We start from the raw sequence: 115343 nt of genomic DNA, 5'->3' as shown, positions 1-115343 counted from the left end.
AGGCGAAAGTTTGCTGAATGATGCTTCTTCTTTAATCATTTTCAGGTTTGCGATGATTGCTGCGGCAACCGGGCAATTTGTATGGTACGAAGCGGCGGGAAGTTTTGTATGGATGTGCATTGGTGGCGTAGGCATCGGGCTTGCACTTGCATACATCTTTCTGAAAATGCATAAAATACTTCCGACAGATTCTAATACTGATATTTTGCTCACTTTTATCGCCCCTTTCTCGATGTATTTGGCGGCGGAGGAACTGCATGCGTCGGGAGTTTTGGCGGTGGTAAGTGGCGGATTATTCCTATCTTATCGTAGTCATGATTTTTTGAGCAGTGCATCTAGAATACGTACTGTAACAGTTTGGGAAAGTTTTTGCTTTTTGTTAAATGGAATTGTTTTCATGCTCATTGGTTTAGATTTACCTGAAATTGTTTTTGGTTTGGGAGATACTGATATTTATACAGCAATCGGTTATGGAATAGCTGTTACTGTAGTGCTGGTTCTTGTTAGAATTTTCTCCGGTTATGCGGCGGTAATAACGACTTTAATTATGAGAAATTACATTACCGTTGCTGATGCCAAATCTCCTGGCTGGAAAACTCCTTTAATCATTGGTTGGACCGGAATGAGAGGTGTTGTTTCATTGGCCGCGGCACTTTCAATTCCCCTGACTTTAGCGGACGGAACTCCTTTCCCTCAAAGAAATCTCATACTTTTCATCACCTTTGTCGTCATCCTTTTAACATTACTTGTCCAGGGACTTACGCTTCCTTTCTTATTAAGGAAATTCCCTCAAATAGATCAGGATTTTACTCGAAGTGAAAAGGAAATCGATTATGAAATTCAGAACAACCTCGCTCAAGTGGCAGTGGATAAAATTCGTAAAGATTATGCTCACAAAATAGATAGTTTTCCAACATTGAAAGATCAATTGCAAAAATATGAAAATCAATTGAGCAGTTCTGAAATCATCATTAATTTCGCTGAATATCGAAGTATTTATATTGACATAATCGAAACGCAAAGAACATGGCTTATCAATAAAAACCGCGAGGAGCTTCTGTTAGATGAAGAAATTATCAGGAAACATCTTCGATTGCTCGATCTTCAAGAAGAAAGATTGAATATGAAAAGTTAGGTTTGACCATAATTCCAATGCCGTAACAACATGATCAATCATAATGTTATTGATTCATAAGCTTAGCATATGTTATCTTACATATGCTAAGCTACTGATGTAAAGCTAAATATTAAAAAGATTTTATCGTGCGATAAGTCTTAAAGGCTGTATAAATCCGGGTTTCCTTTAGTTTCTTGTTTTTATAAATTTCAATCTTTTCTTTTTCGCCTGTTTTCTTATTGAAATAGGTTATTTTAGTCAGTTGCCCGTCCTTAGCAAATTGTTCTAATTTGAAATTTCTGCCGTCTTCTTGATAATGTACACTATTCAGACGTCCATTCTTTTTATAAAAATATCTTTTTGTGTTATAGAAATTCCCATCGTATGTTATTCCTTCATAAATATACTGTGCTGTATATTTTCCCTCCTGCACTAGCTGTTGTTTATCGTTATAAATGAAATAATAGATTCCATCTTGAGGATTACGCAATTCATAACGTAGCCCTAATCGAGCGTTTCGATCAGGATATCGCTGTATTAATTCTTGCGACCTAAAAACTGCTGTGTCATTTTGCGAAACCCAAAGTGTATCAATTTCCTGCAAACCGCTTCTGAGGGGTATTTTGTTGATGATTTTATTATCAGAGTCCGAATACTTGTGCCACCCGTTACATCCGGTAACTCCCATACCCATAACTAAAAGAAAGAATATCGTTTTCATAAATTGTCTGTTTAGATTTTCACCTGTTTTAATGCTTTAAAACTGTTCGTAGAAAAAGTTGTCTTATCTTTTCCATTCAAGTATGATCAATGATTCTGACACCAGCGTAAGCGATAAAGTTTCCTTGTACAATTCTAATCAAATTATAACGGTTTCTAAAAAAGGTATTTTGCTGGATCTTCTTTAAACTGTCATTGTTGATGTAAAATTTTAAAATAGACACCCTCCTATCTTTCTTCCAGCTTAAGGTATTTCTGCCATAACTTTACTACTTTTATATTTAACAAATAATGTTAGATAAACTTCTATTACATACCAATTTAAAATCGTTACCATTGAATAGATTAATCGATATAATTACGATAAATTCGCTTGCGGAAATTCCTGATCTTGAAACAATTCGTGCCATTCCCAGAGAAAGAAAACTAATGCTTATCTTCGGGGAAAGCGTTCAAAATGAAAGAGAAACCATAGGGCACGACCTAAAAAAAGAACTTCAAGGTTTTCAGGTTGGAATACACATTTCTGAACCGAAGATAAATATTGCGAAACTTATCGCTGATAAGGATATTGAAGACCATCAAGATCTCTTTGAGCAATGTGCAAAGGATTACAGGACGTTGGGTGAAGAGTTGATAATCAAACTAGTGGGTAAACTCAAGGTGAAGTTAAATCGAGATTTTCCATTGGATACTTTTGATGAATATAAATGGGATGAAAGGCAAATAGGAAAACTTGACGATTGGAGATACGACATTCATGGGATTCATTGTGGATTTGAAAACAGCAAAACAGGTCAAGTTATAGAAGTTTCTCTTAACGTCCCGAATGAATTTGGTGGCTTAGACCCCTACTTCTTTTCACAATTTATTAAAACAACAGTAAAGTACAGACCACTGCCTATTGATATTTTTGAAAATTTCGCTGATGGTTCAAGAATAATAGACAAAATGCTTTTACTTGGAAAATTTGAAAAAATAAGTCTAAATATGGATAATTGCTATGCCATTGTCGTGACTGATCGATAATATATTGCAGTCAATATAAAAATTTAAACAAACTTTTCTATTGACTACAAATTTCACAGCCTAAGACTTTAGCCATTACAAACTATCTTAGGCATTGGTAGATATTACTAAATCAAGTAACCTCCTAAAAATGAGTATGAAAAATGATGAGCGTTGTTATTTTATAAAATCTCCTTTTGTTTCAAATAGTCTCCCCTCCTGATCTTCTACGATGAAGATAACATCATATTTCCCATTTTTAAAGTCTTTTAGGTCCAGATGCTCATGAAAGGTATGTTGTAGAGCGCCGATCATCGCGCCTGTATTATAAGTATAGGTTTTGGAAAATGAACCCAATTTAAGCTGAACCTTTACACTTTTAATCTTTTTGGAGGCAGTAATTTCTGACTCCAGATGCAGATTATCTTTCTTCGCATTAAGACCTACATCAATTTTCGAGGCAAATGGCATCGAACTATCTACTTTTAGATTGATCTCAGTTTCCTCCTCTGCAGTTTCTCCTACTTCCGAAACTGCTTTGATACATAATTTATAAATTCCGACTGCTAAATACACTGGAATAGGTATAACCCCGCTTAAATGATATTGATTATGTTGTTTGACATCGGTAGTATAATCCTTCACATAGGACCAATCTGTCTTTTTTATTGGTTCAAATTTCACTGTCAGCAATTTAATTCCTTCAGGAAAGTAAATATTTGTTTTAAAATGGAGATCTTGACCAATAAACGCGTTAACCTCATTACCTGTTTTCCCAACTTTAATCGTACTTATGCCAGTTTGAGAATTATTGCATCCAATTAGGAAGATGAGGATCATCAAGAGAATCGATAATTTGTAATTCATTGTATTCATTCTTTAGTTTTTTAATGTTCGTGATGTGATTCATGATTATGGTGATCATGTTCAGAATGGCTATGATCATGTCCGCCAATGATTAAACTGCTCAGTGATAATACTATTCCCAACAATACTGCAATCATCTTCTTTTTATTGAAAACATGGTGGTCTGCAGATCCGGACTCAAAAAGAATTGTAGTGGAAACATGAAGGAATATACCGATCACTACAGCCATAATTTTATCAAAATATTGTGCAAGATCACCCACAGCATGCTGACTGATAAACTGACTGGTCAAAAAACCTGCTGGAGTCATCATAGCAAATACGAAAATAGCAATCAGTAATGTTCTTTTTGAAACTTGAGAGGCCAGAAGTAAAGATCCCAATGCAAATGCTGCTGGAATATGATGGATCGCGATACCAAAAACAAGATGTTGACGCTGTGCACTAACCAAAGGCATACCTTCTAAAAAAGCATGGACACATAAGCTCAACAAAATAGCTAGTGGAAAAGAATTGATATTTTCCTTCTTCATATGTATATGTCCATGCTCCACTCCCTGGGAGAAATGTTCTAACAAAAGCTGGAATAGGAAACCGCCAAGTATATACAGTCCAATAGTGTCCATATGCTCCGACGCATCTGCATACACGTGCGGAATAAGATGAAGTATCGTCAGTCCAAAAAGATAGGCACCACTGAAGGAAAGAATCAATTTTAAAAATGTTGAACGATCCCGTTTGACTGATAAAACGGAAATTCCACTTATAAATGGAGATAAAAAAAGTATAGAAACAATAAGTATAGCATTCATTTATTATAATAATTAAAAATGTCAATTGGATTATCAATGTTCAAATATAGATAAGATAATTCACAAAAGCAATTTAGTTGCATTTGAAGAATTTAGATTTATATTTGTTAAATATTTAATAGCACTTCGAATTATTATAACAACAGTATAAATCATGATGAATTCATTATCACAAACAGAAACAATCTCCAATACAGAGGATATCGGAGATCAACATGCCATGACTTCTATCGAAACGCCTTTACGACCGGATGCATTTCTCAGAACTGATGAAGAGAAAATGAATCGCATTTCCGAGCTTTTTCAACAAATATTATGGGAACTTGGATTAGATCTACATGATGACAGTTTAAGTGGCACGCCCTACCGTTTCGCCAAAATGTACATAAAGGAATTGTTCTATGGTCTCAATCCTTTAAATAAGCCAAAGCTTTCTACATTCGTCAATAAATATGATTATAATAAAATATTGATTGAAAAGAATATCCGAGTAAATTCAACCTGTGAACACCATTTTCTGCCCATTTTAGGACTTGCACACATCGGTTACCTTGCAAAGAATAAGGTAATCGGTCTCTCTAAAATTAATCGTGTGGTCGATTATTATGCACACAGACCTCAGGTGCAGGAAAGATTAACCTTGCAGATATATAATGAATTGAAATCTGCTTTACAGACCGATGATATCATTGTGGTGATCCATGCCGAGCATCTTTGTGTATCTGCCCGCGGTATTAAGGACAGTACAAGTAGTACAACTTCCATTGAATATGGTGGCATTTTCTCTTCAGAGACAAAGAGAAATGAGTTTTTAAACCTATTAAAATAGATCATACCTCTACTATGTATAAATATTAAAGAGCTAAATAATTATTCTTACTGACCGCTAAAAAATAATGGTTTACCGATTTTCTTCCTTCACCCACCTATTTCCACTAAGCTTTGAAACGCAATAGCGCTACTTTTGAATCATAAACAAATACATAAACAGATTTATCATGAAAACTAAAACAATCTTCGACATCAATAGCAAAACAATCACAAATGGTTTTCAAAAAGCATTTGATTCGCTAAAAAATTCTAAATTAAAAGTTTCTTCTAGTACTGGAAAAGTGTACATGAGCATTTCATTGCTCTTTGCAATAATTATCGGAATTATATTTCCGGTTGCACTTATCGTACTATTAGCATTTACGATATTTTCGAAACTTACAATTTCAATTGAACAAGAGGTTAAAGAAGCAATGGATAATAATAAAATCATTGAATTGAAATAATTTATAGGCTAACAGTTATGCTTGACTGCCTATAGTTCGCTCACGATATCAGGAAGCATATTTAATGTGACCTGTTCATTCAAAGAAAGGACAATGAAATATGCTTTTAAAGCGAAAAAAGCCATGTAATGTACATGGCTTTTTTTTCTTCATACGTAGTATGTTACTTATCCATTTATTTTCGAATAAATGACAGTAGCCAAAAATTGTCCGTTGTAGAACTCATTTTCCTTAAAATATCCTTCTTTAATAAAATTACATTTCTCTAATACTTTGGCAGGCCACATTTTCGGGATCAATTACTGCTTCAATTGAATGTAGTTTCATGTCGTTAAAACCATAGTTAACTATTGTAGTCTTAAACAATCAATATGGTTGAGAGCTGAACTTTATTTGATGAAAGTAATAGTCTAGAATTGCCAACATCAGAAAATACATTCCTCCGTAAGCATAAAGATAATTGGTCGAATCCATATTAAAAAAGAAGGATACAAAAAAGAGCAAGCAAAAGCTGATCACCATCAGAACAATGTTTTTCTGCAATAAAACTTTGATAGATTGGCCAAATAAGTACTTGACTTTAATGGGCTCTACAAGGGTTGATAGGAACGGTAGTGCAAGTTCGTATCCCCTTCTATGATGTAGGAACGAAACTGGGAAAATCAAAAAACCAAGTATAACAATCAATAAAATAACTGAAGTAATATGCTGATTTTTAACTATTTTTTTATCTAGAAAAAGACAGGTTACGATTCCTAATACTGTGTAAAATAATAAAAATGGTGTCAGTAATATTTCTTTCGTTTTAAGTAGCGGAAGCAGATTTCCGCTATATAAAATCTGTTTAAAATACAAAGCACTTATCACTAAATTAATGACGATAGTTATCCAGATTTTATATTTACTCATTTCTAAATTGATTTTTAATTACCGCAGCTATCTTCTCCTTGAATCCTAGTTCCTTTATTAACTTAATTATCTATTTTCCTTAAAGTCGAATTCGCATCATAATTACTTAATCATAAAAGCTTTGCCATTCATATGGGCATGTGTTCGTCATTTTAAAAATCATTTTCTCTCTGTCATCAAGTCCATTATAATATTCTGAAAATTGGGTTAGATAGTCCTCTCCTTTTCCCATCCTCCAAAACATATCATTACTATCCATATTAGGGAATTTCTTCCACGGTGGTTGAATGGAATTCTCAAGTGGCTTGAAATGTCCAAATTGTTTAAAAAAATCACGCACATACATTAATGCAAAACCTAAGAGATTTTCTCCACGCCAATTATAAATATTTTCAATATCATCGTTATCTACAGCAATACCAATTCCCCAAATTACATCAACCGGACTTGCTTCTACCAAAATTCTATTTTCTGTTTGCAAAAGATAATTTGCTAATCTTGGATGTTGATTGAATTTATGTATATTTCCCAGTTTTACAATTTCAAATTTATGCTCATTCCAGATTTGTTGATCATAGCCTAGGATTTGTCTGCCTAGTTCTTTTGCTTCTCCAGGTTTTTCACAATTTATGATCTTATCAAAAAGATTATCATCACCGAACAGTAGAGCTTTGTGAGCCATCATCCAGTGTTCAGAAGTTTTATAATTAACACTGTCAACCTTAAAAGGGCAATCAAACCATTGGCTAAAACAAGATTTACTTACCACATCTTTATGTCTATTTTCATGTCCCCAAAAGAAAATATATTTCAAGGTCTCACCACTTTCAAATCTTTCAATTAACCAATCTATATCGTATTTTATCTTCATTTTGATGCTATCTAGTCTATCCAATTGATATTGAGATTTTTAAATTTTATTATGCCGTATCTTAGAGTGTGTTCAATTTAGATAATATCTAACATTAATTCCCAAAAAACATTTATTTTTTCTGTTTCAAGAAAGGGTGAAATATTCCAAATTAGATTATGTCCTTTCGTGTTAATCAAGAATCTTATGGATAATCGTTAGCTAAATTTACTTTTCAAATAATTTTGATGACAGAAATAATAAAAGCATCCACCTACGAAGTAACACAGGGTATCTATTGGATCACTGACATTGTAATTGGTGTATTTAGGCATGATATATTCAAAAACAATGGAAACGAAAAACGCTAATACAAGTATCTGATATAATGGATAATAATGGGGTGCGCTGTATAAAGTTAAAAGGAGATTTCCAATGCAAAATGCGATATATGCGATTAATGGAACAAAGACAAAATCTGTCAACCAGTTATTTAAAACCGGGATTGGCTGTCCTGTCTGCCTGCAATATCGAATAAGAATCCACGATAGACCATAAAACAGCAAGAATGGGTCAAATAAGTATTGCTTTAATGTGCAAAAGAAATTGCGATCAAGGTAGCGACTATTCCACATGTCATCAAGGTTAAAAACATATACCATCCCATAACTTTACTCGCTCTTTTCAAAGTACTATCTGTGGTATTAAAACCAAAAATAGTTTCTCGAATATCTTTAAGATTTCTTATGAACCAGTTCTCTTTTTGCGTTTTCATACACAAAAGTAAAAAATATATTCAAAATTAGAACTTTTGTTCTAATTTTGAATATGAATACAAAAGAACGCATTCTTGAAATTTCATTGCAGGTCTTTAATACCAGAGGTCTTCGTAATACCAGTACCCGCCACATCGCCACAGAAATGGGTATCAGTGCAGGGAATTTACATTATCACTTCAAACATACGGAGGATATCATACAAGCCTTATTTGACCGTCTGATTAAAGAATCAGATGTGCTAATGGCATCTCTTGAAAACTATGTAGAAGGTGTTGACATGGAATTAGTATTTACTATTTTCAAAGATTTTTATAATCTCCTCACTCGTTATCAGTTTATATTCATAAACTTTGTTGAAATCTCCTTATGGATCCCTTCAATCCGCGAATCATATGCCGCAATAGTGATTAAACGAAAAAAGGAAACCAAACGTTTCTTTAACCTGATGGTTCAAAAGAAAGTGTTAAGAAATGATATCCCTGAAGAAGTGTGGGATTATCTGATCAACAATATTTTTATTATGGTTGACTTTTGGCCTTCACATAACTTGATTAATGAAAAACTTGAAGGTCTCCAGGCGTATGAATCCTATGTCAGTTCCATCAAGGCTTTAATGTATCCCTATTTCACACACCCACAGTAACTAATAATAATTCAACTTAAATTGGATCGGCATCATTTAAAAAATATGAACTCGAAAATTACACCTTATTTAGACTCGACAGAAGGAAAAAGTAAACAGGTTGAACACATGTTTGATACCATCTCCGAAAAGTATGATCTCCTAAACAATATTATCACCTTTAGGATGGATAAAAGTTGGCGACGTAAAGTTTTAAAAATAGTTTCAGAATGTCATCCCCGTCACATACTTGACGTCGCAACCGGAACCGGCGATATGGCAATTCTTTTAGGAAAGACGCAAGCTGAAAATATAATCGGCGTTGATATCTCAAAAGGAATGCTTAAGATCGCAAATGAAAAAATTAGTGCCAATAAATTAGACGGACGCATTCACACTGAAGTGCAGCATGCTGAATCTCTATCTTTTGCTGATTGTTCTTTTGATATAGTCAATATCAGCTACGGTGTAAGGAATTTTGAAAATCTTGAAAAAGGACTTGGAGAAATGTATAGAGTAATGCAGTCTGACGGAACGATTGTTATTTTAGAAACTTCGGTTCCCTCAAATAAATTAATAAAATTTGGATATCTCCTGTATACGGAACACCTCATGCCAAGTATAGCCCGAATCTTTTCCAAAGATAAAAATGCATATGCTTACCTATCCAAATCGGCTATAAACTTCCCTTCTGGAGATAAATTCGTGAGCATACTGGAAGAATCCGGCTTTGTTAAAGTAAAAGCCTATCCACAACTTTTTGGTGCTGCCACCATTTATGTTGGTAAAAAGCAATAATAAAAAGCTGGCTTCCTGTTGAAATGTAAAGATCAGCAGTACAATTCAACAGGAAGCCCACTTATGGGCTTATATTTCGCGATTGAAACAAAAACTAATATTTCACTTACGTTTGTTGGTGAAAAGCTACGACAAGAGAACAATCTGTACAAATTTCAACATAAAGTGTTCCTTCTGAACCGTTCATGATTTGATCCCAGGAAAGAGCCGCTAGTAATTTCATTTTCTTTTGACAGTCAGGACAATTTTCATATTGCCAATCTTGCACCCATTCTGCGTTCCCTCCTATTATTGATACATCATCATTTCCGCATGCGAAATATACAGGTTTTTTTGAAATTGATAACGCCAGTTTGTTTGTTGTCAATTCTTTAAAATCTGCTAACGACAAATAGTTTTCTTTTGTATACGGTTCTACGATCTCAAAAGTGCTCGCTCCATCAATTTGGTAACGAACTATTGTCTTTTCACACATACTTGCACAATTCGGACATATTGGAATTTTTAGAAGCCCTGGTAATCCAAGAAATGATAGCCGTTCGTCGTTTCCATTTAGGGTTAATATATCGACCGTTTGACACTTACAGATCTGACAATTCTCATTTTTTGGTACAGCTTCTTTGACTGCATCATCTTCATGTTGTTCATCTTCTAAAAGTGAATAACAAGTTTCATAATTAAGTTGAACCTTGTTTCCTGCTTGATCAAAAGTCCATCCGCCCAATGCGGCATAAAATGAAGGATCTACATACAGATTTTTACGCCAAGGCAGTGGATTTTTTTCCAGTTCATGGAAAGTCTTTCTTACTTTTTCACCACCTACCACTGCAAGACAACTTAATATATGGCCTGCATATGCACAATCAGGTGTACAGATTAATGCGATTAATTGATCTTGGATTTCATCTGATGCATTTCTATATAAGGTTGGCGGATAAAAGATCTTTTTTTGAAATGCTGCGTCAGCAATTTTACTTGTATCAATGTCCTGGTAAGCCAGTAATCCAGAAAAATCTTTATAGACTTCTTCCCATTTGTCAATGGTTTCAATTTTTGCAATAATATTTTCAACCGTTTCAAGAATCTGGCCTCTGCTCATCGATTCATAATGTTCTCGCAACTTTCTGTTTTTGCAAGAATAGCACAGTCCCTCAAAATATTTTTCTCTGTCACATTCAGGACATGGTATAGCTGCTCTCTGTGTCATTTATTTCAATCTTATTTTTAAAGTGATTAGGAAAAAGCCGGAACTAAATATTGGTTTTTACGTTCCCATTTCAACATTATCCCAGTCATTTTCGCGGTTGAATGCCCATTCCAAAGATTTCCGTCGCTCATAGATCAGCCCTTCATTTAACTTAGCTTGACGGCCATTTAGTCTTTCATCTACACAGTACCAATGCAATCTATAATAATAATCCAGCATCGTATATAGCTCTATCTCTGTACGTACTTCTGGCAAACGCTCAAGCTTAATATTCGTTTCACCATGTTGTAAATTAGGTAACAGGGAGACCATATGATCACCGACATAGTCCTCTGCTTCTAGACGCTCAATCATACCAGTTGCCCACATTAAAGCCCATAAACTTTCTAAATACCAATTCAGGCTATTAATTTCGATATCCGTTAGCTCATCATTGTCTTTTTCTAAGATTTCTTTTTCAGCATCTGAAAGAAATACTAGAAGATTTTGGTTTTCAAGCCATTCCTTAATAATATAAACTGGAGCCTCAAAAGCAATGTTTATGAGCGCATTCATAACCGACATTCTGCCTTTTATTTCATCCAATGTCCGAAAAGAAGATGTCTCTAAAATGGGAAGCCAATCATTACCGCGATAACCTTTATCTTTAATTATTTTATCGTTTTCTAATTTTATCTGATGTTTTTGTTCTTCTGTCATTTTATATTGTCAATTATAATAGTAAACATAGTTTGAAAATGATCAAAGCATGGAAGTCATTTCTCTTCTCAAACGAAAATACAGATTAAGATAGTATCTGCAAACACGATAAAGAAGAGAATATGCATTAATTTATGATTGTACTTAACTACATATTGCTTTCATGAGCGCTTATTGGTAGCTTTATAAAGAAAACAAAACAATCATTATCAATGAAGCAGATGCCACTAACAATTGATATACTAAACTACGCTCTAGAACTTTCAATGGACTTTGGTGAAAACTGGTTGCAACCGATCAATGAAAGATTGTCAACTGTATTTCCGAATTTAAGTGCACAAAAACTGGAAGAGTGTCATTTAATTTGTAAGGCTGTGAATAAAATGGGAAATCGCTATGTACAAGAAAACCCAGTTCATTCAGGGACAGTGATTACATTTATTGCTTTTGAAGCTTTTGAAAAGTTTATGTTAAATAAGTATCATTGGGTATCTGCAAAAAATTTAAAACGCCTTTACAGTCAAAGTTGTTATTACGCTTATAAATAAAAACATCATGTAATAATGCAAACACCCTTTACGAATCGAATATTAGCATTAATGATGAGACCCCTATTTATTATGATGAGCAGTATGGCTTTACCTCAGTAAATTATCATAGTTAATGATGTTTTCTATTCATTAGGGTAACATTCTTCTTATTTCGAGTTATTCTATTTGGATAATGTAAAGAAGTTTAGAGAATACTAAATGCTATTATACAAGTTAAAAAGTTTTAAAATAAAAAAGATAAATAAATTTACAACAGCATTTATGGAAAATAAAACCAAGTTTGAAACTTTTGATCAATTGGTCTTTTTAACCGAATTATATCAAAATGATGATAGCTTTAATAAAACAGCATCCTTATTGATCAATGCATTAAATGATTGGCCTAATGCTCACTCATTAAAAATCTCGGAATTTATACAAGAGTTTGAAAGTTATTTTGGTAAGCCTATTACAATAGATAAAATCCGAAAGAATGCTATCGGTTCCACATCTCTCGATGCTTGGAGATGTGAAGCTGGAAGTTCATTAATAGAAATGATTGAATATGCAGAAGTACTTTATAATCGATCTGATTTTTCTTATATCATCGAACAAATAATCATTTATTACCAAAATAAAATTAAAATGATTGATTTTGTTGCTGAATTAACTTATAGAACTCAGGAAGAAGGAGGTCGATCAACTCCAGCTTTTTCAAAATATAGACCACAAGTAAAATTTGATTTTGACGACATGCAAACATCCGGAGAACAGACTTTTATTAATAAGACAGTTGTATATCCTGGGGAGGAAGTTAAAGCTACCCTTAGAATTATTGGACAAGAATATTTCAGTGGCAGGTTGGAAGAAGGAATGTTTTTTGAATTTCGTGAAGGAAGCAGGATAATTGGTACGGGAAAAATTGTAAAAATAATGAATGATAAATTGAGGAAAACTATAAATTTCTGATCGATTCAAATAGAGAAATATTGAATAATACGAATTAATAAAATACAATTACCCCCTTAACGGTTCATAGTAAAGGATGATCGCACCGCTACTAAAGATCTTCGTTTTGATGAGCTTCAATAAAGTTCGATTATGCATTTCCTCAAACAATGACAAGCCCTTACCTGCGATAAGCGGATGCACGCAAAACTGGTATTCATCAATCAGATCCCATTTCATGAGTTGATTAATCATACTCCTGCTGCCCAGTAAAATATCTTTCTCAGAACTTTCTTTCAGTGCTAAAACTTCCTTTTCAATATCCAGAGTTGCTAATCTAGCGGTATCCCAATCCGTATCTTTCAGTTTATTCGAAAAGACTATTTTTGAAATCTGATCTATTGCTATGGCAAAGTCATTCATCGATTTTTCTTCTGAAGGATCTTTTAAAAACGTCTGCCAATATTTCATAAGCTCAAATGTAATTCTACCATATAGAATGACCTCTGAATCCTTTAATAAATCCGTATAATGCTGATGAACTTCTTCGTCCGGTTGTATGGCCGTATGATCAAAAACACCATCAAGTGTCATATTGATCGCTGCAATTACTTTCTTCATTACCGCTCTTATTTTATATGAATGCTCGTTTTCTGAAATACCAATATGAAAATACAAATTTTGAATGGTAAAATCTCACTTTGCCCATAAGTAACACAGCTATTTACATAGAATCGTCCAAAATACAGATCTAAAAAAGGTGCTCTTCAAGTCAATGAAAAGCACCTTTTATCCTTCTTTCTACTTCCTATTGCGAAGCTTTTAGAAACGCATCGTAGTTATCTTTGCTTTCGAAATATGCGACTTCATCCTGATCTCCGATCAACACGATGTAGGCCGTTGCTTTATCTACCTTCTTTAAAGTGTGAGGATCGACCGCCATTCTGATCTTGGCATCATTTGGAATACGCTCTTTACACATCTCGCAACAACCGTAATATAGCTTACCCTCGAACGGAACTTCCAGTTGCTGTTTGCCCATATAGGCATCATTAACCATACAGACCAGATTATTGGGTACCTGATCTCCCTTTTTAGGAGTTGAAGTTCCTGCAGGAGCTAGAACCGGAACATGCTTTTGAGCCGGTGTACCACTAATCGCAGCCGCTTCTTTCGGTGCTTCATTCGTGCAGGATACCAGTACGATGGCGGCTATTGCCACCATCGCTATTGTGTTGAATTGTTTTATCATGATTTTAAATATTTTATTTATTTGGAATTGCTGAACCATCTTGAATCTCTTCATTGCCCATCTTAAGGATCACCGTATCTTCTGCCAATTCGCCCAATACTTCGACCATCTCAGGCATCACACGTCCTTTGCTTACCGCAATCTTTCTTGCTTTCCCACCTTCAACGGCAATGACATACATCCCCATATTACTGTCTACAACGGCAGATTTTGGGACAAAGAAAGTCGCTTCACTATTTTGTAAAGGAATTTGTGTTTCGGCTATCATAAAAGGTTTCAAAGCATTATTGGTATTGATAAAATCTGCCTCAACTTTCTCCGATCGCAATTTTAAATCAAGACTACCCGATTTACGGCTTATCTTCGCAAAATATTTATGTTGCGGTTGCGATCTCACATAAAACTGAATGGTATCCCCCAGTTTTATAAAAGGAGTATTTGCTTCTGGTATGGAAAGATTCAAACGCAATTTCTGATTATTCTGAACCACTAACAACGGTGATTTACCCATTGGTCCCACATAAGCACCCAAATCAACACTTCTATCCGTTATGATACCACTGAAAGGTGCGCGGATCACTAAATAATCGTCAATATTTTTGATTTCATGATACGCTGATTCTGCGGCGGCCAATTGTGCCTGATCCGATAATTTCCGGGCAGTGATCTGATCCATTGCATCGCGCGCGATAGCGCCCGCAGTCTGATTGGCTCTAACCATGCGATCATAAGTAGCCAGCGTTGATACATAAACAGCTTGCTGGGCCTTAAATTTCGCTTTAGCAGTTGCTACCTGCGACTGGATCTCAGGAGCCTCTAACGTCATCAAGATCTGTCCTTCAGAAACGCGATCACCGATGTCTACACGGATATTTTTAACGTAACTGTTTACTTTAGCAAACAATTCTGTGCTCTGATCAGGTTGCAATTCACCCGCTAGTTTCAGGATAACCAAAGGATTAATTTTCTTCACAGGAACGGTTTCGAAAGGATTCATCATCATCATACCCCCCATTTCCTTTTTCTGCTCTTCTTTATTTTCTTTTTTAGATTCAGCGCAGCCCGTGAAAATAAATGCCGATACAAGTGTTATATAAATTAAGTTTTTCATTTTTTTCTGTTTTCTAATTGTTAAAATGTACACTGTTTTCATCTTCAGGATCTAGAGAAGGTGATTGAACTTTAGTTTTACCCAATACCCAAGCAAATACCAAGGGTAAAATGATGAGTACGGAAAAAGTAGAAGCTACCAGTCCACCGATAATCGCTCTACCTAAGGGTGACACTTGATCTCCACCTTCGCCAAATCCAATTGCCATCGGCAACATACCGGCTGTCATCGCCAAAGTGGTCATAATGATCGGACGGATACGCAGTCCCGTTGCTGTAATAGCAGATAGCATGGCATTTTTATTTTCTAACCGCAATGTCTCCGCATTACTGATCAATAGTACAGCGTTGGCAATTGAAACACCTACTGCCATAATAATCCCCATATAAGATTGCATATTGATAGTCGATCCGGTCAATTTCAGTAAAACCAAAGAACCAAATACCACGAAAGGGACTGTGGTTAAAATGGTCAGTGAAACCTTGAAGGATTGAAAATTAGCTGTCAGCATCAAAAAGATAACCACGATTGCAATCAATAATCCGCTCGCTAAGCTATTCATGGTATCGTCTAAAACTGGAGCCATACCCGCTACTTGTATATTCACACCTTTTGGCAGTTCTCCTAAAGAATCAATTGCAGCCTGTACATCTTTTTTAGCTCGGCCAAGATCAGTCTGATGTACATTGGCTGTTACAGTTGTGTAACCCATTGTTCCCAAATTATAACTTTCGCCCAATGTTTTAACAGGTGTTATGGTTGCGACATCGCCAAGTACAGGTCTGTCCGCATTTTTAGATAATGGAATGTTCGCCAGTTCATCTTGGCTGTTTAAAATATTTTGAGGCATTTGTACCTGCACGTCATAAGCAATCCCCATCATACCGCCTACCCACATATTTTTACTTGTATAACGTGAAGAAGCAGTACTGGCGACCAAAGACTTCGAAATATCCTGCGCATCTAAGCCTAACTGTGCGGCTCTATTTCTGTCAATATTAATTTCCAGAGCTGGGTAATTCATGGATTGTGGTATTTTGACATCACGTAAGTAATCCAATTCTTTAAGCTTCGCCATCAATTTATTGGCAGACATCGCATTCATCTTCTTCATCATACCCGAAATACGGATCTCAATAGCGGTATTCGCACCTTGACTTAATATTTTTTCGGTTAATTCGATTGGTTCGAAAGAAAGCTTAAGTTCTGGCATCGTTTTTTTGAGATGCGCTCTTATTTCATCTTTTAAGAGATCCGAATTCCCTTTAAAATCTTTTAGCGCTACCTGAAGTAATGCTTCATGTGGACCCGCATTATAAAGATAAATGGGACTTACCGCAAATGAGGATGGATGTAAGCCGACGTAGGCAGAGGAAATCGCAATTTTATCTTTCCCGATCAAAGTACCCAATTGATGCAATACGGCCTTTACCTTTTCTTCCGTTTTTTCAATTCGCGTTCCTTCAGGCGCAGTTATCCGCATCTGGAATTGGCTCGAATTGACGTTCGGAAGAACATCTTTTCCTGTAAACTGATACATAACAGCAACAAGGGCTAGGATCAACATCAAACTGATGGAGACAATGATCTTCTTACTCGCCATTAATCGTTCCAACAGATTCGAGTAGCGAACTTTAAATCTATCGAAAGCTGTTTCTTTATGCACTTTACCCGCTACATGATTGTTTTTCATCATCCAATTGGCCATGATCGGCACAAAAGTCTGAGACATCAGGTAAGAAGTGATCATAGAAAATCCAATTGAAAGAGCCAGTGGCATAAACAGTGATCCCGGTATCCCCGTCATCACCAATGCAGGTGCAAATACGGCGAGAATACAAAGTAAGATCAATAATTTAGGGAAAGCTATCTCCATACAGGCATCCCAGATGGCCCTTGCTTTTGTTTTTCCCATTGCAAAGTGCTGATGGATATTTTCGATCGTGACCGTACTTTCATCCACCAGAATACCGATGGCTAGCGCTAATCCCGACAAACTCATGATGTTGATGGTTTGTCCAAATAACTTAAGAAAAAGCACACCTGAAATAATGGAAATCGGAATTGTTAAAATCACGATAATTGCGGCACGCATATCTCTTAAAAATAGGATCACCATTAAACCCGTAAGCAATGCTCCCAGGACCCCTTCTACAATCAGACTTTTTACCGCATTGATCACATAGACTGACTGATCAAACTCATAAGAAATCTTCACATCATCAGGGAGGTTTTTTTGAATATTAGGAATGACCTTTTTAAGGTTTTGTACGACATCATAAGTTGACGCTTTTCCTGATTTGGCTACATTGATATATACCGAACGCTTGCCATCAATCAAGGCATAGCCAGCTGTAATATCTGCACCATCTTTAACAGTTGCAACATCTCTTAAATATACATTATCAACCTGTCCTTTGAATAATGGAATATCGCCAAACTCTTCGACCGTCTTTAAGGTATTGTTGGTCGGTGTCAAGTAGTTGATATCGTCTATATACACGTTTCCTGAAGGTGATGTGATGTTCTGACGACTGATGATTTCCACAATCTGCTCTGGCGAAAGCTGGTGTACACGGAGTTTACTGGGATCAATATTAATTTCAATTGTCCGTGGACTTCCGCCAAATGGTGGCGCTGTTGTTAACCCCGGAATGGCAATCAAGAAAGGCCGTGCTGTAAAATTGGCAATATCCTGCAGCTGATTATTCGTTTTGGTTTCACTGCGGAAAACCAATTGACCCACCGGTTGTGATGAAGCATCAAACCGAATGATAAAAGGTGGCGGAGCACCATGCGGTAAGAATACCTGCGAGCGATTGGAGAGGGCTGTCAGCTGCGCAATAGCCTCTCCCATCTCAGTACCCTCATAAAAATTGACTTTCATCAATGTCAATCCCTGTGTATTTTTCGTCTCAATACTTTTTATTCCATTCGTAAAAAGCATCATATTGACATACATCTTGGTAAAGTAACCCTCCATCTGTTGTGGCGTATAGCCGTTAAACGAATGAGCTACATAAACCACCGGTAAGTTCATCTCAGGTAAAATATCTACCTGTATATCTTTTGCTGCCCGTATTCCGAAGAATAAAAGGCCCAATACCATAACCATGATGGAAATTGGTTTGCGAAGTGCAAATCTGATTAAATTCATTTTCGAAGAAAAATTAGTGTTGAGTCGCTTTAAGTAAAATCGAAATATCTCCTTGTGCAGATGCTAATAGCAGCATCGCCTGCCAAACATTGTTTTGGGCAATTTCATAATCGACCTCAGCCCTATTGAGGCTGTACAATGCCTGTGTGAAATCAACCAATGTTGTAAGACCATTCTCATACAATGCTGTATGTTGACGATGGGCTAACTGTGAAGCGGTGAGCTGTACTTTTGTTTCTTCAAGATTATCGACCGCATTTTGAAACTGTACTTTCGCTAAATTGGTTTGCGCATTCAGTTCTTTCTCCAATAAAGTATAATCTTGCTTTAAGGATTGGGATTGAAACTGTTGCTCCTTTATTTTACTGTCAAACCGAAAGATATTTGTCAAATTCCAACTCAATGTACCTCCCAAAAGGTAATTGCTACGCTGAATTCCTGCACCTTTAAAATAGGAAGATGAATATGCGGTGTTATCCTGGACATAGTTCCAATCAAAACCTGAACCACGTCCCTGCACCACACCAAAAATATTGATGTTGGGCATTTTATGGCTGTGGATAAATTTTTCAGATTGCGCACTTTCATCAATCTTGCGTTGCTGCAATTCCAATAAAGGATGCCTCGCTACTTTACTTTGAATTTGATCCCATAGCATAATAGGTACACTGGTATTGAATACACTGTCCAGTTCATACGTTTGAAAATCATCGTCCAACAAAACGGCAAGCTGTTTTGAATAGGCCAGCTCTTTATCGTAAGATTTGATTTCTAACGATCTCGCATGAGAGACCTCTGCTTTCGCAAGCGAAACATCAACTTCTGGAATTAAACCACTTGTTGCCCGACTGTAGGTCATATCAAAAAACACCTGGGCACGTTCTGTGTTTTTTCCTTGAACAAACTTAATACGCTGGCTCGCCAATAGATTAAGATAGGACGCCGCAACTTTGACCTGATGTTCAAATATGATCTGATCGACATCAGCAGTTGCAGTCTGCTCCTTTGTACGGGCAAGTGCCACTTGATTTGTTTTTTTGCCAAAGGTGAATACATTCCAATTGACGTTAGCAAAATACAGAGACCCAAAAGCAGCATTCCAATTTTGTTCAGCCAAAGGCATTGAAGTTGCGGCAGAAGCTAAACCTCCATGAGCATACATGGGCCCGTTTTGTGCATTAATCGTTCCATAACTTTGCTGTGCACCCAAGGTCACATCGGGAAGAAATTGTTTGTTTTGAAAAATAGTATTCTGTTCAGCAGACTGAACAAGAGTTCTTTTTGATTTTATTTTATCATGCTGGTCAACTGCACGTTGCAATGCATCAGATAAGTTTAGTACTTGTCCAAAACCCGATGAGTTAAGAGCAAGCATAAAGCCTACTGACGCCATGAATTTAAGATTCATAGACGAAAGTTTAAAAAGTTATATAAAGAATGAGTACCGATTCCTCTTCATTGGGAATGGTAAATGTCAAATTCAATACATGACTTTCTATATTCTATAGATGCAATGTAAGATATAGAGGGGATTTGTCCGGGGAAGTATTCTGTCCGACAGGTAATTAGGATTATTAGAGACATTAGTGATCGATAGTTTATCGAAAACAGCACCTAATGTTCGGTTGGGAATAACATCTCCCCAAATTTTTAGCGAAAAATCAAAGCCAGCTTGTTTACTTGAAGCTTTATCAGTCTTAAAGATCTGCGTTTCTACTTTGCAACAGTTCTTCTTTTTCTTCTCCAGTCCTTTTTCCTTAGAAGCACAGATGGCACAAGGCGTATTGGTATTATGATTGATATTCGTTAAGGTTACTTCTTTCGTTGCGGTTCCCATACAAAAATGCGCATACTGAGCAAAGCCCGAGGACAAGATCAGGTAAACGAATGAGAGGAATATGACGAATAGTTTTTTCATAATACTTGGTGCAAAGCTAGCGCAATAGGCAACTTAGATTTTTATAACATTATGGGTAAATCTTGTAAAACTTTATGAAATTTGCACCGAGCTTCACCCTAATAAAGTACCGTTACGTGATTATACCCTAGAAATGCACCACTAAATAAGATATCTAAACTTTTTCTTTTATGAGGAATATGACTTGCCGTAAAACAGCAATAAGAATACTTATTTAGCTGTAAAGTAAGCACTAGTATAAAATAGAAAAGCCGATGACCCGAAGTGAAATCATACGACTGCAGATTACAAATCTGTCAATTTTGTAGTGCAAAAAATAAACAGCCACAAAAATTTGTTTTCATATCCGCACAAAATTATCTAGATTTGCATCAGTAACTAAAAAGCAACATATCCATGTAATAAATAATTTCTTTTTGCAAAAAATTAATGTGACGCATACTCTATGCGCACGATCGTTCATGCTAAAAAAAGAAATTATGCTTATTTTACAAAACATTTCATATATACATCAGAATAAAGATGTGCTGTTTCAGGACATCAGTCTAAGTTTGCAGGACAATAAAAAAGTTGCTTTGATCGGAAACAATGGTGTCGGAAAATCCACACTGTTAAAGATCATTGCGGGTGAATTAACCGCCGCTCATGGCCAAAAAAGTATTGATGGCACCTTATATTACGTGCCGCAGCTATTCGGTCAGTACAATCATTTAACGGTAGCGCAGGCATTAAAAATCGATCATAAGTTAAGTGCACTTCATGCCATACTTTCAGGAATTGTAACAGAAGAAAATCTAACTGTACTCGATGATGATTGGAACATTGAAGATCGATGCCAGGAGGCATTGTCTTACTGGAAATTAACTGATCTCGCTTTGGACCAAAAGCTAGACAGCCTGAGCGGTGGCCAGAAAACGAAAGTTTTTCTAGCAGGGATCAGTATTCACCAGCCCAAACTGATTTTACTCGATGAGCCAAGCAATCAGCTAGACGCCATGAGCCGTAAGCTGCTGTATCAATTCATCCGTTCTTCATCCAGCACGATGATTATCGTAAGTCACGACCGATCTTTGCTCAATCAACTCGATTCCATGTACGAATTGACCTCTTCTGGATTGATTTACTATGCCGGTAATTATGATTTCTATCTGGAAGAAAAGAAGATGAAACAAGAGGCCTTGCATCATGACATCAAACATGTCGAAAAAGAAATCAGAAAAACAAAGATCAAGGCGCGCGAGACCATAGAGCGGCAACAAAAATTAGATGCTAGAGGGAAGAATAAACAGCAGAAAGAGGGCGTTTCCCGAATCATGATGAATACCTTGCGCAATAATGCTGAAAAAAGCACCGCTAAAATAAAAGATACGCATCATGAAAAAAGTGCGGGTCTATCCCAGGAGTTGCAGAGCTTAAGAAAGGGAATTCCAGATATTGACAAAATAAAGTTTGGTCTAACGGACTCCAATTTACACGCAGGCAAAAAACTCTTTACCGTAAAGAAGCTGAATGGCAATTTTAATGGAAAGCCGCTTTGGAATACAAATTTAGATTTTGAAATCTCAAGTACAGAACGTATTGCTTTAAAGGGAGAAAATGGATCTGGGAAAACAACTCTTATTCAGATTTTGCTCAATAAGATCCATGATTACCAAGGTGAAGTGTATCGTGCAGCACATAAATCAGTGTATATTGATCAAGATTATTCCATGATCAACAATGATCTGACCATATATGATCAGGTACAGTTATTTAATGATACTAGCTTACAGGAACATGAGATCAAAATCAGATTAAATCGATTTTTATTTGGTAAAGACAGCTGGGATAAGCGATGCAATACCCTAAGTGGTGGAGAAAAAATGAGGCTATGCCTATGTTGCTTAACAATTCAGAATCTAGCACCCGATCTCATCATTATGGATGAACCGACTAATAACTTAGATATTCAGAATATTGAAATATTGACTACCGCTTTAAAAACTTACCAGGGTACCATATTGGTCGTATCTCATGATGAGTACTTTTTACAGGAGATAAATATTGAACGAACCATCATGCTCTAGTTGATTTGAACTCATAAAAATTGGCTTTTCGACTCCACCTCAGACCTATTGTAAGTGGAGTCGAAAAGTTATCTTTTTCCTAAAGTAACGTATGATTACTGTACCAACACGCTTCATACAAAAATCTGGCATTGTTCTTTTATAGGCGACATATCATGGATAAACTTCCTGAATTTTAAATAAATTGCTGGTTGCCGTCATTTTCTTAATCTAGATCAATGATATAAATAAAACAAGTACTTATCTTTAACAGAAGAACGAGGCGTTCTCTGGCATGTGTTTATCAGTATCCCTAGCGATAACCTATTGAATATGGTTTTGCTGACACCAAAACTAAAATACATGACAACTGTTTCATACAATAAGATTTTAAAATAACATAGCTATGTCTAACATTGGTATTATTATAGAAGAGCGGGCCGCAGATATCGGCAATTTTATGGTTGGTCGTTTATTGCCTTTTCGTCAAAAGCGCATGGTTGGGCCCTTTACTTTCATTGATCACATGGGGCCTGCGGCATTAAATGAATATGAAAATCTCGATGTCGGTCCGCATCCTCATATTGGCTTATCAACCCTAACCTATCTTTTTGAAGGAGCAATTATGCACCGCGATAGTCTAGGTACAGAAATGGAGATAAAACCCGGAGCGGTAAACTGGATGACTGCGGGTAAAGGAGTAACCCATTCTGAGCGTACTCCCGAATACTTAAGACATACCGATAAAGTGTTACATGGCCTTCAGATCTGGGTAGCATTGCCAAAAGAACTTGAAGAGTGCGAACCATCTTTTGAACATACTAATGCCGAAGATTTACCGCATTGGGAAGATGAAAATGGGGTCAGCTATACCTTAATTGCGGGTGAAGCCTTTGGAAAAAAATCACCTGTATCTGTATACAGCAAACTATACTTCATCGAAATTAAATCGAAAAACAAGGCAAAGATCAGCATTGGCAACGATTTATACGGCGAATCGGGTCTTTATATTTTAGATGGTACCATTACAGATAGCGGAACAACATTTGAATCTAAACATTTATTGGTCGCTAAAGATGCTAAATTATGTGAATTTGAAATCGGTGAAAATTCAAAAATCTATATTTTCGGAGGAGAACCTTTACCCGAGGAACGGTATATTTTATGGAATTTTGTGAGCTCCTCCAAAGAAAGATTAGAACAAGCAAAGCAAGACTGGATCAACAATAGATTTCCAGAAGTTCCGAATGAAACAGGAAATATTCCACTTCCAGAATTTTATTTAAACAAATAAACATCATGAATAGCGCTAAAGCTACTATCGGTATAGATAAATATAAAACAACAGTAACTGCAGGAAAAAACAGCATTATTGTAGACGAACCAGAAGAAAAAGGTGGACTTGACCTCGGATTTCATCCGCAGCAGTTATTAGCGGCATCTTTGGCATCCTGTACAGCCATTACTTTAAAAATGTATACTGACCGAAAGGAATGGGATATCGGACCTATCAATGTAGAAGTTGATATTGAACAGTCAGAAGATAAAAAAGAAACGAAATTTATCAGAAAAATTAGCTATCAAGGCAATCTTGATGATAAACAAAAGGGGCGCATTGAAGCGATCGCCAATGCCTGCCCCATTCATAAAATACTCCTTTCACAAGTAACCGTCGAGACGCGAGTGATAGCGTAAAAAAATACCTCAAAAAGCTTTATAATTTAATTTATAAAGCTTTTTTGCTATCACGCTGTAACATTTTATGCTTTTCACATACTTATAGTGTATTAAAAACTTATTTATATGAAAAAAATATGCCTTATGGCTATCATAGCCTTTATCGTAGCCACCTTTACTGTTCACGCACAAGATAATACCGTCCTGTGGAAAATATCAGGAAATGGATTAAAGAAAGACTCTTATTTATTGGGTACGATGCACATTATGTGTGAGGACGATTATATATTAAAAGATAAAGTTAAAAACCTAATCCCACTGGTAGATGTTGTGACTTTCGAAGTAAATCTTGCATCAGAGGAAAACAAAGCACTAATTCCTGAAATGATGAAACCTGACACGAGTTTTCTGAAAGGATTAAGTCAGGGTGAACTATCAAAAATTGATAGCATTCTGATTTCCCAGGGCCTATCCGTCAAAATGTTAGAGATGATGTCCCCTGCTGTCTTTGTTTCTGTCTTGAGTTTAAAATCAATGAATTGCTCCGACCCTAGAAATGTCAAAACCATGGAGGCGGATATCCAGACATTAGCAGCGTCAGCGAACAAAAAAATTGATGATTTAGAAACACTGAAATTTCAGATCGACATGTTAAACAGTATGTTTAAGGCATCCGATTTACTAAAATACCTTGAAAAAATTGATGAAATGCCAGCTGTATCGAATAAGATGGTCACTGCCTATAAGGCCGAAAACCTAAAAGATTTGGAAACAGTAATTTATGACAGCAGTTATATGTCCAAAGAAGAACAAGCTGATTTCTTAACGAAACGGAACAACAATTGGATCAACAAAATGCCCGCTAAGATGACGCAATCTTCGCATCTATTTGCAGTCGGTGCAGGACATCTGGTTGGCAATGAAGGTTTATTGAAACTCTTAACTGCGAAAGGTTATAAGCTCACTCCTATCTTATAAAATATGGCGAAGAACAAAACAGTGCCCACAGATGAATCTGTTACGCAATTTATTGAACAGATACCTGACCAACAGAAAAGGGTCGACAGTTATAAGCTGATCGAAATTATGGAAGAGATTACAGCACAGCCCGCAACTTTGTGGGGACCAAGTATCATTGGTTTTGGCAGCTACCATTACAAATATGCCAGTGGCCATGAAGGCGATGCGCCTTTGGTCGGTTTTTCTCCAAGAAAACCTGCGATATCATTGTATCTCTATACCTGTGATGATGAACAAAAATATGATCTTGAGCAACTCGGGAAATATAAAATGAGCAAATCCTGTATATACGTCAAACGGCTTTCTGATATTGATGAAGCTGTTCTCAGAAAGATCGTAGAGGATGGTGTAACAGCAGTAAAAAAGAAATATAGTTAACAGTAAAAGGCGAAAGATAATCTTTCGCCTTTTTGATAGTTACCGTTCTGATTCCAAGCTATTTTCGTACAAGTCTGTACTTAAATTTGCAAAGGAGACGCCCCGATTTATAACAATAACACACAGCTATGCTTCTCCCGATCGGGATGAGCATAGCTGTCATATCGTTAAAATATATACTTGGTGCTTAAGAAATTAGATCTATTTTCACTCACAATATCATTTAACAAATCTTTGTTGTGCTCTGTATTTTTAGTAGCAACTAATGATCGGATAGAAAAAGATCTTAGCGCATCGACAACAGACAACGTTCCTTCAGCACTATCTTTTCTTCCTGTAAATGGAAAAATATCCGGTCCACGTTGACATTGGCAATTGATATTTACACGACTTACTTGATTGACCAAAGGATCGATCAGAGAAGAAATAACAGCCGCATTATTACTAAATATACTCACCTGCTGTCCGTGAGAGGATCCGATTAAATATTCAATTGGTTCTTCCAGATCATCAAAAGGAACAACAGGAACAACTGGACCAAATTGTTCTTCACGGTATAATTTCATCTGCTCATTGACAGGATAAACAATAGCCGGATAAACAAATGACTCCAATACTTCACCACCATTCGGGTTGATCACTTTCGCTCCGAACTGTTTTGCATCTTCAATACACTCTGTTAAATAAGCTGGTTTATTCACTTCAGGAAGCGGTGTAAGTGCTACTCCACTCTCCCAAGGCATACCATACTTCAGTCGTGACACTTCTTCCGTCAGTTTTTTCAAAAATTCCTGAGCTAGACTACGGTGCACATATACGATTTTAATCGCAGTGCATCGTTGACCGTTAAAAGATAGCGCACCCAATACTGTTTCTTTGACTGCAAGGTCTAAGTCAGCATCACGGGTTACTATAGCCGCATTTTTGGCATCTAATCCTAGAATTGCACGCAAACGGTTCACTTTAGGATGAAGCTTTTTTAACTCATCAGCAACTCTGCTTGATCCGATCAAAGTCAGCACATTGATCTTGCCAGATTGCATCAGTTGAGGTACGATTTTATTTCCTCTACCATAAATGGTATTGACAACTCCTTTAGGAAAACTAGAACGGAAAGCCTCTAACAACGGATAGTGTAAAAGAGTACCATGCTTAGGTGGTTTGAATAATAACGTATTACCCATGATCAAAGCGGGGATCAACGTTGTAAAAGTTTCGTTCAGCGGGTAATTAAAAGGTCCCATGCAAAGTACCACACCAAGTGGCGATCTTCTCACTTGGGCAATAATTCCTTGCTCGATTTGAAAGCGGGATGAATCGCGGTCAATATCCTTTAAAGCGTCGATAGTGGCATAGATATATTCAACGGTACGATCAAATTCCTTTACAGAATCTGCATACGACTTACCGATTTCCCACATAATCAATTTAACAACAGTATCCTTTTGCTCTAACATTTTATGTGTAAAACGCTCAACACAGGCAATTCTGTTGGCAACACTCATCGTCGGCCATTCGCCACGTCCGTTGTCAAAGGCATTTACAGCAGCATCTAATGCTTCCATCGATTCCTTAACTGTACATACCGGGTAGCTACCGATGCGCTTTCGCTGAAGTCCGTCTTTTGTCTGTATACAAATAGGCGAAAAGACTTCGTTCACCTCTCCTGCCCAAGGAAGTAACGCTCCATTTGAAAGGAAAACACGTTGATCCAATTGTTCAGCTAGATTAAATTCTGACGGAATATCCGCTTCAGAATAAAAAATGCTCTTTAGGTCTAAGTTCATTTTTCTTTTTTAATTTACTTTATTTTAATGAAAAAGGTTAGTGGTAATGTTTGGAAAAACAAATTACTTTGATAAAAAAAATATATATTCCCTTATTACTCTATCATAAAGGTATACAATTAATTTAAATTTTGCTAATATAATTGTGTATTTATTACACTATCTATAACAAAGTTGATTTTTTTGAATTAAATCAGTATTTCAGATACCGATAAAATTGAAAGACAGTACTTAACCTTTTATAAATATAAATTGCTTTTGAATCTTTTAGCTAGCATTCCTGAACCTTTGGCTGGATCGATATCAACAATTAAAACACCTGCTTCTCCATACTGCTGATGCTTAACACAGGAACCATCCGGTGCAATTACAGCTGAAGCAGACTCTTGATAAGTGGAGGCATAATTGACACTGGCAAAGTAAATGGTATTTTCCAGGGCACGCATCATCATGGCCTTTTCATAATAGGGATTCTCCTTCGCTCCGAATGTATGATAGTGTTGACCTGCTTCATTACTGCCTGTTAGATGCGGATGAAACACGATATGAGCCCCATTGCATGCACTCCATCGCACAGATTCGGGGTAACGAAAGCCTTCATGACAGATCGTTATTCCAAATTTTAATCCGTTTATTTCAAAAACCTTACGCGCCACTCCTGCTGTCCACAGTTCATCTTCGCTTGGATCAAGCTGATTTTTAGTCTGATAACCTAAAAGCTCACCCGTACCCGATATGACATAAGCCAAATTATAAATACAATCGGCAATATATCCGTCCATTGGCAATACAAGCGCAATGTTATGCGATTTTGCAATGAATTTTGCTTTTTTCAAAGCCATCTGTAATGCTTCAGGAGTACGGCTTTCAAAAGCATAACCCATACCTGGATAGCCCGGTATAAATGATTCGGGGAAACAGATAATTTCCGCACCTCCGCGTGCGGCATCGCCTGCAAATTTTTCGAGCAGTTGAAGGCCATGATCTATTGAACTAGGGAAAGGTGGTGATGCAAGTGCTATTTTCATGATCGTTGCTAATGGAAGATAATAGTTAACATGCTGAAGGTAATAAATATTCAGTAACAAAGGCTTACATAAATATAAAAAAAATAAACCCTGATCGATTTATTACGTAAGAAAAACTTCTCCCTTTCAAGGACTTTTTACTCCCTTTAACAGACTTCCCGGATTAGCTTAACACACTATATTTGCCCAAACAGTAATATTATGTAGAACTATTCTTAATAATAGTTACCATAACACGAATCAAATGAAAGAAGAAAAAAATAAAAAAAGCGGTATCGCCCGTCTGCTTGAGATAGCCGGCCGAAAAAAGGGTTTATTATTTGTCTCAGGATTTCTATCCGTCATGCATGCCCTACTGAGCTTAGTGCCCTATGTGCTTGTTTTTTATATTATCCGTGAACTCACGAAAGAAAACATCAATTTCAGCTTAGTCAATACCTATATCATCTATGCTATTTTAGCGGCCATAATCAGTATGCTTGTATTTTTTCTATCAGGCGTATTATCCCATATCGCAGCGTACAATATATTATTTGAACTGCGTAAATTTATCACCGCTCAGGTCGGCAAACTACCGATGGGTTATCTCAATAACCGTAATTCAGGAACATTAAAAAAAATACTTTCTGATGATGTTGAACGCATTGAAAATTTTATCGCCCATCAAATACCCGATTTTGTAAAAGGTATCGCCTTACCCATCATAACGATTGTCTATCTTTTTTTTCAGGACTGGCGTCTGGCTGCAATCAGCTGTGTCCCACTTTTAGTTTTAGCCGTTATGCTACCAAAAATGTACAGTGGGAGAAATAAAAAACTGATTCAGGATTATCATCAATCCTTAGAAGAAATGAATGCCGGTATTGTAGAATATGTCAGAGCTATGCCTGTCATGAAAATATTCGGTCAGTCTGCAGAAACATTTGACAAGTATGGCAACACCGTAAAACGGTTCAATAAATTTGTGGGCGAATGGGTTAAAAGCAGTACGCCCGGTTTCGCTATATTTATGAGTTTCACGAGCAATGCGATGTTACCGGTATTGGCTCTCGGACTGTATCTCTATTTTCAAAATGGTGTAACTCTAGCCACGCTTCTATTGTTTCTGATCTTAGGGACAGGGTACATTAAGCCATTGTTTGCCCTCAATAATATGGGTATACAAATATCCATCATCAATCGCGGTGTTGAACAGATCGATGAACTGCTGTATACAGAACATTTACTTGAAAATACAGTTATACAGCCCCCTATCGACTACTCCATTACATTTGAACATGTAAGTTTTGCTTATCAAGACAAAAACTGGGGACTTCAAAATATTAATTTTACAGTACCTGAAAAAACAATAACAGCTTTGGTCGGCCCTTCGGGGGCAGGAAAAAGTACCATCGGACAATTGCTCGCCCGCTTTTGGGATGTCACCAAGGGTGAAATACGCATCGGCGGTATTGATGTCAGAGATTATCCTACAGAACAGCTCATGCGTCTGGTTTCATTCGTATTTCAGGATAGCTTTATGTTTCAGGATACCCTATATGAAAATATCTGTATGGGTATGAAAAAAAGCCGTGAAGAGGTTGAAGATGCGGCAAAAGCGGCGCAGATACACGATTTAATTTTGACCTTACCCAATGGATACGACACCTTATTCGGACAATCCGGTGTACATTTAAGTGGTGGTGAGCAACAGCGCTTTCAATTAGCCAGAGCTATTCTTAAAGATGCGCCTATCTTAATTTTAGATGAAGCAACAGCATTCGCTGATCCCGAAAACGAAATCAAAATACAACAAGCATTTAGTCAGTTGATCAAAGATAAGACGGTATTAATCATTGCGCACCGATTGAGTACAATTACAGATGCGGACCAAATATTAGTTTTTGATCATGGTGAATTAATCGATAATGGAAAACATGATGAATTACTGGAAAACAGCGCCTTATATGGACGCATGTGGAATGCCCATACCAGAGCAAAGGAATTTATGATCTAGTGCACATGGGGAATTTCGCCTCATAAAATTCCGCCTCATCGTTCACATGATAAGGGCAATCATTCATTCAATTTATTACAGCATACAATAGAAATCAGTAAACATGATAAAGAACCTAAAATACGTTACCGCTTTTAACAGAAAAGATACGCGTAAAATCATACTTTGGGAAATACTCCATAGCCTGTTCATTGCCGCTCCATCAGCAATTTTACTGGTCATCATATGGGAATTGTTTTCTCCTCAACCCGATGTACATAAAATATGGACGGTAGTAGGTCTTATGGCTGTCATGCTGGTCGTGCAATTTTTTATTGCATCGCAGTCTATGGTCAGATCCAACTTATGGGTCTATGACCTGTCCACAAAACTTCGTATTGCCTTAGGAAATCGCATCCAGAAATTTTCCCTTGGTTTCTTCAAACAACGTGATCCAGGGGAAATTGCATCCATTGTACTACAGGATGTATCAAATTTTGAAGGTATTTTTGGGCATAGCGTTGGAAATCTGGCTTCTGCTATTTTTGGAACCACGGTGCTTTCTATTTTCCTATTTATCTATGATTGGAGATTGGCGCTTTGTCTTTTAGCAGCATTGCCACTCATTTATCCCTTTTTATATTTGGCCAATTATTTCGTCAGCAAATTAGGGAAAAAACAAATAACGGCCCGGAATACTGTTGGAGCAAAATTTTTAGAATATGTACAGGGCATACGACATTTAAAGTCTTATGGATTAACCGGTGAGAAGCATAAGGGATTAGAAAATTCATTTGAAGATCTGAGAAAAAAAAGTATCCGTATGGAGGCTATTCCCGGTCCGTTTGTTGTCACAGCAGGCATTGTTTTCGAGATTGGTTTTATTTTGATGGTCGCTTTAGGATTATACTATTTATCCAACAATACCATCACCATTCCCGTATTAATTACGTTCCTCATTATGGGCTATAACTTATACAACCCACTTAAAGTGGTCATGGTCGATTATCTGGTGCTTCGATACATGAATGAAAGTCTCAACCGTATTGTTGCTATTATGGAAACACCGACCATGGAAACGGGAAAAGAAGCTCTCCCCAATCGATATGATGTCGTATTCGACAATGTTAGTTTTGGTTATCAAAATAAATTAACCGTTCAGAATCTGAGTTTTACTGTTCCTGAAAAATCAATGCTCGCTTTGGTAGGCCATTCCGGTTCTGGAAAATCAACAATTGCCTCGCTCATTGCCCGTTTTTGGGATGTCAATACCGGCGTTATTAAAATCGGCGGCATAGACATTCGCAATATTCATCAAGATCAGTATTATACACTTATCAGCGAAGTATTTCAAGATGTATATCTCTTTGACGACACTGTTTATAACAACATCAAAATTGGTAAACCCGACGCAACCCTAGAAGAAATCATTGATGCGGCGGATAAAGCACAGATACTGGATTTCGTATGGGAATTTCCGAAAGGGATGGATACCATGGTGGGTGAAGGTGGCAGTAAACTTTCAGGAGGTCAAAAACAGCGCATCAGCATCGCCCGTGCCTTATTGAAAAATGCACCGATTATACTGCTGGATGAAGCCACAGCAAGTCTCGATCCTGAAAATGAAATTTATATCCAGCATGCCATACAGGAACTCGTAAAAGCTAAAATTGTAATTGCACATAAGTTAGCTACCATTAAAAATGCAGACCAGATCATTGTATTGAATAATGGCGGTATTGCAGAAAAAGGAACACATGAAGCATTAGTGGAACAGGATGGTATTTACAGAAAAATGTGGGAAATACAGCAGAAATCAAATGGATGGAAAGTGAATAAGGATAGTTAACCTGAAGAATTTAGGAAAAAAAAGACCTCATGAATCATGAGGTCTTTAACACAATTTCACTGCATCAACTATTTAATTTTTATTATTTCTGAATAGACAGCTTGATCTCCAGCATTTGCCCGAACACCTACTCTGGCAAAAAGAGGTCCGCTTCCACTCACTTCTTTTAACTGGCTGAGATCTTCTGATAAACTGATCTCAATTTTACCATCTTGATAATCCTTTCGGAAAATATTTGTGGCATCATCGACAAAGGCCGTACGGCTAACCAGCAGCATATAATAATTGACACTTGCATTGTCAAAAACCTTGTTGATTGTAAAACTGCTTGATAGCTTTTGGTTGGCATCTAAGGATAACTTTACATTCTCAATGGTGTAATAAGGAGTCACTTCATAATTGACAGTCGTGCTCCCTTTCAATTCAAATCGAACGGTATCGGTACTGTTTAACCAAGGGCCATTATTATTAGTGGCGATTAGTTTATACTTGCCATCAAAAATTTTAGACTTGAAACTTCCGTCTTGGCCTACGTAAACCTGAACTGGAGCATTGAGTTCAAATCCTTCTTGGTAAAGCTGTAATTTAACAACCTCACCTGTCCCTCTGACCCCAATCGGCTTTCCTTTATAGCTAACCTGCCCACTTATTGTCGAAGTAGGTTGGTCATAATTATCTTTACCACAAGCAGAAAACAGTAATGACAGTACAGTCATAATAATCAATATATTTTTCATATTCTTTGATTTAGTTTTATTGATACGGATTTCTAACCATTTTAGGATTATTATTAATCCAGTCCTGATTGATGAAATTATAATAATTCTTCATTTGGAAGAATCGCGGATTCGGTGAATTTGTAAACGGTTGTTTATCAAAAACCCATTTGCCATGATTAACATTTCCCGGAGCTACAACTTTATAGGGAAACAAAGCATACTGTATAGCATCTGGATTTTGCGTAGATCCATTCCATATTTTATCGGCCAATCTCCATCGTTTTAAATCCCAGTACCGATGATCTTCAAATGCAAATTCGACTCTTCTTTCCTGCACGATATCTGCTAGAGACATCGTATTTAATGCCTTTAACCCTGCTCTAGATCTGATCTGATTAAGATAGCCTAGTGCTTTACCCATATTGTTTAATTCAAAAGCCGCTTCACTGGCGATCATGACGGCCTCAGCAAATCTAAACCGCGGGAACCACATTTCACTATTACGGCCTCTTGTTGAAGCTCCGGGATTTTCATCTAAAAATTTCCGGAAAAAGAAGCCTGATTTATTGACATATTGCAAGTTTGAGGTAATTGGCCCATTTGCCGCAGTAATCAGACCATTAGCATCACTTGTTCCAGGCTGGCCGATTTTAGTTACGTAAGACCCGCCCTGCAATATCTTCTGACCAGCTTGCAAAGTAACCACCTCACCCTTAAAAACCGATCCAGGCAAAATAATAGAACCACTTAGTCTTGGATCTTTATCCTGGAAAATAGCTAAAGGATTATCATAGAAGATATAATTACCGTTCGCATCTTTATTTTTTAAAACCCCATTTCGATCATTGATATATTCAAAATCTTCAACTAAATTTAAAATCGGGCCTGCATATGCACGGTCAATATCTTCCGCCAGCGATGGTGCAATATTATTCTTGGTAAATTCTACCGTTTGTCCCGGATATTTATAATCTCTGGCCCATATCACTTCCACATTGTTCTCTTTGAGATTAATCGCTTCGTAAAAATTCCGGCTTAGATCATCCGGTTTCTTCAGGCTGAGCTGATATTTACCGCCATTGATCACCTGCTCTGCCGCATCAAGTGCTAATTCGTAAAACTTCTGAGCCTCAGACGCCGCGATACCAACTTCACCATTTGTTGTTTTAATCGGATTGGGCATCTTATTGTTATAATTCGCCAATGATCCGGCATATACAGCAGCCCTTGCTTTTAACATTAATACTCCCCATTTATTTATTCGACCCGCATTTATCGTCGGACTGTCACCCAAGTTGGCATGGATCTCATCGATTTCCTTAATGATATAGCTATAGATCTCCGACTCTGTTGATCGCGCATATTGCAGTGCTGTAATGTCATCTCCAGGGGTATATTCAAAAACCTCATCCCCCACGATCGGCATACCGCCCATCCCGCGGGCCATATTAAAATAAACCCAGGCTCTTAAAAAGCGTGCTTCCGCTTCATAACTCAATTTCTTAGTCATACTGAGCGCATTTGTACTCCGCAATCCAGCTAAAAACTGATTGATACTCCGGATGAGCGTATAGTCATACACCCGCCATAAATCATCGCCATAGTTTTGGATATTATCAGGACCGCCATCAGATTTACCCGCTTCATCCAAAATCGTATAGCTGTACGAATCTGCTGTATTTTGTCCCCAGTGAACACGTCCATAAAAATTAGCCAGAACAGAATTGATCATGATTTCATCACTAAAAACCTGTTCATCACTGATGATCTTATCCGGGTCCTGGTCAAGTATATTATTGCAGCCGGTAGATAGTAAACCGATCAGCGCGATCCATATAATTTTATTACTGAATAACTTTTTCATATTTATCATTTTAAATTAACAGCCTTAATTAAAAAGTCAGGTTTAAACCAAAATTATAGATCCGCGTTGTCGGATAGACCAGACCACTTGTTGCGTTGATCTCCGGATCCACACCTTTTACATTAGATAAGGTCAAAAGATTCTGTCCCGAAAAATAGACCCTTGCTCTTTTGATACTCGCTTTTTTCAGGAAACTCTCCGGAAGGGAATATCCAAACTCAAGATTTCTAAGTTTGATGTATTTTACATTATGCTTCCAAAAATCACTGTTCCAATAATTACTGTGCGATGTATTGCCGATCAGTAACATGGGGTATTTCCCAGGTATCAGTTCACTGTTTGCATCATATATATCGGAAAGTCTCCAGGTGTCTTCCATGTAGTATTGTGCATTATTACCCCCATCATGAAATGGATTTCTTTGCTCATTGTCCTGGTACCAAGAATTCAGACCACCGCCAGTTAAGTCAAAGGCTAAATCAAAGTTTTTATAGCCGAATGAAAAATTAAAACCAAAATTCAAAATCGGTGTCGCGTCTTCACGGTATCCAATAGGACGCTCATCCAGTCCATTGATAACGCCGTCACCGTTTTGATCTACATATTTGATATCTCCTGGTCTTAAAGTTTTATTCCCTTGTCTATCATTATCAACTGTCCAGTTTGCGATCTCTTCCCAACTTTGGAACTGACCTGCTGATTCCAGTCCCCAGTTGATGTAACCGAAACGCTCATTGATTGAATTTCTGTACACATTCCAGGAGTTACTAAATCTCGGTTTATACTGGTTCCAATCGTAAAATCTAGAGTAAGTTGCATTCGCAGCGACACTGTAACTCAATTCACCGATACGGTCTGACCACTTGATCATCCCTTCAACACCTTTATGCATATCTGAATTTAAGTTTTCGTTGGGTAAACTAAAACCTACTTCCGATGGTAGTAAAATATCATATCTCGAAGCTGGTAATCCAGTTCTCATGCGTCTGAAATAATCAAAACTTCCTGTCAGTTTAGAATTGACAATCGCAAAATCTAGCCCGATATCCAATATTTTCGCTCTGATCCAAGAAAGTGTCCTTACCGGTAAACCCCTAGGCTGTGAACCGATGATATATTTACCATCGATAACAGATCCACCGGATTTATAATTGTAACCGGACAGGTAATCAAATGCACTATAACCAGATACGGCATCATCCCCCAGCAAACCATAAGATGCACGCAGTTTAAAATCATTGATTTTACTCAAAATGGAATTATCTTTCCAAAAACTCTCAGCAGAGGCTCTCCAACCTAATGAGGCCGAAGGAAAAAATCCCCAACGCTGTCCTGGAGGAAACTTCCAGGAACCATCGTATCGACCCGAAACTTCAATCAGATACTTACTGTCATAATCGTAATTAATACGGGCCAGATAACCTAATCGACCTTCTGTCCTATTTCCATCATCGTTATAGGTGTCCATGGTTTCATAATCGATCAAGTTCAACGAGTTGGCTGTCGGAATGGAATGTACCCATGTCGTTGGCGTATGACGGACAATCGTTTCAAAACCTCCTACTACATTGATATTATGTTTATCAATTAATTTGGTATAAGCCAGCTGGAAATTAGACGTAAGTTCTTCAACATGACCCATTCTTCTTTCGCGCCATGGATTGTTATTTTCAAAAATCACCGGATAAGTATCATTGGCTTCATCGTATCCATACAATTTGTAGGTATATTCATGGTTATCCAGCTTTTGATTTGCATAATAGTACCCCACCAAAGCCTTTGCTTTCAATCCGTCTATGATATCATATTCTGCATTGAAATTTAGTTGGGCAACACGCCAGGTATCCGTATATTTTCCAGATAGATCATAATTTAACCAGGCGAAATTCGTACCTGGATCGGTAGAAGTTAAGGTCGGATAATTGGGATTGTCATTGGCAAATGGTCTGGCAGTTGGCAAATTACGATAGGTAGCAAAAATTGGCAACCAATAATCGTCACCACCGGGAACTCCAGGATTCGTACGGTTTTCGTAACGTGCATTAAGGGAAGCGCCCACTTTAAGTTTTTTGGAAATCTGCGCATCCACATTCATCTGTACATTGGTCCGTTTAAAACCGCCATAATTAACAATCATGGATTCTTGGTTCATATGACCTGCACTGAAGTAATAATTAATATTATCGGAGCCTCCAGAAGCATTGACCGAATAATACTGTTGTGGTGAAGTCTTCCAGATATAATCATACCAGTCAAATGGAACATAGCCTTTTTCTGTACCCGCTTTCCATTTTTCGAGATCTGTGCGCGAATATTTATAATCTTTGATTCCCTGCACAGTTTCCGATTGGATATAGTTCTCGATGTAAGTGACTGCATCTGCAGCTTTAGGAAAGGTAGATAAATTCTGAAATCCGTAATTAGCGATTAGATTGACTGTATTAGCGGAATTTCTTTTTCCTCTTTTTGTTGTGACCACAATAACCCCATTGGCCGCTCGTACACCATAAATAGAGGCCGATGCATCTTTTAGTACAGAAACGCTTTCGATATCATTAAAGTCAAGGTTATTGAACTGACCAGCATCTTTTTGAACACCGTCAATGACATATAATGGATCGCCCATATTACGGATCTGTAAAGCTGTACCAGCGCCAGGACGGCCATCCGACTGCCGTGAGTTTAATCCCGGGATCTTACCGACCAAAGCTCCTGAAGTTGTTGAAGCAGTGGATCGTTTGATATCATTGGATCCTAATGTTGAAATCGCAGATGTCAATGATTCCTTTTTTTGCGTTAGTCCAAAACCCGTTACGACAACTTCGTCAATGTATTCAGGTGCACTGGATACTAAAGTGATATCCAGGTTCTGGGAAGAAGCATTGAGCTGGACCTCTTTCGTTTCATATCCTTTATGACTGATCACTAATGTTGCATTAGTCGGATTCATGTTTAATGAAAACACCCCCGTATTGTTGGTCGATGTTCCAGCGGTAGTTCCCTTGACTAAAACTGTCGCGCCTTGCAAGGGAGTGCCATCCGAACTTTTGACCGAGCCTTTTACGTCTTTATTTTGTGCATATGCTAGGTTTATGGAACATATACTCGAGAGTATAAAAAAATAAGGCGCATAGTCTGTTTTTAGATTAAAGACCTTCAAAAGGAAATTAATCTTAAAGAAAAACTTAATCATAATTTTAAATTTATTTTGGTTATAAAGTTTAAGTGTTTTTGCAAATAGGTGAATGTAAAAACACTTTAAATAGTCTTTCAATTATAAGATGCATATTTAATTAAATGATATCTATTGGTTTGTACCCTCCTTTCTTGTTAAAATAAATAATTAATAATATAAAAAAGACAAATAAACCGCTCGGCAGTAAGGAAACAGTGGATAGCGCCGCTTTCTTGGCTTTATTTTCCATCTGCTCCACAACTTGCTGACTGGCTTCGTCTAACGTTGACAAGTGTGAATAATCAATCGTTTTATAGTCCCCGAATATGCTCGATCTCGTGCCTGTCACCAGTTTTTCATGGTAATGTGTCTGCTGAATATGGTCATACTCAGCTAGTTTTTTATCAATATTACTGTCCTGTATAAAACCCAGAAAAACAGCGCCGATAATTCCTACCCCGAGCTGCCCTACTGCGCTCGTAATATTTAAAGCTAAGGCGCCACCTTTAGGAAATTGTTCGGAAACAACTCCCAGCATCGTACCCCATAGGTAGGTTTTTCCAAAAGCATATAGAACAGCTGCCAGTAAAATATAAATCCCGGAAGAAACGGATAATAACTGCAGACCGACAGCAGAGACGAGCGCACTTATGGATAAGAGCGCCAGGGGTGACAGAAATTTAACAACTGTACCGCTGTACATCCGTAAAACAGTCATGATCACCGCTGTAAATACAAGCACCCAACCTCCTTGAAAACCCATTTTTTTCATTTCTGGCGTCATTAGATCGGTAATCCAGCTATCGGTACCAAGCTCCATGGTAGCCAAAGGAACCATCGCCAGTAGCAACAGCACAAAGAGGCTCTTCCCCCACGACCGCACGAAATAACCAAATATGGATACAATGGCGATACTGAGCACAATATTGAATTTATAATCCCAGCTAAATAAACTGCCCAGCTGAAAAACACATAATACAACGATAATCAGCGCTCCTAAAACACCAACTTCTTTTAACATGTCCAAATAGCCAACTCCGGCTTTGACCCGTTCGTTTACTGGAAACTTTTGGTTGATGATCAATGCGCCGTACGCGACTGCAGGAATCAAAATAAAACCTATGACGATTCGCCAATTGATATCCAGTGCTAAAAGGCCAATGCCTAACAGACCCGATATCGCAATGCCCATAGGCCAACCGGCATGTAAAATATTCAGCCACTTGGTTTTTTCTTTCGGATACAGCGATGCGACAACGGGGTTGATCACAGCTTCGGCAGCACCATTTCCTAATGCGAAGAAAAAGGTTCCTGCATACAACATCCAGTAACCAGTAGCAAAAATAGTCAGCACGATCGAAATCAAATGGCAGATAAAAGCAAAGATCATGGACTTTTTGTAGCCGATCCGGTCAATAATTAAGCTAAAGGCAACGATACTCAGTGCAAATGGCCAGAAACTAACACCAAAGATTTCGCCCTGCTGTGTTTTACTCAAATCAAACATAACTGCCCATGTGGGCATAAGAAAGGATCTGAAAACAAAACCAAAGGCAGATGCCACCAGTACAATAAAGCAACCCCAAAAAAGGGTACTTTTAGCATGATTGTCTGGCTGGATTATATCTTGTGTAGCGGTCATAATTGTAATGGATTATTTTTGAAAATTTCTGTGTAAAAGTTCGCTCCATCCCGGGCTAAAATATCTGAACTTTCTGCTAATGGACGCCAGATACTTGCCGCACGGGCCAGTTCTTTGGAAGGCGATCCGAAGGTTTCTAAAATGACACTTCCCTGATACCCGATTTCATTTAATGCATCGCGTATTCCGGACCAGTCTACCTGTCCCGTTCCCGGTGTTCCGCGATCATTTTCATTACCCTGAACATGAGCAAGTTTATCCCCTAAAAGATGGATTGATTTTAAAATGCTTTTCTCTTCAATATTAGCATGAAATGTATCGAGCAAGATCTTTAAGTGAGGATCATCAATCTGATTGATCAATTCCAGAGCCTGCTCGACTGTATTGATCATATCTGTCTCAAAGCGGTTTAGTGGCTCTAATGCCAATACAATACCTTGTTCTTTTGCATACTGCGTTGCTTCAAGCAGATTTTCTAAACAGAAATTCCGTTCTAATTCCTTCTGTTCTTTTGAAACTAATCGTGTTTTTCCAACAGCAGCATAAAGCGGTCCTCCAAAAATTGGACTTTCTAATTCATTAGCGATTTGTATACAATCTTTAATGTAAGAAAGACCAATTTTACGGTATGCGCTATGTTCACTTGAAATGTCTCTTTCTGTACCAAATGCACCGCTCACAGATAAATCTAAACCAATACGCTGCGCCACTTTCTTCAGTTGCTTCACATCAATTGATGCTACATCTTCGACAGCAATCTCCATGACATCATAGCCATAATCCTTTGCTTTATAAAGAATATCAATATGATCTGCTGTGTAAGGTGATACCCATACAAAAGAGCTTATTCCTATTTTCATAGCTTTACATTTAATCAAATGAAGGGATTGCGATTCTGACTCCACCCTGCATCGCCGATTCATGGGCACAGATACCAGCACAGGTATAATTTGCCGCTAAGGCCGCATCAACGGCAGAATCTCTTCCCTCCACAATAGCTGCAACAAACTCTTGAACTAAATGTGGATGAGAACCCCCATGACCTGCTCCCTGTAAAAATGAAACATGATTTGGATCATCTATTCTTTCCCTTTTAGTAAAGTCTGCAATCTCCGGAATCAATAAATCGTCTGTATCCGGCGCCTCCATGCGTACGGCATTTTCACCACCGTCGAATATAACATGTTGCTCATCCTGTAACTGCTCCCATTCAAAAGACATTTTATCACCATACACATCGTAACTTTCGCGGTACTGTCTCACAACATCAAATAATGATCTTGTCGCCTCGGCGACCACATTAGAATCTTTCAGCTTAAAGGTGGCTGTTTCCACTGCAAACGGTGAATTATACCGGGCAGCAAGATCAGCACTTAGTTGACCTGAACCGTGGCAAACCACAGATTCCGCTATGGTATTATTGATACGTAATAATGGCGAAATGGCATGTGTCCCATTCAGCATCGGTGGATAACCTTTCCAGTATTCAGCCCAGCCCTCCATACTCATATCCTGAATATGTGAACCGCGAACAAACTGTATTTTTCCTAATTTCCCCGTATCAGCAAGTTTCAGTCCGTACAGAAACTCACGGGTATATAAGGCTGTCTCCATCATCATATAAACTTTATTGACTCTTTTCTTCGCTTCAACGATAGCCTGACAGTCCGCCACGGTCATGGCCATCGGTATGGTACATGCGGTATGTTTATGCGCATTTAATGATGCCAATGTCATTTTTGCGTGCTCCGGCACAGGTGTCACCACATGGATGGCGTCGACATCACCTCTTTTAATGACCTCGTTAAAATCTGTAAATAGTAAATCATCGTCTAGATTGAACTTTTCTTTTAATTCTCGCAGTGTTTCAGGATTTCTGGTACAAACACCGACAGATTTAATATGGGGATGCTTTTGATAAATGGGAATAAATTCTTTTCCAAAACCCATTCCTACGATAACGACAGTGATTTTTTTCATTTTGATTATTTTATGTTGATTTAAATATTTAATGCCCAATGGATTGCATTGATTAAAATTTTGCGATAGTCTTTATTCAGATGACTGTGCTCATCATGCCCCAATGTAATTCCTACTATTCTTGATTTATCATGATTGACCGTGAATACAGCCGGGTATACTTTAGCCGTTTCTAAAGACTGACCGATGACCAGTACATCAATCCCTTTACCGGCAGCATCCGGTTGGTGGCGATACAGTTCGTCTTTGAATGTAAATTCTGGAGAAATGCCTTGACTGATCGGATGCGCCGTATTCACCACCAGGTTTTTGAATTCTTGGAAGTTTTCATGGCTATTACTTCCTCCACCTACATATTCCAAATTGTACTGAGGCCAGTCTTGCCAATTGTACCAAACTGCAGCATGCAGAAGCACTAGCGGTTTACCCTGTGCAATAAACTTTTCAATCGCCAGTTGTGAAGCTTTTGGGATCGGTTGATTATTGGTCAACACCAAAAGATCTGTCGTTTTTAAATAAAAGCGTATTGAATCCGTATTGTCTGTATAGGTCGCATGTACACCTTCAATGGTATTGATCAGCTGTGTATCCTCGATTTTGTACCAGCGATTAAAATCATGCGATCCACCACCACCGACAACCAGTATATTCTTCTTTTTTTGCGCATGAGGCAATGAATGTACACTTGCTTTGGCACATAAAGTTCCTATACTACTTACTACTATAGTAAGTAATAGCATTACCATTCTATTTTTCATATGTTTCGTTTATATTATTCCACAACTTTCATTATTCCGTTCATTCCTCTCCAATGTCCCGGGAATGTACAGATAAACGGATATTCACCTTTTTCTTTAGGGGCTTGAAATTTAAGCGTATAGCTTTGCCCCGGATTTACCAATTTGGTATGAAACAGCACTTCACTGACTTCAGGAACATAGTCTTTTTCAGCTGCCGAAGACGCTTGCAACATGGCATCTGCCGCTTTACCGACGATCTCTGTTGTACCAGGTTTGATGATCACTAAATTATGGGGCATTGCATCCGGATTTTCCATGATCAAAGTAATCTGCCTTCCTGCTTTCACCGTAATGGACCGTTTATCATACTGCATAATATCTTTTACCGCTTTGATCACAATGACTTCAGCAGGTGCCTCGTTTTGATTCACTTCCACAGGACTTGCGCGCTGCATATGGTGATGCGCATGCTCCCCATTCAATTGAAGCTTTACTTTGATCTCACTGATATTTCCGATAAATTCAGATCCATGCTCGTACTTGGTCAGCGCAACAGATTCATCCAGATCTTCTCCCGACCGCAGATATGCACGCAGTGGTTTATTGAACGGCTTGACCTCTTTGATGTTACCGACCAATTTGTTGTTGATATAAAGACTAGATCCTTGGTTTGCTGTTATGCTCGCATTAACTTTAAATCCATTTCCGATTCCGTCTGTAGCTGCTATACGCTGTATTTCACCATTATTATATACGTCCCAATATATTTTATTACCCTGCATGTATAAAGCAAAGCCATTTTTTGCATCACCTTGCCCAATAATTAATCCTTTGAAAGCATCCTGATCACGGCGTAATACTGCTGTTTCAATCGTGATATTCTTATCAGCCACATTTGGTGAAAACTGAACACGGTTTTTTCTACCAAGTGTATAAATTTCTTCACCTAGCGCTTGGTTTACAGCTTGTTGATAAGTATTTGTTGAAGACTGATCAGCAACCATCGACATATGACTATGGTTGGTCTGGATCGCCGCAAATAAAGCTGGAGATAACCACCTGTCCTTTGCATTGACAGGATCATTGATTGCCGCCTTTAATACAGGAGCAACTGCGGCAAAAGGAGCGGAATCTGCAATTTTAACAAAAGCGGCAAGCCTAGTATTGAGATTCTCATCTTTAAAAATATTAGACTGTGCTATTTGATCAAAAGATTTAGCATTTAAATCCAGTACCTGAACAGCAGCTTTTCGCACACCGGCAGATGGATGCGATAATGCGGCTAATAATGCATCATTCACTTCTTTCTTTGTTAGAAGACCCAAACCTTTTAAAGTCCAGATAGCATGTATAGCAGGTGCATTCAATCCAATTTCATCTACCGATTTATTGTTGATTATTTTAATCAAATCTTGTTCAACATCCGCATTTTTCCGCTCTACTAAAAGCCGCTGTGCATGGGTTCTCCAAAATTTGTTTTTACTATTTAAAGCTTCGATAAGTCCTTTGGGATTATCTTTTGAAAGTTTGAAACTTTCATTATGCTTGCCATTTTTATATAAAACGCGATATACACGGCCATGCTTTTTGTCTCTCAGATTACTTTCAAATGCATTTCCGGGCCCTCCAACCTGATCCTTAAAAGGAAGGACTTTCTCTGATGGCGCTTGCGCCGGGACAAAAACATTATGCTGAATGATAAAATTGTACCAATCCAAAACCCACACAGCACCATCTGGTCCTACCTCAGCATGCACAGGTCCAAACCACTCATCAGAACTTGCCAGTAAATTCCAGCCGTCTCTTTCTTTAAAACCTGCACCATCTTTTTCAATAATTGCGTTATGTAATAATCTTACCGTAGGTTCAGCTACAAAGGCCACACTGTTCCAATAAGACTGTGGAAAATCCCGTGCGGTATACATCTGATGGCCTGCCGCTGATGTAAATCCGCCGACAACATCCACCTGTCTTAAGTTTGGTGTTAAAGCATGAACCTCATAATGCCCGTCAATTTTTTGGATTGAATTGATTGGATTAGCGCCAGGAATATTGTCAACACGTCGCTGTAGATACTTCTCCGGCATCGAATAGAAAGCAGAATGGGTGTTATTTGCCGTGGATACAAAGACATTATTATCTTCCGAAATACCAAGACCCCAAGTATTATTGCTGGTTGTAGCTAAATACTCCAGATCCGAACCATCTGGATTAAGTCGGTATAAACCTTGAGAGAAAATATGCTTTTCACCGTTAACAATACCATTGTAACCTGCATATCCGTTAACACCCCAGATTTTGTTGTCAAATCCGTATTGCAGATTTGATGGACCGGCATGCGTATCTCCTTTGCTCCAACCGGTCATAATGATTTCTTCATGATCGGCCACATCATCACCATCGGTATCTTTTAAGAAAACAAAATTGGGAGCCATGGCCACTATAACACCATCATTGGCAAAAGTTAAACTTGTTGCAATATTTAAGCCCTTAGCAAATTCCGTAAATTTATCAGCAACACCATCGCCGTCGGTATCTTCACAGATGACGATGCGATCATTTCCTTTACCTTTCACCTCCTCAAAACTATTTGGATAATCAACAGCTTCAATGACCCATAATCTGCCTTTTTCATCCCAGCTCATCGCAATCGGATTGGTAATATTGGGCTCCGCGGCAAAAAGTTTTAATTCAAAATCCACAGGTTTCTGTATCAGTTTCATCGACTGTTCTGGACTAAGCGGATCCTGCACTTTAGGAACATCATAACGTGCTGTAAAATCGGATATGGAATCGGGATATATGCTTACATTCGGAATAGCCAATTTATTCACCATACTTTGAACCTGCTCTCCAAGTGACCACCAGACCGCACTGCTGACCGTTCTTAGAAACTGATGATTTTTCCAGGTATCATCATGCTTACCTAACGCGTGATATAAAAAACGACCGCCGTTTTCCTCACTATACCAGATGTAGTTTTGTTTTGAACCATCTATCGCAGCGCTACCGATAACAGTTTGATCTGTTTTTTTCTTGAATATGTATTTTTCATTGTTAACCTGAATGGTGTTAATGGATGAATCCAGTACATGTTTGGCGTTTTCTATTGTAACAATTGCTTGCCCATCACCCGCGTCGGTAAAACCACCTTGTACCAAGTTGGTATACCATTCGGAATTCTGAAATGAATTAGCAGACGAGTTCAAGGCCACAACCCCTTTTCCTTCTTTCAGGAATTTCTTTAATGCCTGCTCCTTTTCTTCACTGAGCTCTTTTTCATTCACCAATAAGACAACCCCATCAAACTTATTTAAATAATCAAATTCTAAACTTGCTAAGGTGTCGGTATAGGTTAGATTGATGCCCGATTTAAAAAGTTCGACCGATAACCAGGTCGCTTGATTAGAAGATTGCTTATTTCCAGCACCAATAAATAGTACCTCTGCCCTTCTCGGTTCATCAGCTCTACAAGAGGTCAAAAACACTAAAAATAAAAGTAAAACTCTTAAAATATTATTCATGATTTAGTTGAAATTTGGATTTATCTATAATTGTTATAAGCAAATATAGAGATATGAAGTAGCTTGGAACTTAGCTTTTTTATCAAGTTTCAGACATATTGTATCATTTTTAACTATATTTACCCCAATAAACTGAAATCATAATGCTAGATAAGAGAGTTATTTCAAAATCGCTTATTCCAGAGAATAAAACTTTTTCGATAAAACAAATCAATGAACCTCATTTTGATCCAACCTTTCATGCACATCCGGAATTTCAACTTTCGTACGTAATAAAAGGGGAAGGAAACAGAATTGTAGGCAATAGTTTGCAACCGTTTCATGCAAACGATATGGTATTTATTGGTCCCAATCTACCCCATGTCTGGAAAAATCATTTGTCTTATTTTAAAAAGGACAGTCAGCTCGATACGTCGGTTATAGTGATCTACTTTCATAACAATTTCTTTGCTGAAGAAATCTACGGTAAGGAAGAATTTTTCAGGCTCAAAAAGTTCTTTCTCACCAGCAATCTCGGGGTCGAAATAACGGGGGAAACTAGAGATATTATTGGAGGGATGATGTTTGAATTATTACATAAGGATGGGTTGGAAAGCGTAATTCTCCTATTGAAAATATTGGACACTTTAGTGCTGTCCACAGACTGTCGTTACATCAATGAGTTTGATGAAGCCATAAATTATAAACAGGCCGAAACCGAGCGGATACACAAGGTCTATGACTACGTGATTAAAAACTTTGATCAGCAGATCCGTCTGGAGAAAGTTGCAGAAATTGCAAATATGACCAGTACCTCTTTTAGCAGATACTTTAAGACACGCCTCAACAAATCATTTTCGGACTTTTTGAAGGAAATAAGAGTAAACTACGCCTGCAAACTATTAAAAGACGATAGTATTTCCATAGAAACAGTCAGCTACGAATGCGGCTATCCTTCAGTAACCAACTTCAATAAGCAGTTTAAGAGTGTCATAGGCCTGCAGCCACGGCAGTATCGGGATAATTTTCTAAACCTCATTTAAGCCCTTTTTATATAAACAGGTTTTTATGCACTAAAATCCTGCCTATATAAAAACATCGTACGTTATCTTAATTGGTTCAGTCTGCTAGCAGGTTATACCTGCGACTGTGCGATCCCAATCCGATCAAATAGTTCCGTTCTTCGACATCCACAGCACAAGTATTAGCTTAAAACGCTATATCACGCCATACACAACGTAGTACCTTGTTCTGAGAATGACTACGAGATGTTCAGATGCCAGATAGCACCATTTTTTGTTGTGCTTTTTTGCAACAGTTTATTTGCGATAAGTTCGTTCAACAGTTCCTCACTTGCTGATCTTGGCGTATCTGTCAGTACAGCATATTCCTTAGCAGTCAGCGAATTGTATGTAGAAAAAATACTTTTCCAGTCCTGACGATAAGTTCCTTTTATAGCTGTCGGATTTAATTTTAAAATTGCGGCTTCATAAAAAGCATAAGGTTTCGCGCCATACACCATCTCGCGATTTCCATGCATATCCTCAAAATAAAGTGTTGGAAAACCTCTTACACCGTATGTTCTCGCCAATTTAAGGTCTTCTTCAAATTGAACAGGCGCTGATTTTTGATAGTCTGACAATAATTGAACTTCATCTAACCCGACCATTTTTGCCGCCGCAGCTATGTATTCCCATTTAGTGATGTTTTTCTTCTGTAAAAAAACCATTTCTCGCAATGTTCTTAAAAACAGAATAGCTTGATCATTATCCTGCAATTGTGCTGCTTTAAAAGCAATAGAAGGCGGATAAGAAGAGTCTAAAGGATCTTCGAACCAGATATCACCATCAATCGGCATATCATAATAAATACTCACCTCGTCCCAATGCCCGGCGACATCACTAGGTTTGCTAATTCCCCCACTGTTATAGTTCCAGTCGGGCAGTAAACCGCCCATATGATAGTGCATGGATAAGCAATCACCATATTCAAGTTTTAGTTTCCGCAATTGTGGTTCAATTCCCCAACAGGAAGAACATATGGGATCTGTGAAATAAATGACTTTAAGGGGTTTATCTGTTTGTTCAAGAGGGTGTACTGCTGCTGATTCATACGCTAAAACTGGCATTTCACAGCTACCTATTTCAGGATCGCACAAAAGTGGATTATGGTTAGACTCGTTCTTCATGTTCGGTTTATTTGGTTTATGTAGTCAAATTTCATGCAATATCGAAACAGCATAAGATACCGCTAAGCCCTGAAAAGGTCCGACCTATTGACCGCGCAGTATAGCTACTTCGCAGTAAAAAAAACACGCTTTAATTTTTTAAAGCGTGTTTTTATAAAATTATTTTTTTGCAGCGATATTCAGCTCCATATCTACTTCTTGAGAGATCATCCAGTCTTTAGGATCACCTTCAGTACCGTACGCTAATCCCCAGTCTTGTCTGTTGATTGTGAATTTAGATTGTACATTAATTTCATTATCCGTTACGCTAACTTTTGCTGGAAAAGTAACATTCACAGTCTTATCTTTGATTGTTAAGTTACCGCTGATAATGTTTGTTGCATCCGCAATGACACTTTTGTCTTTAGCAGCATCAAAAGCTGTAACTGCTGTAATTTCAAATTTAGCTGTTGGATATTTTTCCACTTCAAAGAAATCACCCGTTTTTAAGTGACCATCTAAATCAGCTGCAGTTTTACCACCTGATTTTGCAGGATCAACCGCACTCTTGTCTGTTGTCACTGAATTCATATCGATAACAAATGATCCACCTGTGATCGCTCCTGCTTCTACAGATACAGTACCTTCACTTTTCAATGTACCAAATCTTGGATCAAACCCACCTTTGTGATATGCTTTCCATTTGATTGAACTTACTGCTGTATCAACTGCAAAAGTTGCACCTTTTTGTTCGGCAACTTGTTGCTCTGTTCCTGTTTGAGCTTTATCACCATTTGAACCACCACATGAAGCTAAGATGACAGAAGCGAATACTGCTAAGATTGCTATTTTTTTCATTTTTAAATTATTAATTATATAAATCTTGTGCAAAAATAACATAGGATTAGTATACAAATGCTATTGGTTTCCTTTTTGAAACTACTTTCCTATAGGAAACCAATAATCGTTTCCGTAATTTTACACCGTAATTTTGTATTGTAATAAAAGATCATGAAGAAAAATCCAACCATAAACAATAGATCAGGATGTAAAGCCCGGATTATTGCGATCACAGATACTATGGAAATCTTATCCGGAAAATGGAAATTTCATATTTTGGGAACATTGATGGAAGGCGGAAAGATGCGATTCATGGATCTGCTGCGTGAAGTAGATGGTATTGCTGCTAAGATGCTCTCGAAGGAATTACAGGACATGGAAATGAATCACCTTATCAGCCGTACGGTTATGAATACAAAACCCATTACCGTTGAATATGAAGTGACCGAATACGGCCGCACATTAGAACCTATTATCGACGAAATTGCAAAATGGGGTGAAGCGTATAGAAACGCAATGTTTAAAAAACAAAATGAAAATGTCCCTGTTGAGGAACATTAAAAAATCTTTGTAATTGGCAATAGCGGTACTTTTTGCTTCCAGGTGCCCGATACATCAAATAAATGCCCAGAAGATTGATTTTTAATCGTAAACGTATATTGGCATTCCCGTGTAAGGTATTTGATCTCTCCCTTGACCTGAATATTTGAATACGGCTGTACTAATAACGTTTGTTTGCTTGCAGAATTTATATAAGGTTCAAAAAATTTCCCTTCTTTATATGGTACTTGTTTCGACCAGTATGTTGCCCCGTCTTTCAAGATTTCACCCATGAATATAAGTGAATCTTGAGCATTTATCCATTTAAAAGCGTCTTCATCAGTACTACTGAACTCGGACATGTAATTGACGTCTTTAAAGATGGCTACCGTCTCCATATTTTTTGCCGTGGAGGTATTGTTAGAAAGCGTTATGGTATAACAGCCTTCATCACTTGTAAACTCTTTCCGGCTTCCAGGTACTTCTATGATTTCTTTCTTCACAATCTCATAACCAGCACCTCTGCTTTGAGTAAAAGAAAGTTCATCTTCCGCTCCATTCGCCGCTATTCCGATTACAAACTTTCTGGGTTCTGCGTTGAAATTCTCTTTTAATGTTAGATTAAGCAGATGACTACTTGCTATTTTCTCCAATTTCAACCAGCCACCGGCCACTTCAACAGTACCTGCAGCATTTAAGACAACTGGATTATCATTTATATCCTGAAGTATTTCTCCTGAAAGCGCATCTTTAACATAGGCTACGGACCATTCTTTAGCATTGATTTCAATACCATTGTCCACAAAACCAGTATTGACCTGGATACTCTTATAGTCTGGACTAAATAATGCTGTTTTTTGCCCCATATCTTCTTTATCACAGGCGCTCATCGAAAAAATAAGGACAGCGGCCAAGCAGGTAGTCAAGAATTTACAATAGTTTAGCATCATCGGAGTTACAAGATAATAGGTAAATACACATTATAAAAATACTGTTAGCAATTTAGCATTATTTTAAGCAATAATCGACTGTTAATGAAAACTTTTTGTTATAAAATTGTAATGAATAGCGCACAATAAAGCGATAAATCGTACATGCGTCAGGTATAAATAACCGAGCTGAAATCTAAATACGTAAATGGCGCAAAAAAAATACGCTTCTTCGTATCATGACAAGAAAATGGCATATGCTTTGAAAATAATCCCATAGTTATATCTAGTAAGCACTAAAAAATTATCAATCATGAAAAAGCAAGATGGAAACTTGAAAAAATTAGGATTAAAAAAAGGATATTACTTATTACTTATGGCAATTTTGGATATGCCTATAGAAGAAAAAATAAAAAAGGCTAGAAAATAGACAATTAAGTACCCTTTATATAGAAGAGTTCTCCGTTTTGGAGAACTTTTCATTTTATATTTTGAAAAAATTCATTTCAGAATTTTTCAAAGTTGTTAATGTCCGAATCCGAAATACATACTAAAGGCAATTATGATCAGCACTAGCGTCGTGATGAAGACATATAGTTTATCACCCTCGATGATAAAGCTGACCAATGAAAGTAATAATCGGATCAATGGGGTACAAAAAAGAATGATGATCGCTAAAAATATAATCGAACGCCCTTGCATGTTGATGACTCCACTGAAAACATCCGATACAACTTCAATAATACTTCGATCATTTTCTGTAAATCGGGCATAATCAGCCTGTTCATTCGCATGGTTATAAAGAAAGATCAATCCGCCGATGGTACTGATCGCCAATACTGTTCTTACGCCGTATTTTAAGACATCTCCAATAATTCTTTGTATCGTTTTATCTGTAATCTGCATTAGAATTTTCCTTTAATACCGTTATAAATCATGTTAAAAGCCAAGAAGAAAATAATAAAAGCAAAAAATACTCTTAATTTCTTTGGATCTGTCGCCATCAATATCTTGGAACCGATCATCGAGCCTATTAGGACACCAATCATGACCGGAAGACAGATATCAGGGACAACATACCCTTTCTGAAGATAAATCACGCAACTTGCTAGAGCAGTCACGCCCATCATAAAATTACTCGTTGTGGTCGACACCTTAAAGGGTATACGCATAATGGTATCCATCGCGATTACTTTAAAAGCCCCCGATCCTATTCCCAGCATACCCGAAAGCACTCCGGCAAGTCCCATCATACTAAATCCGCCGATGACATTTTTTGTGCCATAAGACACCTCTGTGCCCTTTACTACTGGATAGGTAGAAGGTAGCTTGAGGCTGATCGCCAGCTTACTGGACTGCTCTACGATATGTTCTTCTTTTTTCCGGAGCGAGTTTGCCGCAGAAAAGATTAAAGCTAGACCAAATAATACGGCAATAAGCGAACTGGGAGCCGATGTTGCGATAAGTGCACCGACAACAGCACCTGCAGTAGTCGCAATCTCTAAAAACATGCCGAGCCGCATATTTGCGATCCCTTCCTTAACATATGCGGCGGCAGATCCCGAAGATGTCGCAATTACGGAAACTAAAGCAGCTCCTATCGCATAATGGATATCTACTCCAAGCAGAATAGTCAACAAAGGTATTACTACAATTCCACCACCAAGCCCGGAAAGCGAACCAATAATACCTGCACATATGGCTCCAAGGAGCATAATGAGTGTAAACGTTAAAACAGTCATATTTGCAAAATTTAAATGCAGGAAAGCCACCTGGACTTTCTTGCCTAAAGAGCCAAAGGTAGAGAATATATTATTCTTGAACGAAATCTGTTCGCTATTCTAATCGTTCTTTAATATGAAGAAATCCAGCCCTAATCTGAAATTGCGAGTTATACCTGACACGCTCATCCCATTTTTATAAATCAAACCGTCATCAAAAAAAAGCGCTGCTTTTTGAAATAAATTTAAAGTATTACATTCGTTTAATTAAAACCGCAAAAATTGTATACGCAAATGAGCAATTTAAGTTTCGAACCGATCGTATCAAGTGATTTCGCACAGCTTGTTAACTTACAACCTGAGGGCTGGCATGATATAATACCCAAATTTGAATATTATGTCAATCAAAAATACGGTATCCCCATCAAGCTTCTTGAAAATCAAGAAATCGTAGCTATAGGATCGGTTATCGTCCATCAAGATGTTGCTTGGCTTGGACATATTATTGTTCATCCCGATCATCGAAAACAAGGTTATGGAAAGCTGATGACACAACAGCTCATCGCAACGGCAAAAGCGGAGAATTGTACTAGTATTCAATTGATCGCAACAGATCTGGGAGCAACTGTATACGAAAGTATCGGTTTCATCACAGATACCGAATATCTCTTTTTTAAGGATGTCACTATTCCTCTAGGCCAAGTCGCTAATCCGCATATCAGCAGCTACAATGCGATCTATAAAGATCAAATGCTGGCATTGGACAGTTTGGTATCTGGAGAAAATAGAGCCTGGGAGCTAGAAGATCATTTAGCGTCTTCTTACCTCTATGTCATCGATGGTTCCCTTGCAGGATATTACTTACCGACCTTCGGGGAAGGTTTAATCATAGCTATTCATCCAACTGCAGGTAAGGAACTTACGGAATTTCACTTACAAACAAAGACAACTGTGGTCGTACCGAAAGAGAATATAGCCGCACAAGCCTTTTTACAGGAGCATCAGTATCAACCTTATGCCAGCGCTAAACGCATGTATATCGGTCGAGAGATAGCGGTCAAATTTGAACATATATATAACCGTATTGCTGGAAATATCGGTTAATCAAGCTTGCTGAAAAGCTATTTGTGCCTTTTGATCGGGATATCAACATATAAAGACACAAATAGACTCTTATTTTACTACTTGCGGAGCATAGGAAGATACTTATGCCAGTTTTCGATGATAACCCAAAGAACAATTGCAGCCAGAACAAGCGCAATAGGTAAACCTGATGGTGCGGTAGTGATGTTCGATAACAAAATACCGGTCAGAATTGGCGTTAGAATAACTGCTCCCAGCGCTCGCGTTGTACTAAAGATCAATAATAAACCGCCTGTGATCTCTCCGAACGCCACCAGTGGCATTAACCAGCCGATTTCCATAAATGCCTTTCCTGCGTTGATCATTTTCTCAGGCATATCCTTCGGCATAGGCATGTAATGAAAAAATTTATCCAAGCCGGCATTGATAAACATTAAGCCTGTCAATAAGCATAATACGAAAAGAATCTTGTTTTTCATGGTCATTTAATTTAAGTTATAATTTCAGATTATAAAAACAGCATGATCCCATTATTGTTCTATCGGATGTTCATTTTTTTTGATGACAGAATTAAAAAAATTAGACTTTAGCGTTAATCTTTTTAGGGAACTTATTATCTATCTATGTCGTATTAAATTGAATATAAATGGAATTACCACAATAACATAAACAATCTGTTTACAACAGCTAACAGGATTATACTTTTACTACTCTAAAATGCTCTCATATTAAAGTAAGCCCTTATATTTGATAAGCTTATTTTTCATAAATGGATAAGCACAACTTAATGTATAATATGATCGCACATTCTTTTTTTTATCTCGCACTTGTACTTTTTTTTATGCACGAAATGGATGCCGTACGTTGTAAGGAGTGGCGTATTTTCCCCGGGTTAGCACTGCTAAAGGAAAGTTGGGGATATCCTATATTTATACTGGCTCATATCCCACTTTTTTTATTCTTAATATGGGGACTTACGCAACCCTCAGAAAATTTCATCATGGGATTTGATATTTTTGCGATCTTACATTTTGCATTGCACCTCCTCTATCTCAGACATCAAAAAAATGAGTTTAAAGATTGGATATCTTGGACAATAATTACTGGAATAGCAGTTTTTGGTACGCTCGATTTGCTACTTTAGAAAGGATACTCATTCATCAAGAATAAGTAAAACACATAAACCACTTTAAATTAGCGCCATAAATATTTAATATGATTTTAAATGAATGTTCAAAAAGCATGTCAGCGCTTATCCATACTGTTCTTAACGGGTACCAAATAAAGAATCGCTATAGAATTGGATTCTATAGCGATTTGAGGGGTTCTTTTCTATAATGGTTTTGGTAATATCGTTTTTTTTATAGATTCTGTGCCTGCGCACCATAAATCATTATAAAGCAAACATAAACAATTTTTCTTATCATGAGGAAATTTAAAATAAAATTTTACATTAATTATCGCATCTTTAAGAAAATACACCCACACACGCCATATTACATCGGATTATTTAAATCTTAACGGGTTCAAATCAGATGCATCGGCACACTTTTCGGACCTGTTGTAGTGGAATCGATCTTTTAAATAAAACAACCCCTCAAATTATCTCTGAAGGGTTGCCTTGTGTAACAGATACACCGTATTTTAAAGTTTATTTTTACTCGATAACCAAACAATGCCTAAAGCTATAGCACTCCAGATCAGCATTTGCGAGAGCGCAAAATCCCACCCTCCTAACGACCAGCTTAGTAGTCCGAAGAAGGTACCTGTTCCGGCACCTATGAAATAAGTGGTCATATACACCGTATTCAGGCGGCTATGCGCTTGTTCATCCAACGAATAGATCCGGGTAAAATTTGTAATCTGAGTGGCCTGAACACCGATGTCCAGGAAAAATATAGCAATGATCAAAACCCAGATCGAATGTGGGAAAAACCACATCACCAAAATGCTCAAGAACAACATCCCTACGGTAAGATATAAGTTTTTAAACACTTGGCCTTTATCCGCCATTTTCCCAAAATAGGGTGCAACTAGCGCACCTCCTATAGCGATCAGACCAAATAGGCCAATGGTAGATGCAGGATAATGAAATGGCTCTTCACTCAGATGAAAGGTTAACGTAGTCCAAAAAGAGCAAAACACCCCAAAAGTGAAAGATCCCAGTAAAGAAGCCTGTCGAAGTATTTTATACTGCCCTATCAGTGAAATCGTTGATTTCAGTAAGCCAAAGTAACTTCCCTTAAATTTAGCAGGCATCTCGGGTAAAAGGAAAAAAAGTAATAAACTGCTTATGCATACCAAAATTGCTGAACAGAGGAATACACTTTGCCACCCCCATAGATCAGTCAAAGCCCCGCTCAATAAGCGTGAACCCAAAATTCCACATAGGATGCCACTGAATACAATACCGACATTTTTACCCCGGTTTTCTTTACCCAAAGCTGCCGACATAGGAAGAATTATCTGTGCAGGTGTAGAACAAACACCGATAATAAAACTAAGGACAAGCAATAACGTAAAATTAGTAGTATTCGCAAGTATTAGAAGCATCACGATAAGAGTGAGACAAATGCTTAAAATCAGTTTTTTACGATTTAATTTATCACCTAAGGGTAGTAAGAAAAACATCCCTAATCCGTAACCCAGCTGAGCAAGCACCGCAATTTTACCCACGGCATTTTCAGATTTCCCTAAGCTTTCAGCAATATTCCTTAAAATAGGCTGACTATAATAGACATTAGCAACAATAGTTCCTGCTGAAAAAGACATGACAGGAATAATCCATTTATTCTGTTTGTTTATTGACATTTCAAATTATATAACAGCAGGCAAACTTAAGGAGCTTAATTGGAAAAAACATAAACATTTGGAAATATTTTTGACACATTGAGTTAAAAAAGAGATTCGGTGGCAACATAAAAAACAAACCCTAGAAAGTACTATTTATTATACATTTATTACCTTAAGTGACGCTTAGATTTGTGATATATTCGCATTATTTTTTAAAAACAGGTATTTGTGAATGAAAGAAAAACTATTGATCCATCAGGAGGTTAATCTGCCTAATGCATTCGATATAAAAGATTTTAAATTATTTTATAGAGACATAGATCTATTCAGACTATCCAAGAAACAGGGTACGCCTTTACGATTCACCTATCTTCCTTCCATTCTGGAGAAGATCGATGAAATGAAGTCAAATTTTAATAAGGCCATTAGAAAAACATCTTACCAGGGAACTTATACGTACTATTACTGTACAAAGAGTTCACATTTCCAGCATATCATCAAAAAAGCCTTGCAAGCGGATATTGGTATTGAGATTTCCTCCGCTTACGATATTGATTTAATACAGTCGCTTATTGAAGATGGACATGTGAAAAAGGGAACTAAAATTATATGCAATGGTTATAAGACTTCCGATTATCAACGGGGCATTATGTCGCTGATCAAGCAGAACCACTGTGCAGTTACCCCGATGGTCGATAGTCCTAGCGAGTTGATCTATTATTGCAACAACATAAACAGCAATACAAGCCTGAATGTCGGTATTAGAGTCAATCTTAGTTTTTTAAGCGCTTATCCCAAAGAATCCAGATTTGGTTTATCTCCGGAAGATATTATCACCTGCTATCAGCGAGATATTAAACATAACCAGCAGATTACCTTGACCACTTTGCATTTTTTTAATGAAAATGGACTGTCTTCTGATGATCAATATTGGGACGTTCTCGAAGCGATCGTTCGCTTCTATTGCCAATTAAAAAGATTAAATCCTCATTTAACGACACTCGACATCGGCGGAGGTATGCCTTTTCAGAGTACTGCAAATGAAAATTTTGACATTCCATATTTAGTGAGACGTATCGTTTCAACGATTTTAGGCATCTGTCAGCAAGAGTGTGTGCCAGAACCCGATATCGTGACCGAATTTGGTAAATACACCGTCGCTGAAGCAACCACAACTATTTTCAAAATACAGGAGAAAAAACAGGGTGAAAAGATAAATTGGGGGATTATTGACGGTTCATTTATTACCCATCTCCCGGATACATGGGCCATACAGCAAGAATATCCGGTATTTGCCGTGAATAATCTCCAGGAAGAAAATAGACCTTTTATCCTAGGGGGCTTAACATGCGATAGTGCAGATGTCTATCCGAATGTCAAGGAACATAAAACCGTTATGCTGCCTCACTCAGATCAGGAACAGTTTGTGGCATTTATGCATACAGGCGCATATCAGGAAGCATTAAGTGGATTCGGAGGTGTCAATCATTGCTTGATTCCATCTCCAAAACATATTATTATTGATCATAGCGACAACGATGAACTTGAATTTACAACATTTTCAGAAAAACAGACGAGCGATCAGCTGCTGCAAATTTTAGGATATCGCTAATTGACAATTACAATTTTTCATTTTAACTAGGGTATTGAAAGAAGAATCGATCAATACCCTTATATAAATAGTAGTAAAGCGTGTTTAAGACAGCGCTTAGCTCGTACTATTTTAATAAATTAGTTAATTCATATTCAATCTCATCATCGTGATCGGCAGTTTTTATAAAGTTTAAACGTTCTAATAGTTTTATCGCTTGCAAATTTCCCTTCGTTGTCACTGCCCATATACGACCTAATCTGAGGCTTTTTTGACCAAATGTAATTGCCAGCCGCATCGCATGAGACATGTATCCTTTTCCACGGAACGGAGATAACAAGACACAACCCAGTTCCCCCTCCCCACTTTCCAACCCCCGGTAGTAACCGCACGTGCCAACCACTTGTCCACTAAGCCGGTCAATTATACACCAGTGAAATGAATTTCCATTCAGGATATCTTGATCAATCTTTGTTTGCATAGCAAATGCCATCGCGATGTCCGAAGCCTGGATGCCGTCATAAAAAGATATTGCAGCAAGAGCTGGAATATCCGTTGCTTCAACTTTTCTCAATAGGATCCTTTCATCCGAAAGCTCCGCGTAATTATCGTTTCCAATTTGTGGACTTGTAGTTGTCATAAAAAACATTTTATTGTCGCTTGTAGCACTTGAAATGAATAATCAAAGTATTGGAACCTAATCATCCATCATAGCCCTAGCCTTCCCTTAGGTACCGAAGATAAACAGAAATATATCAAATCACCTATCTTCATTTTATTGCAGCTATTTTTTACCTTTTTAAAGTCGTAATGACACAACAATTTAGCAATGTCATTTGTTAATCAATTATAGAGCTAAAAAAGCATCATGATGATGAATCTACAAGAAAACGCAACGAATAAAAGACTAGGTCTTATTATTGCAACAATTTTGGGAAATGCGAATCAATCTTTCGCAAACGAAAACACAGCAACAATACGAAACAGAGGTCCCGAGGATGACGACGAACTGGAGGAAGATGAAGAACTCTATGATGACGATTTTGAGGAACCCGATCCTTTAGAAGAAATACCTGATGAGGATGAACTTGAACAGGAAGATGACTTCCTTTAAAAAATTGCCTTTATTGTGCTGATATTGAGCACATGTACATAAAAAAGAATGCAAGATGACCTTGCATTCTTTTTTTATGCCATTACCCTTTTCTCGCAAATCACCTGCGTACTTCTCCAATATTTCAGGTATTTAACGAACCAACTATTTCATTCTGAAAGCTGTTCTTCTTACAAATCACATCATAAAAAAATTAGAACTATGGACTTAAATAAAACAACAGCAACAAAAAGACTAGGTCTTATTATTGTACCAATTCTTACCAATACCGACCCGAACAGATCTGCTAACAATGAAAACGATCTTCGCGAGCAAAAGCAGGCAGAAAATCCATCCTCCAATCCTGATCCGGAGTTAGAGGATCCAAATTTTGTACCGGACGAAGCAGATGATCAAGATTCAGGACTGAATGAAGACGCTTTAGAGGATGAGGATCGTGATGATCGCAGAGATCGTGATGATTTAATTGACCCCATCGATCCATTAAATCAGCGTCCTGATGAAAGTGACATTGATCCCGATGATGAAGATCCGTTGGAACTTCCTGAGCAAGATGAAGATGAACTGGAAGAAATAGAACCTGACGATGAGTTGCCGGTTGAGGAAAAAGATGATCTTGGACAAGATACACCGAGCGAATTTCCAGAAGAAGACCAAGATGAATTTTTGGAAGAAAGAGATTTCTCTGATCAAAATAATAATGAAAATAAAGATTTCGATCATAATGATCAGGATCTTGAAGCAGAAGGACTTGAAACGGAAGATAATCGAGGCAATTTCTTGTAATCGCTAAATCAGTCGATGATCAAGGTGCTATCCTGATAACTGTCAATCCGATCGATGAAAACTTTAAGTACACATTTTTTACCATGTAGGTTGTCATATCCGTATGTGCTGATCTACATGGTAAAATCGAATCACAAGCTATATAAATGTACAACCGACGACCATATATGCCTGACCAGCTAGTCGGTAGAACCAAAGGTCAATACCACGAGAGAGATCGCTCTTGACCTACATGCAGAGACTCTGCCTTTTATAAGTATTAAATACCTTTTCTATAAATCTGACCTCTCTCTTAAAAAGTTCTTAAAATGGATGATATCTAGGTAAAAATGCTAACCATCCCCTTTTTTATCAAAAGACACTTCTTGCACTTTATACGTATTATTACATCTCACACCCTTTACCTTACTTATTATCAAACTATTATCTTAAATTTAACGTTATATAAGGATCAAGTTGGTGTTAAGAAGGAGGTCCAGATGGGGAATGTAAATTTAAATGTCTTTTTCCAGGAAAAAAGACAATTACTAAGTCATTTTGCAAGTCAATTTACATCAGATTATGACGAAAAAGAAGATCTGATACAAGAAACGTATTTAAGGGCATTAAAATCTATCCATGATTTTATCAATGATCCGAAATTAGTGACGTGGCTCTATGTCATCATGAAAAATGTTTACATCAATCAATATCGCAAAGAAAAGCGAAAAAATGTGATCTATGATTACTTTTTACACGCTGATTCCAGTGCATATATAAGTACTAATTTATCAGAAAACAAAATGATTAACGAAGATATTCAAAAAGCAATTGATAGCCTATCCACCGAAAATGCAGAGATTTTCCGTTTGCATTTAGATGGTTATAAGTATCATGAAATTGCGGAACTGCTTCAAGTTCCAGAAGGCACCATCAAGTCACGCATTCATATGACGCGTAAAGCGCTGCAGCAAAAGTTGAAGATGTATGATCATGCATAAGAGTGGGTAAAGAGGGAAAACCCTTTTGCTAAAAAAATCACGTTAAGGAAAGCATAAATACCTTCTTAACGTGATCTAAACATGACTTAAGCTTATTATAAAATTAATTCTTTTCTTCACTATCCCCCCTTAGTATAGGGCGGAATAGTCGAAGCTGTTTCAGTTGCTCCATTTGCCACTAATACACGGGCTTGGTCCAAGTGTGCTTTAAGAGAAGGTAAGGTACCAATGATCCAGTTTTTAAGACCGACATCTTTGATCTGCTCATTGCTGCTTGCTTTTTCAAATAAATCGATCGCCTGCTGATGGGAGGCAATCGCCTCATCTTTAAAAGCTTGATCGAAGCTGGTACTGTCACTCCCTTTTACCATATCCCACTTCTTTTGATGATCGGCATCCAGGCCATCCGTCAATGTAAAGCCAAGTGTACTTGACATCTTTTGCAAATCGCCGATTAATTTTTGATGGTCATCGATCAACATGCTTGCATAATTTTTAACCGCATCATTATTCGATCTCTCACTGGCCAGTTTAGCAATAGCAATTTCATATTGATTGGACATATAAGCTTTCGTTATAAATTCCTGTTCAGCATTTTGCTGTTTAAAGGCTAACAGGGAAATAATTCCTAGAAATATACCCCATAATTTTAAATTTCTGATCATGATTTTAATATGAATGTTAGTGATTTATCTTCATCTATAGTAAGAATATACCTTATGCATTTTTATTATCCTGCTGATCGTGTCCCTGAGTTTTCACGATCTTATTGTAAATTCCAAACAGCAGAAACGGTGCTACCCATTGCCCGACAAATAGTGCACTATGTTTGTGTCCGACACATTTTAAAGCTGCTGCGCCGATCATGGCCGTGATGGCTGCACATAAGAATACTTTTGAAGGCAATTGAGCGGTTTTTTCCTCGATCTCCTTGGTCATCTCTCCTTCTTGAAGGTTTTTGTTTTCTAAATTTTCCATCTTACTCCTTTTTTAATTAAGTAATACGTTATGATCTCTTAAATAAAGAATCAATCCGAACAGGTAAAAGTTCAATTCATATTACTTTAAGGGTATTTCACACCGACACAACAGGTGTTTCCACCTATAAATGACTGATTTTATGTGTTATACCGCGTATGTGGTAAATGCGCAATCGCTTTGAACAAACACCCCTTTCACTATGGATACGATCGGTCAGGGAAAATCTTTAATTGTCAAAAATATGATCTATGGCAGAAATGATGCAGATTTTGACCGTACGGACCACAGTGGTACTTATACCTAGCCCCATAAAACCATTAGCTATACCCTATTAAAGGCTAAACTTTTAATGCCAAATGACCGTTAAATTAGTAACACTTTTAAATTAATGGAGGATAATATGGAGCATGCAAATTTAAATGTCTTATTCCAGGAAAAAAGACAACAACTGAATCATTTCGCTAGCCAATTTACCAATGATTACGATGAAAAAGAGGATTTGGTACAGGAAACGTTTATTCGGGCGTTAAAATCAGTTCATAATTTCATCAATGATCCAAAATTAATGACCTGGTTGTATGTGATTATGAAAAATATCTATATCAACCAGTATAGAAGAGAAAAACGTAAGCATTTAATCTATGAAGAATATATTCATACAGACTATTTCAATACCGTATCAAAAAACTTAAATGAAGACAAAATGATACAGGATGATATCCAAAAAGCTCTGGCAAGCGTATCGGCCGATAATGCAGAAATATTTAAGCTTTATCTCGATGGTTATAAATATCACGAGATTGCCGAAGCCTTTAACCTACCGGAAGGAACAGTTAAATCACGCATTCACCAGACGAGAAAGACTTTGCAACAGAAACTCAAGATGTATCAGCTATCCTGATTCCAGGGCATTGCGGTGGAAACAACTTCATCAAAAAGTCATCACAATAATTGATCACCTCACTGATGTGGGCGATCGATCAAAATAGATGAATAAACTAGATCATAATTTTTTAACATAACAATTCAATCATGAACATGACGTCCCTAATTTTAGGAGCTTTTATAAGCCTGGCTATGGTCACAGGATGTGGCAATGCCAATAATGATAATAAAGACACTGATAAAAAGTATTCAGACACGATCGATGATCAGGGAAATCCCATTTATCCAGATAGCGTCAATCAGGACTCCACCACGGTCAATTACCGGGATACAACTTCCAATATACCAAGTGGTACAGTCCCTCCTACTTCAAAATAGGATGATTACCGAAGATGAAATAAGTTCATTAAAACAACTGGATATACAATCAAAAAAATGTGTTTTTAAGTTTAAAACAAACTTTTACCCCTCACCGGTTGTTTTATTAATGAAGCGCAATAGTTAACAAAAAAGATTCAATCATGGAAAACTCACAATTAAAAGAAGAATTTGAACAAGTCAACGAAAGCAGTGGCACTTCCCCACATCGTTACGGTAAAGAAGCTTTTAGAAAAGAGAAAAAAGCAAAATGTAATAAGAATCTCTTCTGGTTAGGCGGAGCAATTGTAGCCCTAGCGATATGGAAATACTGCGAATCAAATCATAAAAAAAGTGGATTGCTAGCCATGTTGGATGGCGGTAAAAGCTCTTGCCCGACCGACTTACTTAAATCCAGAAGATAACAAGTTCGAGATCAATCTGTATCTCCTTATTGCTAGTTATCGCAAAAGGTATCCAAATATCATTTTAAACAAACATTTAACGCCATTAATATGAGCCAAGAGAATATTATAAACAGAGAAGAAGCTCGACAAAAAATCAAAGAGCTTGCTGAAGGCATCAATTATTGTTTTTTCTGTACCGATCTGAAACAGCCACCATTCGAATCCACTCCGATGAGTGTTCAAGAAGTGGACGATTTGGGTAATATCTGGTTTCTTGCATCCAAACAAAGCGATAAGTATAAAAATATAAGCCGTGACAAAAAGGTTCAGCTGTACTTTTCAGATCCTTCTTCCATGGAGTACCTCGCTTTATACGGAAGTGCGGAAGCCGTCGATGATCAGCAAAGAATTGACAAATACTGGAACAAATTTGTAGAAGGTTGGTTTGAAAAAGGCCGTGAAGATCCCAATATCATTTTATTTAAGATCGTTCCTGAAAAGGCACATTACTGGGATACCAAACATCATAAACTTGTTTCCTATGCCGTCACACTGATTAATGCCATAGGTGGCGATCTGGGTGATCAAGGAAGAGAAGGTGACATCCTGGTATAACTGGTAGTATTAAAAAATTAGAAATTCACAAAAACACATATATTATGAGAAAAGTAGCATTATTGACAATGGCGTTATCTGCCGCTACACTATACGCATGTAACAACACACCACAGGAAAAAGCAGAAAAAGCAATGGAACAGACAGAAGAGAAAGCAATGGATGCTGCCACTGATGCTGAAAAAGCTTCTGATAAAGCAGCGAATATTGATATGGAAAAAACAGTCTATTCCAATATGGCCGCGGCAAATGCAGCAGTAGCTAAAATTGCGATGCCTGCATTATCAAATAGTAAAGCAAAAGAATTGGCTTCAGACTTAGGTAAGTCAATTGTAGATCGCATCAATGCGAAAACAAACGATGATATTGTTGAAGCCGAAAAAGATATCATTGAGGACAGAACTGATGTGGAGAAAGCATTCTTAGAAAAGAAAATCTCTGCTCAGGATAAAGATCATATTTTAAAATATGGTGATGACTGTCTAGCTGCCGCACGCGGAGCAGTGTAGTCTTCCGGTCAGATAAAAAAAAGCTAGCATTTTATAAATGCTAGCTTTTTTTTGTGTGTTTATAAATGCATCATACTAGATGGTGACACGTCCTCCGGTAGCCGGTATTGTCGCTCCCGAAATATAAGAAGCCGCTGCTGACGCTAAAAATACATAAATAGGTGCCAGCTCTGCAGGCTGACCAGGTCGGCCGATCGGTGTATTGGCTCCAAATTTTTCATGATCAGGAATGGTGCTCGGAATCAATGGTGTCCACACCGGTCCGGGTGCAACAGCATTGACCCGGATATCTGAACCGTCCTCAAAAAATTGCTGGGCAAGGCTTGCGGTATAATTTTGGATCGCCGCTTTTGTCGCTGCATAGGGCAACAAAGATGGATTAGGATCATAAGCATTGACAGAAGTCGTATTGATCACACTCCCACCTTTGGGGAGATGTGGCTTGGCATGTTTGGTCAGATAAAACATCCCGCTCACATTCGTTTCAAATGTCTTATTCCATTCTTCGGCAGAGATATCGGTCACAGACTGATAACTCATCTGATAAGCCGCATTGTTGATTAAAATATCCAGTCTTCCAAATTCCTTGATCGTATGCTTAATAGCGGACTCACAAAAAGATTCTTCCCGTATATCTCCTTGAATCAACAGTGCTTTTCTTCCAGCCTTTTCAATCCAGCTCGCTGTATCTGCAGCATCTTCACTTTCGACCTCATCCAGATAGATAATTGCAATATCAGCACCTTCCCTTGCCATGGCTATGGCAACCGCTTTGCCGATACCTGAATCTCCGCCGGCGATTAAGCAGACCAGCCCGGTTAGCAGATTATTTCCAATATATGATTTCTCTCCATGGTCGGGCACGGGATCCATTTTCTTGGATACGCCCGGCACAGGCTGATCCTGTTTCTTAAATGGCGGTTGCGGATACGCAGGATGTTTTGATGTCGTTACTTTCATAAGAATAATTTTTAGTGAACTTGTTAATCTTCCCAATACAAGAGATTAAAGCAGGTAGGTATAACTTCTTATATTGGGTTATAAGAATCGTATTGAGCGCGTGCTAAAAGCAAGCATTCCACAATCAGCACTGTGCTTTACCTGATCTTTAGGTTGGCGCTAACAACCTAAAGATTTAAAACAATGCCGATGTGGAATGCCTGATGTCAAAATTATCGTTGCCACATATAAAGGAAGACAATGATCATGACAATTACTGCAATCCAAATTGCCCATGGGATCGTTTTGGCAGCAGGTTTATCACCCTGTTCTTCATGTGCTTCCTTTGGGACTTCTTCCTCTGAGAAATTAGTCTTGTTATCAAAATTGTTTTCCATGATTTCTTAAGTTATTTAATAGAATCACTTTTTGTGGAATCTATTTTAATCGTATCGCCCTGCAAAGTCATTTCCTGCTGTTCGCTTAAATTGTAGCGTGTTTCATCACCTGCAGAGGGAGCAATTGTACTACTATTACCTTCACTGTTGTTACTTTTTGAGTCATTCTGACATGAACCCATTATACCTAAAACTATAATTCCCGATAATGCCGCTAATTTGAAGTTTTTCATAGTGTTATAAATTGATGTATACATAAATAACGACTGTATCAGGGTGATTGTTTGCTCAATATCACGATATACGCATTAAAACAAAGAAGCACAGGTATTAATACCTGTGCTCCCTTTCATTTATTATTATTGTTAACCTTCTTTGTTCCATTATTGCATTAACCCTGTTCTAATTGCATACTTAATCAGCGCGGCCGTATTTTTCACACCGGTTTTTTCCAGTAAATTCTGTCTATGTCCTTCAACAGTACGTTTGCTTAAAAATAGTTTATCAGCGATCTGCATATTCGTAAATCCCTCACCTATGAGCTCCAGTACTTCCATCTCTCTTTCCGAAAGCCCCATCTTCTCCATGATCTGTTCAATGTTTAAGAAAGCAGTGGGTGATTTCTGTAAAGTATCGAGCATAATACCTCCAATCTCTTCACAGATAAACTGTCCACCGTTGGCAACATGTCTAATGGCATACAGCATTTCCTCATATCCTACATTTTTGACGAGATAGCCATTCGCACCATTCTTAAAAGCTTGCAGTACATGCTGTAAACTATTCAACATGGAGAGAACAATTATTTTTACAGACGGGTACTGCGATTTCACTTTCAATATGAGTTCCAGCCCATCCATATCTGCCATATTAATATCGGTTATCAGAACATCTGGAATATTCCCTTTGCTCATGATTTCCAATACCTCATTACCATTCGTTCCCTGATCAATAACTTCCAGATCAGATTGCGATTCCAATAATAGTTTCACTCCATTGAGGACAACTAGATGATCTTCAGCTATAACAATTTTAACCATATTTAATTTAGTTTTACAATAACTACTATCTTATTCTCTTGATTGTCACTTGCAAATGTTAGTGATCCTTCAAGCAGATTAACGCGGTTTTGCAGTTTTTTAATTTTTTTACTATTGCTTTGTTTAAGTTTATCTATATAATTATTGTTAAGTCCATATACTTCAAGATATAAATCATGATCATCGGCATATAGATGAATCCCTAAAAACGGTAGTTCATCTGTTACAATTGCCGAGACAACATACCTGACCATATGAAAGATGAGCAACTGACAGCTAAAATCCAAGTCGTTCACTTGCTTATCCACAGCAATATCGTTATTTGGATTGCTAACCAGAAAATGATCTTCCAAGGCTCTTTTCAATCCAAAGTCACGTAAAACACCATTTAACAAAATGTTTGATAAATGCTGTACTTTACTGATCGTGTCGGTGACCATATTTTTGGTATTATCCAACTCAACCGAGTTACCATGCTCCATCGCATAGCGTTGCAAATTCAAGCGTATTGCATATAGATCCTGGGCAATATTTTCCCTCAGAACCTGTCCATACTTCAAATTCCGCTTCTCATATTCCTTGATTACTATTTTATAAAATTCCTCCCGTTTGTTCATACTCTGATGTCATGAAATAAGGTTATTTGCATAACACTTAAAGATGCAGATAGCCTGAAGCAAAGATCGCACCGTTACTACAAAAATTTATACTTAATTACAATACGTATATATACGCTGAAAACTAATTCTAAGATTTATGTCGCATAAAGAATTCATTTTCAATTATCAATGTGAATGAATGTTCAAACAAAAAAATCAAATAAAAAATTGATTAAAATAAAAAAAAGAGTTTTTCCTATTTTAATCCTTATATTTAGGAAACATTTAATTTTTTTTTAAGAATTAATAATTCAATACTGCCTCCACTGATGGAAGTAATTCATTTTTTTTATTAAATTTAGCATGCTCCAACGCAATTAATAAAATGGAAAACAACGTGCCTTTACCCATTAACTTCATTCAACAATTTGGTAGTCTCATTGTCCTTGATTTTGATTTTCATATCACAGGAGTAAGCGAAAATGTTCTTCATACGGTCAATCAAACTGAACATAATCTTATTTTAGGATCTAAATTTGATCTCTATTTTGCTGATTTATTTGGAAAACATTTTGTAAAAATATGTCAGGTATTGGAAAATATACGGGATAAAAAATATCCGAGACAGATCTTGCCCCTCAAATTACCCAATAAAAGAATCTATCTCAAATTAAGTTTACACGATGATCATTTGTTTATCGAATGGGAGGAGCAGTATAAAAAATATACTTCGGCAAAAAAAATAAATGAGTTTAGTTTCCTTTTAGACACTATAAAACCCAACAACTGGGATCTGGTCTGCCACGCTATTAACCGGATCCTTCATTATGACCATGTATTTGTCGTTCAGGTGCAGGAAACAGGTTATAGCCAGGTCATTGCAGAAGATACGTTAGACGGGAAAGCATATTACCGGAATATAGAATTCTCGAAAAGCTTTATGCCGAAAGAGGTTTTCCCCTATTACAGCATGTGTTCATACCGCTATAGTCCCAATCTACGGGATAACCAGCAACAGTTCTATTCCATTGATCCAAAGATCAATCTACTGGAGAGTCAGTTGGCTCCAGTTCCAGAACTGCACCGGCTCTTCCTATCGGAAAAGGAAGTTACAAGTGCTCTGTTTTTTTCTATACATGTAGGTGGACAGTTTTGGGGGCTTTTAATTGGGCATCATCACAAAGAAAAGAATATCGATCTGCAGCAGCGAAAGCTCTGTACTTTTATGATCCAAAATGCCACCAGTAAATATGAAAACTACATCAATCAGGATCTGCTGGAGCGAGGCAAACTTCTAAAAGACGTGGAAGTCAATCTGAAAATTGATTTGTTAAAATACAAGACGGCCAATTGTGCCCTTGTGCAACATATGGGTACCATCATGGACATAGTCAATGCAGACGGTCTGGCCATATTTAATCAGGGTGATGTTTATTTTCACGGAATCTGTCCGAATAAAGGACAGCTATATGAGATCATAACCTTTATTCAGACCCACTCCGAAAAAGCCTTATTTAAGGATAACAATTTTAGAGAAAGCCATGGGGAAAAGATTAAAGGACAATTACCTTTTGCAGGACTTATGTATCTTAAGATAGGGCTTTTGAGTGATCAGGTCCTGATTTGGTTCCGAAAAGAAACCGTGAGCAATGTAATGGAGATGCATGTCACTCCCCAAACAGATGGCAACGATGGGATTAAACAGATAGACCTCACTGAAAGTGTTAATTACGATATCGCTACCCCGTGGAACGATGTCGAAATCAGTTTTGTACTACGCCTAAATCAAATTTTAAAGGAATCCATTGTTGGAAAATTAAAAGACAAGCAACAATGGAGTGAACAGCTGTTAGCACTCAACAATGAATTGGAGATGTTAACCTTTACACTTTCCCACGATTTAAAAAATCCATTATCCATTCTCAAAATGGGGATCCAATTTTTACAGAACAGTAAACAGTCTCTCAATCCCGCAGCACTGCAAAAATGGTACAGCAATCTGATCGCCAGCACGGAAAGTATTGAAAGTATCATCAACAATGTCGTGTTACTTTCCCAACGTAAAACCGGAACCTTCACGAAAGATCCGATTCCGATGGCATACACATTGGATCAGATCTATAAAGAAAGTATTATCCTGCACAATCCCGCTTTAGCAACGGTTGATTACGGTAAATTGCTTCCGGTATGGGGTGAGAAAAGTGCTTTGTATCAGATCTTCAGTAACATCATCGGCAATGCGATCAAGTACAGTCCTGGCACCGCCGGCGTAAAGCTTCACATTGACAGCTATTTTGAAGATGAGCAGGTCTGTTATAAGATAAAAGATCAGGGTATCGGTATTCCCAAAGAAAACCTGCACAGCATATTTGAGATTTTTAAAAGGGGAAAAAATGTGGATCACATCGAAGGAACAGGTGTTGGTCTTTCCTTAGTGAAGCGTATTATGGAAAGATTAGGGGGAACCATCAAAATAGATTCTGAAGAAGAAAAAGGAACGACCGTTTACCTCTACTTCCCTATTGTTGAAGAATTCCCACCCAGTATGCTTTTAGATGATCTGTAAAAAAATTGCTAATCATCCAGATCAAGGGTGAACCGGTACAGTTCATGGATAATATGGTTGACTGCGGTGATATAAATCTGGGCAGCATCGCAGTCTACACAGTGCAGTGTTTTTCGCATATGGATACCACTAAAGCATATGGCTATAAAGATATCGCCCACCTCAGCTTGATGTTCAGTGGATGAATCCGCAAAAGCCATCCCGGTTATCGCCACATAAACATCGGCCTCCACTAATTTTTTAAGCCCCTCCAGCATTTCAAACGTGACTTCCGATGACTCTGGAGTAAAGTATGAAATGCTATGTTCATCTACCTGCAACAACGACTTTTTGACACTTGTCGCATAACTCGTCACTCCTCCTAAGAAATAAGATCCAGAGTCCGTCTGCATACTCAGCACACTGCCGAGAAAACCACCCGTCATACTTTCTCCTATAAAGACCTTGAGCTGGTTATCTTTTAAAAACTGACCAACTTTGTCTAATGTTGTCGTATCAATATATTCCATCATATATTTTAATTGTTAGTGGTACTAAGTGAAATCTTTAACTACAAACAACCACCGATCATTAAAAGTTCATTTTTATCATTTCCGCATAGGATAATAATTCATTTACTAGTAGAGAGCCTCGTTATCTTAACGGGTATAAATACCCAATTTTAACATGTATTTCCCAAACGATAAAATCTATTTTGTCCTCACCTCGATTATAAACAGCATTTATTCGTCAGACTAGGCGCTAATGTGCTGTGAAGCAAGCCCTATACTAAAATAGCGCATGATCTAGGTATAAATACCTGGTGGCACAACCACCTCTTTTTTACCGCTTCAAGAGGCTTTTTTGGCTGGAAATTCGCTTGTATATGGCTGTAATTTACTGCTATCCATTTTCGGCACGACTCAAGTTGCATCGGGTAACAGTAAACGACAGCACATCATAATTTATAAATACAGCAATTATAATCACGATGCAAAATACAGATGACACGCTTCCAAGCCCAAGGCTGCTTCAACACAACCACTGGGCATTAAACGCACAGCATAACGCAAAAGTAGGCAGTAGTCCAGGCTATGTACATGAAAATTAAAACCCATTTTAGAACAAAAACTTAGTCAATATCGAGCCCGTTAACAACAGATGGCCATCTGTAAAGAGACCATCAAAAATTAGAGAAAAACATGTATAAGAAAAGAACAATTATCGTTTCCAATAGATTACCCATACGCATTGAACGTAAAAACAACGAACTGCAGTTTATCCCGAGCGAGGGCGGTCTGGCCACAGGCTTAGGTTCGGTTTACAAAAGCGATGAGAACATATGGATTGGTTGGCCCGGAATTATTCCCTTAAACACACAAGAAGAAGAAATCATAACCCAGGGACTGGCTGAACACAACCTTATTCCGGTCTTTTTAACCGAAGAGGAACTAAAAGGTTATTATGAAGGATTTTCGAATGAGGTCTTATGGCCGGTTTTTCATTACAGACCTTCCTATGCGGTGTACCGTACACCAGATTGGGAAATGTACCAAAAAGTGAATGCAAAATTTTCAGCAGTAGTCGACCAGCAAAATGTACAGGAAAAAGATGAAGTCTGGATCCATGATTATCAGCTGATGCTATTGCCACAACTGGTTCGTCAATCGCATCCTACCATTGCAATCGGCTTCTTCCAGCATATTCCTTTTCCAAATGATGAAGTTTTTAGAAGTATCCCGTGGCGAAATGAATTACTCAAAGGACTACTGGGAGCAGATCTTATCGGTTTCCACACCTTTAATGATACACAGCATTTCCTAAACTCCTGTGCCCATATTCTTGGTCTCAATGTACAGAACAATTGTCTGCATACCGATGGGCGCAGTATATTTACCGAAGTCTATCCAATGGGTATCGATTTTGATAAATTCTCACTCTTGTCCAATAGCGAACCGATCCAGACCCGTGCACAGGCAATAAAAGATTATTATAAAGATCAGAAAATAATACTCAGCATCGATCGTCTTGATTACAGCAAAGGCATCATTGAACGTTTAGTGGCATATGAAAATCTCTTGGTTAAATACCCGGAATTAAAAGAACAAGTCGTGCTCTACATGATTGTCGTTCCTTCACGTGATCATGTGGCTCAATATAAACAGTTACTGGACGAAATTGACCGTACTGTTGGCCATATCAATGCTGTATTTGGCAGTAACGAATGGACACCTATCGCCTATTTCTACAATTCATTTCCATTGGAGGAATTATCGGCCTTGTACGTGGCAGCAGATATCTGCCTGATCACTTCGTTACGTGACGGTATGAACTTGGTGTGTAAAGAATATATCGCCAGTAAGGAGAATACCGATGGTGTGCTGATCTTAAGCGAACTGGCAGGCGCGGCAAAAGAATTGACACAGGCCATCCATATTAATCCCAATGCAACAGATCAGGTTACCGAAGCCATTTATAAAGCTTTAAAGATGCCCGTCGCTGAACAACGTATGCGTCTCAATGACAGCATTGAAATTGTCAAGAAATTCAATGTTAGACACTGGGTTCGCTTATTCTTCAGCAGACTTCGTGAAATCAAGTTATTTCAGCAGAATGAAATGGCCCGAAGGATCAATGAACAGACCAAACTCGCGATACTGGATCAATATAACCGTGCAACCAGAAGGTTATTCTTCCTCGACTACGATGGAACCCTGATCGGTTTTCAAAACGATGCCGCAGCTGCAATACCAACAGAATCGCTTTACGACACCTTAAATCTGCTGCAAGAAAATGATGCCAGTCAAGTCGTGATTATTAGTGGCAGACCACATGAGACACTCGACACCTGGTTTTCCGATAGACAGTATTATCTGGTCGCAGAACATGGCGCATGGAGCAACTATCCGACGCACAAATGGCAAAGCGGTGCAATCTTATCTACGCGATGGAAAATCCCGGTCAAACATATCATGAGCAAGTTTGCCAACAATACAGCTGGTTGTGTGATTGAGGAAAAATCTTATTCCTTAGCTTGGCATTACCGTAAAGCACAGCCTGGGCTTGGGCAGCTTCGCGCGCTGGAATTAGTGGAGAGCTTACGCTATTTAGTACAGCAGCATGGCTTACAGTTATTAATGGGCGATAAAGTGATTGAAGTCAAAAATAGTGAGCTCAATAAAGGTAAAGCAGCAATGGAAATCGTCAACAGCTATAACCCCGATTTTATCTTTGCAATCGGTGATGATGCTACGGATGAAGATATGTTCTTAGAGCTCCCTGCCGATGCGATTACCATTAAGGTGGGCAATAAAAAGTCCGCAGCGCAGTTTTATGTAGATACACAGCAAGAAGCCGTTCAGCTGATCGAATACTTTGCTTACAATAGAGTAAAACAACAGCAGATCAACGGAACAGATTCAGAAATTAAAAAAATTGAAACTTATGACCAAAACACCGAAGCATAAATATAACAGTGGTATCATCGGCAATTGTTCCTACATTGCCCATGTCAATATCACCGGAAATATTACCTGGCTATGTTGGCCGACCTTTGAAGATTCATTTGTGTTCGGTAGTTTATTGGACCAGGAAAATGGCGGTGAGTTTTCGATCCTGCCCACTTCAGAAATCACGAATACCGATCAGCAGTACATTGAAAACACCAATATTTTATGTACGACGTTGACAACCGAAGAAGGCAGTTATCGGATCACCGATTTTGCCCCACGTTTTGAGCAGTACGAGCGCTATTACAAACCACTGATGTTGGTCCGTAAGGTAGAACCCATTTCGGGACGACCAAAGATCCGTGTTCGCTGTACACCTAAGTATCAATACGGAAAACAAGGATTCACGAAAAACCGCGGCAGCAACCATATCCAATTTGAACAGGAGGACATCAAAATGCGCTTGGCCACCAATATGCCGGTCAGCCATTTTTTCGATGATATTCCACATGTGCTGAGCAGTACGGTTTATCTGGTTATGACATTCGGGAGCCCATTTGAGGCTCCGATTGAACGTACCGCAGAAGATTTTTTAAGCAGAACCAAAGGTTATTGGCAACGTTGGGTAAAAAATGCCTCTATACCGTCCTTCTGCCAGAAAGAAGTGATCCGTTCTGCACTCGTGCTCAAGCTGCATCAATATGAAGATACAGGTGCTTTGATCGCGGCCAGTACGACAAGTCTTCCTGAACATCCGGGAAGTGGCCGTAACTGGGATTATCGGTACTGCTGGTTGCGGGACAGCTACTATGTACTGACTGCCCTGAGCCACATCGGGCAATTTGAAGAGATGGAGAAATACGCCTCTTACATTGCCAACATTACACAGACCGATCGCGGACGGCTGCAACCGCTCTACGGCATCATGGGTCAGCATCAGCTGACAGAAACCACTCTTGACCATCTGGAAGGGTACTTAGGGAATAAGCCCGTGCGTTTAGGGAACCAGGCTTTTGAGCACATTCAGAATGATGTCTACGGACAGGCACTGCTTGCCCTGTTGCCGATGTTTACCGACCACCGCTTCAGTCATCAGAATACCGGTTTGGCCAAATCCTGGACCAACTATATTCTGAAGAAAATTGAAAGCACCATCGATGAGTTCGATGCGGGGATCTGGGAATTCCGGAATTTTGAAAACAGACACTGCTATTCCAATCTGTTTCAGTGGGCCGGTGCGACAGCAGCTTTAAAAATTGCCGAACAGTACGGTTTTGAGGAAATCAAAATTAAGGCACAAGAATTACGGGAACGCGCCAGTGTGCATATTGAAAGCTGCTACGATGAAGAGCGCGGTGTGTACACAACGGCTACGAAAAACCCCAATTTAGATGCTTCTACCCTACAGCTGATCATGATGAACTATCTAGATCCCGCTAGTGATAAAGCAAAACGTCACCTCGAAGCTTTGGAAGAAGAGCTGAAAGGAGAAAATGGGCTGTTTTACCGTTATCTGCATAAAGACGATTTTGGAAAACCGAAATCAACATTTTTGGTATGCGCCTTCTGGTATGTGGAAGCACTGGCCTGTGTGGGTAGATTAGAAGAAGCGCAACAGGTATTCAAGCAGTTGATCGGTTACGGTAATCACCTTAAATTATTCAGTGAGGATGTCGATGAGCAAGACGGTAGTCAATGGGGCAATTTCCCACAGGCTTACAGTCATGTGGGACTGGTCAATGCAGCAAACCGCATAGCGGTTAAACTGGATCACCCTGCATTCTTGTAATCTCGTTGATAGTCAATAAATTTGGAATAATAGAACAGAGACAATGCTTGAGTTCTATTATTCCAATTTATACTATCAAACAACTTATTGCAAGTTACAATTAGTGTTCAATTTTATGCGTATCACGCACACTACTAAAGGTCATGGTCAGCATCTTCCAATCTTTCTTTTGCTTTTTGTAAACCTCCGTTACCGTAAACTCCGTTACTGCATCATTTCCACGCACATCAGCTGTTAAGGTAATTCTATTCCAAACAATTGCAACATCGCCTACGATCTCGACCGCTACATCATGAATAGCGGCATTCTTATACCAGATTCTACCGGTTTTTATAATGTCGAGTTCTTCATTCTTCTTCCATGTTCCGCTCATATGAACAAACTTTGACTTATCATCGAATAATGCTGCGAGTTTATCGACATTCTTATCAGCCATCCACTGCCACTTCAATTTCGACAGTTCCTTCACTTCTTCTACTGCATTCATTTTTTGTGCAAAAGACAACTGTATTGTCAAGACAAATAAGAGTAATCCAAAAATAGCTTTTTTCATTTTTTATTGTTTTTATTTTAAAACTGATGTTCTTTAATTTTCATAAATACGATCAATCCTCCAATTAGACGAAAGGCTAATAGAGAATTAACCCTGCGTTCCGTGAGCTAAGTATTGTTTCATAAAAGGTTGGTTATAGTATCGTTTACCAGTATGGTGAAAAAGAGCATTGGCAACAGCACCGAACATCGGCGGAAATACCGGCTCTCCCATACCTGTGGGGTTTTCCTGATTTTGCACAAAATGAACTTCGATATGTTTTGGACACTCACTCATACGAATGATCCGATAAGTATTGAAGTTGCTTTTCTGCGGTACTCCATCTGCGAACAATTGTTCTCCGTATAGTGCATTTCCAATACCGTCAATCACCGCACCTTCCGCCATATTGACGGCTGCATCCTGATTTACCACAATACCACAATCGACGCTTGCAATCGCCTGTACAACATAGGGTTCATTATTCTTAACGCCTATATCGACCAAAGCCGCGGCATAGGTATTATGGCAAAAATAAGCCGCAATGCCTCTCCCTGTACCATCGGGTTTTTTTAGTAAACTGGCTTTCTCCTTCAACAATTGCAGGACACCTGCGTAACGTGATGCATCATAATCATTACGTTGTCCAACAGGACGTTCTTTCGCCCTTTTAAGTAATTCCAGACGAAAATCGATCGGATCTTTTTTCATTTCAACAGCCAGTTCATCCAAAAATGACTGCTCTGCGCTAGCCATAAAATTGGATCGCGGTGCACGAAATGCTCCGATCGTAATATCGGAATCAACCGCCCAAGATTCGGCTAAATAATGATTAACCGCTCCCGCCGGAAATCTATTTTCATGTAGCGGAGATTCCGGTATTCCCCCAGCCTTGACATGAAATCCGATCAACTGATTATTGTTATCTAAAGCAGCCCGATATGTTGCACTGTAAGTAGGTCTATAAATACCATATGTCGCTTCATCTTCACGGGTATACATCAATTTCACAGGAGCATTTAATTTCTGAGAGATCACGGCGGCCTCCACCAGATGATGTCCATAAGCCCTGAGTCCAAAACCGCCACCCATACGGGCGAGCTTAATCTTTATCTTTTCTTTAGGCAACCCTAATCGGGCCACCAAGGTTGTTGTGATGACCTCCGGTGCCTGGATAGGCGCATATAATTCCGCTAGATCTGCCGTTACATGAGCAAAACAGGAAACGGGCTCCATGGTATTGTGAACCAAAAATGGTGCTGTATACGTTCGCTCAATGATGCGGGCAGCATTTTTAAATGCAGCATCCGGATCTCCGTCCTTACGTTTAACTTCCCCTGGAATCTTCGCATATCGATCCATATCTGCATAATGACCAGCTGTACTCTCCAGTTGAAGCGTGTCTTTATTCTTCCTTTTTGAGGCCGTTTGCAGTTCCAATTGCAGTTTTTTCTTTGCTTGCATCACTTCCCAGGTAGAAGTACCCACAACTACAGCTAAGCTGCCGAAACTCATCGTATCAAAATAATTGCGCGTATAGTCCTTTGCGAGCGGTTCAATCAGAAAAACATCCTTTATCCCCGGCATTTGACGTACTGCAGTATCATCAAACGCTGTGATCTCCTGCCCAAAGGCTGGTGGATGTACAATCATAGCAATTAACATACCCTCCTGCTTATAGTCACTGGTAAACAAGGGTTTACCCGTTACAATATTATCCAGTTCCACATTCTGCTTTGACGAACCTATTATTTTAAAATCAACCACATCCTTTAACTTCACATCTTTTGGTAACGGAACTTGGGCTGCCTGAGAGGCAATTTCACCGTAAGTTATTTTTTGATCACTTTTTTTGTGGAAAATGACACCAGCTTCTGTATGAATTTCGCTTAGCGGTACCGCCCATTTTTCAGAAGCTGCAATGATGAGCATCTGCCGTGCAGTAGCTCCCGCTGTTCGCAACACCGGCCAAGCCTGACGAACCGACTGACTACCACCAGTGAACTGGCGTCCATATCTTTCTGGAAAAAAATCAGCCTGCTCCACCGTTACTTTCTCCCAGGCTACATCCAGTTCCTCTGCGAGGATCATCGGAAGAGATGTCTTTACATTCTGTCCAAATTCAGGATTGGGATTAAATAATAGTACATCACCATTTGGGTAAATTTTGATATAGCTGTTCAATTCAATTATAGCATCGGCTACTGGTCCTGGCTCACTTGCCATCGCTCCAGCACCCGGCCAGTTGAAATGTAAAATCATTCCGCCACCTGCTAAAAGCGCGGCTTTTAAAAAAGATCTTCTGCCTAGCGTCGTTTTATCTGTTGTCATCGCTTATTTCTTTGATTTTTTGAAAAAATAATTACTTCGTGGGAGCATAAGCACCTGTTGTCAACCAGGTAATCCAAGCTTCTTTAAAAGCAGCATGACTAATCGGAGGCAGTGTCCTTCCTTCTCCGGGCTCCCAGCCCCATTTTACCAATCCATCATCCGCATGCGCTATCAATGCTTTTAGATCTTTATTTCCATTTTGTTTTCGGTCTACCAACTGCTTAGCCAATTCATATGCACTTTTTCCTTCAAAGACCATTTTCATATCCGCAGGTGGAAGATGCCAATTCGGACTTCCTGGCGGAGTTTTCAATCCTGTTGTATTTTCATCCTGATGGCAGTTATTACATTTCATGGTCAGCATTCCTTTTCCTTCAGGCCCGCGTTTCGGAAACATCGCATGCAACTTGCGCTCATCACCCTGAAGCGGAATATCACCGCTTGGATGGCAATTCACACATCGGGGACTCTGTAGCACAGCATATACTTTTTTAAACGCTTCAACAGACTGTATGCTATCTTTCTTGACCCTGATATTCGGTTCTAATGTATTTTCAGATCGGGAATCACTTGTAAAAGCAGAAACCAGAACCGTTAAAAACAGACCGATGACACCCAAAGTCAATGCAAGCTTGTAAGTACCTTTGCTTCTTATATTTTTTAATATTTTCATGAGCTATTTTTTAGCAGATTACACATCTATACATAACCATTTATTTCTTTTGCAATGATGCAGCATGATGTATGGCCTGACGAATTCGAGAATAAGTTCCGCAACGGCAGATGTTTCCGGTCATGGCACCATCAATATCCTGATCAGTTGGATTCGGCCGTTCACGTAATAATACAGCTGCCGACATGATTTGACCGGCATGACAGTAACCACATTGGGGCACATCCACATCTTTCCAGGCAACTTGCAATGGATGGTCACCTTTTTCAGAAAGACCCTCAATCGTGATCACCTCTTTGCCAACTGCGCGTTTCATTTTTGTAACACAGGATCTTACCGCTTCACCGTCCATATGGACCACACAAGCACCGCATTGTGCTACTCCACAGCCGTATTTTGTTCCAGTCAAACCGACGACATCACGTAAAAACCACAGCAGTGGCATCTCTTTATCAATAACGACCTCGTATTCCTTTTTGTTAATGCGAATGGTTTCCATAATTGTGTATGTTAGTTGTTATATAACAGTCTGTATTCATCATTTGTTTATTTTGGGCTTATCCTCTTTCTTTCAGATACTTTGGCTCTCCACTTTCAAAAGCCATCACATCATGATCTTAGTCTTAAAAATATGTATTTTTCACCTATACCTTATCGAGCACAGCACAAAACAGTAATATTGGTAGAAGAATCCGTAAATTGGGTTGTTGATTACAAGCAAAACGATGCTTTTTGAACCCATCCTCTCAAATTAATTCAGTACATTTATGGCTATGCAGTCATCAATCGTATACCTCGACTATAATGCCACTACACCCGTTGATGATCGGGTATTAGAACGGATGTTCCCCTTTTTCAAGCAGCAGTACGCCAATCCCAGCAGTCCCCATCTTTTTGCATTGCAGGCTCAGGAAGAGATTGATTTTGCTCAGCAAGATCTTGCCCATTTAATTAACTGCCGTGCAAGCGAACTGACTTTTACGTCAGGAGCCACAGAAGCGATCAATATGGCGATAAAGGGGCTGACCTATGGTCACCGTAAACATATCATTTGTGCATCCACAGAACACAATGCAGTACTTGAATGTTGTCGTTACATGGAAACTAAGGGATATGCTGTCACTTATCTGCCTGTAGATAAAGATGGCATCATCGATTTAAAAACGCTGGAGAATAGCATAACAACAGATACGGCGCTAGTTTGTGTCATGCTTGTGAACAATGAGACAGGTGTTATGCAAGATATACCATCAATTGCCACCCTAACCCATCAGGCGGGAGCATGGTTCCTGTGCGATGCGACACAAGCTGTCGGCAAGATTCCGATTGATGTAAAGCAGATGCAAATCGATTTTATGCCGATTTCAGCACATAAGTTTTACGGTCCTAAAGGTATTGGCGCGTTATATACCAATCCTGCTATTGGTTCACTGGAACCCTTGCTGCATGGAGGTCGGCAACAGCAAGGTATGCGAAGTGGCACCCTCAACGTTCCGGGTATTATAGGAATTGGAACTGCCGCAGCTATCGCAAAACAGGAAATGACAAATCAAAATAAGCTAATTTTAACGTTACGCGATACACTGGAAAAATCCATCTTAGAAATCGATGAAACTTTTGTCAACGGCCACCTGCACAAACGTATCTTCAATACAACAAATATCAGCTTACGCGGTCTACACTCCCAAGAAATGATACTTGCACTGGGCAACATTGCTGTTTCCAGCGGCTCGGCATGTTCATCCGTAACACACAGACCTTCTCCGATATTGCAAGCTATGGGACTGAAGGATGAAGATAACCTCAGTGCAATACGGTTTAGTTTAGGCCGGTTTACAACTGACCATGACATCGATTATACCTTGGATAGGATCAAGAAAATTGTGACCAAACTTCGTGGATAGCGCTAAAAAGCTATCCATGTCCCTGATTATCCTGTATAGGAAAAACATGCAGTATCTGTGGAAATAAAGCTTTCACACTTTCTTTCACACCATTTGTTGACCCTGGCAAGGTCAAGACCAGCATTCGGTCTGCAAAACCTGCGACCGCTCTGGAAAGCATAGCAGTTTTTACAAATTGCTGTCCATACTGTCTTGCGATTTCCATTACACCCGGCAATTTCTTGGTTAAATAAGGCTCCACAGCCTCTGGCGTAACATCCCGATCAGACACTCCAGTCCCACCCGTATAGATCAGCATATCGACCCCTAATTCCCTGGAAACCGTCAATTGATGTTGAATAGCATCAATTTCATCTGGCACAACCTCAAATCGTACGACGTCTATACCATAATCTTCCAGTAACTCTTGCAATACAAATCCCGAGCGGTCTTGTTTTTCACCTGAATAGACCGAATCACTGCAAACAACAACTGCTGCCTTGATCTTCCTGTTTTCTAACAGATGCGCATGGTCACTTTTTCCGCCCGACTTGTGCAATAAACGAATCGAGCCGATTTCAACATGTTTATCGATCGGTTTTAACATATCGTACAGCACCAGTGCGGCGACAGAAGCACCATGCATCGCTTCGACTTCTACACCGGTTTTATAGATCGTGTGCACGGTTACCGAAATCTTAATTGTGAGTTCTTCAATCTCAAAATCTATTGCTGCATATTCTATTGGCAACGGATGGCAGTCCGGGATGATATCGCTCGTTTTTTTTATGGCAAGCAACGTAGCCGCACGGGCAAACTCATAAACATTACCCTTTGGAACCTGTCCGTTTTTGATGGCATCTACCGTTAGAACATGAGAAGTAACCACAGATGCTGTTGCTACCGCTTTACGCAACGTAGCGGTTTTATGTGTAATATCGACCATCTTAATTATTTTTTTTCCACTGATGTGTATCGTCCTCAAATAGCTCTTTTCCCCAGATCGGAAGTTCTTTCTTGATGCGCTCCACGAGCTCATGGCAGGCCTGTTGCGCATCTGCGCGGTGTTTAGAAGATACAAATACAAAAAGGCACAATTGGCCGGTTGGCACCATCCCTAAACTATGGTACACATGCATACAGATGAGCTTATACTTGGCAAACATTGCCTCTCTGATGGTATCCATTTTTTCTATAGCCATCTGTTCATAAGCTGTATATTCAATTGCGGCTACGGATCTACCGTCTACCACATCGGCCCTGATCTGTCCCAAGAATAACTCGTGGGCACCGATAGCTGTTTTACTGCTATGTGCTGCAATACTCTTCGCGATCTGATCTGGAGAAATGGCTCCCTGCACAAATATATTTTTCATTTATTCTGCTTTATTAATACTTAAATATGAAATAATGCCACCCGCCAGGTGACTTACCCTCTTTGCGGAACCGAAATGCGCTTTCAGCTTTCCCGCGGCATGTAAACTGCGTTTTCCGCTTTGACATACCACAATAATATGTGTGGCCTTTAATTCATCCAAACGGTCAAACAGTATTGACAAAGGGATCTCCTGTGTTGCGATCGTAAATGACGGTTCCTCATAGGATTCCCGGATATCAACCAGACTGACGTTCTTATCCTGCAGATAAGATGCAATTTCATTGGGATATATCAAGCTGATATCCTGTTCCAGGTGTTGATTTTGTGAAGTATCCGTGCTCGTTTGTACAGTGTAACCATCAGTACTTTGCGGATTAGGAGTGATTGATAAGATCATGGATTGATAAGTCAAGACATTAAAAGTCATTAATTTATTGACCAATGGAACTCCTATACCCGTTATTAACTTCAACACTTCGGTGGCTTGCATCAGTCCGATGATCCCCGGTAAAACACCTAATACACCATTTTCTGAGCAATTTGGAGCTTCTTCAGCACTCGGGACTTGTGGAAATAGATCGCGGTAATGACAGACAGTTCCATCATCATCAGCGACATTAAAGATCGCTATCTGCCCTTCGTATTGATAGATCGCCGCAAAAACAAGCGGTTTTTTCAAACGTGTACAACAATCGTTTATGACATAACGTACCGCAAAATTATCCGTACAGTCAACAACGATATCATACTGTGAAACAATAGCATTACCATTACTATCATCAAGCAACACAGGATGTCCAACGATTGTGATAGACGGATTATTTTCGCTTAGCTTCCGCACAGCAACTGCGCACTTTAACTGCCCAAGATCTGCGGTGCTATATAGGGTCTGGCGTTGCAGATTACTCAGTTCTATCGTATCAAAATCTACGATACCGATACGCCCTACACCTGCCGCAGTCAGATACTGCAGTACCGGACAGCCTAAACCTCCAGCTCCGACAACAAGTACCTGAGCCGCGGTAAGCTTTTCCTGCGCCTCATAACCAAAACCTGGTAAACTGTAATGCCGCTCATATCGTGGATCCCAATGCATATTACCCTCCCGAAAATGGTGGCAGAAGTGCTACCGTATCCGATTCCTGTAACAGAACCAACTCTTTTGTAATCTTTCCATTCACTGCAAGCGCCATTTTACGGTTTTCGAGTAAAGGAAACTGCTGGATCAAACTTGTTAACAAATTTTCCGTATCCACTGCTTCCATAAAGAACTCTTTCTCTATAATTTCTACAAGCGGTCCAAATGCAAGTACTTTAATCTTATTCATCTCTTATTCAAATTAAGCATTCTTTTTATCTGATGAGACATCCCATAGGGATCATGCTCGTCAAAAGTCAAGACATATCTATCCAATTCTGATCACTATTGCTTTCTTACCGCGTAGCTATGCCGAAGTAAAGAGCAATTTATAGGCGGCAACGAGTAACACTGTTGCCAGTACATATTTTAAAACATCCTGATTAAACTTTTTAGAACCTAAATAAGCTCCCAAAAGACCGCCACTAAATGCGATGACAATATATAAAATCATATTGGAAGTCAACGTAATACCCTGTGTCAACATTCCTCCCAATCCTGCCAATGAATTGACAAAAATAAACGCGGCACTGATCGCCGCAGTTTGCTTCTGGTTCGTCCATAGCAACAGGATCAAAATAGGTGAAAGAATAATGCCTCCCCCTATACCGATCATTCCGGACAGAAGTCCTATGATAGCACCCAACAATATCGAAATCCATTTTACTGGAGGTACCAGACGATCGTCTTCCACATTCTTAAAAAAGAAAAATCGAACGATCGGCAGCAACAGTAAAATTCCTAATATTTTTTTATAAAGATGATCATCGATCGATAACATACCGCCCAGAAAAGCAAAAGGTATAGATGCCAGCGCTATGGGTATAAAAATCTCTTTCTTAAAATGATTTCCGCGGTAATACTGAATAAAGGCAGTCAAGGAAACAAATAAATTTAAAAACAGCGCTGTAGGTTTCATTTCTTGCGGCGCCAAGCCATAAAGAGCCATTAAAGCCAGGTAACCGCTCGCTCCGCCATGCCCAACAGAGGCATATAAAAAAGCAACAATAAATAAAATAATAAAAAAAATTTCGGTATCCATAGATTTTTAAGGCAATACGATTACTTGGACTTCTTCACCTGCCACAATACCAGTAGATTCTTCCGGTATCACGAGCAGGCAATTGGCCTGGGCATAAGATTGTAGACGATAAGATTCCTGCGCATGCAGGGGCAATACCTTACCCTCCATTGAATGAGCTTTTATAAAATGTGTTAATCCACTGTTTTTTGGATAATCAACTGTAGTCACGGCTTTGCTGTAGCAAACGGAATCAGGTCGTTGCATCATCCGGTCAATAGCCGGTAAAACATACAGGTAGAAACAGGTTAGCGCTGAAGAAGGATTTCCTGGCAATCCGAAAACCACTGTTTCATCCTTAGTTCCAAAAAACAATGGTTTTCCTGGTTTCTGTTTCACTTTATGAAAATGAGGCCGCACCGACTGCGCCAGAGCACTTTGCACCACAAAATCATAATCACCCACACTCACGCCTCCCACCAGCAGCACCAGATCCGAAGCTAACAATGCCTGTCCCAAGATCTTTTCCAATGCGGCAGGATCATCTGTAGCGTGAAAAACCTGAACCGTTTCGATACCTGCTTTTTGAAGTGCAGCACGTAGTTGAATCGAGTTTGAGTCGTATACCTGTCCAAAGAAAAGTGGCTGACCCAATTCCTTCAGTTCATCACCTGTCACAATGATGGCAACTTTTGGCGGTTCAAAAATCAGCAGCTTCTCACAGCCGATACCTGCTAAAAAACCCAGTGCAGCAGGCGTCAATACAGTTCCCTGTGCAAGGGCCAATGTGCCTTTTGCGGCTTCGCTACCTTTTTCACGGACATGCATGCCAAGAGTTAATTGCTCATCAGCAACCGTGATCCAATCTCCTTCGCGATATACCCGTTCCTGCATGACCACGGTATCTGCCGCCGTTGGTATGGGTGCACCCGTAAAGACGCGCATCGCCTGTCCGGACAATAGCGTTACATCCGACTGTTTTCCAGCACGCATTTCGCCCACAATTTCCAATCGGTTATTGTGGTCCTCAAATTTCAACGCATAGCCATCCATCGAAGACTGCCTAAAACCAGGAATATCATATTTTGATATAATCTGCTCTGCAACAGTATATCCTAAAGACTCAGATAAAGTTTTTATTCCAGTGCGAACAAAATGGGCATGTTTTTTAATGATCGCTTTTGCTTCCGATACTGAAACCATTTCCTGTATTAAATATCTTAAATCAGCAGGTTCATCAATGTCGACTGATCCCTTATCAAAAGCAACTGCAACAACATCATCAGGATATGCGGCTATGATTTTTTTAGCACCCTGATCTCCCTGCAACTGCTGTAATAATGGAAAATAAAAGTTACTGAACAGCACCGGCACGCCCAAGGTATCCGCATAGGCCGATGCAATAATCCCTTTCTGACTTTCCAACTGATTTTCATGCAATTGCATAAAATGATGAGCCTCAAGAAAGGGCTGATCACATACTGAAAAGATGCACCGAGTTAACAATGGATGATCGTTTAATAACGCCTCTATTCCTTTCCTGATAGACGAGGCCATTCCTGTAGACCAATCATCATTGTAACAGATCTTTACATCATGGTCAACAAGTGTTCCTGCAACGGCCTCGGCATCAGCGCCCACCACTACGATCACACAAGCAGGGTCAATCGACAGCGCCTGTTCTACAGCATGTTGAACTAATGGCTTCTGCTGATAATCCAGAAGTTGTTTTGCAGTCCCTAAGCGTGAGGAACTACCCGCTGCTAATATTATTATACCTGTATCCTGCATTATCCTCCAATAGTTATCATACTTCTATTTTGTAATTTATCCGCATCTATTTGCGTAAAATCAGTGGCTAATTGGCCCCCTAGAGCAAAAGCCTTTGCCTCGATATTCGCTTGTATCAACGGTAATATTGGCTGTCCCTGCCGATAGGCGGTAAGTAAGTCTGTTTCATGAGTAGAAAAGAGACAATTTTTCAATTTACCATCTGCCGTTAAACGGATCCGGTTGCAGCCTGCACAAAAAGGTTCGCTCATGGTACTGATGACGGCGAATGATCCACGGTGACCTGCGATATGAAAATGTTTTGCTGTATCGTGTATACTCCCCACCTGTTCGTGGATGGTATAACTTTTTTGGATCACATCTTTTATTTCCCGCAAAGTAAACACCTGATTATTGGTCCATTTATTACCAGAAAAAGGCATAAATTCAATAAAACGTACCTCTAATGGCCATTTTTCGGTAAGCGCGACAAAATCAATAATTTCATTATCGTTCAACCCTTTCATTACCACTACATTCAATTTACAGGTTATTCCGGATTCCAGCAACAGACCAATATTTGACCAAACACGGTCAAAAAGATTTCTGCCTGTTATCTTATGGAATTTTTCGGTATTTAAGGTATCTAGACTGATGTTGATACTGCTAAAATTGGCCGCTTTGATTACAGGCAGTAAAGCATCTACCCTAACCCCATTGGTGGTACAGGTCAGTTCCACCGGTAAGGTGGACAGTCCTGCCAAAATCAGAGCTGCATCTTTCCGTACAAATGGTTCCCCACCTGTTAAGCGTATTTTTGTAATCCCCTGCGATACAAAAGTTTTAGCGATCGATAAAATTTCATCGGGTTGCATCAGTTTGGCATGCGCGGCGAAAGCATACTCCTCTTCTGGCATACAGTAAAAGCAGCGCAGATTACAATTGTCCGTAAGCGATATACGGAGATAAGTATGTTGACGGCCAAATTTATCGAATAGCATAATAATGATTAAAGGATTGGAATATTCTCGTGCATCTTAGCTGCGCGGTCACGAAGAGATGCCGCAGATCGGCTGTGGAAAAAAGATTTTACCTCCGCAATAATCGAGAGTGCAATCTCCGCCGAAGTTTCAGCTCCGATATCAAGACCGACAGGGCCATGCATTTTTGCCAGCTGAGCTTCTTCTATGATGCAACCATCTTCTTGTAATGTGTTAAGCAAACGTTGAAACCGTTTTTTAGGTCCTAATAAGCCAATATAAGAAACAGATGTCTGTAGTAAATGCTTGAGAAGATCTTTGTCATAATTGAAATTGTGCGACATTAAAACCACAGCGGTATAGGCATCGATATCGATCTGATGCAGAAACTCACTGGCAGCTGCAGTGATCACTTGTTTTGCTGCAGGAAAACGATCAACTGCTGTGTGACTGGCCCTACCATCAACAATGCTTACTTCCCAGCCAAGCATAGCCGCCATCGCAGCTACCGGTTGTGCATCATTTCCCGCCCCCACAATGACCATATGAATTGGCGGAATATGGTATTCCAATAATAGCTCATAATCCACATTTTTATATTCTAAAACCGTTCGCATCGTTGCCTTACTTCTGCATACCTGCTCCATATAAGCAAGCATATCTTCACCTGCAATAAGCGGATTGGCTCTTAAAACGGTTTGATTTTCCAGTCGTATACCACATGTACCGGGCTGCTCAGCATAGCGATCCAATGAGCAGATCGTGACCACAAGTGCTGGTACCCGTTTATTGGTTGTTTTTTTTAATAAGGCAATCGGATTTTGAGGATCGCTCGGGTCAATATATTCAAATAGTAGATGTACAATACCATTACAGCCCAATTGTATACCGAGGGTTGCATCGGCTTCATTTGTGGTATCATAAGTTACCAATTTATTAGTTTGCTGCTGGAGCGCTAGCATCGCCCTGCGAAGCGCATCACCTTCCAAACATCCCCCACTGATCGCTCCGGTCATCTCTCCATATTCGGATACCAGCATGCGTGCACCTGGCATCCGGTAGGATGAACCCTCTACCTTAACCACTGTGGCCAGCACAGTTTTATAACCCTGCGCTTCAGCGGTATCGTATGCGGCAATTATGGTTTTTAATTCACTCATCAAACAAAATTCAAATTAAAACAATTATATAAAAACTTATACTACAACAGAATAAATAAATTAAACTAATGTTTATGATTAACTTAATATTTTATCAGGAGTAATGGGTAAACTGCGTAATCTTTTGCCCGTGGCATTGTAAATCGCATTCGCAATTGCAGCGGCAGTACCGATAATTCCCACCTCACCTAAACCTTTTGCCCCTGTCGGATTGATGTTGGGATCGGCTTTACCGATAAAACTGACATCAATTATCGGTGCATCGGCATTAACAGGAAAATGATACCCTGCCAGATCATCAGCAATAGCTCCACCGATCCGCGTGTCCAGCAGCCGCTCTTCCATAAGTGCCATTCCTATACCACCTACAGCTGCACCTGACATCTGGTTGGCCGCCGCTTTTTCATTTACAATTTTACCTCCATCGGCCACACAGACCATTTTTGTCACCATGATCTTTCCCGTTTTCACATTGACCCTTACTTGACAAAAATGAGCAGCAGACGAGCAAAAAGCATATTTCTTACGCTCTTCACCGGGACCTGAGGTTGCTTCTACCACTAATTCATCTAAGTTATTTTGCTTCCACAAGGTATCCAAAGGAATAGTTGCAGTTGTATCATTTTTCAAAGATAAACCAGTTTCAGACAGCACTAAGACATCTTCCTGTACATCCTTGAACCTTTGGTCTTGTTTAGCGGCATAGGCTAACAGCTTTTCTTTCAGCAGACGGACTGCTTCCACAACAGCCCCGCTTACAGAAGACATTCCAGTACTTCCACCTTGGCTGGGCGCTGGAGGGAGATTTGAATGACCAAGTTCGATTGTTATTTTATTTTTCGGAATCCCGGTTATCTCATGGGCAATATTTTTCATACCCGTCCCTGTTCCTGTACCGATATCGGTCATTGCAGTCTGAATGATCAGACTTCCATCTTTTTTCATTTTTATGGCGGCACTCGTTTTATTTCGTCCGGCATTCCACATTCCCACAGACATCCCGTAGCCAATATACCAGTCGCCATCCTGCATGCTAGTAGGTTGTGGATTCCGCTTTTCCCAACCGATACGCTGGGCACCTAAGTTCATACAATCTACTAAATAATTTGATGACCAGGGTAATTTAGAATCCGGATGATGCGTTACAGCAATATTTTTTGCTCGGATCGCTACGGGATCCATATTCAATTTATAGCTCAATTCATCGATGGCACATTCAACTGCAAAATCTCCCGTACAATCACCGGGACCACGCATCCAGGTCGCTGCATTGATATTTAACGGCACTAGTGCATCCTCAGTCTTAAGATGTTCAAAATCATAAATCAGACGCGTTATCCGTGTGATCTGATCTGAAAACCGTTCATATAACGATGTTTCATTACGGGCCTGATGATGGATACCCATAAATTTTCCCTGATCATCTGCTCCAAGCTTAATTTTCTGCCAGGAAGCAGGACGATAACCGGTACCGATAAACATCTGCGGTCTTGTCAGCATTAATTTCACGGGACGTCCCACCTGTTTGGCTGCCATAACGGTAGCCAGTACATGTGGCCACACCCGAAGACCAGATCCAAAACCACCGCCGACAAATTCGCTCATGACCTCCACTTGTTCCTTTTTCAGATTAAATAAAGGTGCGATCACCTGTTGTACATTATTCACTCCCTGTGTCTTGTCGTAAAGTTTGAGATGATCGGTACCAGTCCATGCAGCGATCGTAGCATGCATTTCCATGGGGTGATGTACCTCCGTTTTAATTTCATATTCGGCCTCCACCACATGAGGTGCATCTTGCCAGCTCTCGAGATTTCCGCGTTCTTTACCCGCTTCGTGCAGTGGGATCTGTGCGTAGGTAGAGTCAAAATCAACATTAAATTTTGTCTTTTCATACTGCACCTCTACCAGCGATGCCGCATAAGTGGCATCCTCAAGTGTCTCCGCCATAACCAATACAACCGGCTGTCCCTTAAAATAAATGGTGTCTGTATGAAATACAGGAAGACCAAAACGCGATTCTTTCATCAACGCCTCCGTCGCAAAACCAGGAACAGCAGGTTTTTCCAGATGGGATACAAAACCAAGTACAGATTTTACTTGTTTTGCTTTGGACAGATCAATATTTTTAATTTTACCACTAGGTACAGTACTTCCTACCAAAACAGCATAGCACATCTTATCCACCGCATATTCCGCTGCATATTTTCCTTTCCCGGTCACTTTATCCCGTGCTTCGACGCGCCCTTCAGGTATGGTTATATTTTGTTGATTCAAGTCTTTCATTTTACATTATTTTGTAAAAACCCATTCATTTTTATTAAAAAACGTTATTCCTTGCTACAGATTAAGCCAGCAGACATTGTGCCAGTGCAGATTCCACAGCACCTTTCAGCATGCCTACTTTAAAACCATTTTGTGCCAAGGGATGCGCATCCGCGACAATCATGGCGGCGGCCTCGCTAAATACAGCAGCAGTGGCATTTTTACCGATCAAGAACTCTTCAGCTTCCAGCCAGCGCCAAGGTTTATGTGCTACACCACCAGAGGCCAGCCGCGCTTCAACAATGCGGTCACCGTCCAAGTGCAGTGCAGCGGCTACCGAAACCAGAGCAAAGGCATAAGAAGCCCGGTCTCTGATCTTAAGATAAGCACAATGTTTCGCAAATGGATTTTCTGGAATTTTAATAAATGAAATTAAAGCATGATCCGGTAAATTATTGTCCAGATGAGGATCATTTCCCGGAAGACGATGAAACTCCTGAAAAGGTATAACAGTCTCTTTTTGATCTTTTGTAATCACGTGTACTTCAGCATCCAATGCAACAAATGCGACACAGAGATCAGATGGATGTACAGCAACACAATCTTTACTATAACCAATTATGGCGCTCATCCTATTTTCTCCAGCATATGCACTGCATCCGGTACCCGGTTCACGCTTATTGCAGTCAGTAGTGGTATCGTAGAAATATGGACAACGGGTACGTTGTAAGATATTACCTCCTGTAGAAGCCATATTTCGGATCTGCGGAGAAGCTCCAGCCAAAACAGCTTTTGCAAGCAACGGAAAATCTTTCAAGACCTTCGGATCGGTCGCAATTTCAGTATTGCGAACCATAGCACCGATATGAATATTTTTGTCATGTGTATCTATTGTACGAATAAGCGCATCATTAATGTCTACAACAGTATCCGGTAGATGCACGTTCTTTTTCATCAAATCGACCAGATTTGTTCCGCCCGCGATATACTGCACATGATCTTTTTTATGAGAAAGTGCAGTTTTGGTATTGGTTACTCTTATAAATTCGAAAGGTTTCATGATTGCGCTACTTTTTGAATAGATTCAACAATACCGTTATAAGCTCCACAGCGGCAAAGATTGCCACTCATAAATTCCTTTATTTCCTCGATGGATTGTGTATGTCCCTCTTTTACACAGGCAATAGCCGACATAATTTGCCCCGGAGTACAATAGCCACATTGAAAACCATCACATGCAATAAAAGCCTCCTGCATTGGATGCAGGTGCTCACCATCGGCAATACCTTCAATCGTGGTTACGTCTTTTCCGACCGTAGAGGCAGAAAGAGTCAAGCAGCTTAAAACCCTTACGCCATCCACATGGACCGTGCAGGCGCCACATTGACCGTGATCACAGCCTTTCTTTGTACCGGTAAGGCCAAGGTTTTCACGCAAAAGATCCAGCAAAGTGGATCTTGTATCCGAATCAAGCGTATAGGGCTTTTTATTAACCTGCAATGTCAAAGGAGCTGTGCGCTTGGCAGGAACTATAAACTGCTTCACTTGTATATAGGCCGCTTTTAAAGAAGCCGGAAGCGTCGCCAGTAAAGTGAGGGCGCCCGTGGTCTTTAAAAAAAATCTTCTGCTGAAATTACTGTTTTTCTTCATAATTGGAATATTTTTTTGTCCTTACCATTGAACAGTAAAGACAAATTAAGTAGCCAAAGCATAACTTTAGAACAAATTAAAGCCGTTAAAAGTTTTCATATGCCTATATTAAACGGCGACCGTTACACATAACTAAAAAATATTGTTCTACCTATTTCAAATTTCATGAATAACCCGCAATTAATAGATACATATATTACTGTTTCTGCTACCAATATTACTGATTATCGGAAGTTGTGCATTTAAGCTAAAATAGTGGACAATTTCAATTGATGCGTTGTTGCGCATAAAAAAGCTCCGGAAAAATATCCCCGGAGCTTACCAACCAACCCATTATAATTATTATGTGTATTACTTTAAGAGATATTAGTAGACTTTACTGCTTGATCATATTCTGCAACAGAAAGCGATTCATGCCAGTTAACCAGCTCTTCAGATTTTTGAGTACTGATACTTATAAATTCCATTTTCCCATTTGGACTCGAACCTAACCAATGGTATAGACCGGGAGTAGTTTCAATTGTATCCCCTTTCTTAAGCTTGACGACATCTTTACCTTTAGATTGATAAAAGCCTTCACCATCTGTTACAATGATGACACGTCCACCTGGTAGGCTATGCCAATGCAAGTAACTTTTAGGTGCTAATTGGATATTAGCAACACGTAGATCATTTAAACCATGATCTTTCGTTAAATCTTGAAACAAACCATTTCCTGTTATCAGGTTCTGTTGAATTTGTTTTTCTTTAATATCCGCCACGAAAAGTTCTGTTTTACAAGTATTATTCTTAAAATGACTTGTCGTAAATCCCAGTACAGTGATCAGGCTTATTGAGCTGATTAAAATATATATGTATTTTTTCATGATCTTTTTATTTATGACAGGATCAAATCCCATCTGTTAAACTTATGGTTACAAAGATCGTTTGTTTCCATATTAAAGACTTACCACAATCACTGATGTATTTAACTAAATTACTGATTAACAATTTTTAACATATTTCAGTTATTAACGGAAATATTTAATTTTTAAAACCAAAGCCATTCGAAACAGTTTAGCTATAAACGGCAAATAATTGTATCTGAATACTTCATATGAACAAAAGTCGATTTCAGAATGTCTTATTTAGAGCAAACACATGAAAAAAAATTGTTATGAAAGATATATTGATAAATAATATGATACAGCAATTGAAAGATATCGAAAATGCTGATCTATGGATCGATGAAAACTTCGACAAAAAGCTTACTGAAGTTAATGAAATGACAGCGTTCGAGCGTCCGCTTCCGGACATGCACAGCATCGCCGAATTGATGTCGCATTTGATCGAATGGCGAAAGGAAGTCCTCAGCCGTCTCCAAGGAAATCCCCGCGGACTTGAAATGACCGATGCCGCAAATTGGCGAACCAATACAGAACTTGCCAAAAAAGGATGGAAAAATATGCTGCAGGAATTTCACAGCACACAACAAAGCATCATCTACTTTCTGGAAGGCAAAGACGATGTATTTCTATCGACACCCTACCCTTATGCAGATCCTGCATTTCCACACGATTACCAATATTTAGTAACAGGACTTATCCATCATGATCTATACCATCTCGGACAGATGGGCATAACGATTAAATTCTTAAAAATGCGCGAAATCAATCAGATGGCATAATCATCTTTCAGCTTCATGGCATGTTTTACCCTTTAACATTCACCATAAGTTTAAATAATGAACTAACATTCTTTTAGATTGTTTATTAAATAAACATGAAGAGCATATACGATGGAAAATTTATTGCAGGAACAGGCCTATCTGTTAAATAATTTAGTAGAGGCCAATAATGACCGAATTGCCGGTTATACCAAATATATTGAACTGTTACCAAAAGATACCCACAACGATATTGATAAGTACCTTAGGCAATACCGGGACCAGTCGGAGCAATTTATTACAGACCTCAAGCCCTTTGTCTATGAGGCGAGTGAATTTCCACAGATAAATACTACGATTTCAAGCAAATTACGCAACATGTGGCTGGATCTCAAGAATAGTTTTGTGGAAAATACGATCCAGAGCATCTTAAACGACTGCGAAAAAAGAGAAGATATTTATAAGCGCGTGTATCAGCACACCCTGGAAGAGAAAGAAGTGCTGACATTAGAAGCAGAGCATCTTATTCGGCACCAGGCGATACTGCAGCTTCAGGCTCATGATCATATAAAAAGCCTCCGGGACAAAAATTTAGCGGATTGCTCCTCATTGCCGCATTGATCCGTTAAGATGATTTATTAAAGTGGCGATGCGCAAAAAAAAGCAAGCACCAATCGATGCTTGCTTTTATATCCCTATTTATTTCAATACGTGAATCGATTTTCGCAGTTCTAAAAATCTGGAACTGCTATCCTTAGAATCGAACTCCTAATTCCCACAATTAGAGAATAAAAAATGTCTTTGGCTTCAACGGCTCCGGTATATGATCTTCTCCAAGCAATTGTTTGATATTGATTTCAATATTACGGGCTATCGCGGTTACGGGTACATCACTTTGCCGATTGCGAAAAGGATCCTGCAGATTATAGGCCGTCTTATCTGCCAGGAAAAACAATGCAGCGATCAGCACCAATAGCGGGATCTCGAAAATCGGGCTGACATCCTGTATCGCGATCGAGAGGGTAATCAGAAAGAGATAGATCGCTCCGTGAAGAAAAAGGCGGTAAGTAACCGGAAATACCGTCGAATTGATCCGTTCGGCTCTACCCATCGCATCAACCAAACGCACCAAAGTCTGATCCAGCTGGACTCGAAAAAAATCAGGTATCGCCTGCTTTTCTGATAAGTCCTTGATGGTAAGTGCCTGCATCTGGGTAATTGCCAAGGGTACATTTCGATGCTCCTGTAAATGGTCGAGTTCTTCCTGTGTCAATTCCAATGGTCTTGCAAGCGGGTTAAGGTCGCGAAGAGAATCCCCTAATGCATAGCACCAGGCAATCTGCTTATAAGCGATATCTTTGATCACTCCTGCATATTCAGCAGCGAGGTAACTCTGCATCTGGATAACAAGTGACCGGGAGTCATTGACAATAGCGCCCCATACTTTGCGTGCTTCCCACCATCTTTCGTACGACTGGCTCATTTTAAAAGACAGTAAGACCGATATGGCGGTACCTAAAAATGCAGGAACCCCCAAGGGCATATCCGGAAGCTCGTCGTGCAAAATATAAGTCAATCCATTAAATATTAAGCCAAAAATGGCCACCAAAGCCACTTCCCTTTTAACTTTGTTAAACATATAACGGAAGGGAATTTTAGAAGAGTTTAAAATCATAATAGCTTAACAAATAGTATTTATATCTGTTTCCGACTGCGCTATTTTTTTTTGAATTTTGTAGCGGTATGCGGACAGACATAGGAATTACCATTTGATTTCCCGGTTTAGTAAAACTTTTAGATATTTGTGTATAATGCCTTATACGATAACCGGCCGTGACTAAATCAAACGTAAACAACAATAGATTGAAAAATTATGCTGACAGTATTGAATACAAAAAATATTTGGAGCAATACAATTACATATTTGATAAAGACTATTTCATCGATCAAAAAATCCATTTTTTGACAGACGAAACCAAATTGACTATTGACAATTACAATCATTCTTATAACCTCACGCACAATTATGGAAAATCAATTAGTTGCCAAAGGTTAACGTTGTACGATAACCATGACAATCAATTATATACCACTCGATATGCTTTTGGAAAAATATTTTATCAATATATTAGGCATTCAAATAACAACGAGTATTTTGTTTCAGGTAACGACTTGATGGAGTATGCTATTTATAACATCACAAAAAACAAAGCATATAAATTTGTCAGTGAATGCCGCATTGACGAAAATTCTGAAGAGGATTGCGACAACGAATTTTGGTATATAAAAGAATGGCTTTATAACCCGGCAAATAATCTGATTGCCATTCATGGCCAAGATGGAATGAATTGTTCGACGGTAACGGTTTGTGATTTTACCAACCCGGAAATACTGCCTCTAAAATTTAAAAATCTTTATAAAATTATAGCCGACCACTGTCAAGATGGAACTTGCAGTGCTAAGCGCTGGACCGATAATAATCTTTTAGAACTAGAAGTGTGTGAAGAGAATTCAAAAATCATATATTTGTCAGCGCAAGAAATTATAGCATTATTAAACCTAAAATGAAACAAATAAGCACAAACGCCAACCTTAAACCGTTCAAGGTAATATTAACCCACACCACAATTAAAAACTGTTCAATACAGAAAAACATCAGTCAGTAATTTATTTTTAAGAATTCGTTTTACTGACAACACTTTTGAACCAAAAAATCACCAAAATACACATGAAGAAATTTTTAAAAGTCCTTAAATTCACATCGATTACTATTTTAAGTATTTGCGTGCTGTTTATCTTATATTTTTTTATCAGCAATAAATTATTTTTAGAATCTAAAAATGAGGATAATATAAGCTATCTGATGAAAAATAGTACGGAAATCACAAATTCAATTAATGACAAATTATTTGATGATGATTTTTATCAATCAAAGGTTTTCCTTTTGGGAGAAATTCATGGCTACGCTGACAATCAGATATTGGACAGGGAGTTACTTTTTTTCTTAAATAAAAAAGTGGGTGTTAAATATTACATTGCAGAAATGGATAGCACAACAGCTGCAAAACTGAATAATTTCCTGACAGATAGCTTAAAAAATCAAGAAACTTTAAAGGACGTTGGATTGGCAATCCGTAAAAGAATTCCGCAACAATCAAGTCAGGAGCTTTTGGAAAAATGGAATGCTATTTACGATTATAATCAGCAACTAACCGACTCATCAAGAATTACAGTAATAGGAGTTGACAAGAATGTTGATGATCATTCAAAAGTGGCCAGAGATTCGGCAATGGTCATTAATTTTAAGAATTCAATCAAGCGCTTAAAACTTGAAAATGAAAAATTCTACGGTCTTTTTGGTTATTTCCACGTATTGCAAAATACAACTGAAAATGGAAAACAAACATTCGCTTCTGAATTAAAAAAATCGGGTATAAAAACCACGAGTTTTGTTAGCTATACCTTAGACAGCGAAATGTACCTTCCTAAAATTCCGCAATTTCCCACGCCAGAAAATGAACGAGTGGACTGGAGTAATGCAGATGGTCCATTACAACTTGTAAAGGGAATCAATGATTTAAAAGAATTGAGTAAACCAAATTCAATTACGCTATTTAAGTTAAATTCAGAGAACTCACCCTTTCGAAAATCGCAACACCTAATCAGTATAAAATCGAGAGTTTTTGGTGAAAATATTGTTCCTCAAAAGGGCACGTTTACAACAGATTATTTTCAATATGTCTTTTTATTGAGAAATTCCAAAGCATTAACAAGCCTGAAATAAGTAATTCAGCTTTTGCTAAAAACGTTAAAATAAAAAAAATACCCGGCATGACCGGGTATTTTTATGATCGTAATGCTGATCGCTTATTCAGCGGAAATTACTGTTTCGAGATTAAACATCCATTATTTACAACGTTACCTCGTCACGCAACATTTTAATGGCATCATGTGCCTCCAGCTGTTTATCCAACTGCTTTAACAGTATATTTTTCACCTCTATAGATAATTGATCATTATCCTCTTGTAGAATTTTTTTGTACGTGTCCTTAAAAGCATCCTCTCCTTTTTCACAGCTTTCCAATAAACTTTTTCTGTCATTACCTGCAATGGTTACTTTCACACTCATCCACATTCTGAACAGTTTACCGCTTAACATAGTGGAATCGGTAGGTTGTTCACCTTCCAAAACGACAAAAGGTTTCAGCTCTTCAATAAAATGCTGTGATTGTAAGATATATTTTGCAAATAATTGCTGTAAGCTATCCAAACTTAGTGTATGCGAAAGATCTAATGCTGTTTTATAACCTTCCACCCGATCATTATTAATTTTAATCAGGTCATTGATAATTTCTGGGTTGTTCAAATGATTTTCCATAATACATTGAGTTACTTAATAAAATATTTGTACAAGAATAACAACTCATCGGAACAGGAGTTCACCGTTACTTTGATTTCAAGTATTAACACCACTAATTGGTAATAAATTACATTTACAAACTTTTATTTACTGTTTCCTGTAAACTAATTCTGCTAATAGTGGTCAAAATCAAGCGTTAATCATCCAGGAAATACAGCTTTTGAAAATTTCATAAATTAATTTTTATCGGCAACTAAAATAGCTCTAGATTGTTATTGCTATACAACGGAAGACTTAAATAAAAAATATATGATACAGGATGCGCACATTATCATTCACGCCGCACGGGCAGGCAATATTGAAGTACTAGAAGAACTCATTCGCCAAAAAGTAGATCTAAATAGTCGCGATGACAAAGGGTATAGTCCACTTATCATTGCCTGTTATAATAACCAATATGAAGCTGCGCAATTATTACTGAAATCAGGCGCACATGTCAATGCCCAAGATAACGGAGGCAACAGTGCACTGATGGGTGTGGCATTTAAAGGCTATAAAGATATGGCAGAACTGTTGATCAATCATGGTGCTAATCTCGATCTCCGACATGGAAATGGTAGTACTGCACTCATGTTTGCGGCTATGTTTGGAAGAAACGAAATCTTGCAGCTTTTATTAGAGCGGGGTGCCAATAAAAGTATTCTGGACACCAGAGGATTATCGGTGGCAGATCTGGCTGCCCAACAAGGTAATGAGACCGCATTAGCGCTTTTACAAGATTAAGAACACATATATATTTAAAACAACAATACCCGGCAAGACCGGGTATTGTTGTTGTCATCAATCACTCAGCTGTGATTCCAGTTTCATTTTTCATCGGATATTATTTATGAGGGCACCTGGTCGCGCAAACTTTTAATTTCATTATGCGATTCAGATTGTTTGCTCAATTGTTCCAACAATTTATTACATGCGCCCAATGATAAATCGTTGACATCCTCTACAAGTATTTTTTTATACATTTCTTTAAACGCATCTTCACCCTTTTCGCAACTTTCGAGCAAACTATGTCTATCATTTCCGACAATATTTCCTTTAATACTCATCCACATTCTAAACAGCTTACCACTTAACATCGTCTCATCTGTAGGTTGCTCTCCTTCTCGAAGTACATAAGGTTTCAATTCTTCAATAAAACGTTCGGACTGTAGGATGTTATTTGCAAATATCTGGCGCAGGGTGTCAAGCTCTAAACCATGAGCAAGATCCAAAGCCCTTTTATAGCCTGCTATGCGATCATTATTAATCTTTATTAAGTCGTTGATGATATCCGGGTTGTTTAAGTTATTTTCCATAATGAATATTTTAGTTGATTAAACAGTTATAGAAAAAGAACAGGTCGATGCATCGATAGTTCAGTACAGGGATGATTTAGGGTATTTACACAGGAGTTGCGTATTAACCACAGTGCGAAGCATAGTCGATATCAATCAAAGCGGGTAAAAGTATGCTCAACATACAGACTAATTTGAGTAAACAAATTTGTTTCACAGCATATCTATGAATACATTCAAAGTAAAAATAAAGAACATCACATTTTACCCTATATTTCGGTTACGTCGAAGTTTTTGAATTAAGAGTTATTCCAGCATTTATTAACGAAGTAAACCTACCCTTTTAATTCTTTAACGAACTATTCGCGATGAAGCCATTTGGTCAACACGGCACGTAATGTCTGTTCAACCACTGGTTTAACCACAAAATCATCCATTCCTGCTGCCAGACATTTCTCCTTTTCCCCGAGTACATTACCTGCAGTTAAAGCTATAATAGGAGTTCTAATTCCTGTTTCTTCCTTACGTATTGCTTCCGTGACTTCGTATCCATTCATATCAGGCATTTGAATATCCATCAGAACCAGATCTGGATGCATATCCCTAAAAATCGCAATTCCCTGTAGTCCATCTTTAGCTTCCAGAATCTCGATTCCCGGCATGATGTTTCGGATCAAGATGGTCTCTAAACGTGTGTTAAATTCATTATCTTCCACAAGAAGAATTTTAAAGCCTTCTCCATGTTTCCGATATTCAGTCCCAGGATCACCGGCTTTTTCAATCTCCTGTATTTCAATTTTTGACAGAACGGCATAAAGATCATTATGTACGACCGGATTTTCGAGCCAATGCCTGATACCTAAGGATGTACATATGTTACTTATATTTCCCTCGTTAGCATCAAATATCGGTATGATCGTGTGATCATTATCGATACTAAATAATTTTTCCTTGATCTTTTTAATGGTTTCAACACCGCTCATTATCGGGAGGTCATTGTCAATAATAATAACATCATACTGATTGCCCTTCATTAACAGCTGTAACACTTCAAATCCATTAGCCGCTTCGAAAACTTTAATTTTCTGCAGGTTTAACATCTGTGCTAAAAGCGTCCGCTTGGCAGGATCATCAGCTACGATCAACACCGCTCGAATGGTTTTCAGATTTAGCCATTCGCGTACAATACCATCATCATACCGCACACTAAGATCAAAATAGAAACGGCTCCCAACCAGATAAGTACTCTCCAATTTTAAACCGCTGCCCATCATCTTCAGCAGTTTATTAGAGATCGTTAATCCCAGTCCCGTACCGCCGTATCGTTTTGTTGTCGACGCATCTTCCTGCGAAAAAGCATCAAAAATTTTCTCCTGTTTTTCAGCTTTTATACCGATGCCCGTATCCCGCACACTGAAACGCAAGCTGGTCAGATCATCTTCCTTAGATAAAAAATCGACACATAGCTCAATTTTACCTTTCTCTGTAAATTTCTTTGCATTGCTTAGGAGGTTCATTAATACCTGCTTAACACGAAGGGAATCGACCCAGATATATTGCGGTACATCCTTCGATATATTTAAATGAAATTCAACGTTTTTACCCGGTGCCTGAATATTTAAAAAAGTGGTTACCTGCGTCAGCAATTCATAAAGATCACATTTATCAATGTCCAGCTCCAGTTTTCCGGCTTCAATTTTTGAAAAATCGAGAATGTCGTTAATGATACTCAATAGTAAAGTTGCAGACTGATCCACAATAGATAAGTATTCGTGCTGGGTATCATCGAGCGAAGTTCTGGTCATCAAATCTGTAAAACCGATGATTCCATTGAGAGGAGTTCGGATCTCATGACTCATATTTGCTAAAAATTCAGATTTCGCAATACTTCCCTGTTCAGCAAGAATTTTTGCTTTTTCCAATTCTTCCCGTTGATGAATAATCTTGCTGATATCGGTAGCAATACCCAGATAACCAATTATGTTTTCTTCCGTGTCCCGAATGGTAGTTACTGCAAGGGAAACATATAATAATTGTCCGTCTTTTCTAACATAGGTCCACTCTCTTTGCTCTGCCCCGTAAAGTTCAGGCTTTTCAACAAAAACGCGAAATCCTGTTATTTGATGCCCCAATTCAATCGTAAGTTCATTCGCGCGGGCCAACATCTCTTCTTCTACATGGAAAAGAGCAGGTGTGAATTTGCCGATAATCTCCTCAGTGCTGTAACCAAGAAGATTTTCAGCACCTTTATTAAAGAGCGTTATAAGACCTTCATTATCTGTCGCAATAATACCTACTGCAGATGTCGCCTCCAGTACATCCTCCAGAAGCTTTTTAGACTTCACAGATTCAGCCTCGATACGCTTTCGCTTATCAATATCTTGAAAGGTGCCGTATAAACGAATGCATTGACCATTTTCAAACTCGGCATTGCCCAATGCCCGTACCCAAAGATCTTCACCCTTAAATGTGATGATCTCCAGCTCCAAGTCCCATGAGATCCCTTTAGTAATCGCCTCATCAATTGCCTGGCTAATTTTTGTTCGACTTTCACCCTCTTTATAAAAGTCTAACCCTTGAGCGATATCAGGTTGATAAGTAGGTGGGACACCATGAATTTCTTTTGTTATATCAGACCAGGTCAGATGTTTTTCAAGCAGATTATACTCCCACCCACCTATTCGGGCAACCCTTCCGGTCCGTGTTAACATACCCTGAGTTTCCCTTAGATCTTTCTCAAGAAAATGCTGTTCCGTAATATCAACGGCATTACCAATGACATATGGTTTTTTATCACCATTCGTCTGGAGAATGTTATTGAATAACCAGATACGTAATTCGCCCGACTTTGTCTTAGTGCGCATCTCTCCTTTTGCCGTACCGGTTTTAACAAGCTGGTTGAGGTACGCATCTAAATTTTTATGCCCTTTGGTCGGAATAATATCATAAAGAGACAGTTTTTCAATTTCAGCTCTAGTATAACCTAAGATAGATGCACTCGCATTATTAACTTTAAGCAGATTACCTTCCAGATCATGCGTACACATCAGACTTTGGGAATTATCAAAAAATGCTTTTAATTCCCGTTCGCTTTCTTTATATCTTTCTTTTTCTTTTCGATTGATAATCAGGGACACGACCTCATCACGAAGCAGCGACAGCACCTGTTTTTGATCTGAACTTATGTCTTTAGGCACCGTGTCTATAACACAAAGCGTTCCCAGAGCAAAACCGTCTGGATCAACCAAAGGAAATCCTAAATAGTATCGAATGTAGGGGTCCGAGGTAACAAGCTCATTATTTTTGAATCGTTCATCTTGTTGCGCATCTGGAACCTCCATGAAATCACGATCTTTAATAGCGTACTGGCAGAATGCCAAGCTTCTGGAAGTTTCTCCGACATCAAGACCAACCCGGGATTTAAACCATTGCCTGTCCTCATCAATTAAGGAGATCAGTGAGATCGGTACACCGCACACCAGCGAAGCTATTTTTGTAATACGGTCAAAATCTTCTTCGGGTTGCGTATCTAATATTTCGTAATTATATAGTGCATCTAACCGCTCCGACTCATTTGTTTTTACTGGTCCCTTATTCATAACTTCAATATCAAGTATTATCAATAATTTTAAGACTTCAGGTTTTTATAACTTCTTGCTAAACAATATCTGCTTGTATAACATCTCTGCGGTTCTCCTTCCAAAAAATCAGAAATTTTGACAATTTCTGTATTTGCTCCTTGCAAGGTTTTTAAATATAATAAATATCGTAGATTTCATAATCAAAAACTTAGTTAAAAAAACTATTATTACCTAAAAAACATCCTTCAAATACATGTTATTTATGGATAATACTAATTATTTAAGGAATTAACTTTAAGGTTATCAGGCTTGCTATTCACTCTTATTCACTTTATTATACAAACATACATTCTGAATGTTTTCTCTCCTATAGCGGTATTTTAATAAAAATCAATAAGTAATTTGATGAGGAAAATGTCCTACGTGATAAGATCTTTTTAATACTAGTCTACTAATTTAATTCAACTCTTTGTCGAAGTTTTTAATAGGTTTGATGGCCTATTTCAATCCGTTACTATAGAACAGTCTTCATATATCACGTCCAGAATATATGTTAATTGATAATTTCCTTTCTGAAACACCTGTTTAACACCATTCTGATACATCTGCTGTACCATTAATCCATCATGTAAAGTACTTAATCCATAACTTAATATGTTAGGATAATTAATCTGCAACAAACGCGCTGTTTCCACGCCATTATATTTTGGCATTAAAATATCCAACAAACAAACAGACGGCGAAAAGCATGTATTTTTCATATTGGAGATTAAATCATATCCGCTATTAAATACACCAAGTAACAAAAACCTGTCGTCTTTTTCTATAAGTAGCGATAATAGCCTTCGATATATCGCTGAATCGTCTACTATTCTTATTCCTATTGGTCCATTTATAAATGTACTGCTTTTCATAGCACTAAATTAACATCTTCAAAAAATAGAAAATGCCCAAAAATGTGCAAAAAAAAAACACCTTAAAATAAAAATAAAAGCAATGTTAATAACTATTTATTTATATTTTTCTTAAAAACACTTAGAATATATCATGATATGCATCTCAAAAATGCTTATATAATTTTCTCAGCGAATGATCTACAGTGACGCCATGACTTTATTGAATGTATTGCGATGTATCCCTAAGTATGATGCGATATAATTGTAGGGGAATAACTGAAAAATATTGGGGAAATGATCTTTTAACAACTTTATTTTATCCTGAGAAGTTTTAGCCTGTAGTATTCGTAGATTTTTTAAGGCCATTAAAAAATTTGGTTCCATAATCATAAGCTCCAACTGATAAAATCTTGGAAATTTTTCATAGAGTCGTTTTACAGAAGCAATATCTAAAAGAAGAAGGGTTGAGTCTTCATAGGCCTTAAAAATTTTCGTTGAGGATGCGTTTTGTAAATAATCTTCATAATTAAAAACAATTTCGGTTAATGAAGATGGATAGTGAAAGCCTGTTATGCGCGTTGATCCATCAATATCCAGAGTGCTGGAATAGATAGCCCCTTTAACTAAAAGAGCAATAGTATTTACGCGTTCTTCGAAAGAAAAAAGAACTTCTTTACGTTGAATTTCTTTAAAGCTTAGAATTTTGGAAAGTTCATAGATCTCCTCGTCATTCAGATTAAAATGAGCAAATTTCTCAATAATGTAAGGATATATCATCTTTTTGTATTAGTATGTACAATATGTTCTGAAAATTTGAAATAGGTATATATTTACTCAGACCAAGATTGCTCCGAAAAAAAACACAATAGATGAGGCACTGTACTTATTATGTGGGCAAAGGATGAATTTCGAAAAAACTATTCCTTTAAAATCACTTATAATTAAATAATCGCAACACGGATGTAACGTTAAAAATAATTGACGATTAATAATAAATCAGTATCAGTGCCTACCGTGGCTTAGAATTGTGTAAACAAAGTTACTATTTAAAATACAGCATTTAGTAGCATTTCAATATTATCTATAGCAACTTATGAAAGCAAATTACTATTTTAATAGACCAAAATAATTTTCGCTTCCTAAACAACACTGCCTATTAAAGCAATACCCTATTTAATACAACATACGCGATTTTGAACACTTAATTAAAAATGATGTTTATAAATGGACATTACCATATTATGGCCTTCCTAAACAAGATACATCAATTTGATTTTATAAAAATACTATTTGCTGTTTCTAATTTTATCCCAGGTTATTAATTGGATCTTATTTTCCTCGATTTTTAATCGGCATGCTTCACTTGTAAAGTAATCGTAATCGATCTGTCGCCACTGTGAGCCAAAATTAGGATGATTGATCGTAATACCCTGCATTTCATTATCATCGAAAGCAGGATGGATTAATAGCACATTGAAGCCTGGTACTACATTGTCTAAAGCTCTTTCATAATAACTCATTAGTTTATTTTGTTCAAAAGCATTATAGTTTCCAATATGAAGAACATCTGCAAGTAATACATCCTCAAAATTATACTCTTCCTCTGTTAAGCAAACAGACGCGGTAAATTCCTTATTTAAGAAAACCGGGAGGTTATATTGTTTTCCTAAATTAATATAAATCTCCAAAAATTGCGCAGATACGCCGACACTGCACATATGTGAGTCAATATGCGTTGGCTTCAACCCAAATCGCAGTGCTTTCTCGATTTGTGCACGAAGTTCTTTTTCTACTTCTTCCGGTTTAGCCATGTTGAATAGACTGCTTCTGTTTTTGTAGAAATAGCCATTTTCATCTACCAAAGACGGTACCTCATCGATCGGTAATACAGGTCCAAATCTGTAATTTTCCCACTCACAGGTAAGTGTAAGATGGATTCCATTGTCATATTTTGGGTTTTCTTTTGCGAAATTGGCCATTTCATAAAACCATGGACAGGGTACCATGATACTGTACGAATTCACGATTCCATATTGAAGTGCCTGAATAGTTGCTCTGTTTTCGGAATGGCATAGCCCTGCATCATCAGCATGGATCATTAATAATTTGCTGTCTTCAGGATATCCCAGTTTTTGAGCTAAGTTCATTTTCCGCAGTTCTATGTTTAACAATATTTATTCATCAAGCTTTTGCTCATCATCAGTTTCTACACTTTAGAATTAGACAGAACATTTAAATATAAAAACTTCATTTTTATAAGCAATTTAAGAAAAAAATCTATTGAGATCAATAACATACCTTCTATGGATAAATTTATGAGTGAACTACACTGTACGATAAAATTTAGAGAGGTTAAATTGAACATCTATCTCAATAAAGAATCTGCTGATATTATTTAATAATACAGCTCAATAAACACGAGGATTTATGGCGTTTGGCTCACCTTTAGATTCCTGAAAAATCCTTCAGTGCCTATATCGACAAAAAGCCCTAAAGATCCGGATTGATCAGCACCCATTTTTAGATCGTTTACAATTAAGTATGGTTGCTTTGAGCCATTGATAAATAATTTAGCTTGATCACCATTTACCTCAATCTTTAATTTTATCCATTCATCAAGCGCTATAGGCGCATAAGATTCATATTGTCCCGGAGCGGTTGCTCTGGAATGTGTGAACTTAAAATTAGGATAAGAAAAATACTGAATGGTGCGGTTTCTTCTCAGCTGGTCGTCTGCTGTACTATTGGTAGGGCGTACGTAAATACTTTCAAATTTTGAATCATCTTCATTTATACGAAAAGCGAGACCAATGAAACCTCTGGCGTGTGCCGGTGCATCTGGAAGTAAGCGTGATAAAACCTCAATCACGCCATTTTTAAAATTGAAATCATTGATCTTAACATAAGTCGCTTCATCATCTTCCTTAACTGCGGCAGACTTCACTACCCGGACAGCTTTTTGACCTTTAATATGCGTAATCGACATAGATGTCTGTACAGCGGTTAACCGATCCTCATCTAGCCTAATCTGCTGTGCCGTAGCTTTAGTCATCGAAAATACTGTAAAAACTAAAGTAGGCACAAATACCATGCGCTCAACAATAGGTGTTTTAATCTGCTGTGTTCTATTTTTTATCATATTTGAAACGTTTTTTTCTTTCCATTCTTAATTTGCTACCTCCATAACTTTGATCAGTAACAACTACTCTTGTGCTGATTCTACCACAAAATTAAATAGTTCTTACGAATGCTACCCTTGAACTAGTTTAAGAAATAATCTGAAACGAACTCAGATCTAATATGAAAAGATGACTATTTACCAACACTTTTTTTTCGGATCTTACTTAAAAATTCCGAAGTAATTCCTAAATAAGAAGCAATCTGTGTATTGGGTAAACGATTGATCAGATGTGGATATTGCTTTAAGAACGCCTCATAGCGGTCATCTGCTGTAGAGCTAATATTTTGTAATATCCGATTTTGGTAATCGATCAATTTCCGCTCGGTAATGATTCTAAAATTACGGTCGAATTTATGGTAATTGATATATAAGTAAAGCAGATCTTCATGCTTTATCTGGAAGACAGTTGAAGGTTCAATCGCTTCAATATACAATTTGCTGGGTGACTGATCGTAAAAACTTTGAAAATCCGTTATCCAATCATCCTCTGCAGCAAACTGAAGATTATGCTCCCGGAAATTGGAATCAACGGCAAACATCCGGAAACATCCGGACACCACAAAAGAATAGTGCTTACAGACCTCACCCTCCTGTAATAAATATTGCTTACGCTTTATTACCCTCGATGTAAAAAGTCTTTCAATTTCTTCTTGTTCAGTATTATTAAGATGAAAAAATTGCTTAAAATGATCTATCAATCTAACAAATAGCTGTTCTGTATGTGGCTGTTCCAATTAATTCGCATTTAGTATACGTAAATATATCATTTCTAGATGAACAACCTCCAGCATATTGCACTTACAATCATCTATCTGCTATATATTTTTGATAGTATAGTTCAAAGTCCTTATTGACTGCAACTTTGACGATTCAATAATTTACCAAAATCTCTTTCGGTATTTATTGATTCATAAAAGGTTTCATACTTGCCCACACCGCAGGAAAATTGGCAATAAATACCGGGTGGGGTGCATTGGGTATAATACTTAACTGCGCATGTGGAATCATGTGGTACGCATCTAACACAGTATGAAGTGGTGCGTTCTGATCCTTCTCCCCTGCCATAATCAAAACTGGACAGGAAATCTTTTCGAAAATTGGACTTCCAATAGTTAAACCATTATAATAACGATTAACACTTTTTAGCCATTGTTCCGTTGTGTTGGGATTGGGTCTCAAAGCCAATTGCTGTTTCCAGAATTGCGTGTCCATAGCAGAAAGTCTTTCGAGGGTCATATCAAATGATCTGAATCCCTGTTTCCATTCTACGGCACCAATCGCAATAAGCTTACTAATTTTTTCAGGATAATGCTTAGCAAAAAAATATCCGGTGTATGCTCCATCACTAAATCCCAAAACCATCACTTTATCTGTAGTTAATGCCTGAATAACAGCAGCGACATCTTTCGCTTTCTGCTCATAACTAGGGATTAACGAACCCGTTTCGGACTTACCATGGCCACGTGTAGCAATAGCGATAACCTGATAATTGCGCGATAAACTATCGATAAACTGACCCATTTCAAGAGCAGATCCAACAATCCCTCCATGTAAAACAACAATGGGTTTACCTTTTCCATAGAGCTCATAATAAATTTTAGCATCTCCAGAGTGCACATAATGTCCCGCTGTGGCATTGTTTCCGTATGGGATCTGACTACTTGTACCTTCACCCTGCATAAAATAACGCATATCGTGTGCAACTTGTGCATAGGATGATCCCAGAAAGCCTAGCGAAATGCAAGCTGTCAGAATAATATACCGAAGAAATTTTCTGTTCATTTTTGTTGTATTATATATCATTAGTTAACGCACATGATAATGCGACCTCTGTGATCTGATCATTAGCGTAAAAACACTATTTTGCAAGTCTAATTCCCGTAAACTGCCAACGCTGGCTTGCATGGAAAAAATTGCGGTAGGTATTTCGGCTATGCCCTTTGGGTGTCGCAAGAGATGCTCCGCGCAATACCATCTGATTGATCATAAATTTTCCATTGTACTCACCCACTGCACCGGCCTCTTTCTTGAATCCTGGATAAGGAAGATAAGCACTACCGGTCCATTCCCATCGCTGCCCCCAGTTAAAATGTTCTGATGCGATTTCCCATTCTGTTTCTGTAGGCAAACGAAATCCTTTCCAGGCAGCATAGGCAGAAGCCTCATAAAAATTGATATGACAAACGGCTTCGGCCATTTTAACCTCTTCCATACCGTTCCAAGTATAGTTCATCCATTTTCCGTCTATAAAATGCCAGTATAAAGGAGCTGCGGTTTCGGTTTGCTTAACCCAGTCCCATCCCTCTGCATGCCAGTATCTAAAATCATGATAACCATTATCTTCCATGAATTCCCGATATTCCGCATTTGTAACAAGTGGACTGGCTATTTCAAAATCATTGAGATATACCTGATGCCGCCCCTTTTCATTGTCAAAACAGAAGCTTTCTTTATAAAATCCTATTTCATAAACTCCAGCATTAATTTTAATCATCGAAGCCGGATCTTGATTGGTTGGATATAAATCAAGATCCTGACTATATGCTGGAAACAACGGATTATGGCCCAGTATAAATTTTATATCTGTTAACAAAAGTTCCTGATGCTGCTGTTCATGGTTGAGCCCCAATTCCACCAGATCTTCCAAAGCAGCTGTCATACAATCACTTTCTAAAAATAATTGCATCTTGCTGTCTACATAAGTTCTGTACCGGTATATATCTTCAACAGAAGGACGACTCAAATTACCACGATCTGTCCGGATCACTCTAGCGCCGATAGTTTCATAATAGCTATTGAATACAAAGTTATACTGAGGATCAAATGGTTTATAATCCGGAAAGTTTGGCTGCAGTATAAAGGTTTCAAAGAACCAGGTTGTATGTCCCAGATGCCACTTCGGTGGACTTACGTCGCCGATGGGCTGTACAACATAATCTTCAATTTGAAGCGGTGTACAAATAGAAACACTATGTTTGCGTACCGCTGAATACCGTGATTTTAGAGTTAATAAACGATCTGTCTTTCGTATTGTCATAATTACAAATGGATTAAAGTTAGATTACTTGCCAAACGGCATCTAAAAACCAATGGTTGTCATCCGTTATTTCACGCATACTTTTAAAACCAGTATCGTGAGCAAGTTGTTTGATTTCAGATGAAGAGAATTTCTGTGAAATTTCCATATGTATCAGCTCATCCCGATAAAATGATAAAGTATGCCCTTCAATTTGGACCATCTGATCATGGAGACTTATCAAAAAACTTCTACAGGCACCTGTCACAGGATCATAGGTTTGATAATGCTGAAATTGCTTTAGATCAAAATCAGCTCCAAGCTCACGATTTATACGCGACAAGAGATTGAGATTAAAAGCAGCAGTAGTACCCGCTTTATCATTATAGGCTTCTAATATTGTATGTGGATTTTTCTTCAGGTCAAATCCAATTAAGACAATATCACCTTTAGCAAGCTTTCTATTTAGTTGTTTACAAAATTCATGCGCTTCTGCTAACTCCATATTACCAATATTACTGCCCAGAAAAAGAACAACCTTCTTACGTTTCGAAAGGCGTTGCGCCTCCTCAAGCATATCAAAGTATTCACCTTCTAGACAGGTAATTTTCAGTAAAGGCATTGCTCCTTTTAGCTTATTATCTAAAACCGTTAAGATATTTTTGGAAATATCGATCGGCATATAAGAAAAGTCGGCATTACTATCTATCAGATATTGCAACAGGTAGGATGACTTCGTGGCATCACCGGCGCCAAGTTCAATCAGATCAAAAGGTTCTCCATGTGTTGAAATCGCTGCGGCGAGTTCGGCAGTCTTGCTACGGAATATATCCAGTTCACATCTCGTCAGATAATATTCTGGCATATCCATGATACGCTGAAACAGCTTATCGCCAAAAGAATCATAAAAATATTTTGATGGAAGCCTTTTAGGATTACCCGTTAAGCCCGCGATAATTTCCGCCTGAAACTTTTCTTCGGCGCCTTTACCAGTAACATGATATTTATTTTGTATTGCACTAGATAACTCCATTTTCAAAAATTTTTAAATATTTAGACCAGTACAACTATTTTACCGCCACCTGCGTTACTTTCCATAAAAACATGCGCATCCACAATTTCCTCAAATTGAAAGAAACGTTTCACAACCGGAGCAATTAGCCCCTTTTCAATATCATCAACAAACGTCTGAAAATATTCGCCTTCCACACGAAACTGCCCACTGTCATAAATTGTTAAGTTTACAGTTGCTGGAATAAATTCCATTGGAGCAAAATCGGGTATAGACCATTGTTCAGAAAGCATACCTGTCATACACACGGTTCCTCCTAGTTTAACGCATTGTAAAGAATCTTTTAAAGTCCCAGCACCAACGAGTTCCAGCACCTTGTCAATTTCAGGTAGACCATTAACTTTCATGGCTAAGTTCCCGTCATCGATCAGGACCAGGTCGGCACCATGATCCAAAAGAAATTTTTCTTTATCAGGATTTCGTGTGGTAGATACCACATGTAGTCCATATGCCTTGGCAAGCTGAGCAGCAAGAAGCCCTACAGAGGAGGTTCCCCCACGGATTAAAAGCGTTTCTCCACTTTGTATTTTAAGCGCAGCGTGTAAAGAACCATAAGCGGTCTGAAACATTTCTGGAAGTGCCCCAAGTATTTCCCATGGGAGCTTACTTTCAAATGGAGTAATAATGGACAACGGCAAAACTGCATATGTAGCATAGCTGCCATCAAAATCACGTCCCATACCCCCCATAAATGCCGCCACCTGTTGCCCCCTCCTTAATTGGCCGGAAGGATCATGTTCAACCTCTCCTACACATTCAATTCCTAACACACGTGGTAATAAAACATCGGGAGAGAGTCCTTTCCGCGTCATCAATTCAGAGCGGTTCAATCCAAAAGCCTTCACCTTTATTAAAACATGACCAGGATTTACCCCAGGTAAGGGTTGATCCACCTGTTTTAAATTTTCGGCAGCACCGGTCTGATATAAAACAATTGCCTTCATCCTGTGCGAACTATATAGTGAGGCTTGGACTATTATTAAAAATATAACGGTATATTTTCCAGCTATTTTCTTCTTTTCGCAAAACAAATAAATCACGGGTCTGTTTCATCACAGCATCATGCGTAGCGCTTTCTTTCATACTGGTTTTTGCTGTTGCCGATACAAATGCAAAATTTTCTTCCACCTCAATTTTTTCAATGGTGTATTCAATCTTAAAATCAGTTTTCCTAAGAAAATTTGATGATTTTTCGGGAGATAGGTCTTGTTTCGTTAATGTTTTAAATCCCTCGGGCATGAACAGCCCCTCTTCAGAATAGAACGCCCCTATTGATGCTGTCTGTGCATCATTGATTGCAAGGGCATATCCCTTTAATAGTTCGGCAATTTGGTTTTCTACTTGGTTTTCCATAGCGGATATATTTATATTTAAACTCTAATAATACCGGATATGATTAATATCCGGGTTTTTTGTAAAGATCATCTAGGTGCGGAATTATCTCTTTGTTATAAACCTCCTGCATCCATTTATCTTCAGATACTTCATCAATTCTAATTGATACAGCAGCATCTGGTTTTCCTGTAACACTCATGATTACTTTTGTAATCTCTGCGGCAAGTTTTACTTTTTGTTCCTCCGAATCGGCAGGATACATTTTAACAACTACGTGTGGCATATATATTTTCTTTTAAAGTTTTAATAAATCATTTATCATCTGCACTATTAAGATCAAAGCATGTAATATAGGTCATCTCTCACCTTCCGATCTACTTCTACAAAACTGAGAACAAAAAAGAACCTACACCCATAAACTAGTTTAAGAAATAACCTTAAACTAGTTCAAGAAGTTTTGTGCATACTTTATCACTTTTTCCTCATTCTTCCCAATAGCCTGCTGTCACATAACTCACGACCGTCCCCACAACAGCCATTAGTGCTGTATGCATGATATCACCCAAAGAAAAGCTTACCCAGATCGAACAGAGTATGCCACCTAAAGTACCGATACGGATATCATTGGATTTCTCATCCTGTACCCAATTTTCTTGATTAGTAAGGAGTCCTTCTGCTGTCGGCGGGTCTTCCTCCTCTCCTATATTCTCTTTATCCTCCAGCACAGTCGGACGGTCAACAGGAATTTGATAAATGGGTACAGATTAAGTCTGTCTTTTGTATATGGTAATTATTACGGAATCAATTGTTCTTTTCAAAGATATTTTACCATTTTCTATGATATAATGCTATTTTGTTAAAGCTGTTTAGTTACCTGCGAAAAAACTATGCAATATTTTTTCGCAGCTAACATATCAGTAACAAATTTTCACAATTTAAAATTAATATATCATGAAATTATTCTTAAGCTTTGTCAGCTTCCTATTTTTATCCAGCAACTTAATGGCGCAGACGAAAACAAAAGAGAACCAAATCAGAAAGTTAGAAAAAGAATGGACAACCCTCTTAGATAAAAAAGATACAACCGCATTAAAATCAATTTGGACCGAAAACTATGTTGTAAATAATGCAATGGGAAAAATAGTTAACGTTAATGACATTTTAGCTTTAATAAAGCGTGGCCATGTTTTTCCTAAAGTTGATCGGGTTGTGGAAAAGATCACTTTTCAAGACGATCTAGCAATTGTAATGGGAAGTGAGCAGGAACATAGTAAAGATGGAAAAATAAAAAATCGACGATTCACGAATATATGGATGGCTAAGCAGGATAGCTGGAAACTAGTCGCGAGACAGGCCACGGGAAATTAAAGTGTCCTATCCAATCGACTAAGATTCAGCTACACGAAATATTTCAGACGTCTGTTCAAACTGACGACAGGCTTGATGCCCCATGATTTTAGAAATTCGAACTGAAGATATTAAAAGTAAAAAACAACAGAATTTTATTAAGCAATAGAAACTACTAGCCTGATCTAACATTATATCAAACTAGTAGTTCAGCTATTTGATCTTTTGTTCTAATCTACCTAAAAGTCTATTTTTAGGTAATTCATAGCTGTGCTCACACATGCTTTAATAACAAAACTGTCAACAAAATTTATGATACTTATTTTATTTTAAAATAGGTGACGTGAAAAATCTATTATCAATCCTTTAAAGCAGTATTAATAAACTGATTCAGATCCTTTGCTGATTGATAGCAAGCTATGATTTCTTTTAAATTATCTTCTTTTGTGAAAAAAATATTTTCAAGATTCCGAGAAACATAGAAATCTTTCATCTTTAAAAATTCAAGTGCAGGATTATGTTCATCAATGTTACGTGGTATTCTTTTTAGATACTTATTGGATACGATTCCATTAGGAAATTTTGCAAGCAGCTTTTTATCTGAAACAAGTCTGTTCCAGTCCTTTAAATTAAAGTCTATCTCCTGATGTAATTTCCTTAAGTTTTTGTTATCAGGTTGAAAGGACCCTGCACCAATACTGCATTTTCCTGGTTCTATAATTAGATAATAAACTGCATTGCCACTCTTTCTTCCATCTTTACTGATAACAGCATATAAATATGTCTTATAAGGGGATTTATCTTTTGCAAATCGTAAGTCCCGGTTCATTCTTGGAATACAACTTTTGACTGTCAGATTTGATGACAGAATATCCTGATCGAACTTACCAATTTCTTCAACAAGTAGAGAAACAAGTTCTGTAAAATTCTCTAAACACTCGTTATATTCATCACGATGTGCATTCATCCAATCTGTATTATTATTTTTTGCCAACCTAGATAAAAATGAAAATGTATCTTTCTTTAACATGAGATAATATGTGTTTTCGTAACCGTTATCATATAATTTATACTTTATGTTTTACTAACAAAAGCTTAGTATGGTAAATTTACTTCAATTTTTCCTTCAATTTTTCCTTCCAATAGCTCTATTTATAAAAAAACTCATGCTTTTAACTAAAAAAATAACCTCTTTTTAATCATGGATAACTTGTATAAATTTAGAAATGCAAATTCAGACATCTTTGCATTTGATCACGTGATGGAAACATATATGTCACCTATTAAATGATCAAATTAAATCTAGAAATGATAAAAAAGAATAATTTTCAATATCTTGCACATAGGCAAAAAAAAGCTTCAACATATTATTATTTTTTTGATCTTTACCTAAGTGAGCTTGATTGTGGTGGCAAAGAATCTGTGTAGCTCCTACATATTAAACTGTGCCAATTGACAGTACTTATTTCATAAATTCAGTTTAAAATCATGTTAACGCAATTTGATAGACTTACGATCTACGATACAATAACCTCAACCCAAAAAGTTGTCGTAGGTATCGATCTTACAAGCTCTGAAAAGAAACCATCAGGCTGGGCACGCTTGCAGCGTGGACTGGTGGAAACAAAAAGACTGCGTAGCGATCAGGAAATTATTGAGCAAACCATTCAATATAACCCACATGTTATTTCTATTGACGCCCCCCTTACACTGCCTCGAGGTAGGCTTACAGTGTTTGATGATGATCCTGGAAGACAGGAATTTGGGATTACCAG

Annotated in this window: 111 protein-coding genes (1 of these 111 only partly in view); 39 read left to right on the top strand and 72 right to left on the bottom strand. The window is 38.2% G+C overall.

The window, feature by feature from the left end; all coding sequences use genetic code 11:
- Positions 1-1135, top strand: partial view of a Na+/H+ antiporter gene (locus tag WH188_RS14490; RefSeq protein ID WP_339424229.1) — the 3' portion only. It extends 443 nt beyond the left edge of the window; the window shows 1135 of its 1578 coding nt (coding positions 444-1578); the start codon falls outside the window, past its left edge; its stop codon occupies positions 1133-1135.
- Between the two features lie 112 nt (positions 1136-1247).
- On the opposite strand, the gene WH188_RS14485 is transcribed toward WH188_RS14490, so the two are convergent.
- Positions 1248-1838 carry a hypothetical protein gene (locus WH188_RS14485; RefSeq protein WP_339424228.1) on the bottom strand — a complete coding sequence of 197 codons (591 nt, stop codon included), beginning with the start codon at positions 1836-1838 and terminating at the stop codon, positions 1248-1250.
- Between the two features lie 335 nt (positions 1839-2173).
- On the opposite strand from WH188_RS14485, the gene WH188_RS14480 reads away from it, so the two are divergent.
- Positions 2174-2866 (top strand): DUF6896 domain-containing protein, encoded by a 693-nt coding sequence (locus WH188_RS14480; protein WP_339424227.1) that lies wholly within the window; start codon positions 2174-2176, stop codon positions 2864-2866.
- Positions 2867-3022: 156 nt separating this feature from the next.
- On the opposite strand, the gene WH188_RS14475 is transcribed toward WH188_RS14480, so the two are convergent.
- Positions 3023-3712, bottom strand: coding sequence for a hypothetical protein (locus WH188_RS14475; protein ID WP_339424226.1), 690 nt, complete (start codon positions 3710-3712; stop codon positions 3023-3025).
- 20 nt (positions 3713-3732) lie between these two features.
- Positions 3733-4524, bottom strand: coding sequence for a ZIP family metal transporter (locus tag WH188_RS14470; protein WP_339424225.1), 792 nt, complete (start codon positions 4522-4524; stop codon positions 3733-3735).
- 154 nt (positions 4525-4678) lie between these two features.
- Here WH188_RS14470 and folE point away from each other — a divergent pair, with 154 nt between their 5' ends.
- Complete coding sequence (folE, locus tag WH188_RS14465) at positions 4679-5353, top strand: GTP cyclohydrolase I FolE (RefSeq protein ID WP_339424224.1); 675 nt, start codon at positions 4679-4681, stop codon at positions 5351-5353.
- A gap of 169 nt (positions 5354-5522) precedes the next feature.
- Complete coding sequence (locus tag WH188_RS14460) at positions 5523-5801, top strand: hypothetical protein (RefSeq protein ID WP_339424223.1); 279 nt, start codon at positions 5523-5525, stop codon at positions 5799-5801.
- 1015 nt (positions 5802-6816) lie between these two features.
- Here the strand turns inward: WH188_RS14460 and WH188_RS14455 are convergent.
- Entirely contained in the window at positions 6817-7581 is a 765-nt protein-coding gene (locus tag WH188_RS14455) for an NADAR family protein (RefSeq protein ID WP_339424222.1), read from the bottom strand.
- Positions 7582-7808: 227 nt separating this feature from the next.
- Here WH188_RS14455 and WH188_RS14450 point away from each other — a divergent pair, with 227 nt between their 5' ends.
- Positions 7809-7931 carry a hypothetical protein gene (locus WH188_RS14450; RefSeq protein WP_339424221.1) on the top strand — a complete coding sequence of 41 codons (123 nt, stop codon included), beginning with the start codon at positions 7809-7811 and terminating at the stop codon, positions 7929-7931.
- A gap of 218 nt (positions 7932-8149) precedes the next feature.
- On the opposite strand, the gene WH188_RS14445 is transcribed toward WH188_RS14450, so the two are convergent.
- A complete protein-coding gene (locus tag WH188_RS14445; protein WP_021188542.1) occupies positions 8150-8335 on the bottom strand; it encodes a hypothetical protein in 186 nt (61 codons plus the stop codon).
- Between the two features lie 53 nt (positions 8336-8388).
- Between WH188_RS14445 and WH188_RS14440 the strand changes: the two genes are divergently transcribed.
- Both WH188_RS14440 and ubiE read left to right on the top strand, forming a co-directional pair.
- Positions 8389-8982 carry a TetR/AcrR family transcriptional regulator gene (locus WH188_RS14440; RefSeq protein WP_339424220.1) on the top strand — a complete coding sequence of 198 codons (594 nt, stop codon included), beginning with the start codon at positions 8389-8391 and terminating at the stop codon, positions 8980-8982.
- 45 nt (positions 8983-9027) lie between these two features.
- The gene (gene ubiE, locus WH188_RS14435; RefSeq protein ID WP_339424219.1) at positions 9028-9759 is read left to right on the top strand and encodes a bifunctional demethylmenaquinone methyltransferase/2-methoxy-6-polyprenyl-1,4-benzoquinol methylase UbiE; all 732 of its coding nucleotides are present in this window, start codon (positions 9028-9030) and stop codon (positions 9757-9759) included.
- Between the two features lie 106 nt (positions 9760-9865).
- Here ubiE and WH188_RS14430 read toward each other — a convergent pair whose 3' ends face one another.
- The gene (locus WH188_RS14430; protein WP_339424218.1) at positions 9866-10966 is read right to left on the bottom strand and encodes a hypothetical protein; all 1101 of its coding nucleotides are present in this window, start codon (positions 10964-10966) and stop codon (positions 9866-9868) included.
- A 57-nt stretch (positions 10967-11023) separates the two neighbouring features.
- Complete coding sequence (locus WH188_RS14425; RefSeq protein ID WP_339424217.1) at positions 11024-11665, bottom strand: DUF4272 domain-containing protein; 642 nt, start codon at positions 11663-11665, stop codon at positions 11024-11026.
- A 221-nt stretch (positions 11666-11886) separates the two neighbouring features.
- On the opposite strand from WH188_RS14425, the gene WH188_RS14420 reads away from it, so the two are divergent.
- Both WH188_RS14420 and WH188_RS14415 read left to right on the top strand, forming a co-directional pair.
- Positions 11887-12213, top strand: a complete 327-nt coding sequence (locus WH188_RS14420) for a hypothetical protein (RefSeq protein WP_132768134.1) — start codon at positions 11887-11889, stop codon at positions 12211-12213.
- Between the two features lie 264 nt (positions 12214-12477).
- On the top strand, positions 12478-13164 hold the full coding sequence (locus WH188_RS14415) for an EF-Tu C-terminal domain-related protein (RefSeq protein ID WP_339424216.1): 687 nt from the start codon (positions 12478-12480) through the stop codon (positions 13162-13164).
- 48 nt (positions 13165-13212) lie between these two features.
- Here WH188_RS14415 and WH188_RS14410 read toward each other — a convergent pair whose 3' ends face one another.
- From WH188_RS14410 to WH188_RS14385, 6 genes are all read right to left on the bottom strand, one after another.
- A complete protein-coding gene (locus WH188_RS14410; RefSeq protein WP_339424215.1) occupies positions 13213-13764 on the bottom strand; it encodes a dihydrofolate reductase family protein in 552 nt (183 codons plus the stop codon).
- A 187-nt stretch (positions 13765-13951) separates the two neighbouring features.
- Positions 13952-14395: a hypothetical protein gene (locus WH188_RS14405; RefSeq protein WP_339424214.1), complete on the bottom strand. Its 444-nt coding sequence runs from the start codon at positions 14393-14395 to the stop codon at positions 13952-13954.
- A gap of 13 nt (positions 14396-14408) precedes the next feature.
- Entirely contained in the window at positions 14409-15506 is a 1098-nt protein-coding gene (locus WH188_RS14400; RefSeq protein ID WP_339424213.1) for an efflux RND transporter periplasmic adaptor subunit, read from the bottom strand.
- A gap of 13 nt (positions 15507-15519) precedes the next feature.
- A complete protein-coding gene (locus WH188_RS14395; RefSeq protein WP_339424212.1) occupies positions 15520-18663 on the bottom strand; it encodes an efflux RND transporter permease subunit in 3144 nt (1047 codons plus the stop codon).
- 13 nt (positions 18664-18676) lie between these two features.
- Positions 18677-20071, bottom strand: coding sequence for a TolC family protein (locus tag WH188_RS14390; protein WP_339424211.1), 1395 nt, complete (start codon positions 20069-20071; stop codon positions 18677-18679).
- Between the two features lie 87 nt (positions 20072-20158).
- Positions 20159-20581, bottom strand: coding sequence for an HYC_CC_PP family protein (locus WH188_RS14385; RefSeq protein WP_132768120.1), 423 nt, complete (start codon positions 20579-20581; stop codon positions 20159-20161).
- 479 nt (positions 20582-21060) lie between these two features.
- Between WH188_RS14385 and WH188_RS14380 the strand changes: the two genes are divergently transcribed.
- From WH188_RS14380 to WH188_RS14360, 5 genes are all read left to right on the top strand, one after another.
- The gene (locus WH188_RS14380) at positions 21061-22647 is read left to right on the top strand and encodes an ABC-F family ATP-binding cassette domain-containing protein (RefSeq protein ID WP_315395672.1); all 1587 of its coding nucleotides are present in this window, start codon (positions 21061-21063) and stop codon (positions 22645-22647) included.
- 385 nt (positions 22648-23032) lie between these two features.
- Positions 23033-23920 (top strand): pirin family protein, encoded by an 888-nt coding sequence (locus tag WH188_RS14375; RefSeq protein WP_021188553.1) that lies wholly within the window; start codon positions 23033-23035, stop codon positions 23918-23920.
- 5 nt (positions 23921-23925) lie between these two features.
- Positions 23926-24321 carry an OsmC family protein gene (locus tag WH188_RS14370; RefSeq protein WP_207902349.1) on the top strand — a complete coding sequence of 132 codons (396 nt, stop codon included), beginning with the start codon at positions 23926-23928 and terminating at the stop codon, positions 24319-24321.
- A 108-nt stretch (positions 24322-24429) separates the two neighbouring features.
- Positions 24430-25281, top strand: coding sequence for a TraB/GumN family protein (locus tag WH188_RS14365; protein ID WP_132768113.1), 852 nt, complete (start codon positions 24430-24432; stop codon positions 25279-25281).
- 3 nt (positions 25282-25284) lie between these two features.
- Complete coding sequence (locus WH188_RS14360; RefSeq protein WP_339424210.1) at positions 25285-25701, top strand: DUF1801 domain-containing protein; 417 nt, start codon at positions 25285-25287, stop codon at positions 25699-25701.
- A gap of 167 nt (positions 25702-25868) precedes the next feature.
- On the opposite strand, the gene WH188_RS14355 is transcribed toward WH188_RS14360, so the two are convergent.
- Positions 25869-27488: an NADP-dependent glyceraldehyde-3-phosphate dehydrogenase gene (locus WH188_RS14355; protein WP_021188556.1), complete on the bottom strand. Its 1620-nt coding sequence runs from the start codon at positions 27486-27488 to the stop codon at positions 25869-25871.
- Positions 27489-27727: 239 nt separating this feature from the next.
- Positions 27728-28516, bottom strand: coding sequence for a carbon-nitrogen hydrolase family protein (locus WH188_RS14350; protein WP_339424209.1), 789 nt, complete (start codon positions 28514-28516; stop codon positions 27728-27730).
- A 244-nt stretch (positions 28517-28760) separates the two neighbouring features.
- On the opposite strand from WH188_RS14350, the gene WH188_RS14345 reads away from it, so the two are divergent.
- Positions 28761-30512 (top strand): ABC transporter ATP-binding protein, encoded by a 1752-nt coding sequence (locus WH188_RS14345; RefSeq protein WP_339424208.1) that lies wholly within the window; start codon positions 28761-28763, stop codon positions 30510-30512.
- Between the two features lie 103 nt (positions 30513-30615).
- A complete protein-coding gene (locus tag WH188_RS14340) occupies positions 30616-32340 on the top strand; it encodes an ABC transporter ATP-binding protein (RefSeq protein WP_339424207.1) in 1725 nt (574 codons plus the stop codon).
- A gap of 68 nt (positions 32341-32408) precedes the next feature.
- On the opposite strand, the gene WH188_RS14335 is transcribed toward WH188_RS14340, so the two are convergent.
- The 8 genes from WH188_RS14335 to WH188_RS14300 all read right to left on the bottom strand — a co-directional run bounded on the left by WH188_RS14335 (position 32409) and on the right by WH188_RS14300 (position 45984).
- On the bottom strand, positions 32409-33077 hold the full coding sequence (locus tag WH188_RS14335; RefSeq protein WP_339424206.1) for a DUF3823 domain-containing protein: 669 nt from the start codon (positions 33075-33077) through the stop codon (positions 32409-32411).
- Positions 33078-33093: 16 nt separating this feature from the next.
- The gene (locus WH188_RS14330) at positions 33094-34923 is read right to left on the bottom strand and encodes a RagB/SusD family nutrient uptake outer membrane protein (protein WP_339424205.1); all 1830 of its coding nucleotides are present in this window, start codon (positions 34921-34923) and stop codon (positions 33094-33096) included.
- A gap of 28 nt (positions 34924-34951) precedes the next feature.
- The gene (locus WH188_RS14325; RefSeq protein ID WP_339424204.1) at positions 34952-38116 is read right to left on the bottom strand and encodes a SusC/RagA family TonB-linked outer membrane protein; all 3165 of its coding nucleotides are present in this window, start codon (positions 38114-38116) and stop codon (positions 34952-34954) included.
- 100 nt (positions 38117-38216) lie between these two features.
- Positions 38217-39740 (bottom strand): MFS transporter, encoded by a 1524-nt coding sequence (locus tag WH188_RS14320; RefSeq protein WP_168126544.1) that lies wholly within the window; start codon positions 39738-39740, stop codon positions 38217-38219.
- The gene (locus WH188_RS14315) at positions 39737-40600 is read right to left on the bottom strand and encodes a sugar phosphate isomerase/epimerase family protein (RefSeq protein WP_021190339.1); all 864 of its coding nucleotides are present in this window, start codon (positions 40598-40600) and stop codon (positions 39737-39739) included. Before WH188_RS14315 ends, WH188_RS14320 begins: the two co-directional genes overlap by 4 nt.
- A 10-nt stretch (positions 40601-40610) precedes the next feature.
- Complete coding sequence (locus WH188_RS14310; protein ID WP_206368270.1) at positions 40611-41720, bottom strand: Gfo/Idh/MocA family protein; 1110 nt, start codon at positions 41718-41720, stop codon at positions 40611-40613.
- A gap of 20 nt (positions 41721-41740) precedes the next feature.
- Positions 41741-42478, bottom strand: a complete 738-nt coding sequence (locus WH188_RS14305; protein WP_168126543.1) for a ThuA domain-containing protein — start codon at positions 42476-42478, stop codon at positions 41741-41743.
- A gap of 14 nt (positions 42479-42492) precedes the next feature.
- A complete protein-coding gene (locus WH188_RS14300) occupies positions 42493-45984 on the bottom strand; it encodes a PVC-type heme-binding CxxCH protein (protein ID WP_132768097.1) in 3492 nt (1163 codons plus the stop codon).
- Positions 45985-46127: 143 nt separating this feature from the next.
- Here WH188_RS14300 and WH188_RS14295 point away from each other — a divergent pair, with 143 nt between their 5' ends.
- On the top strand, positions 46128-47006 hold the full coding sequence (locus WH188_RS14295) for an AraC family transcriptional regulator (RefSeq protein WP_132768095.1): 879 nt from the start codon (positions 46128-46130) through the stop codon (positions 47004-47006).
- Between the two features lie 218 nt (positions 47007-47224).
- Here the strand turns inward: WH188_RS14295 and WH188_RS14290 are convergent, their stop codons facing one another.
- Positions 47225-48151 (bottom strand): DsbA family protein, encoded by a 927-nt coding sequence (locus WH188_RS14290; protein ID WP_132768093.1) that lies wholly within the window; start codon positions 48149-48151, stop codon positions 47225-47227.
- 159 nt (positions 48152-48310) lie between these two features.
- Positions 48311-48988, bottom strand: coding sequence for a YceI family protein (locus tag WH188_RS14285; RefSeq protein ID WP_021190332.1), 678 nt, complete (start codon positions 48986-48988; stop codon positions 48311-48313).
- A gap of 153 nt (positions 48989-49141) precedes the next feature.
- Here WH188_RS14285 and WH188_RS14280 point away from each other — a divergent pair, with 153 nt between their 5' ends.
- Positions 49142-49531, top strand: coding sequence for a winged helix-turn-helix transcriptional regulator (locus WH188_RS14280; RefSeq protein WP_021190331.1), 390 nt, complete (start codon positions 49142-49144; stop codon positions 49529-49531).
- Here WH188_RS14280 and WH188_RS14275 read toward each other — a convergent pair.
- The 3 genes from WH188_RS14275 to WH188_RS14265 all read right to left on the bottom strand — a co-directional run bounded on the left by WH188_RS14275 (position 49528) and on the right by WH188_RS14265 (position 52181).
- Positions 49528-50460 carry a hypothetical protein gene (locus WH188_RS14275; RefSeq protein WP_339424203.1) on the bottom strand — a complete coding sequence of 311 codons (933 nt, stop codon included), beginning with the start codon at positions 50458-50460 and terminating at the stop codon, positions 49528-49530. The two genes, WH188_RS14280 and WH188_RS14275, sit on opposite strands and share 4 nt — an antisense overlap.
- 504 nt (positions 50461-50964) lie before the next feature.
- Complete coding sequence (locus WH188_RS14270) at positions 50965-51345, bottom strand: DUF1634 domain-containing protein (protein ID WP_021190329.1); 381 nt, start codon at positions 51343-51345, stop codon at positions 50965-50967.
- Positions 51345-52181: a sulfite exporter TauE/SafE family protein gene (locus WH188_RS14265; protein WP_031288480.1), complete on the bottom strand. Its 837-nt coding sequence runs from the start codon at positions 52179-52181 to the stop codon at positions 51345-51347. Before WH188_RS14265 ends, WH188_RS14270 begins: the two co-directional genes overlap by 1 nt.
- Before the next feature lie 273 nt (positions 52182-52454).
- On the opposite strand from WH188_RS14265, the gene WH188_RS14260 reads away from it, so the two are divergent.
- Complete coding sequence (locus tag WH188_RS14260) at positions 52455-53264, top strand: GNAT family N-acetyltransferase (RefSeq protein ID WP_339424202.1); 810 nt, start codon at positions 52455-52457, stop codon at positions 53262-53264.
- Between the two features lie 77 nt (positions 53265-53341).
- Here WH188_RS14260 and WH188_RS14255 read toward each other — a convergent pair whose 3' ends face one another.
- Positions 53342-53722 carry a DoxX family membrane protein gene (locus WH188_RS14255; protein ID WP_132768087.1) on the bottom strand — a complete coding sequence of 127 codons (381 nt, stop codon included), beginning with the start codon at positions 53720-53722 and terminating at the stop codon, positions 53342-53344.
- Positions 53723-54039: 317 nt separating this feature from the next.
- Here WH188_RS14255 and WH188_RS14250 point away from each other — a divergent pair, with 317 nt between their 5' ends.
- On the top strand, positions 54040-54387 hold the full coding sequence (locus tag WH188_RS14250; protein WP_339424201.1) for a DUF6713 family protein: 348 nt from the start codon (positions 54040-54042) through the stop codon (positions 54385-54387).
- A gap of 500 nt (positions 54388-54887) precedes the next feature.
- Here the strand turns inward: WH188_RS14250 and WH188_RS14245 are convergent, their stop codons facing one another.
- Positions 54888-56054 carry an MFS transporter gene (locus WH188_RS14245; RefSeq protein WP_339424200.1) on the bottom strand — a complete coding sequence of 389 codons (1167 nt, stop codon included), beginning with the start codon at positions 56052-56054 and terminating at the stop codon, positions 54888-54890.
- A 214-nt stretch (positions 56055-56268) separates the two neighbouring features.
- Here WH188_RS14245 and WH188_RS14240 point away from each other — a divergent pair, with 214 nt between their 5' ends.
- Positions 56269-57648: an arginine decarboxylase gene (locus WH188_RS14240; RefSeq protein ID WP_339424199.1), complete on the top strand. Its 1380-nt coding sequence runs from the start codon at positions 56269-56271 to the stop codon at positions 57646-57648.
- A 106-nt stretch (positions 57649-57754) separates the two neighbouring features.
- Here WH188_RS14240 and WH188_RS14235 read toward each other — a convergent pair whose 3' ends face one another.
- Positions 57755-58267: a GNAT family N-acetyltransferase gene (locus tag WH188_RS14235; protein WP_132768082.1), complete on the bottom strand. Its 513-nt coding sequence runs from the start codon at positions 58265-58267 to the stop codon at positions 57755-57757.
- A 228-nt stretch (positions 58268-58495) separates the two neighbouring features.
- Between WH188_RS14235 and WH188_RS14230 the strand changes: the two genes are divergently transcribed.
- The 3 genes from WH188_RS14230 to WH188_RS14220 all read left to right on the top strand — a co-directional run bounded on the left by WH188_RS14230 (position 58496) and on the right by WH188_RS14220 (position 60507).
- The gene (locus tag WH188_RS14230; RefSeq protein ID WP_183913136.1) at positions 58496-58741 is read left to right on the top strand and encodes a hypothetical protein; all 246 of its coding nucleotides are present in this window, start codon (positions 58496-58498) and stop codon (positions 58739-58741) included.
- A gap of 201 nt (positions 58742-58942) precedes the next feature.
- Complete coding sequence (locus WH188_RS14225; RefSeq protein WP_339424198.1) at positions 58943-59527, top strand: hypothetical protein; 585 nt, start codon at positions 58943-58945, stop codon at positions 59525-59527.
- Between the two features lie 479 nt (positions 59528-60006).
- The gene (locus tag WH188_RS14220) at positions 60007-60507 is read left to right on the top strand and encodes an RNA polymerase sigma factor (protein ID WP_339424197.1); all 501 of its coding nucleotides are present in this window, start codon (positions 60007-60009) and stop codon (positions 60505-60507) included.
- Positions 60508-60626: 119 nt separating this feature from the next.
- Here the strand turns inward: WH188_RS14220 and WH188_RS14215 are convergent, their stop codons facing one another.
- Together WH188_RS14215 and WH188_RS14210 are read right to left on the bottom strand one after the other, a co-directional pair.
- Entirely contained in the window at positions 60627-61172 is a 546-nt protein-coding gene (locus WH188_RS14215) for a DUF4142 domain-containing protein (protein WP_132768076.1), read from the bottom strand.
- 52 nt (positions 61173-61224) lie between these two features.
- Positions 61225-61485: a hypothetical protein gene (locus WH188_RS14210; RefSeq protein WP_021190315.1), complete on the bottom strand. Its 261-nt coding sequence runs from the start codon at positions 61483-61485 to the stop codon at positions 61225-61227.
- Positions 61486-61876: 391 nt separating this feature from the next.
- Here WH188_RS14210 and WH188_RS14205 point away from each other — a divergent pair, with 391 nt between their 5' ends.
- The 5 genes from WH188_RS14205 to WH188_RS14185 all read left to right on the top strand — a co-directional run bounded on the left by WH188_RS14205 (position 61877) and on the right by WH188_RS14185 (position 64261).
- On the top strand, positions 61877-62389 hold the full coding sequence (locus tag WH188_RS14205) for an RNA polymerase sigma factor (RefSeq protein ID WP_132768072.1): 513 nt from the start codon (positions 61877-61879) through the stop codon (positions 62387-62389).
- A 131-nt stretch (positions 62390-62520) separates the two neighbouring features.
- Positions 62521-62751, top strand: coding sequence for a hypothetical protein (locus WH188_RS14200; RefSeq protein WP_339424196.1), 231 nt, complete (start codon positions 62521-62523; stop codon positions 62749-62751).
- A gap of 143 nt (positions 62752-62894) precedes the next feature.
- On the top strand, positions 62895-63155 hold the full coding sequence (locus WH188_RS14195; protein ID WP_132768068.1) for a hypothetical protein: 261 nt from the start codon (positions 62895-62897) through the stop codon (positions 63153-63155).
- A gap of 90 nt (positions 63156-63245) precedes the next feature.
- Positions 63246-63752, top strand: a complete 507-nt coding sequence (locus tag WH188_RS14190; RefSeq protein ID WP_339424195.1) for a pyridoxamine 5'-phosphate oxidase family protein — start codon at positions 63246-63248, stop codon at positions 63750-63752.
- A 44-nt stretch (positions 63753-63796) separates the two neighbouring features.
- Positions 63797-64261, top strand: coding sequence for a hypothetical protein (locus tag WH188_RS14185; protein WP_021190310.1), 465 nt, complete (start codon positions 63797-63799; stop codon positions 64259-64261).
- 75 nt (positions 64262-64336) lie between these two features.
- Here WH188_RS14185 and WH188_RS14180 read toward each other — a convergent pair whose 3' ends face one another.
- The 5 genes from WH188_RS14180 to WH188_RS14160 all read right to left on the bottom strand — a co-directional run bounded on the left by WH188_RS14180 (position 64337) and on the right by WH188_RS14160 (position 67255).
- Entirely contained in the window at positions 64337-65221 is an 885-nt protein-coding gene (locus WH188_RS14180; protein WP_339424194.1) for an SDR family oxidoreductase, read from the bottom strand.
- Between the two features lie 212 nt (positions 65222-65433).
- Complete coding sequence (locus WH188_RS14175) at positions 65434-65598, bottom strand: hypothetical protein (RefSeq protein ID WP_165905828.1); 165 nt, start codon at positions 65596-65598, stop codon at positions 65434-65436.
- Positions 65599-65609: 11 nt separating this feature from the next.
- The gene (locus tag WH188_RS14170; RefSeq protein ID WP_132768062.1) at positions 65610-65831 is read right to left on the bottom strand and encodes a hypothetical protein; all 222 of its coding nucleotides are present in this window, start codon (positions 65829-65831) and stop codon (positions 65610-65612) included.
- Positions 65832-65981: 150 nt separating this feature from the next.
- Positions 65982-66638, bottom strand: coding sequence for a response regulator (locus WH188_RS14165; RefSeq protein WP_021190107.1), 657 nt, complete (start codon positions 66636-66638; stop codon positions 65982-65984).
- 2 nt (positions 66639-66640) lie between these two features.
- On the bottom strand, positions 66641-67255 hold the full coding sequence (locus tag WH188_RS14160) for a hypothetical protein (RefSeq protein WP_021190108.1): 615 nt from the start codon (positions 67253-67255) through the stop codon (positions 66641-66643).
- Between the two features lie 367 nt (positions 67256-67622).
- Between WH188_RS14160 and WH188_RS14155 the strand changes: the two genes are divergently transcribed.
- Complete coding sequence (locus WH188_RS14155; RefSeq protein WP_339424193.1) at positions 67623-69803, top strand: GAF domain-containing sensor histidine kinase; 2181 nt, start codon at positions 67623-67625, stop codon at positions 69801-69803.
- Between the two features lie 8 nt (positions 69804-69811).
- Here WH188_RS14155 and WH188_RS14150 read toward each other — a convergent pair whose 3' ends face one another.
- Complete coding sequence (locus tag WH188_RS14150) at positions 69812-70312, bottom strand: CinA family protein (RefSeq protein ID WP_339424403.1); 501 nt, start codon at positions 70310-70312, stop codon at positions 69812-69814.
- 672 nt (positions 70313-70984) lie between these two features.
- On the opposite strand from WH188_RS14150, the gene WH188_RS14145 reads away from it, so the two are divergent.
- Complete coding sequence (locus WH188_RS14145) at positions 70985-73249, top strand: bifunctional alpha,alpha-trehalose-phosphate synthase (UDP-forming)/trehalose-phosphatase (protein ID WP_339424192.1); 2265 nt, start codon at positions 70985-70987, stop codon at positions 73247-73249.
- Positions 73227-75020, top strand: a complete 1794-nt coding sequence (locus tag WH188_RS14140) for a glycoside hydrolase family 15 protein (protein WP_339424191.1) — start codon at positions 73227-73229, stop codon at positions 75018-75020. The genes WH188_RS14145 and WH188_RS14140 overlap by 23 nt, the downstream gene beginning before the upstream one ends.
- 100 nt (positions 75021-75120) lie before the next feature.
- On the opposite strand, the gene WH188_RS14135 is transcribed toward WH188_RS14140, so the two are convergent.
- The 4 genes from WH188_RS14135 to WH188_RS14120 form a co-directional block, all read right to left on the bottom strand.
- On the bottom strand, positions 75121-75573 hold the full coding sequence (locus WH188_RS14135) for a nuclear transport factor 2 family protein (RefSeq protein WP_339424190.1): 453 nt from the start codon (positions 75571-75573) through the stop codon (positions 75121-75123).
- Positions 75574-75660: 87 nt separating this feature from the next.
- Positions 75661-77883: a xanthine dehydrogenase family protein molybdopterin-binding subunit gene (locus WH188_RS14130; RefSeq protein WP_339424189.1), complete on the bottom strand. Its 2223-nt coding sequence runs from the start codon at positions 77881-77883 to the stop codon at positions 75661-75663.
- Between the two features lie 31 nt (positions 77884-77914).
- A complete protein-coding gene (locus WH188_RS14125; RefSeq protein ID WP_132768048.1) occupies positions 77915-78556 on the bottom strand; it encodes a hypothetical protein in 642 nt (213 codons plus the stop codon).
- A 40-nt stretch (positions 78557-78596) separates the two neighbouring features.
- Entirely contained in the window at positions 78597-79055 is a 459-nt protein-coding gene (locus WH188_RS14120) for a (2Fe-2S)-binding protein (RefSeq protein ID WP_339424188.1), read from the bottom strand.
- A gap of 268 nt (positions 79056-79323) precedes the next feature.
- Between WH188_RS14120 and WH188_RS14115 the strand changes: the two genes are divergently transcribed.
- On the top strand, positions 79324-80460 hold the full coding sequence (locus WH188_RS14115) for a cysteine desulfurase family protein (RefSeq protein ID WP_339424187.1): 1137 nt from the start codon (positions 79324-79326) through the stop codon (positions 80458-80460).
- A gap of 10 nt (positions 80461-80470) precedes the next feature.
- Here WH188_RS14115 and moaCB read toward each other — a convergent pair whose 3' ends face one another.
- The 12 genes from moaCB to WH188_RS14055 all read right to left on the bottom strand — a co-directional run bounded on the left by moaCB (position 80471) and on the right by WH188_RS14055 (position 92667).
- Entirely contained in the window at positions 80471-81385 is a 915-nt protein-coding gene (gene moaCB / locus WH188_RS14110) for a bifunctional molybdenum cofactor biosynthesis protein MoaC/MoaB (protein WP_339424186.1), read from the bottom strand.
- A gap of 1 nt (position 81386) precedes the next feature.
- Positions 81387-81815, bottom strand: a complete 429-nt coding sequence (locus WH188_RS14105) for a molybdenum cofactor biosynthesis protein MoaE (protein WP_339424185.1) — start codon at positions 81813-81815, stop codon at positions 81387-81389.
- On the bottom strand, positions 81816-82913 hold the full coding sequence (locus WH188_RS14100) for a HesA/MoeB/ThiF family protein (protein ID WP_339424184.1): 1098 nt from the start codon (positions 82911-82913) through the stop codon (positions 81816-81818).
- Between the two features lies 1 nt (position 82914).
- Positions 82915-83145 (bottom strand): MoaD/ThiS family protein, encoded by a 231-nt coding sequence (locus WH188_RS14095; protein ID WP_339424183.1) that lies wholly within the window; start codon positions 83143-83145, stop codon positions 82915-82917.
- A gap of 117 nt (positions 83146-83262) precedes the next feature.
- Positions 83263-83997, bottom strand: coding sequence for a sulfite exporter TauE/SafE family protein (locus tag WH188_RS14090; protein ID WP_339424182.1), 735 nt, complete (start codon positions 83995-83997; stop codon positions 83263-83265).
- A gap of 6 nt (positions 83998-84003) precedes the next feature.
- Positions 84004-85767, bottom strand: coding sequence for an NTP transferase domain-containing protein (locus tag WH188_RS14085; RefSeq protein ID WP_339424181.1), 1764 nt, complete (start codon positions 85765-85767; stop codon positions 84004-84006).
- Positions 85767-86747, bottom strand: coding sequence for a GTP 3',8-cyclase MoaA (moaA, locus tag WH188_RS14080; RefSeq protein ID WP_339424180.1), 981 nt, complete (start codon positions 86745-86747; stop codon positions 85767-85769). Before moaA ends, WH188_RS14085 begins: the two co-directional genes overlap by 1 nt.
- Positions 86748-86755: 8 nt before the next feature.
- On the bottom strand, positions 86756-87886 hold the full coding sequence (locus tag WH188_RS14075; RefSeq protein WP_183913165.1) for an XdhC family protein: 1131 nt from the start codon (positions 87884-87886) through the stop codon (positions 86756-86758).
- Between the two features lie 78 nt (positions 87887-87964).
- Positions 87965-90172, bottom strand: coding sequence for a xanthine dehydrogenase family protein molybdopterin-binding subunit (locus WH188_RS14070; RefSeq protein WP_339424179.1), 2208 nt, complete (start codon positions 90170-90172; stop codon positions 87965-87967).
- A gap of 61 nt (positions 90173-90233) precedes the next feature.
- Positions 90234-91211, bottom strand: coding sequence for an FAD binding domain-containing protein (locus WH188_RS14065; protein ID WP_339424178.1), 978 nt, complete (start codon positions 91209-91211; stop codon positions 90234-90236).
- Positions 91208-91801: a (2Fe-2S)-binding protein gene (locus tag WH188_RS14060; RefSeq protein WP_183913171.1), complete on the bottom strand. Its 594-nt coding sequence runs from the start codon at positions 91799-91801 to the stop codon at positions 91208-91210. The genes WH188_RS14065 and WH188_RS14060 overlap by 4 nt, the downstream gene beginning before the upstream one ends.
- Before the next feature lie 356 nt (positions 91802-92157).
- Complete coding sequence (locus WH188_RS14055; protein WP_339424177.1) at positions 92158-92667, bottom strand: cupin domain-containing protein; 510 nt, start codon at positions 92665-92667, stop codon at positions 92158-92160.
- A 290-nt stretch (positions 92668-92957) separates the two neighbouring features.
- Here WH188_RS14055 and WH188_RS14050 point away from each other — a divergent pair, with 290 nt between their 5' ends.
- On the top strand, positions 92958-93467 hold the full coding sequence (locus WH188_RS14050; protein WP_339424176.1) for a DinB family protein: 510 nt from the start codon (positions 92958-92960) through the stop codon (positions 93465-93467).
- Between the two features lie 111 nt (positions 93468-93578).
- Entirely contained in the window at positions 93579-94067 is a 489-nt protein-coding gene (locus tag WH188_RS14045; RefSeq protein ID WP_132839959.1) for a PA2169 family four-helix-bundle protein, read from the top strand.
- A 160-nt stretch (positions 94068-94227) separates the two neighbouring features.
- Here the strand turns inward: WH188_RS14045 and WH188_RS14040 are convergent, their stop codons facing one another.
- Entirely contained in the window at positions 94228-95085 is an 858-nt protein-coding gene (locus tag WH188_RS14040) for a bestrophin family protein (RefSeq protein WP_243655968.1), read from the bottom strand.
- 194 nt (positions 95086-95279) lie between these two features.
- Here WH188_RS14040 and WH188_RS14035 point away from each other — a divergent pair, with 194 nt between their 5' ends.
- Positions 95280-96014 carry a hypothetical protein gene (locus WH188_RS14035; protein ID WP_339424175.1) on the top strand — a complete coding sequence of 245 codons (735 nt, stop codon included), beginning with the start codon at positions 95280-95282 and terminating at the stop codon, positions 96012-96014.
- 295 nt (positions 96015-96309) lie between these two features.
- On the top strand, positions 96310-97230 hold the full coding sequence (locus WH188_RS14030) for a hypothetical protein (RefSeq protein ID WP_339424174.1): 921 nt from the start codon (positions 96310-96312) through the stop codon (positions 97228-97230).
- Positions 97231-97356: 126 nt separating this feature from the next.
- Here the strand turns inward: WH188_RS14030 and WH188_RS14025 are convergent, their stop codons facing one another.
- Complete coding sequence (locus tag WH188_RS14025) at positions 97357-97824, bottom strand: ferritin-like domain-containing protein (RefSeq protein WP_339424173.1); 468 nt, start codon at positions 97822-97824, stop codon at positions 97357-97359.
- Positions 97825-98115: 291 nt separating this feature from the next.
- Here WH188_RS14025 and WH188_RS14020 point away from each other — a divergent pair, with 291 nt between their 5' ends.
- Positions 98116-98589 carry an ankyrin repeat domain-containing protein gene (locus WH188_RS14020; RefSeq protein ID WP_339424172.1) on the top strand — a complete coding sequence of 158 codons (474 nt, stop codon included), beginning with the start codon at positions 98116-98118 and terminating at the stop codon, positions 98587-98589.
- A gap of 104 nt (positions 98590-98693) precedes the next feature.
- Here WH188_RS14020 and WH188_RS14015 read toward each other — a convergent pair whose 3' ends face one another.
- The 14 genes from WH188_RS14015 to WH188_RS13950 all read right to left on the bottom strand — a co-directional run bounded on the left by WH188_RS14015 (position 98694) and on the right by WH188_RS13950 (position 112946).
- Complete coding sequence (locus WH188_RS14015; RefSeq protein ID WP_339424171.1) at positions 98694-99161, bottom strand: ferritin-like domain-containing protein; 468 nt, start codon at positions 99159-99161, stop codon at positions 98694-98696.
- 338 nt (positions 99162-99499) lie between these two features.
- Positions 99500-102739 (bottom strand): PAS domain S-box protein, encoded by a 3240-nt coding sequence (locus tag WH188_RS14010; RefSeq protein ID WP_339424170.1) that lies wholly within the window; start codon positions 102737-102739, stop codon positions 99500-99502.
- Positions 102740-103224: 485 nt separating this feature from the next.
- Positions 103225-103635, bottom strand: a complete 411-nt coding sequence (locus WH188_RS14005; RefSeq protein ID WP_339424169.1) for a response regulator — start codon at positions 103633-103635, stop codon at positions 103225-103227.
- Between the two features lie 180 nt (positions 103636-103815).
- Positions 103816-104394: a Crp/Fnr family transcriptional regulator gene (locus WH188_RS14000; protein WP_339424168.1), complete on the bottom strand. Its 579-nt coding sequence runs from the start codon at positions 104392-104394 to the stop codon at positions 103816-103818.
- Between the two features lie 509 nt (positions 104395-104903).
- On the bottom strand, positions 104904-105764 hold the full coding sequence (locus tag WH188_RS13995; protein WP_339424167.1) for a polysaccharide deacetylase family protein: 861 nt from the start codon (positions 105762-105764) through the stop codon (positions 104904-104906).
- Between the two features lie 278 nt (positions 105765-106042).
- Positions 106043-106756 carry a family 16 glycoside hydrolase gene (locus tag WH188_RS13990; protein ID WP_339424166.1) on the bottom strand — a complete coding sequence of 238 codons (714 nt, stop codon included), beginning with the start codon at positions 106754-106756 and terminating at the stop codon, positions 106043-106045.
- Positions 106757-106929: 173 nt separating this feature from the next.
- A complete protein-coding gene (locus WH188_RS13985; protein WP_339424165.1) occupies positions 106930-107532 on the bottom strand; it encodes a Crp/Fnr family transcriptional regulator in 603 nt (200 codons plus the stop codon).
- Positions 107533-107698: 166 nt separating this feature from the next.
- Complete coding sequence (locus WH188_RS13980; protein ID WP_339424164.1) at positions 107699-108580, bottom strand: alpha/beta fold hydrolase; 882 nt, start codon at positions 108578-108580, stop codon at positions 107699-107701.
- A 76-nt stretch (positions 108581-108656) separates the two neighbouring features.
- Positions 108657-109835: an ergothioneine biosynthesis protein EgtB gene (gene egtB, locus WH188_RS13975; protein ID WP_339424163.1), complete on the bottom strand. Its 1179-nt coding sequence runs from the start codon at positions 109833-109835 to the stop codon at positions 108657-108659.
- 19 nt (positions 109836-109854) lie between these two features.
- The gene (gene egtD, locus WH188_RS13970; RefSeq protein WP_339424162.1) at positions 109855-110847 is read right to left on the bottom strand and encodes an L-histidine N(alpha)-methyltransferase; all 993 of its coding nucleotides are present in this window, start codon (positions 110845-110847) and stop codon (positions 109855-109857) included.
- A gap of 20 nt (positions 110848-110867) precedes the next feature.
- A complete protein-coding gene (locus tag WH188_RS13965; protein WP_339424161.1) occupies positions 110868-111830 on the bottom strand; it encodes a zinc-binding alcohol dehydrogenase family protein in 963 nt (320 codons plus the stop codon).
- Positions 111831-111840: 10 nt separating this feature from the next.
- Positions 111841-112239, bottom strand: coding sequence for a YybH family protein (locus WH188_RS13960; protein WP_339424160.1), 399 nt, complete (start codon positions 112237-112239; stop codon positions 111841-111843).
- Positions 112240-112282: 43 nt separating this feature from the next.
- Positions 112283-112504, bottom strand: a complete 222-nt coding sequence (locus WH188_RS13955; RefSeq protein WP_339424159.1) for a tautomerase family protein — start codon at positions 112502-112504, stop codon at positions 112283-112285.
- Between the two features lie 199 nt (positions 112505-112703).
- Positions 112704-112946, bottom strand: a complete 243-nt coding sequence (locus tag WH188_RS13950; RefSeq protein WP_339424158.1) for a hypothetical protein — start codon at positions 112944-112946, stop codon at positions 112704-112706.
- 226 nt (positions 112947-113172) lie between these two features.
- Here WH188_RS13950 and WH188_RS13945 point away from each other — a divergent pair, with 226 nt between their 5' ends.
- Entirely contained in the window at positions 113173-113589 is a 417-nt protein-coding gene (locus tag WH188_RS13945) for a nuclear transport factor 2 family protein (protein ID WP_339424157.1), read from the top strand.
- Positions 113590-113926: 337 nt separating this feature from the next.
- Here the strand turns inward: WH188_RS13945 and WH188_RS13940 are convergent, their stop codons facing one another.
- Positions 113927-114598, bottom strand: a complete 672-nt coding sequence (locus tag WH188_RS13940) for a DUF2461 domain-containing protein (protein ID WP_339424156.1) — start codon at positions 114596-114598, stop codon at positions 113927-113929.
- Positions 114599-115343: the final 745 nt, after the last annotated feature.

It is taken from the genome of Sphingobacterium sp. MYb388, from assembly GCF_037479535.1.
GTDB classification, from domain to species: domain Bacteria; phylum Bacteroidota; class Bacteroidia; order Sphingobacteriales; family Sphingobacteriaceae; genus Sphingobacterium; species Sphingobacterium anhuiense.
The sequence above is the reverse complement of the archived record's forward strand: the minus strand, read 5'-3'. Positions and strand labels throughout refer to the sequence as shown.

Excerpts from the sequence above, each read along its gene's own strand:
- WH188_RS14485 (WP_339424228.1), bottom strand. The coding sequence starts at position 1,838 with ATGAAAACGATATTCTTTCTTTTAGTTATGGGTATGGGAGTTACCGGA.
- WH188_RS14475 (WP_339424226.1), bottom strand. The coding sequence starts at position 3,712 with ATGAATTACAAATTATCGATTCTCTTGATGATCCTCATCTTCCTAATT.
- WH188_RS14470 (WP_339424225.1), bottom strand. The coding sequence starts at position 4,524 with ATGAATGCTATACTTATTGTTTCTATACTTTTTTTATCTCCATTTATA.
- folE (WP_339424224.1), top strand. The coding sequence starts at position 4,679 with ATGATGAATTCATTATCACAAACAGAAACAATCTCCAATACAGAGGAT.
- WH188_RS14460 (WP_339424223.1), top strand. The coding sequence starts at position 5,523 with ATGAAAACTAAAACAATCTTCGACATCAATAGCAAAACAATCACAAAT.
- WH188_RS14455 (WP_339424222.1), bottom strand. The coding sequence starts at position 7,581 with ATGAAGATAAAATACGATATAGATTGGTTAATTGAAAGATTTGAAAGT.
- WH188_RS14450 (WP_339424221.1), top strand. The coding sequence starts at position 7,809 with ATGACAGAAATAATAAAAGCATCCACCTACGAAGTAACACAGGGTATC.
- WH188_RS14445 (WP_021188542.1), bottom strand. The coding sequence starts at position 8,335 with ATGAAAACGCAAAAAGAGAACTGGTTCATAAGAAATCTTAAAGATATT.
- WH188_RS14440 (WP_339424220.1), top strand. The coding sequence starts at position 8,389 with ATGAATACAAAAGAACGCATTCTTGAAATTTCATTGCAGGTCTTTAAT.
- ubiE (WP_339424219.1), top strand. The coding sequence starts at position 9,028 with ATGAACTCGAAAATTACACCTTATTTAGACTCGACAGAAGGAAAAAGT.
- WH188_RS14430 (WP_339424218.1), bottom strand. The coding sequence starts at position 10,966 with ATGACACAGAGAGCAGCTATACCATGTCCTGAATGTGACAGAGAAAAA.
- WH188_RS14425 (WP_339424217.1), bottom strand. The coding sequence starts at position 11,665 with ATGACAGAAGAACAAAAACATCAGATAAAATTAGAAAACGATAAAATA.
- WH188_RS14420 (WP_132768134.1), top strand. The coding sequence starts at position 11,887 with ATGCCACTAACAATTGATATACTAAACTACGCTCTAGAACTTTCAATG.
- WH188_RS14415 (WP_339424216.1), top strand. The coding sequence starts at position 12,478 with ATGGAAAATAAAACCAAGTTTGAAACTTTTGATCAATTGGTCTTTTTA.
- WH188_RS14410 (WP_339424215.1), bottom strand. The coding sequence starts at position 13,764 with ATGAAGAAAGTAATTGCAGCGATCAATATGACACTTGATGGTGTTTTT.
- WH188_RS14405 (WP_339424214.1), bottom strand. The coding sequence starts at position 14,395 with ATGATAAAACAATTCAACACAATAGCGATGGTGGCAATAGCCGCCATC.
- WH188_RS14400 (WP_339424213.1), bottom strand. The coding sequence starts at position 15,506 with ATGAAAAACTTAATTTATATAACACTTGTATCGGCATTTATTTTCACG.
- WH188_RS14395 (WP_339424212.1), bottom strand. The coding sequence starts at position 18,663 with ATGAATTTAATCAGATTTGCACTTCGCAAACCAATTTCCATCATGGTT.
- WH188_RS14390 (WP_339424211.1), bottom strand. The coding sequence starts at position 20,071 with ATGAATCTTAAATTCATGGCGTCAGTAGGCTTTATGCTTGCTCTTAAC.
- WH188_RS14385 (WP_132768120.1), bottom strand. The coding sequence starts at position 20,581 with ATGAAAAAACTATTCGTCATATTCCTCTCATTCGTTTACCTGATCTTG.
- WH188_RS14380 (WP_315395672.1), top strand. The coding sequence starts at position 21,061 with ATGCTTATTTTACAAAACATTTCATATATACATCAGAATAAAGATGTG.
- WH188_RS14375 (WP_021188553.1), top strand. The coding sequence starts at position 23,033 with ATGTCTAACATTGGTATTATTATAGAAGAGCGGGCCGCAGATATCGGC.
- WH188_RS14370 (WP_207902349.1), top strand. The coding sequence starts at position 23,926 with ATGAATAGCGCTAAAGCTACTATCGGTATAGATAAATATAAAACAACA.
- WH188_RS14365 (WP_132768113.1), top strand. The coding sequence starts at position 24,430 with ATGAAAAAAATATGCCTTATGGCTATCATAGCCTTTATCGTAGCCACC.
- WH188_RS14360 (WP_339424210.1), top strand. The coding sequence starts at position 25,285 with ATGGCGAAGAACAAAACAGTGCCCACAGATGAATCTGTTACGCAATTT.
- WH188_RS14355 (WP_021188556.1), bottom strand. The coding sequence starts at position 27,488 with ATGAACTTAGACCTAAAGAGCATTTTTTATTCTGAAGCGGATATTCCG.
- WH188_RS14350 (WP_339424209.1), bottom strand. The coding sequence starts at position 28,516 with ATGAAAATAGCACTTGCATCACCACCTTTCCCTAGTTCAATAGATCAT.
- WH188_RS14345 (WP_339424208.1), top strand. The coding sequence starts at position 28,761 with ATGAAAGAAGAAAAAAATAAAAAAAGCGGTATCGCCCGTCTGCTTGAG.
- WH188_RS14340 (WP_339424207.1), top strand. The coding sequence starts at position 30,616 with ATGATAAAGAACCTAAAATACGTTACCGCTTTTAACAGAAAAGATACG.
- WH188_RS14335 (WP_339424206.1), bottom strand. The coding sequence starts at position 33,077 with ATGAAAAATATATTGATTATTATGACTGTACTGTCATTACTGTTTTCT.
- WH188_RS14330 (WP_339424205.1), bottom strand. The coding sequence starts at position 34,923 with ATGAAAAAGTTATTCAGTAATAAAATTATATGGATCGCGCTGATCGGT.
- WH188_RS14325 (WP_339424204.1), bottom strand. The coding sequence starts at position 38,116 with ATGATTAAGTTTTTCTTTAAGATTAATTTCCTTTTGAAGGTCTTTAAT.
- WH188_RS14320 (WP_168126544.1), bottom strand. The coding sequence starts at position 39,740 with ATGACCGCTACACAAGATATAATCCAGCCAGACAATCATGCTAAAAGT.
- WH188_RS14315 (WP_021190339.1), bottom strand. The coding sequence starts at position 40,600 with ATGAAAATAGGAATAAGCTCTTTTGTATGGGTATCACCTTACACAGCA.
- WH188_RS14310 (WP_206368270.1), bottom strand. The coding sequence starts at position 41,720 with ATGAAAAAAATCACTGTCGTTATCGTAGGAATGGGTTTTGGAAAAGAA.
- WH188_RS14305 (WP_168126543.1), bottom strand. The coding sequence starts at position 42,478 with ATGAAAAATAGAATGGTAATGCTATTACTTACTATAGTAGTAAGTAGT.
- WH188_RS14300 (WP_132768097.1), bottom strand. The coding sequence starts at position 45,984 with ATGAATAATATTTTAAGAGTTTTACTTTTATTTTTAGTGTTTTTGACC.
- WH188_RS14295 (WP_132768095.1), top strand. The coding sequence starts at position 46,128 with ATGCTAGATAAGAGAGTTATTTCAAAATCGCTTATTCCAGAGAATAAA.
- WH188_RS14290 (WP_132768093.1), bottom strand. The coding sequence starts at position 48,151 with ATGAAGAACGAGTCTAACCATAATCCACTTTTGTGCGATCCTGAAATA.
- WH188_RS14285 (WP_021190332.1), bottom strand. The coding sequence starts at position 48,988 with ATGAAAAAAATAGCAATCTTAGCAGTATTCGCTTCTGTCATCTTAGCT.
- WH188_RS14280 (WP_021190331.1), top strand. The coding sequence starts at position 49,142 with ATGAAGAAAAATCCAACCATAAACAATAGATCAGGATGTAAAGCCCGG.
- WH188_RS14275 (WP_339424203.1), bottom strand. The coding sequence starts at position 50,460 with ATGATGCTAAACTATTGTAAATTCTTGACTACCTGCTTGGCCGCTGTC.
- WH188_RS14270 (WP_021190329.1), bottom strand. The coding sequence starts at position 51,345 with ATGCAGATTACAGATAAAACGATACAAAGAATTATTGGAGATGTCTTA.
- WH188_RS14265 (WP_031288480.1), bottom strand. The coding sequence starts at position 52,181 with ATGACTGTTTTAACGTTTACACTCATTATGCTCCTTGGAGCCATATGT.
- WH188_RS14260 (WP_339424202.1), top strand. The coding sequence starts at position 52,455 with ATGAGCAATTTAAGTTTCGAACCGATCGTATCAAGTGATTTCGCACAG.
- WH188_RS14255 (WP_132768087.1), bottom strand. The coding sequence starts at position 53,722 with ATGAAAAACAAGATTCTTTTCGTATTATGCTTATTGACAGGCTTAATG.
- WH188_RS14250 (WP_339424201.1), top strand. The coding sequence starts at position 54,040 with ATGATCGCACATTCTTTTTTTTATCTCGCACTTGTACTTTTTTTTATG.
- WH188_RS14245 (WP_339424200.1), bottom strand. The coding sequence starts at position 56,054 with ATGTCAATAAACAAACAGAATAAATGGATTATTCCTGTCATGTCTTTT.
- WH188_RS14240 (WP_339424199.1), top strand. The coding sequence starts at position 56,269 with ATGAAAGAAAAACTATTGATCCATCAGGAGGTTAATCTGCCTAATGCA.
- WH188_RS14235 (WP_132768082.1), bottom strand. The coding sequence starts at position 58,267 with ATGACAACTACAAGTCCACAAATTGGAAACGATAATTACGCGGAGCTT.
- WH188_RS14230 (WP_183913136.1), top strand. The coding sequence starts at position 58,496 with ATGATGATGAATCTACAAGAAAACGCAACGAATAAAAGACTAGGTCTT.
- WH188_RS14225 (WP_339424198.1), top strand. The coding sequence starts at position 58,943 with ATGGACTTAAATAAAACAACAGCAACAAAAAGACTAGGTCTTATTATT.
- WH188_RS14220 (WP_339424197.1), top strand. The coding sequence starts at position 60,007 with ATGGGGAATGTAAATTTAAATGTCTTTTTCCAGGAAAAAAGACAATTA.
- WH188_RS14215 (WP_132768076.1), bottom strand. The coding sequence starts at position 61,172 with ATGATCAGAAATTTAAAATTATGGGGTATATTTCTAGGAATTATTTCC.
- WH188_RS14210 (WP_021190315.1), bottom strand. The coding sequence starts at position 61,485 with ATGGAAAATTTAGAAAACAAAAACCTTCAAGAAGGAGAGATGACCAAG.
- WH188_RS14205 (WP_132768072.1), top strand. The coding sequence starts at position 61,877 with ATGGAGGATAATATGGAGCATGCAAATTTAAATGTCTTATTCCAGGAA.
- WH188_RS14200 (WP_339424196.1), top strand. The coding sequence starts at position 62,521 with ATGAACATGACGTCCCTAATTTTAGGAGCTTTTATAAGCCTGGCTATG.
- WH188_RS14195 (WP_132768068.1), top strand. The coding sequence starts at position 62,895 with ATGGAAAACTCACAATTAAAAGAAGAATTTGAACAAGTCAACGAAAGC.
- WH188_RS14190 (WP_339424195.1), top strand. The coding sequence starts at position 63,246 with ATGAGCCAAGAGAATATTATAAACAGAGAAGAAGCTCGACAAAAAATC.
- WH188_RS14185 (WP_021190310.1), top strand. The coding sequence starts at position 63,797 with ATGAGAAAAGTAGCATTATTGACAATGGCGTTATCTGCCGCTACACTA.
- WH188_RS14180 (WP_339424194.1), bottom strand. The coding sequence starts at position 65,221 with ATGAAAGTAACGACATCAAAACATCCTGCGTATCCGCAACCGCCATTT.
- WH188_RS14175 (WP_165905828.1), bottom strand. The coding sequence starts at position 65,598 with ATGGAAAACAATTTTGATAACAAGACTAATTTCTCAGAGGAAGAAGTC.
- WH188_RS14170 (WP_132768062.1), bottom strand. The coding sequence starts at position 65,831 with ATGAAAAACTTCAAATTAGCGGCATTATCGGGAATTATAGTTTTAGGT.
- WH188_RS14165 (WP_021190107.1), bottom strand. The coding sequence starts at position 66,638 with ATGGTTAAAATTGTTATAGCTGAAGATCATCTAGTTGTCCTCAATGGA.
- WH188_RS14160 (WP_021190108.1), bottom strand. The coding sequence starts at position 67,255 with ATGAACAAACGGGAGGAATTTTATAAAATAGTAATCAAGGAATATGAG.
- WH188_RS14155 (WP_339424193.1), top strand. The coding sequence starts at position 67,623 with ATGGAAAACAACGTGCCTTTACCCATTAACTTCATTCAACAATTTGGT.
- WH188_RS14150 (WP_339424403.1), bottom strand. The coding sequence starts at position 70,312 with ATGGAATATATTGATACGACAACATTAGACAAAGTTGGTCAGTTTTTA.
- WH188_RS14145 (WP_339424192.1), top strand. The coding sequence starts at position 70,985 with ATGTATAAGAAAAGAACAATTATCGTTTCCAATAGATTACCCATACGC.
- WH188_RS14140 (WP_339424191.1), top strand. The coding sequence starts at position 73,227 with ATGACCAAAACACCGAAGCATAAATATAACAGTGGTATCATCGGCAAT.
- WH188_RS14135 (WP_339424190.1), bottom strand. The coding sequence starts at position 75,573 with ATGAAAAAAGCTATTTTTGGATTACTCTTATTTGTCTTGACAATACAG.
- WH188_RS14130 (WP_339424189.1), bottom strand. The coding sequence starts at position 77,883 with ATGACAACAGATAAAACGACGCTAGGCAGAAGATCTTTTTTAAAAGCC.
- WH188_RS14125 (WP_132768048.1), bottom strand. The coding sequence starts at position 78,556 with ATGAAAATATTAAAAAATATAAGAAGCAAAGGTACTTACAAGCTTGCA.
- WH188_RS14120 (WP_339424188.1), bottom strand. The coding sequence starts at position 79,055 with ATGGAAACCATTCGCATTAACAAAAAGGAATACGAGGTCGTTATTGAT.
- WH188_RS14115 (WP_339424187.1), top strand. The coding sequence starts at position 79,324 with ATGGCTATGCAGTCATCAATCGTATACCTCGACTATAATGCCACTACA.
- moaCB (WP_339424186.1), bottom strand. The coding sequence starts at position 81,385 with ATGGTCGATATTACACATAAAACCGCTACGTTGCGTAAAGCGGTAGCA.
- WH188_RS14105 (WP_339424185.1), bottom strand. The coding sequence starts at position 81,815 with ATGAAAAATATATTTGTGCAGGGAGCCATTTCTCCAGATCAGATCGCG.
- WH188_RS14100 (WP_339424184.1), bottom strand. The coding sequence starts at position 82,913 with ATGCATTGGGATCCACGATATGAGCGGCATTACAGTTTACCAGGTTTT.
- WH188_RS14095 (WP_339424183.1), bottom strand. The coding sequence starts at position 83,145 with ATGAATAAGATTAAAGTACTTGCATTTGGACCGCTTGTAGAAATTATA.
- WH188_RS14090 (WP_339424182.1), bottom strand. The coding sequence starts at position 83,997 with ATGGATACCGAAATTTTTTTTATTATTTTATTTATTGTTGCTTTTTTA.
- WH188_RS14085 (WP_339424181.1), bottom strand. The coding sequence starts at position 85,767 with ATGCAGGATACAGGTATAATAATATTAGCAGCGGGTAGTTCCTCACGC.
- moaA (WP_339424180.1), bottom strand. The coding sequence starts at position 86,747 with ATGCTATTCGATAAATTTGGCCGTCAACATACTTATCTCCGTATATCG.
- WH188_RS14075 (WP_183913165.1), bottom strand. The coding sequence starts at position 87,886 with ATGAGTGAATTAAAAACCATAATTGCCGCATACGATACCGCTGAAGCG.
- WH188_RS14070 (WP_339424179.1), bottom strand. The coding sequence starts at position 90,172 with ATGAAAGACTTGAATCAACAAAATATAACCATACCTGAAGGGCGCGTC.
- WH188_RS14065 (WP_339424178.1), bottom strand. The coding sequence starts at position 91,211 with ATGAAACCTTTCGAATTTATAAGAGTAACCAATACCAAAACTGCACTT.
- WH188_RS14060 (WP_183913171.1), bottom strand. The coding sequence starts at position 91,801 with ATGAAGAAAAACAGTAATTTCAGCAGAAGATTTTTTTTAAAGACCACG.
- WH188_RS14055 (WP_339424177.1), bottom strand. The coding sequence starts at position 92,667 with ATGAAAAAATACATATATATTTTAATCAGCTCAATAAGCCTGATCACT.
- WH188_RS14050 (WP_339424176.1), top strand. The coding sequence starts at position 92,958 with ATGAAAGATATATTGATAAATAATATGATACAGCAATTGAAAGATATC.
- WH188_RS14045 (WP_132839959.1), top strand. The coding sequence starts at position 93,579 with ATGGAAAATTTATTGCAGGAACAGGCCTATCTGTTAAATAATTTAGTA.
- WH188_RS14040 (WP_243655968.1), bottom strand. The coding sequence starts at position 95,085 with ATGTTTAACAAAGTTAAAAGGGAAGTGGCTTTGGTGGCCATTTTTGGC.
- WH188_RS14030 (WP_339424174.1), top strand. The coding sequence starts at position 96,310 with ATGAAAAATAGTACGGAAATCACAAATTCAATTAATGACAAATTATTT.
- WH188_RS14025 (WP_339424173.1), bottom strand. The coding sequence starts at position 97,824 with ATGGAAAATCATTTGAACAACCCAGAAATTATCAATGACCTGATTAAA.
- WH188_RS14020 (WP_339424172.1), top strand. The coding sequence starts at position 98,116 with ATGATACAGGATGCGCACATTATCATTCACGCCGCACGGGCAGGCAAT.
- WH188_RS14015 (WP_339424171.1), bottom strand. The coding sequence starts at position 99,161 with ATGGAAAATAACTTAAACAACCCGGATATCATCAACGACTTAATAAAG.
- WH188_RS14010 (WP_339424170.1), bottom strand. The coding sequence starts at position 102,739 with ATGAATAAGGGACCAGTAAAAACAAATGAGTCGGAGCGGTTAGATGCA.
- WH188_RS14005 (WP_339424169.1), bottom strand. The coding sequence starts at position 103,635 with ATGAAAAGCAGTACATTTATAAATGGACCAATAGGAATAAGAATAGTA.
- WH188_RS14000 (WP_339424168.1), bottom strand. The coding sequence starts at position 104,394 with ATGATATATCCTTACATTATTGAGAAATTTGCTCATTTTAATCTGAAT.
- WH188_RS13995 (WP_339424167.1), bottom strand. The coding sequence starts at position 105,764 with ATGAACTTAGCTCAAAAACTGGGATATCCTGAAGACAGCAAATTATTA.
- WH188_RS13990 (WP_339424166.1), bottom strand. The coding sequence starts at position 106,756 with ATGATAAAAAATAGAACACAGCAGATTAAAACACCTATTGTTGAGCGC.
- WH188_RS13980 (WP_339424164.1), bottom strand. The coding sequence starts at position 108,580 with ATGAACAGAAAATTTCTTCGGTATATTATTCTGACAGCTTGCATTTCG.
- egtB (WP_339424163.1), bottom strand. The coding sequence starts at position 109,835 with ATGACAATACGAAAGACAGATCGTTTATTAACTCTAAAATCACGGTAT.
- egtD (WP_339424162.1), bottom strand. The coding sequence starts at position 110,847 with ATGGAGTTATCTAGTGCAATACAAAATAAATATCATGTTACTGGTAAA.
- WH188_RS13965 (WP_339424161.1), bottom strand. The coding sequence starts at position 111,830 with ATGAAGGCAATTGTTTTATATCAGACCGGTGCTGCCGAAAATTTAAAA.
- WH188_RS13960 (WP_339424160.1), bottom strand. The coding sequence starts at position 112,239 with ATGGAAAACCAAGTAGAAAACCAAATTGCCGAACTATTAAAGGGATAT.
- WH188_RS13955 (WP_339424159.1), bottom strand. The coding sequence starts at position 112,504 with ATGCCACACGTAGTTGTTAAAATGTATCCTGCCGATTCGGAGGAACAA.
- WH188_RS13945 (WP_339424157.1), top strand. The coding sequence starts at position 113,173 with ATGAAATTATTCTTAAGCTTTGTCAGCTTCCTATTTTTATCCAGCAAC.
- WH188_RS13940 (WP_339424156.1), bottom strand. The coding sequence starts at position 114,598 with ATGTTAAAGAAAGATACATTTTCATTTTTATCTAGGTTGGCAAAAAAT.